The 114426-nt window shown below is 70.2% G+C and carries 99 protein-coding genes and 3 pseudogenes (2 of these 102 cut by a window edge); 30 read left to right on the top strand and 72 right to left on the bottom strand.

Annotated features, from left to right (window positions below):
* From ACZ6S6_RS20175 to ACZ6S6_RS20140, 8 genes are all read right to left on the bottom strand, one after another.
* Positions 1 to 21, bottom strand: the 5' portion of a protein-coding gene (locus tag ACZ6S6_RS20175; protein WP_469706421.1) for a hypothetical protein. It extends 156 nt beyond the left edge of the window; only the first 21 of its 177 coding nucleotides appear in the window; it begins with the start codon at positions 19 to 21; the stop codon falls past the left edge of the window.
* 77 nt (positions 22 to 98) lie between these two features.
* On the bottom strand, positions 99 to 1283 hold the full coding sequence (locus tag ACZ6S6_RS20170; RefSeq protein WP_469706420.1) for a flavin reductase: 1185 nt from the start codon (positions 1281 to 1283) through the stop codon (positions 99 to 101).
* A 115-nt stretch (positions 1284 to 1398) separates the two neighbouring features.
* Complete coding sequence (locus ACZ6S6_RS20165; protein ID WP_362963240.1) at positions 1399 to 2517, bottom strand: acyl-CoA dehydrogenase family protein; 1119 nt, start codon at positions 2515 to 2517, stop codon at positions 1399 to 1401.
* Positions 2518 to 2529: 12 nt separating this feature from the next.
* Positions 2530 to 3384, bottom strand: a complete 855-nt coding sequence (locus ACZ6S6_RS20160; protein WP_469706419.1) for an alpha/beta fold hydrolase — start codon at positions 3382 to 3384, stop codon at positions 2530 to 2532.
* A gap of 35 nt (positions 3385 to 3419) precedes the next feature.
* A complete protein-coding gene (locus tag ACZ6S6_RS20155; RefSeq protein WP_469706418.1) occupies positions 3420 to 4511 on the bottom strand; it encodes a DUF3419 family protein in 1092 nt (363 codons plus the stop codon).
* A 137-nt stretch (positions 4512 to 4648) separates the two neighbouring features.
* On the bottom strand, positions 4649 to 7264 hold the full coding sequence (locus ACZ6S6_RS20150) for an aminotransferase class III-fold pyridoxal phosphate-dependent enzyme (RefSeq protein ID WP_469706417.1): 2616 nt from the start codon (positions 7262 to 7264) through the stop codon (positions 4649 to 4651).
* Positions 7265 to 7278: 14 nt separating this feature from the next.
* Positions 7279 to 8322 (bottom strand): 3-oxoacyl-[acyl-carrier-protein] synthase III C-terminal domain-containing protein, encoded by a 1044-nt coding sequence (locus ACZ6S6_RS20145; protein ID WP_362966067.1) that lies wholly within the window; start codon positions 8320 to 8322, stop codon positions 7279 to 7281.
* Complete coding sequence (locus ACZ6S6_RS20140) at positions 8319 to 10370, bottom strand: AMP-binding protein (protein ID WP_469706416.1); 2052 nt, start codon at positions 10368 to 10370, stop codon at positions 8319 to 8321. The genes ACZ6S6_RS20145 and ACZ6S6_RS20140 overlap by 4 nt, the downstream gene beginning before the upstream one ends.
* Positions 10371 to 11200: 830 nt before the next feature.
* On the opposite strand from ACZ6S6_RS20140, the gene ACZ6S6_RS20135 reads away from it, so the two are divergent.
* The 3 genes from ACZ6S6_RS20135 to ACZ6S6_RS20125 all read left to right on the top strand — a co-directional run bounded on the left by ACZ6S6_RS20135 (position 11201) and on the right by ACZ6S6_RS20125 (position 13739).
* Complete coding sequence (locus ACZ6S6_RS20135) at positions 11201 to 12208, top strand: beta-ketoacyl-ACP synthase III (RefSeq protein ID WP_362966071.1); 1008 nt, start codon at positions 11201 to 11203, stop codon at positions 12206 to 12208.
* 65 nt (positions 12209 to 12273) lie between these two features.
* Entirely contained in the window at positions 12274 to 12516 is a 243-nt protein-coding gene (locus ACZ6S6_RS20130) for an acyl carrier protein (protein WP_362966073.1), read from the top strand.
* Complete coding sequence (locus ACZ6S6_RS20125; RefSeq protein WP_469706415.1) at positions 12513 to 13739, top strand: beta-ketoacyl-[acyl-carrier-protein] synthase family protein; 1227 nt, start codon at positions 12513 to 12515, stop codon at positions 13737 to 13739. The genes ACZ6S6_RS20130 and ACZ6S6_RS20125 overlap by 4 nt, the downstream gene beginning before the upstream one ends.
* A gap of 151 nt (positions 13740 to 13890) precedes the next feature.
* Here ACZ6S6_RS20125 and ACZ6S6_RS20120 read toward each other — a convergent pair whose 3' ends face one another.
* From ACZ6S6_RS20120 to mtnA, 4 genes are read right to left on the bottom strand one after another with little or no spacing between them, the layout of a single operon-like run.
* Positions 13891 to 14715 (bottom strand): S-methyl-5'-thioadenosine phosphorylase, encoded by an 825-nt coding sequence (locus ACZ6S6_RS20120; protein ID WP_469706414.1) that lies wholly within the window; start codon positions 14713 to 14715, stop codon positions 13891 to 13893.
* Positions 14712 to 15470, bottom strand: coding sequence for an acireductone synthase (mtnC, locus tag ACZ6S6_RS20115; protein WP_469706413.1), 759 nt, complete (start codon positions 15468 to 15470; stop codon positions 14712 to 14714). The genes ACZ6S6_RS20120 and mtnC overlap by 4 nt, the downstream gene beginning before the upstream one ends.
* Complete coding sequence (locus ACZ6S6_RS20110; RefSeq protein WP_362966081.1) at positions 15467 to 16045, bottom strand: 1,2-dihydroxy-3-keto-5-methylthiopentene dioxygenase; 579 nt, start codon at positions 16043 to 16045, stop codon at positions 15467 to 15469. Before ACZ6S6_RS20110 ends, mtnC begins: the two co-directional genes overlap by 4 nt.
* A gap of 26 nt (positions 16046 to 16071) precedes the next feature.
* Positions 16072 to 17874, bottom strand: a complete 1803-nt coding sequence (mtnA, locus tag ACZ6S6_RS20105; protein WP_469706412.1) for an S-methyl-5-thioribose-1-phosphate isomerase — start codon at positions 17872 to 17874, stop codon at positions 16072 to 16074.
* Between the two features lie 997 nt (positions 17875 to 18871).
* Between mtnA and ACZ6S6_RS20100 the strand changes: the two genes are divergently transcribed.
* Positions 18872 to 20047 carry an RsbRD N-terminal domain-containing protein gene (locus tag ACZ6S6_RS20100; RefSeq protein ID WP_469706411.1) on the top strand — a complete coding sequence of 392 codons (1176 nt, stop codon included), beginning with the start codon at positions 18872 to 18874 and terminating at the stop codon, positions 20045 to 20047.
* A gap of 122 nt (positions 20048 to 20169) precedes the next feature.
* Here the strand turns inward: ACZ6S6_RS20100 and ACZ6S6_RS20095 are convergent, their stop codons facing one another.
* Complete coding sequence (locus tag ACZ6S6_RS20095; RefSeq protein ID WP_362966087.1) at positions 20170 to 21303, bottom strand: PucR family transcriptional regulator; 1134 nt, start codon at positions 21301 to 21303, stop codon at positions 20170 to 20172.
* A 138-nt stretch (positions 21304 to 21441) separates the two neighbouring features.
* Here ACZ6S6_RS20095 and ACZ6S6_RS20090 point away from each other — a divergent pair, with 138 nt between their 5' ends.
* The 3 genes and pseudogenes from ACZ6S6_RS20090 to ACZ6S6_RS20080 all read left to right on the top strand — a co-directional run.
* Positions 21442 to 22959, top strand: a complete 1518-nt coding sequence (locus ACZ6S6_RS20090; RefSeq protein WP_362966089.1) for an amidase — start codon at positions 21442 to 21444, stop codon at positions 22957 to 22959.
* 291 nt (positions 22960 to 23250) lie between these two features.
* Entirely contained in the window at positions 23251 to 24855 is a 1605-nt protein-coding gene (locus ACZ6S6_RS20085) for a flavin monoamine oxidase family protein (RefSeq protein ID WP_469706409.1), read from the top strand.
* A gap of 273 nt (positions 24856 to 25128) precedes the next feature.
* A pseudogene (locus tag ACZ6S6_RS20080) lies at positions 25129 to 25245 on the top strand (3-hydroxyacyl-CoA dehydrogenase family protein); the annotation flags it as partial.
* A 291-nt stretch (positions 25246 to 25536) separates the two neighbouring features.
* On the opposite strand, the gene glpK (ACZ6S6_RS20075) reads toward ACZ6S6_RS20080, so the two are convergent.
* The 4 genes from glpK (ACZ6S6_RS20075) to ACZ6S6_RS20060 form a co-directional block, all read right to left on the bottom strand.
* Complete coding sequence (gene glpK / locus ACZ6S6_RS20075; protein WP_469706408.1) at positions 25537 to 27054, bottom strand: glycerol kinase GlpK; 1518 nt, start codon at positions 27052 to 27054, stop codon at positions 25537 to 25539.
* A gap of 197 nt (positions 27055 to 27251) precedes the next feature.
* Positions 27252 to 28154 carry an MIP/aquaporin family protein gene (locus ACZ6S6_RS20070; RefSeq protein ID WP_362966094.1) on the bottom strand — a complete coding sequence of 301 codons (903 nt, stop codon included), beginning with the start codon at positions 28152 to 28154 and terminating at the stop codon, positions 27252 to 27254.
* Between the two features lie 496 nt (positions 28155 to 28650).
* On the bottom strand, positions 28651 to 28917 hold the full coding sequence (locus tag ACZ6S6_RS20065) for a hypothetical protein (protein WP_469706406.1): 267 nt from the start codon (positions 28915 to 28917) through the stop codon (positions 28651 to 28653).
* A 107-nt stretch (positions 28918 to 29024) separates the two neighbouring features.
* The gene (locus ACZ6S6_RS20060; RefSeq protein ID WP_469706523.1) at positions 29025 to 29228 is read right to left on the bottom strand and encodes an ATP-binding protein; all 204 of its coding nucleotides are present in this window, start codon (positions 29226 to 29228) and stop codon (positions 29025 to 29027) included.
* A 670-nt stretch (positions 29229 to 29898) separates the two neighbouring features.
* On the opposite strand from ACZ6S6_RS20060, the gene ACZ6S6_RS20055 reads away from it, so the two are divergent.
* The 3 genes and pseudogenes from ACZ6S6_RS20055 to ACZ6S6_RS20045 form a co-directional block, all read left to right on the top strand.
* A complete protein-coding gene (locus tag ACZ6S6_RS20055) occupies positions 29899 to 31029 on the top strand; it encodes an MFS transporter (RefSeq protein ID WP_469706405.1) in 1131 nt (376 codons plus the stop codon).
* Between the two features lie 308 nt (positions 31030 to 31337).
* Positions 31338 to 31568, top strand: coding sequence for a hypothetical protein (locus tag ACZ6S6_RS20050; protein WP_469706404.1), 231 nt, complete (start codon positions 31338 to 31340; stop codon positions 31566 to 31568).
* 89 nt (positions 31569 to 31657) lie between these two features.
* Positions 31658 to 31791: pseudogene (locus ACZ6S6_RS20045) on the top strand (3-hydroxyacyl-CoA dehydrogenase family protein); the annotation flags it as partial.
* A 60-nt stretch (positions 31792 to 31851) separates the two neighbouring features.
* Here the strand turns inward: ACZ6S6_RS20045 and ACZ6S6_RS20040 are convergent.
* The 9 genes from ACZ6S6_RS20040 to infC form a co-directional block, all read right to left on the bottom strand.
* Positions 31852 to 32382: an NUDIX domain-containing protein gene (locus ACZ6S6_RS20040; RefSeq protein WP_469706402.1), complete on the bottom strand. Its 531-nt coding sequence runs from the start codon at positions 32380 to 32382 to the stop codon at positions 31852 to 31854.
* 51 nt (positions 32383 to 32433) lie between these two features.
* Positions 32434 to 33774 (bottom strand): transcriptional regulator, encoded by a 1341-nt coding sequence (locus ACZ6S6_RS20035; protein WP_469706401.1) that lies wholly within the window; start codon positions 33772 to 33774, stop codon positions 32434 to 32436.
* A gap of 455 nt (positions 33775 to 34229) precedes the next feature.
* Positions 34230 to 36779: a phenylalanine--tRNA ligase subunit beta gene (pheT, locus tag ACZ6S6_RS20030; protein ID WP_469706400.1), complete on the bottom strand. Its 2550-nt coding sequence runs from the start codon at positions 36777 to 36779 to the stop codon at positions 34230 to 34232.
* Positions 36779 to 37906, bottom strand: a complete 1128-nt coding sequence (gene pheS, locus ACZ6S6_RS20025; protein ID WP_362966108.1) for a phenylalanine--tRNA ligase subunit alpha — start codon at positions 37904 to 37906, stop codon at positions 36779 to 36781. The genes pheT and pheS overlap by 1 nt, the downstream gene beginning before the upstream one ends.
* A 182-nt stretch (positions 37907 to 38088) precedes the next feature.
* Positions 38089 to 39240: a sensor histidine kinase gene (locus tag ACZ6S6_RS20020; RefSeq protein WP_469706399.1), complete on the bottom strand. Its 1152-nt coding sequence runs from the start codon at positions 39238 to 39240 to the stop codon at positions 38089 to 38091.
* Positions 39241 to 39363: 123 nt separating this feature from the next.
* Positions 39364 to 40206, bottom strand: a complete 843-nt coding sequence (locus tag ACZ6S6_RS20015; protein ID WP_362966112.1) for a TrmH family RNA methyltransferase — start codon at positions 40204 to 40206, stop codon at positions 39364 to 39366.
* A 119-nt stretch (positions 40207 to 40325) separates the two neighbouring features.
* The gene (rplT, locus tag ACZ6S6_RS20010; protein WP_362966114.1) at positions 40326 to 40709 is read right to left on the bottom strand and encodes a 50S ribosomal protein L20; all 384 of its coding nucleotides are present in this window, start codon (positions 40707 to 40709) and stop codon (positions 40326 to 40328) included.
* A gap of 108 nt (positions 40710 to 40817) precedes the next feature.
* Positions 40818 to 41012 carry a 50S ribosomal protein L35 gene (rpmI, locus tag ACZ6S6_RS20005; protein ID WP_362966116.1) on the bottom strand — a complete coding sequence of 65 codons (195 nt, stop codon included), beginning with the start codon at positions 41010 to 41012 and terminating at the stop codon, positions 40818 to 40820.
* A 120-nt stretch (positions 41013 to 41132) separates the two neighbouring features.
* Positions 41133 to 41870 (bottom strand): translation initiation factor IF-3, encoded by a 738-nt coding sequence (gene infC, locus ACZ6S6_RS20000; RefSeq protein WP_362966118.1) that lies wholly within the window; start codon positions 41868 to 41870, stop codon positions 41133 to 41135.
* A gap of 366 nt (positions 41871 to 42236) precedes the next feature.
* Here infC and ACZ6S6_RS19995 point away from each other — a divergent pair, with 366 nt between their 5' ends.
* The gene (locus ACZ6S6_RS19995) at positions 42237 to 42596 is read left to right on the top strand and encodes a DUF1844 domain-containing protein (protein WP_362966120.1); all 360 of its coding nucleotides are present in this window, start codon (positions 42237 to 42239) and stop codon (positions 42594 to 42596) included.
* 133 nt (positions 42597 to 42729) lie between these two features.
* On the opposite strand, the gene ACZ6S6_RS19990 is transcribed toward ACZ6S6_RS19995, so the two are convergent.
* The 3 genes from ACZ6S6_RS19990 to ACZ6S6_RS19980 form a co-directional block, all read right to left on the bottom strand.
* The gene (locus ACZ6S6_RS19990) at positions 42730 to 43479 is read right to left on the bottom strand and encodes an SseB family protein (RefSeq protein WP_362956120.1); all 750 of its coding nucleotides are present in this window, start codon (positions 43477 to 43479) and stop codon (positions 42730 to 42732) included.
* A gap of 166 nt (positions 43480 to 43645) precedes the next feature.
* On the bottom strand, positions 43646 to 44869 hold the full coding sequence (gene mycP, locus ACZ6S6_RS19985; protein ID WP_469706396.1) for a type VII secretion-associated serine protease mycosin: 1224 nt from the start codon (positions 44867 to 44869) through the stop codon (positions 43646 to 43648).
* Positions 44866 to 45759, bottom strand: a complete 894-nt coding sequence (locus ACZ6S6_RS19980; protein ID WP_469706522.1) for a hypothetical protein — start codon at positions 45757 to 45759, stop codon at positions 44866 to 44868. Before ACZ6S6_RS19980 ends, mycP begins: the two co-directional genes overlap by 4 nt.
* 367 nt (positions 45760 to 46126) lie before the next feature.
* Between ACZ6S6_RS19980 and ACZ6S6_RS19975 the strand changes: the two genes are divergently transcribed.
* Positions 46127 to 47329: an amino acid deaminase/aldolase gene (locus ACZ6S6_RS19975; protein WP_469706395.1), complete on the top strand. Its 1203-nt coding sequence runs from the start codon at positions 46127 to 46129 to the stop codon at positions 47327 to 47329.
* Between the two features lie 34 nt (positions 47330 to 47363).
* Here the strand turns inward: ACZ6S6_RS19975 and ACZ6S6_RS19970 are convergent, their stop codons facing one another.
* From ACZ6S6_RS19970 to ACZ6S6_RS19955, 4 genes are read right to left on the bottom strand one after another with little or no spacing between them, the layout of a single operon-like run.
* Positions 47364 to 48299, bottom strand: coding sequence for a DUF2510 domain-containing protein (locus tag ACZ6S6_RS19970; protein ID WP_362956132.1), 936 nt, complete (start codon positions 48297 to 48299; stop codon positions 47364 to 47366).
* A gap of 33 nt (positions 48300 to 48332) precedes the next feature.
* Complete coding sequence (locus ACZ6S6_RS19965) at positions 48333 to 49121, bottom strand: 3-oxoacyl-ACP reductase (RefSeq protein ID WP_362956134.1); 789 nt, start codon at positions 49119 to 49121, stop codon at positions 48333 to 48335.
* A 6-nt stretch (positions 49122 to 49127) separates the two neighbouring features.
* A complete protein-coding gene (locus ACZ6S6_RS19960; protein ID WP_469706394.1) occupies positions 49128 to 50492 on the bottom strand; it encodes an aldehyde dehydrogenase family protein in 1365 nt (454 codons plus the stop codon).
* 8 nt (positions 50493 to 50500) lie between these two features.
* Positions 50501 to 51868: a glutamine synthetase family protein gene (locus tag ACZ6S6_RS19955; protein ID WP_469706393.1), complete on the bottom strand. Its 1368-nt coding sequence runs from the start codon at positions 51866 to 51868 to the stop codon at positions 50501 to 50503.
* 130 nt (positions 51869 to 51998) lie between these two features.
* Between ACZ6S6_RS19955 and ACZ6S6_RS19950 the strand changes: the two genes are divergently transcribed.
* Positions 51999 to 52718, top strand: coding sequence for a gamma-glutamyl-gamma-aminobutyrate hydrolase family protein (locus ACZ6S6_RS19950; protein WP_362956143.1), 720 nt, complete (start codon positions 51999 to 52001; stop codon positions 52716 to 52718).
* Here the strand turns inward: ACZ6S6_RS19950 and ACZ6S6_RS19945 are convergent.
* Positions 52686 to 53642: an aminoglycoside phosphotransferase family protein gene (locus ACZ6S6_RS19945; protein WP_469706392.1), complete on the bottom strand. Its 957-nt coding sequence runs from the start codon at positions 53640 to 53642 to the stop codon at positions 52686 to 52688. The two genes, ACZ6S6_RS19950 and ACZ6S6_RS19945, sit on opposite strands and share 33 nt — an antisense overlap.
* A gap of 171 nt (positions 53643 to 53813) precedes the next feature.
* Positions 53814 to 54746 carry a LysR family transcriptional regulator gene (locus tag ACZ6S6_RS19940; protein WP_362956149.1) on the bottom strand — a complete coding sequence of 311 codons (933 nt, stop codon included), beginning with the start codon at positions 54744 to 54746 and terminating at the stop codon, positions 53814 to 53816.
* A 70-nt stretch (positions 54747 to 54816) separates the two neighbouring features.
* On the opposite strand from ACZ6S6_RS19940, the gene ACZ6S6_RS19935 reads away from it, so the two are divergent.
* Positions 54817 to 55965, top strand: coding sequence for a TDT family transporter (locus ACZ6S6_RS19935; protein WP_469706391.1), 1149 nt, complete (start codon positions 54817 to 54819; stop codon positions 55963 to 55965).
* On the opposite strand, the gene ACZ6S6_RS19930 is transcribed toward ACZ6S6_RS19935, so the two are convergent.
* The 4 genes from ACZ6S6_RS19930 to ACZ6S6_RS19915 all read right to left on the bottom strand — a co-directional run bounded on the left by ACZ6S6_RS19930 (position 55904) and on the right by ACZ6S6_RS19915 (position 61034).
* Positions 55904 to 56611, bottom strand: a complete 708-nt coding sequence (locus ACZ6S6_RS19930) for a helical backbone metal receptor (RefSeq protein ID WP_469706390.1) — start codon at positions 56609 to 56611, stop codon at positions 55904 to 55906. The two genes, ACZ6S6_RS19935 and ACZ6S6_RS19930, sit on opposite strands and share 62 nt — an antisense overlap.
* A gap of 11 nt (positions 56612 to 56622) precedes the next feature.
* Positions 56623 to 57168, bottom strand: coding sequence for a helix-turn-helix domain-containing protein (locus tag ACZ6S6_RS19925; protein ID WP_362956159.1), 546 nt, complete (start codon positions 57166 to 57168; stop codon positions 56623 to 56625).
* 169 nt (positions 57169 to 57337) lie between these two features.
* On the bottom strand, positions 57338 to 59977 hold the full coding sequence (locus ACZ6S6_RS19920; protein WP_469706389.1) for an ABC transporter permease/substrate binding protein: 2640 nt from the start codon (positions 59975 to 59977) through the stop codon (positions 57338 to 57340).
* Entirely contained in the window at positions 59970 to 61034 is a 1065-nt protein-coding gene (locus ACZ6S6_RS19915; RefSeq protein ID WP_362956164.1) for a quaternary amine ABC transporter ATP-binding protein, read from the bottom strand. Before ACZ6S6_RS19915 ends, ACZ6S6_RS19920 begins: the two co-directional genes overlap by 8 nt.
* 319 nt (positions 61035 to 61353) lie before the next feature.
* On the opposite strand from ACZ6S6_RS19915, the gene ACZ6S6_RS19910 reads away from it, so the two are divergent.
* Both ACZ6S6_RS19910 and ACZ6S6_RS19905 read left to right on the top strand, forming a co-directional pair.
* Positions 61354 to 62262: a 5'-3' exonuclease gene (locus ACZ6S6_RS19910; protein WP_469706521.1), complete on the top strand. Its 909-nt coding sequence runs from the start codon at positions 61354 to 61356 to the stop codon at positions 62260 to 62262.
* 74 nt (positions 62263 to 62336) lie between these two features.
* On the top strand, positions 62337 to 63179 hold the full coding sequence (locus tag ACZ6S6_RS19905) for a siderophore-interacting protein (protein ID WP_469706388.1): 843 nt from the start codon (positions 62337 to 62339) through the stop codon (positions 63177 to 63179).
* Positions 63180 to 63258: 79 nt separating this feature from the next.
* Here ACZ6S6_RS19905 and ACZ6S6_RS19900 read toward each other — a convergent pair whose 3' ends face one another.
* The 3 genes from ACZ6S6_RS19900 to ACZ6S6_RS19890 form a co-directional block, all read right to left on the bottom strand.
* Positions 63259 to 64038, bottom strand: a complete 780-nt coding sequence (locus ACZ6S6_RS19900) for an ABC transporter permease (protein ID WP_362956169.1) — start codon at positions 64036 to 64038, stop codon at positions 63259 to 63261.
* Complete coding sequence (locus tag ACZ6S6_RS19895) at positions 64035 to 65048, bottom strand: ATP-binding cassette domain-containing protein (RefSeq protein ID WP_469706387.1); 1014 nt, start codon at positions 65046 to 65048, stop codon at positions 64035 to 64037. Before ACZ6S6_RS19895 ends, ACZ6S6_RS19900 begins: the two co-directional genes overlap by 4 nt.
* A 212-nt stretch (positions 65049 to 65260) precedes the next feature.
* The gene (locus tag ACZ6S6_RS19890; protein WP_362956175.1) at positions 65261 to 65923 is read right to left on the bottom strand and encodes a PadR family transcriptional regulator; all 663 of its coding nucleotides are present in this window, start codon (positions 65921 to 65923) and stop codon (positions 65261 to 65263) included.
* 189 nt (positions 65924 to 66112) lie between these two features.
* Between ACZ6S6_RS19890 and ACZ6S6_RS19885 the strand changes: the two genes are divergently transcribed.
* On the top strand, positions 66113 to 66697 hold the full coding sequence (locus ACZ6S6_RS19885; RefSeq protein ID WP_073737408.1) for a sigma-70 family RNA polymerase sigma factor: 585 nt from the start codon (positions 66113 to 66115) through the stop codon (positions 66695 to 66697).
* Positions 66694 to 67473: an anti-sigma factor gene (locus ACZ6S6_RS19880; protein WP_469706386.1), complete on the top strand. Its 780-nt coding sequence runs from the start codon at positions 66694 to 66696 to the stop codon at positions 67471 to 67473. Before ACZ6S6_RS19885 ends, ACZ6S6_RS19880 begins: the two co-directional genes overlap by 4 nt.
* 79 nt (positions 67474 to 67552) lie before the next feature.
* On the opposite strand, the gene ACZ6S6_RS19875 is transcribed toward ACZ6S6_RS19880, so the two are convergent.
* The 5 genes from ACZ6S6_RS19875 to ACZ6S6_RS19855 are packed head-to-tail and all read right to left on the bottom strand — an operon-like array spanning position 67553 to position 73011.
* The gene (locus ACZ6S6_RS19875; protein WP_469706385.1) at positions 67553 to 68359 is read right to left on the bottom strand and encodes a DUF1295 domain-containing protein; all 807 of its coding nucleotides are present in this window, start codon (positions 68357 to 68359) and stop codon (positions 67553 to 67555) included.
* Complete coding sequence (locus ACZ6S6_RS19870) at positions 68356 to 69723, bottom strand: cyclopropane-fatty-acyl-phospholipid synthase family protein (protein ID WP_362956506.1); 1368 nt, start codon at positions 69721 to 69723, stop codon at positions 68356 to 68358. The genes ACZ6S6_RS19875 and ACZ6S6_RS19870 overlap by 4 nt, the downstream gene beginning before the upstream one ends.
* Positions 69723 to 71021 (bottom strand): class I SAM-dependent methyltransferase, encoded by a 1299-nt coding sequence (locus tag ACZ6S6_RS19865; RefSeq protein WP_469706384.1) that lies wholly within the window; start codon positions 71019 to 71021, stop codon positions 69723 to 69725. The genes ACZ6S6_RS19870 and ACZ6S6_RS19865 overlap by 1 nt, the downstream gene beginning before the upstream one ends.
* A complete protein-coding gene (locus tag ACZ6S6_RS19860; RefSeq protein ID WP_469706519.1) occupies positions 71018 to 71743 on the bottom strand; it encodes a DUF1365 domain-containing protein in 726 nt (241 codons plus the stop codon). The genes ACZ6S6_RS19865 and ACZ6S6_RS19860 overlap by 4 nt, the downstream gene beginning before the upstream one ends.
* Positions 71737 to 73011: an NAD(P)/FAD-dependent oxidoreductase gene (locus ACZ6S6_RS19855; RefSeq protein ID WP_362956187.1), complete on the bottom strand. Its 1275-nt coding sequence runs from the start codon at positions 73009 to 73011 to the stop codon at positions 71737 to 71739. Before ACZ6S6_RS19855 ends, ACZ6S6_RS19860 begins: the two co-directional genes overlap by 7 nt.
* A gap of 261 nt (positions 73012 to 73272) precedes the next feature.
* Here ACZ6S6_RS19855 and ACZ6S6_RS19850 point away from each other — a divergent pair, with 261 nt between their 5' ends.
* The 4 genes from ACZ6S6_RS19850 to ACZ6S6_RS19835 all read left to right on the top strand — a co-directional run bounded on the left by ACZ6S6_RS19850 (position 73273) and on the right by ACZ6S6_RS19835 (position 77932).
* Positions 73273 to 74811 carry a molybdopterin-dependent oxidoreductase gene (locus tag ACZ6S6_RS19850; protein WP_469706517.1) on the top strand — a complete coding sequence of 513 codons (1539 nt, stop codon included), beginning with the start codon at positions 73273 to 73275 and terminating at the stop codon, positions 74809 to 74811.
* A 124-nt stretch (positions 74812 to 74935) separates the two neighbouring features.
* The gene (locus ACZ6S6_RS19845; protein WP_362956190.1) at positions 74936 to 75580 is read left to right on the top strand and encodes a fasciclin domain-containing protein; all 645 of its coding nucleotides are present in this window, start codon (positions 74936 to 74938) and stop codon (positions 75578 to 75580) included.
* Between the two features lie 237 nt (positions 75581 to 75817).
* Complete coding sequence (locus ACZ6S6_RS19840; RefSeq protein WP_362956193.1) at positions 75818 to 76261, top strand: SPW repeat protein; 444 nt, start codon at positions 75818 to 75820, stop codon at positions 76259 to 76261.
* A gap of 225 nt (positions 76262 to 76486) precedes the next feature.
* Positions 76487 to 77932 (top strand): FG-GAP-like repeat-containing protein, encoded by a 1446-nt coding sequence (locus ACZ6S6_RS19835; RefSeq protein ID WP_362956195.1) that lies wholly within the window; start codon positions 76487 to 76489, stop codon positions 77930 to 77932.
* Positions 77933 to 77972: 40 nt separating this feature from the next.
* Here ACZ6S6_RS19835 and ACZ6S6_RS19830 read toward each other — a convergent pair whose 3' ends face one another.
* The 13 genes from ACZ6S6_RS19830 to ACZ6S6_RS19770 form a co-directional block, all read right to left on the bottom strand.
* Complete coding sequence (locus tag ACZ6S6_RS19830) at positions 77973 to 80807, bottom strand: DEAD/DEAH box helicase (protein WP_362956198.1); 2835 nt, start codon at positions 80805 to 80807, stop codon at positions 77973 to 77975.
* Positions 80808 to 80851: 44 nt separating this feature from the next.
* On the bottom strand, positions 80852 to 81760 hold the full coding sequence (locus ACZ6S6_RS19825) for a diacylglycerol kinase family protein (RefSeq protein ID WP_469706383.1): 909 nt from the start codon (positions 81758 to 81760) through the stop codon (positions 80852 to 80854).
* Between the two features lie 18 nt (positions 81761 to 81778).
* On the bottom strand, positions 81779 to 81943 hold the full coding sequence (locus ACZ6S6_RS19820) for a hypothetical protein (protein ID WP_469706382.1): 165 nt from the start codon (positions 81941 to 81943) through the stop codon (positions 81779 to 81781).
* Positions 81944 to 82713: 770 nt separating this feature from the next.
* The gene (gene tatC / locus ACZ6S6_RS19815) at positions 82714 to 83667 is read right to left on the bottom strand and encodes a twin-arginine translocase subunit TatC (protein ID WP_362956207.1); all 954 of its coding nucleotides are present in this window, start codon (positions 83665 to 83667) and stop codon (positions 82714 to 82716) included.
* 72 nt (positions 83668 to 83739) lie between these two features.
* Entirely contained in the window at positions 83740 to 84033 is a 294-nt protein-coding gene (gene tatA, locus ACZ6S6_RS19810) for a Sec-independent protein translocase subunit TatA (protein WP_362956209.1), read from the bottom strand.
* Between the two features lie 240 nt (positions 84034 to 84273).
* Positions 84274 to 84471 (bottom strand): hypothetical protein, encoded by a 198-nt coding sequence (locus ACZ6S6_RS19805; RefSeq protein WP_363030420.1) that lies wholly within the window; start codon positions 84469 to 84471, stop codon positions 84274 to 84276.
* Positions 84472 to 84483: 12 nt separating this feature from the next.
* Positions 84484 to 84762, bottom strand: coding sequence for a hypothetical protein (locus tag ACZ6S6_RS19800; RefSeq protein ID WP_362956214.1), 279 nt, complete (start codon positions 84760 to 84762; stop codon positions 84484 to 84486).
* A gap of 18 nt (positions 84763 to 84780) precedes the next feature.
* Positions 84781 to 85737, bottom strand: a complete 957-nt coding sequence (locus ACZ6S6_RS19795; RefSeq protein ID WP_362956217.1) for a helix-turn-helix transcriptional regulator — start codon at positions 85735 to 85737, stop codon at positions 84781 to 84783.
* Between the two features lie 13 nt (positions 85738 to 85750).
* Positions 85751 to 86704 carry a helix-turn-helix transcriptional regulator gene (locus ACZ6S6_RS19790; protein ID WP_362956220.1) on the bottom strand — a complete coding sequence of 318 codons (954 nt, stop codon included), beginning with the start codon at positions 86702 to 86704 and terminating at the stop codon, positions 85751 to 85753.
* A gap of 116 nt (positions 86705 to 86820) precedes the next feature.
* Positions 86821 to 87195 (bottom strand): FKBP-type peptidyl-prolyl cis-trans isomerase, encoded by a 375-nt coding sequence (locus ACZ6S6_RS19785; RefSeq protein ID WP_362956223.1) that lies wholly within the window; start codon positions 87193 to 87195, stop codon positions 86821 to 86823.
* A gap of 44 nt (positions 87196 to 87239) precedes the next feature.
* Entirely contained in the window at positions 87240 to 88196 is a 957-nt protein-coding gene (locus ACZ6S6_RS19780; RefSeq protein WP_469706381.1) for an FKBP-type peptidyl-prolyl cis-trans isomerase, read from the bottom strand.
* Positions 88197 to 88345: 149 nt separating this feature from the next.
* A complete protein-coding gene (pafA, locus tag ACZ6S6_RS19775) occupies positions 88346 to 89707 on the bottom strand; it encodes a Pup--protein ligase (protein WP_362956228.1) in 1362 nt (453 codons plus the stop codon).
* Between the two features lie 9 nt (positions 89708 to 89716).
* Positions 89717 to 90979: an MFS transporter gene (locus ACZ6S6_RS19770; protein WP_469706380.1), complete on the bottom strand. Its 1263-nt coding sequence runs from the start codon at positions 90977 to 90979 to the stop codon at positions 89717 to 89719.
* 133 nt (positions 90980 to 91112) lie between these two features.
* Here ACZ6S6_RS19770 and ACZ6S6_RS19765 point away from each other — a divergent pair, with 133 nt between their 5' ends.
* Positions 91113 to 92150: a LacI family DNA-binding transcriptional regulator gene (locus ACZ6S6_RS19765; protein ID WP_362956234.1), complete on the top strand. Its 1038-nt coding sequence runs from the start codon at positions 91113 to 91115 to the stop codon at positions 92148 to 92150.
* Between the two features lie 56 nt (positions 92151 to 92206).
* On the opposite strand, the gene prcA is transcribed toward ACZ6S6_RS19765, so the two are convergent.
* From prcA to arc, 6 genes and pseudogenes are all read right to left on the bottom strand, one after another.
* Positions 92207 to 93115, bottom strand: coding sequence for a proteasome subunit alpha (gene prcA / locus ACZ6S6_RS19760; RefSeq protein ID WP_469706379.1), 909 nt, complete (start codon positions 93113 to 93115; stop codon positions 92207 to 92209).
* A 60-nt stretch (positions 93116 to 93175) separates the two neighbouring features.
* The gene (prcB, locus tag ACZ6S6_RS19755) at positions 93176 to 94021 is read right to left on the bottom strand and encodes a proteasome subunit beta (protein ID WP_362956240.1); all 846 of its coding nucleotides are present in this window, start codon (positions 94019 to 94021) and stop codon (positions 93176 to 93178) included.
* Positions 93973 to 94176: pseudogene (locus tag ACZ6S6_RS19750) on the bottom strand (endonuclease VII domain-containing protein); the annotation flags it as partial. The gene prcB and the pseudogene ACZ6S6_RS19750, both read right to left, overlap by 49 nt.
* Before the next feature lie 189 nt (positions 94177 to 94365).
* Complete coding sequence (locus tag ACZ6S6_RS19745; protein ID WP_362956243.1) at positions 94366 to 94584, bottom strand: ubiquitin-like protein Pup; 219 nt, start codon at positions 94582 to 94584, stop codon at positions 94366 to 94368.
* A gap of 120 nt (positions 94585 to 94704) precedes the next feature.
* Positions 94705 to 96216: a depupylase/deamidase Dop gene (gene dop, locus ACZ6S6_RS19740; RefSeq protein ID WP_469706378.1), complete on the bottom strand. Its 1512-nt coding sequence runs from the start codon at positions 96214 to 96216 to the stop codon at positions 94705 to 94707.
* Positions 96217 to 96453: 237 nt separating this feature from the next.
* Entirely contained in the window at positions 96454 to 98220 is a 1767-nt protein-coding gene (gene arc / locus ACZ6S6_RS19735; protein WP_362956248.1) for a proteasome ATPase, read from the bottom strand.
* Positions 98221 to 98461: 241 nt separating this feature from the next.
* Here arc and ACZ6S6_RS19730 point away from each other — a divergent pair, with 241 nt between their 5' ends.
* Complete coding sequence (locus tag ACZ6S6_RS19730) at positions 98462 to 98773, top strand: ferredoxin (RefSeq protein ID WP_363074451.1); 312 nt, start codon at positions 98462 to 98464, stop codon at positions 98771 to 98773.
* Positions 98774 to 98813: 40 nt separating this feature from the next.
* Here the strand turns inward: ACZ6S6_RS19730 and ACZ6S6_RS19725 are convergent, their stop codons facing one another.
* The 3 genes from ACZ6S6_RS19725 to ACZ6S6_RS19715 all read right to left on the bottom strand — a co-directional run bounded on the left by ACZ6S6_RS19725 (position 98814) and on the right by ACZ6S6_RS19715 (position 101868).
* The gene (locus ACZ6S6_RS19725; protein WP_362956254.1) at positions 98814 to 99404 is read right to left on the bottom strand and encodes a hypothetical protein; all 591 of its coding nucleotides are present in this window, start codon (positions 99402 to 99404) and stop codon (positions 98814 to 98816) included.
* Between the two features lie 242 nt (positions 99405 to 99646).
* Positions 99647 to 100552 (bottom strand): tRNA (adenine-N1)-methyltransferase, encoded by a 906-nt coding sequence (locus ACZ6S6_RS19720; RefSeq protein WP_362956256.1) that lies wholly within the window; start codon positions 100550 to 100552, stop codon positions 99647 to 99649.
* Positions 100553 to 100611: 59 nt separating this feature from the next.
* A complete protein-coding gene (locus tag ACZ6S6_RS19715) occupies positions 100612 to 101868 on the bottom strand; it encodes a site-2 protease family protein (protein WP_469706516.1) in 1257 nt (418 codons plus the stop codon).
* Between the two features lie 171 nt (positions 101869 to 102039).
* Here ACZ6S6_RS19715 and ACZ6S6_RS19710 point away from each other — a divergent pair, with 171 nt between their 5' ends.
* On the top strand, positions 102040 to 102885 hold the full coding sequence (locus tag ACZ6S6_RS19710; RefSeq protein WP_362956258.1) for a RecB family exonuclease: 846 nt from the start codon (positions 102040 to 102042) through the stop codon (positions 102883 to 102885).
* Positions 102886 to 102894: 9 nt separating this feature from the next.
* Complete coding sequence (locus ACZ6S6_RS19705) at positions 102895 to 103566, top strand: response regulator (RefSeq protein ID WP_123468692.1); 672 nt, start codon at positions 102895 to 102897, stop codon at positions 103564 to 103566.
* A 42-nt stretch (positions 103567 to 103608) separates the two neighbouring features.
* Here the strand turns inward: ACZ6S6_RS19705 and ACZ6S6_RS19700 are convergent, their stop codons facing one another.
* The 3 genes from ACZ6S6_RS19700 to metH all read right to left on the bottom strand — a co-directional run bounded on the left by ACZ6S6_RS19700 (position 103609) and on the right by metH (position 109918).
* Positions 103609 to 105207 (bottom strand): ABC transporter substrate-binding protein, encoded by a 1599-nt coding sequence (locus ACZ6S6_RS19700; RefSeq protein ID WP_469706377.1) that lies wholly within the window; start codon positions 105205 to 105207, stop codon positions 103609 to 103611.
* A gap of 376 nt (positions 105208 to 105583) precedes the next feature.
* Complete coding sequence (locus ACZ6S6_RS19695) at positions 105584 to 106285, bottom strand: HAD family hydrolase (RefSeq protein ID WP_469706376.1); 702 nt, start codon at positions 106283 to 106285, stop codon at positions 105584 to 105586.
* A 120-nt stretch (positions 106286 to 106405) separates the two neighbouring features.
* Positions 106406 to 109918, bottom strand: a complete 3513-nt coding sequence (gene metH, locus ACZ6S6_RS19690; RefSeq protein WP_362956268.1) for a methionine synthase — start codon at positions 109916 to 109918, stop codon at positions 106406 to 106408.
* 240 nt (positions 109919 to 110158) lie between these two features.
* Between metH and ACZ6S6_RS19685 the strand changes: the two genes are divergently transcribed.
* The 4 genes from ACZ6S6_RS19685 to ACZ6S6_RS19670 all read left to right on the top strand — a co-directional run.
* Positions 110159 to 110923, top strand: coding sequence for an IclR family transcriptional regulator (locus tag ACZ6S6_RS19685; protein WP_362956271.1), 765 nt, complete (start codon positions 110159 to 110161; stop codon positions 110921 to 110923).
* Between the two features lie 276 nt (positions 110924 to 111199).
* The gene (locus ACZ6S6_RS19680; protein WP_362956274.1) at positions 111200 to 111991 is read left to right on the top strand and encodes an MIP/aquaporin family protein; all 792 of its coding nucleotides are present in this window, start codon (positions 111200 to 111202) and stop codon (positions 111989 to 111991) included.
* Positions 111992 to 112047: 56 nt separating this feature from the next.
* Entirely contained in the window at positions 112048 to 113598 is a 1551-nt protein-coding gene (gene glpK, locus ACZ6S6_RS19675) for a glycerol kinase GlpK (protein WP_469706375.1), read from the top strand.
* A 6-nt stretch (positions 113599 to 113604) separates the two neighbouring features.
* A protein-coding gene (locus tag ACZ6S6_RS19670) for a glycerol-3-phosphate dehydrogenase/oxidase (RefSeq protein ID WP_469706374.1) crosses the window boundary here: on the top strand, positions 113605 to 114426 show its 5' portion. It continues 792 nt past the right edge of the window; the window shows 822 of its 1614 coding nt (coding positions 1-822); it begins with the start codon at positions 113605 to 113607; the stop codon falls past the right edge of the window.

Genomic DNA, 114426 nt, shown 5'->3' with positions numbered 1-114426 from the left:
GTGCTCGTTGAGCGTGGTCACGATGCGCTGGTGACGGTGGCGGTCTCCGCGGGGGCCGTCGCGTGATCGGGCGGGGTGAGGCCGTGCTTCGGCAGCATCTACGAGATCATGCTCGGCCCCGTGGTGATCGAGGGCATCGCCGGTACGGCCACGGGCCGGTGCCAGTTCCTCCGGTAATGGATCAGAGGCGTTTCGTCCAGGAGGGTGACGGACTCCAGGCGGCCTATGAGGATGCTGTGGTCACCTCCCGGGAGAACGTCCTCGCGCGTGCAGAGGAATCGTGCCGCCACACCGGACAGCCCTGGCAGCCCGCCCTCCAGCGGGGCGAGTTCCGCTTCCGCCTCCGCCCTTTCGTGCCGCGCGAACGCCTTCGCCACATGGGCCTGTTCTTGCGTGAGCACATTGACGAGGAAGCGGTCCGCCGTGGTGAAGACGTCATGGGCGCGGCCGGCCCGGTTGACGCAGATGAGAAGCAGGGGCGGCTCCTCGGAGAGGCTGCACATCGCGCTCGCGGTGAAGGCGCGCGGCCTCCCGTCCTCGCGGCACAGGGTGGTGACCACGGAAACGGGGGCGGCGACCCGCGCCATTGCCTCCCGGAACACCTCCCGGGTCACAGGCGGGGCGGATGGCGGCGCGGGGTCCTCGGCCGGCACCGTACAAATCCGTCCGGCGATACGCCGTGCGTGAGGTTCCCCGTGCCCCTGGTCCGCGGTGTCCGCCCTGAGGTGTGTCACGGGAGCGGCGGCGCGTTCGGCCCACAGTTCGTCCGTGCGGCGTTCACACGCGGCGGACTCCTCGTGGCACGCGATCACCGTGACCGGACACCGCAACCGCGAGGGCCCGGCCGGACAGCCGTAGGGACGGTAGCTGTCGTGGGGTTCGCACGGGTCTGTGACATCGACGGCCCGGTCCGCCCCGGGGCACCGGCACTCCGCCGACGGACCGGCCGATACGAACAGGTGCCGCGGACTCCGGTGACCGGCGGCCACCAGCGCACGCGCCAGGGCGTATCCGGTCGCGCCCCCGGGGCCGCAGTCGTAGATGGCGTAGCCCGCCTCGCCGAGCCGGCGCGCCGCACGGGCCGCCAGACCGCCGATGTCCTCGCCCGGGATCATGTGCGGCTCGTGACGGTGTCCGGACGGTGTCATCGTCAGGATCTCGGTCCCGGGGCCCAGGACGTCCAGCACCCGTCGGCAGATGTGCGGGACCTGCTCGTCCCGGCAAGGAATCCACAGCAGCTTCCCGGCCGGCGGCTCCACGTCTTCGGTCCGTTGCGGCTTCACGGCTGGTGCTCCTGACTCCCGGCAAGGCCGACTCGGTGGGAAGGGATTTCACGGCTCCCGCTGGGGGCCGCGGGGATACCTCACACAACGGCATCCCCGCGGCCCCCACGGCACGTCACGGCATCACGAGAGGCCCTCCCAGGATGAAGCGGTCGAGAGGCTCGGCCATGGCGCTCCTGGCCGGCGGGTGAAGCGCCAGGGCGCGGGCCGACATGAAGTACGTCGTACTGAAGCCGCTGATCATGTACGACCCGCCGCCGAGCAGTTCGGTGGCGTGCGCGGCCACGCGCGCGACGGTGCGCTGTGCGGAGTACCGCACGTACAGCGCGCGGGCGACGCCCTGCGGATCGTCGTCCCCTTGCGTCACCGCCCCGGCCACGGCTTCCATCGAGGCCATGGCGGTCTCCAGATCGCCGACGAGCTCGATCCGCTCCGCGGCGGAACCGCGACGCTCCTTGAGCACTGCCTCGACCAGCCCGCTGGCCACGCCGATGTAGCTGGCCGAGACCATCAGCTCGAAGACGTGAAAGACCGTTGCGAGCGCGGAGTTCAGGGCCTGGGGGTCGCCCAGGGACGATATGTAGTCGTCCGGCACATCGACGTCTGTCAGCACCACCTCACGGGTTTCGGAGCCCGGCAGCACCTGCGCGTCCCCGAGCGGCCGAACCTCGATCCCCTCGGCACCGGCCGGGATGATCGCGAGGGCCATCTCCTTCTCGCCCGTGTCCGGCGACGTCACCATGACGCTGGCCGTGAGGAAGTCCATCGACTCCGCGAGGCTGCAAGGCTTCTTCGCCCCGTTGAGGCGCCACCCGTCGCCGTGGCGCTCGGCCCTCATCAACGGCACGAGGATGCTGGCGGCCGGCTTGCCCTCACCGAAGCCCGACGCGAGGTACAGCTTGTTCTCCACGACCGCGGTGAGCAGTTCCTCCGTGGCGGGGCACGGCGGCATCGCCATGACCGTGCAGTGGTGCATGTTCACGGCCAGGGACAGGGACGGGGACCGCGCGCCCAGCAGCCGCTGGACGTGCAGGCCCTCCGTCAAGGAGGCCTCGAGCCCGCCGTATTCCTCGGGAACCATGAGGGCGGGTCCGCCGAACTCCCGGAATATGTCGAGTCCGGGAGACTTCCCGGACTCCAGTTCGGCTACAGGAACCTCGCGGAGCCTCTGATCGAGGCCAGGGAACAGGCGTTCAGCAGTGGCCAGTTCCTCGACCATGAAGTTGATGGACACGTATGCACCTCTCTACATGGCGTCGTGCGACGGCCCGCCGCCGTCAAGGAATTCGACGAGCCGCTCGGTGAGCCAGTCCGGCTCGTCGAGCGAGACGAAGGCACGCGATTTCTCGGCGATGGCGACCGAGCTCCGAGAAAAGCAGTCGGCCAGCTTCTCCGCGTGACCGAACGGGAAAAGGGGGTCCTTCCGCGACCAGACGATGAGGACCGGCCCCTTGAACCGGTGCAGTTCCTCCGCCACCGCTCTGGTGACCGTCGGCCGCAATCCGTCCAGCAACTTGACGAAATCCCGCTGCACACCGCTGCTGTTCGGCAGTTCACCCAGCATCTCGTCGATGCGGTCGGTCGGAACCTTGCTGCGCGCCACCAGCGCCATCACCGCCCGCTTGGCGAGGCCCAGCCTCAGCGCCCGCGCCACCACGCCGACGGCGCCGGGGATCCCGAGCAGGGCGCGCATGGGGACAAGGAGCTTCGGGGGGCAGTTGTCGAAGGCGTCCGAGGGAAGGAGCACCAGACGCTCGAAGAGTTCCGGTTCCCGCGCCACGGCGATTTGGGCGATCGCCCCGCCGGTGTCGTTGCCCACCAGCACGATGGGCCCGGGAAGCTGCCGCGCGATATCCAGGACACGAGCAGCATGCGCCTCCAGTGAGCAGTCCGCTTCCGGGTCCAGGGGGGTACGGTGCCCGCCTAAGGGCAGGTCGGGCAGCACCATGTGGCACCGGTCGCGCAGTCCCGCGATCAGCGGGTCCCACACGTGTCCGTTGACCATCAGGCCATGTACGAACAGGACGGTCCTGCCCTGCCCGACACGGCGGAGGGTGATCCGGCCGCCGGCCGTCTCCACACTGGTGGTCTCGGTTGTCATTTCGGACACCTTCCTTTCAGGCCGGCCCTTGCGGACTAGCCCTTTACTGTGAGCACCTCGATGTCGTAGACGAATGCCTTGTCGTCGTGAGTGAGTGACGTACTGAGCGCCTCGTCCCGGAACAACGTGGAGCGTGCTTCTTCAGGCACCTGGTGTTTCGCCAAAAAATTCCGGTAGCACACCCGCCCGCCGGGCCTGCCGGCGCGAGCGATGTTCCGCATGATCTGGTCGAAACCTTCCTGGGGGATACAGCTTGTCACATCGGAAAGAGAGAATTTGTCCAACGATCCGTCAGGCGCCTTCTGTATGTAGTCGATTAGGTTTCCCGTCACGATCTCGACTTTCGTCGAAGCGGAACGGATCGCCTCGTAGTTCTCCCGCAGCAGGTAGTGCGGCAGGGTACCGCGGTGCGGATAGCGTCCCAGGAACGTGAAAGCGAGCCAGTGGTTGTCCTTGGCGAGATGGTTCATGAACGTGTGGTGAACGCGCCCAAGTATGTAGCCACCCACGGAGTCCACATCGATCGTGATGCGGTAACCGGGGTCGTTCAGGACCCACTTGAGGATGCGCTCGGAGAAGCCGTGGCGGACCAGGGTCCGCCACATGACGCCGTCGATCCTCCGCTGATAGACAACCCTCTGCTCTTCCAGCGTCTGCGCCGAGAACAGATCGCGCATGGCGCGGCCGTACAGGAGCCGCATCGTGGGGGCGACCACGCGCTTGTAGAACTTCTCGTGCCGGCCCGATACGACCAGGCCCCGCCGGACCTCCTTGCGGTGCCGTGAGAAGTAGCGGAACGCCGCGGGACTGATCTTGTCCTGGAGCTGTACGAACAGCCTCCACCGGTCCGGACAGGGATCGATTCCGAGAAGGGCGAGGAGCGAGTCGTAGTCGAAATGCCTGATAGCCGCCAGTTTCACTTCGAGCAGATAGTTCTGGCCGGGGGCCATGTCCACCGAGACCACCGACCGGGGGTGGTTCGCGACCAGGCTCAGGGTGCGGCAGCCACTGCCCGTGACACTCAGCACGTCCTCACCCGCCGAGACGTCCAGAGCCCGCATCTCGGAGTCGGAGTCCTCGTCGCACGTGCTGTACAGAATCCACTTCTCTGAGCCCTTCGAGCTCATGGTCACCATCCTCATCGAGCGTGCTGAACCTGGTACGCAGGCCGCGGAACGGCCGGCGAAGGCATCCGGGCCGGAAGGGGTGCGGCCCGGAATCCCGTCGCGCGGTGCGCGGCGCCCCGGCGCGGCGCCGCGGCCACTCACGTCATGAAGAAGCCGTCATTCGCCATGTCCGCCACACTGAGGTCGAAGGCCTTGCTCGTGGCGGCCAGGTCCTCGTGTGTATGGGCGGTGCTGAGCAGGAAACTGTGCAACTCGGGCATGTACACGCCGTGCTGTCGCATGTAGTAGGCGAGCGCGATGGTGGCCTTGAAGTTGCTGCCGGCCATCCGCTCCCGGTAGATGCCCGCCGACCGGTGGCTGAAGTTGAGCGAGAAGATCGAGTTGCGGGCGTTGATACGGCAGGAGATACCGCGTTTACCGGTGCTCTCGACGAACTGGTCCCGCAGCCATCGCGTCTTGGTCTCCAGCTCCTCGTACAGATGCTGGTTCGCACGCAGATGGGTGAGCACCGCCGTACCCACCCGGCATGTCAGCGAGTTACCGCTGAGCGTGCCGCCGGCGAAGGCCTTCTGCTCGTAGTCGAGGAAGGGGTCCTCGGAGCTCTTGCACGTCTCCATCAGTCCGGCGCGTCCCACCACCGCACCACAGGGCAGGCCACCGCCGATGATCTTTCCCAGGCAGGTGAGCTCCGGCTCGATCCCGGCCATCGTCTGCGCCCCGCCGTACTCCACCCGGAATCCCGTGACGACCTCGTCGAACACCAGGGGAACGCCCGTCTCGGTGCACACCTTCCGCAGCGCGGAGAGGAATTCCAGGTCGAACGTCGTCGTCGAGGACGGCATCGGCTCCGCGATGACGCAGGCGAGCTCGTCGGCGTGCTCGCGCAGCCGCTCCAGACCGCCTATGTCCCCGTACTGGAGCACCATCGTGCTCTCCACGACGTCCGCGTCTGAGCCGAGGGTTCCGGCTATCGGCTCGGGGGCGTACTTGTGACCGGTGAAGCGGAACCAGGAGCTGACCATGCCCTGGTCCGAGAAGCCGTGGTAGTGGCCCTCGAACTTGGCCACGACCTTGCGCTTGCGGGCCGCGCGGCACAGACGTATCGCCAGGAGTACGGCCTCGGTGCCGGAGTTGCACAGCAGGGCCCTGTCCGCCGCCGGGAAGGCGTCGACGAGTATTTCGGCCAGCTCCACCTCCGGCTCGTGGCCTATCCCGTTCACCAGGCCGGCCGCCACACCCGAGGTGATCGCCTCGTTGACCACCGGATGCGAGTAGCCGAGGATGTGCGGCCCGTACCCGCCGGAGAGGTCCACGTACTCATTGCCGTCGACGTCCCGGACCCGGCCGGCCCGAGCTTCCTTGACGAAGATCGGGTAGGTGCTGGGGAAGAAGTAGCGGTGGATATGGGTCGGCGCGACGAGCGAACGGTCCGCCCGGTCCCGTAACTCCAGGGAGCCCGGGATCTGGGCCGTGAACCGCTTGTCGAACCGTTCACGCACCGCCTTGCTCATGTAGGGCGAGTACCGGTCCGTGAACTTGCGGGCGTTCTCCCAGATGTTGATCTCCGGGTCCAGCTGCGTGGCGAACCCCTCGCACGACAGGAAGACCAGCTCGACCTTGGTGAAACTGGCGGTGTACCGGGCACCGTACTTCCGCAGGATGTCACTGACGTCCCGGAAGTAGCTGATCGTCGACCACCGGTTCGAGGCGGTGTCGAAGTGGTGCTCCAGTGCCGCCGCGAGTTCGGAACGGTACTCGGCCCACCTCTCTCGCAGATGCTCGCCGCCGGTGACGAAGTGGGCGGTGAACCGCTCCACGGCGATGTCCCACTCCTTGCGGGTACACGCGTAGTAGAACGAGGACAGGCCCCACTTCTCGTCCTCGGTCAGTTCGACCGTGATCCCGTAGTCGAGCAGGATCAGCTCGCCCTCCTCGGAGAAGAGGATGTTCCCGGGGTGCGGGTCTCCGTGCGACAGGCCGTGCATGTACAGCATCGTGTAGATCGTGTCCTGCAGGCGCCGGGCCAGCTGCGCCGCCGGCAGCCGAACCTGATGGGCGGCGTTCCCACGGATGCCTTCCATGAACTCCATGGTGAGCATGCGCGGGGTCACCAGATCGGGAATCACGCGCGGCACCCGAACGTAGGGGTGGCCCTCGAAGTTCCGGTACACCGCCTTCTGCCGAACCGCTTCCAGCAGCATGTCGGCCTGGGAGCGGAACAACGTGGCGACCTCGGTGAAGCGCCGCACGCCGTCCGAGGCGGCCACGACCGGGACCACCTTCTCGGCGAGGCGGACGCTCCGGCCCATGATGCGCAGATTCTGCTCAATGTGCTCGGGCACACCTTCCTTCACCAGCTTCACGGCGACCTTCTGGCCGTCCAGCAGCCGGGCCCGGTGCACCTGGGCGACCGAACCGCTGGCCACCGGTTCGAGGTCGAACTCCCGGAAGACGCTGTTCATGGGCGCGCGCAGTTCCCGTGTGACGACGGCATGTGTGGTGGCCGCGTCCATGTGCGGAGCGTCGTCCTGGAGTGTGCGGAGCTTGTCGGCCCACTCGGAGGGGACCAGGTCCGACCGTGTGGCGAGCAGCTGGCCCAGCTTCATGTAGATCGGCCCTGCCTCCACGAGGCAGTCCAGCAGCCGCTCGGCCTCCTCGGCCCGCAGCTCGTCACGGTTGGACCGGAAGCGCGATACGGCGTACCCGAAACCGTGCCCCAGCGCGTTGCCGACGGACTTCAGCGGTGTGCCCATTTTCCATCCTCCGGTCAGTACACGAATGAGAAGGCGCTGAAGGACATGCCGGCGCTTCCGACCCAGCCGATCGCACGGTCTCCCCGGCTCAGACGCCCCTCGTCCACCGCGGTGGCGATGGCGGTCGGCACCGAGGCCGAGACGATGTTTCCGGTGTCCTGAAAGACGTGGTGGATCTGGTCGCCCAGGCCGACGGTGTCCGCCATCTCCTGCCAGAACCGTTTCGACGAGGCATGCGTGAAGACCGCCGTGATCTCGTCCGCCGGTGCGTCGAGGCGCTTGAACACTTCCATGGCCTCAATGCGGGCGGCCTCGTGCAGGTCGAATCCGAAGGACGTGAACCGGCCGACCCCGTTCCTGGCGACCTTCTCCGACGGCAGGGAGAAGTCCGCGTAGCCCGCCATGGGGATGTTGCACAGTTCCGCCAGGTCCGGGCGCGACGAGAACTCGAAGGACCACGGAGTCTCCCCTTCGGCGGTCAGGATCGTCGCGGACGCGGCCTCGCCGAGGGTGTAGGCGGGGAAGCTCCAGGTGATCTCATCAGCGTGTCGCAGGGTGAACACGTCCGGGTAGACGGCCCCGCCCGGCCGCATGTTGAACTCGGCGTTGACGAGCATCGCCGTGCGGCACGCCCCCGAGGCGAACAGGCCCTCGGCCAGCTGGACCGCCCGCGTCCAGCTCATGCACGCGTCCAGGACGTCGAAGCACTGGGCCCGCTTGATGCCCAGGGCCGCTGCCGCGTGGTAGGCGCCGCCCGGCTCCAGGAACCCCCTGCCGATGCCGGTGTAGATGACGACATCGATGCTCTCGCGCGCCATTCCCGCCTCGCCTAAGGCCTGTTCGGCCGCGCGTACCAGCAGGTCGATCGGACGCTCCTGCCCGGTGGACCACAGTCGGGCCTCGGAACCCGAGTAGGCGAGCCAGAAGCTGATCTTCCGGAGTGCGTCCTCCATGTCGCCGTCGAAGCCGGGAGTGCTGTGCTCGCGGACCAGGCCGAGGATGTCGTCATTGGTGACACGCCGGGATGGCAGGGCCGCGGAGACGGCGGCGATCCTCATCGGTTCACCCCCGCGCCCATGGTGTCCGCGGTGGGACGGGCCAGCCGTTCCGCGACCAGGCCGGCCAGCGCGTCGATCGACTCCGATTCCCACATCCACTCCGGTGGCAGCTGGAGTCCGCTCCAGTCCTCAAGGCCCTGGTGCAGTTCCAGCATGTGCCGTGAGGTGACGGCGTGGGAGGACAGGGACAGTCGCGCGTCCACGTCGTCCCCCTGTCCGTCCAGCACCCGGTCGGCGATCCAGCTCTCGATGTACGTACGACAGCCGAGGCGGATCGCGTCGGCCGCGGAAGCGGCGGGCGCCGGGACGGGCCGCGCCGACGGTGTGGCGCCGGAGCCGGCCGCGACCGCGTCGACGCGAGCGAGAACGGCGATGCGGTCCTCCAGGACGTCGGCCTTGCACCGCGCCCGCTGGATCTTCCCGCTCGTGGTGACGGGGACGGAGCCCGCGCCGGTGATGAGGACCGAGGCGCCGATCTCATGGCGGGACCAGACCTCGTCACGGATCACGACGGCGACCTCCTCGGCGCGGCCCTCCGCGCGGGGGGCACACTCCGCCACCACCACGACTCGCTCGTGTCCGTCCTTCCGTACGCTGAACGCCGCGGTGCGGCCACGCCGGACGGCGGCGTGGCTCTCCTCGACGGTCCGTTCGATGTCCTGGGGGTGGTGGTTGACGCCGTCGATGATGACCAGGTCCTTGAGCCGTCCGCAGATGTAGAGCTCCCCGTGGTGGAGGAAGCCCAGATCGCCGGTCCTGAGGTACGTGTCGGTGTCGTCGCCCTCGATGCGGACTCCGAAGGTCTGCTCGCTCTCCTGCGGACGTCCCCAGTAACCGCGGGCCACGGTCGGGCCGTTCACCCAGACCTCGCCTGCGTGACCGTCGGGGAGACGGCGACGCGTCTCCGGCTCGACGATGGCGACCCGGGTGTCCGACACGGTCGTCCCGCACGCGACGAGAGGGCGTACCGCGTCGTCGGGGGGCAGTTCGGTGATGGGGGCACCTACGGTGATCTTGTCGAAGGTCCCCCACGAGGTGTCTGTGCCAGGTGCTTTGTTGGTGACCTTCAAAGTCGCCTCCGCAAGGCCGTAGGAGGGGCACAGGACCTCGGGCTTGAGGCCGTACGCGGTGAACGTCCGGCTGAACCGCCGGTGCGTGTCGGACTGCACGGGCTCGGCGCCGTTGCCGGCCGTGATGAGCGAGCTGAGGTCCAGTCCCGCCCGCTGCTCCTCGGTGGTCCCGTCGACGCAGAGGTCGTACGCGAAGTTCGGCGCCCCCGTGTGCGTTCCGTGGTACCGCGAGATCGCCTGAAGCCATCGGACCGGGCGGCGCACGAATGTCGTCGGTGCCATCAGCACGGAGTGGCAGCCGGCGTACACAGGGAGCAGGACCGAGCCGATCTGCCCGTAGTCGTGGAAGTGCGGCAGCCACGACACCCACCGGCTGGTGCCGTCGACCTGCCAGGAAAGAGCTGCCTCGGCGCACTGGACCACGGCGTTGCGGTGGCCGATGACCACGCCCTTGGGGGTGGAGGTGGAGCCGGAGGTGTACTGCAGGTAGGCGATGCCGTCCGGGGAGATGTCCGGTTCGGGCAGCGGGGGAAGGTCGCCCGCGAACTCGTCCGTGGCCAGCCAGGGCAGGCCCGCGACCCGCGTGTCCGAGGCGAACAAGGACTTCCGCCGCGCCCCCCGCCCCGTGGTCAGCACCGCGCCGGCCGCGCAGTCCCGCGCGATCGCCTCCACCGTCGGAGCCGTTCGCCGCTGCGGGACGTAGAGGGGGACGGCGATGATTCCGGCGTACAGGCAACCGAAGAACGTGACGATGTAGTCGAGGCCCGCCGGGTAAAGCAGCAGAACGCGGTCGCCGGGCGCAACGACCTCCCGCAGCCGGCCGGCCAGCACCCGGGCCCGGCCGTGCAGTTCCGCGTACGTCAGAGTACCCACAACATCGAGGTCGCCCTCAAGGAATGTGAACGCCGGCTGGTGGGGCTTCTCGTGTGCACGCTTCAGCAGAACGCGGACGAAGTCGGTTTCCGTTACAGATTCCACTTGGTTACCTCAATCTGAGGGCGACTAGTGAAGTTACCCGTCGGCTACAACCAGTCGGCCGCCGATACATGCGGAATCTCGCTGGAGGGAATGAGCGGTGCGTGGGCGAGGTTTCTGCTGCCTCTCGGCCAAAACGAGGCCCCCTCCCTTCCGCTCGGGGGACGCGGCCCGACGGCGCCAACGCTTTGAACCGTAAGGCTGCCACGGGCCGACGTGGCAGACAATGACAACAGTCCGAAGAGATCTCCGGGACGGCTTCCGAATACGGGAAGTCGCACGGTGGATCCCCGTTGATGCACGGTTCACAGGAATGCCATGCAGGCACGGTCGCGGGCCGGCCAACTCGGCTGGTCCGCCCGACAGTCAGCCACCATTCACCCCACCCTCATTACGGCCTTCCCGCTTTCCTCTTCCCCGTGAATCCGGTATGAGAGACTCCGATTATCGCGGTTTCCGCCATCGGCCCGGGTTCTTCTCTACTGCCAGGTATCCGGGCGGCATAAATGTTTGAGTACCCAGATTTTCCTTACCTCCGAAGAGAAGCACCAGGGATTTCCGACTCCTGTTCTTGCTCACGCAAGCCGCCCGATGGAAGGATCATGGCGCTCCGGTTCACCTTTCTCCATTCCCCGGCCCGGTACGAGAGGTGTCACGACTTCCGTTGGCCACGGCTCGTTCCGGGCCTGAGCACACGGTCGACGCCCCCTCGATCAACGGACCGAGGGCCCACTCGTCCAGCGCCACGACCTCCCCGTGCCGACATCGGCGGTGCCGGCCTCCCGCCCGCCGCCAATTCCTGTTCCTCCCTCAGGACCACGGAGTCATCTGGTATGACCTACGCATCCCCTCGTGCCGCCGTTCTGGCCGGCATCGGATCCTGGATACCGCCCGACATACTGACCAACGCGCAACTGGCGTCGCGGCTCGACACCAGTGACGAGTGGATCCGCTCCCGCACGGGCATCGAGAGTCGCCGCCGCGTCACGGCGGGCATGTCGACCTCGGACCTCGCCGTCGAGGCCGGCCGTCGCGCGCTGAAGTCCTCGGGATCCGACGCGGCCGACGCCGTGGTGCTGGCGACGTCCACACCGGACGAGCTCTGCCCGGCGACAGCGCCGTCCGTGGCGTCCCGGCTGGGCCTGGGCCAGGTCGCCGCCTTCGACGTATCCGCCGTCTGCGCGGGGTTCGTCTACGGCCTGGGCACGGCCGCCGGTCTCATCGCCGCCGACATCGCCGAGCGGGTTCTGCTGATCGGCGCCGAGGCGTTCACCAGTCTCATCGACCCCGACGACCGCACCACCGCCGCGATCTTCGGAGACGGCGCGGGGGCCGTTGTGCTGAGGGCCGGCCGGCCGGACGAGCCGGGAGCCATCACCTCCCTCGTGCTCGGCAGCGACGGCAGCGGAAGCGAGCTCCTGTACGTGCCCGCCGGAGGTGCCCGTCGGCGCGTGCCCACCGAAGGGGTGCCCCGGTTCCTCCAGTTGCAGGGCCGGGAGATCTTCCGCCACGCGGTACGGAACATGGCGTCCTCCTGCCGCGAGGCGACGGCGAGGGCGGGCTGGGAGCTCTCGGACGTCGACCGGCTGGTGGCCCATCAGGCCAATGCCCGGATTACCACGGCACTGGGCGGCACACTCGGCATTCCGCCCGAAAAGACGGCCTCCAACATCGCGCACGTGGGCAACACCGCCGCCGCATCGGTGCCGGTACTGCTCGACGAGGACAACGCCGGCAACGCTCTGACCCCCGGCCAACGGGTACTGATCACGGCCTTCGGCGGCGGACTCGCCTGGGGTGCGGCCACGCTCGTCTGGCCCTCGCTGGACAGCGTCGGCTGATCCGGACCACCCGGCCGGGCCGCACGCTCACGCTCTTTCCGACACACAACGGTCAAGGAACTGACATGAATGGTTTTGAGGCGCTCAAGAAGATCATGATCGACGAGCTCAAGGTCTCCTCCGATCTGGTACGACCGGAGGCGTCCCTGGAGGAGGTCGAGTTCGACTCGCTCACCCTGGTGGAGCTGACCGTCATCCTCGAACGCGATCTGGATGTGGAGATCCACGACCACGAGCTGCGCGACCTGGCCACCCTCGCCGACATGGGCCGGCTGGTGGAGGACCGGGCAGCCCAGGGAGCGGTATGACGCTGCCGACCGACATCGCGGTCACCGGCCTCGGGCTCGTCACCCCGGCCGGGATTGGCGTCGGGCACAACTGGGCGGTAGTGCGGGCGGCACGAGGGACCGAGGCCGCCCTCGACCCCGAACTGAAGGGCATGCCGGTCGAGCTGTCCTGCCGGGTCCCCGGTTTCGATCCCGATCGTCTGCTGGGCGGCAGGAAGGCCCGCCGCCTCGACCGCTTCGTCCAGTTCGCCCTGGTCGCCGCCCGTGAGGCCCTGACGGATTCCGGTCTGGACCCCGCCGGCTGGGACGGCGCCCGGGTGGGCGTGGTGCTGGGAAGTGCCGCGGGCGGCATCCACACCTACGAGCGGCAGCACGAGGTGCTCCTCGGCCAGAAGCCCCAGCGTGTATCACCGCTACTGCTTGCCATGCATCTGCCGAACATGCTGGCCGGACAAGTGGCGATCGAGTTCGGCGCCACTGGCCCGAATCTCGTGGTGGCCACGGCCTGCGCCTCCGGCAGCACCGCCGTGGCCACCGCGTGCGACCTGCTGACGCTCGGGCGATGCGATGTCGTCCTGGCCGGAGGCAGTGAGGCGATGATCACGCCGCTGGCCATGTCGGGCTTCGCCAATATGGGAGCCCTGTCCCGGCGCAGCGAGCACCCCGAAGGGGCCTCGCGCCCCTTCGACCGCGAACGCGACGGCTTCGTCGCCGGCGAGGGCGCCGGACTCCTCGTCCTCGAACGCACCGCGGACGCGCGTGCCCGGAGTGCTCGCGTCCGCGCCCGGGTCCTCGGCCACGGAACGAGCGCGGACGCCCATCACATCACCGCGCCCCAACCCGAAGGACGCGGTCTGGAACAGGCCATGCGCCAGGCACTGGCCGGCGCCGGCGCCGCGCCGGGCGACGTCTCGTACATCAACGCGCACGGCACGTCCACGCCGCTCAACGACCTCGCGGAGTCAAGGACGCTGCGCAGAGTCATCCCTGGCGGGCCGTTCGTCAGCTCCACCAAGGGAGTCACCGGGCATCTCCTCGGTGCGGCGGGAGCGGTCGAGGCCGCCTACACGGTGCTCACCGTCGAGGAGGGCGTCCTCCCTCCGACGGCCAATCTCACGGACCAGGACCCGGAGATCGACATCAACGCCGTCACGGCCCCGACGGCTCACCCGGTCGGCCTCGCGCTGAGCAACTCGATGGGCTTCGGCGGTCAGAACACCGTTCTGGCCTTCGCCCCCGCGTGACCGTGCGGTTCCTCATGGCATCGGACACCCCGCTTCTTCGCGGGGGACATGGGCTCAGGCAGCGTACTGAACCGCTGTGCCGGACCCCACGTCCCCCGGTCACGCGTCTCCCCGGAGCCGGCCCCGGCGCGTCGTTCAGCCGGCGCGTCGTTCAGCCGGCGAGGAAGGGCGCGTCCACGCCGTCCAGCGCGCGTGCGCAGCGGCAGACGCGGTCCTCGGGAAGCCGGGTCACGGTGGCCAGGACCAGATCACGCAGGCGCCCGAGATTGCGGGAGAAGACCTCGTAGACGTCCTCCTGGGCCACGCTCTCCTCGGCGTCCAGTCCCGCGTCCAGATCTGTCACCAGCGCCACCGACGTGTAGCACAGGGCCAGTTCGCGGGCGAGGGACGCCTCCGGCATCCCCGTCATGTTCACCAGCGACCACCCCTGCGCCGCGTACCACCGGGACTCGGCGCGGCTGGAGAAGCGCGGACCCTCGATCACGACCATCGTTTCCCCGTCGACGAGCGGCTCGCCGCCGTTGTCGGCCCCCGCCTCGAGTACGGCGGCCCGGCCCGCAGCACAGTAAGGGTCCGCGAACGACACATGGGAGACGACGTCGTCGAAGAAGGTCGCCGGCCGGCCCGCCGTACGGTCCACCACCTGGTCCGGGACGACGACGGTGCCCGGCCCGAGTTCGCGGCGCAGCGATCCCACGGCGCAGGGGGCGATGATCTGCCCGACGCCGAGGGAGCGCAACGCCCAGAGGTTCGCCCGGTAGTTGATGCGGTGGGGCGGCAGGGAGTGGTCGCGGCCGTGCCGGGGCAGGAAGGCGACCCGCCGGCCGCCGACCGTGCCCAGCGTCACGGTGTCGGCCGGGTCCCCGTACGGGGTGGACACGGTGACTTCCGTGGCGTCGGACAGCAGGGCGTAGAGCCCGGTGCCACCGATCACTCCGATCTCGGCGCGGGCGAGGGCATCATGAGCGGTGTTCATGCGGGTGGCACCTTTCCGGCATTCTTCTCAGGGGTACGGTCGGAGTTCTTCGTCCGCCGCACGCTCAGGGCGGTCAGGGCCGGCACCGTGACGTGATCGGGCACACCGGAGCCGCGCGGATCGTCGTCCCTGCGGACGCCGACGCTGTGCCATCCCGCTGCGGTGGCGGCGTCCAGTTCGTTCCCGCTGTCGCTCAGAAAGACACATGTCCCGGCCGGAACCCCGATCATGTCCCGGATCCGCCGGTAGGAGCCCGGGGCGTTCTTGGGGCCCGCGGTCTCCAGGTCGAAGTAGCCGTCCAGCAGAACGGACAGGTCCCCGAACCCGGTGTGGCGGAACCAGTCGAGCTGGGCCTTCACGGATCCGGAGGAGTACGTGTAGAGGCTGATGCCGTCGGCCCGCCACCTGCGCAGCACTTCGGGCACCTCCGGGTACACATGACCGTGCAAGGAGCCCGCCGAATAGCCTTCGGCCCAGATCCAGCCCTGGATCCTCTTGAGTGGGGCGGCCTTGACGTCCGCGTCCGACCATGCGGCCAGTTGCGACGCCGCGTCCGCGATGCCGAGTCCCGGGCGTCCCGACTCCTGCCGTATGTCGGCCAGCAGGTCCTTCAGGCGGGGGTCGCCCCGGTGCTGGTGGAGCCAGCCGGACAGCCGCTGTCGCGCGTAGGGGAACAGCACGTCCCGTACATGCGCCGGCGAGCCCGTGGTGCCCTCGATGTCGAGCACCACCGCGTTCGCGCGGAGACTGATCACAGGGCGGTTCCCGTCAGCTCGTCCAGCCGGGGGAAACGGCCGGCGATCGGCGCTCCGGTGAAGCCCCCCACCCAGCCGTCCTCCTCCTGGAAGAAGCGGATGGCCGCGAAGTCGGGGCGCTCCCCCATGTCGAACCAGTGGCGCACACCGGCGGGCACCGACAGCAGGTCTCCGGCCTCGCACAGGACGGCGAGAACACGCGTGTCCAGGTGCAGGGTGAACAGGCCGCGGCCGTGCGCGAAGAAGCGGACCTCGTCCTCACTGTGCTGGTGTTCCTCCAGGAAGGTCGCACGGGCCTTCGCTGCCCGTCCGCGCCATTCCTCGGTGGGGGCCGGATGCAGCCGGGCCATGTCGACGAGCTTCATGGAATCCCGGTCGCACACCTCTTCGATCTTGTCGCGGTACAGGTCCAGCAGGGCCTGATCATCCAGCTCCGGCGTGTCGCCGGTCCGGAGCGGCCAGCGCCGCAACGTGACGCCGTGAGCGTCGAGTTCGCTGATGACGCGCTCGTCGTCACGGGTTCGCAGCAGCACCGTCTCCGGTGCGTCGTCCGGCATGATCTGCAGGAGTGTCACGTCGAATCGTCCTTTCGCATGAGGCGTTACGCGGCCGGACGGGTCGTGTCCGGCTCACCGGTGAGCAGCAGCAGTTGGCAGATGGCCTCGACGCACTCCAGACGGTTGCGTGCCTGCCCCAGGTCGCGGCCCCAGACGGTCACTCCGTGGTCCGCCAGGAAAAGCACCGGCGGCGGCCCGGGGCAGTCGGACAGATACGCGGCCACGTCGTCGGCGATACGGGCGACGTCCGGCCAGTTGGGGAAGATGGGCAGATCGGCGTGGGTGGTGTCCTTGAGACCGAGCCCCTTGAGCAGTTCGAGGTCCTTCAGGGCCAGCCAGGAGAGCCGGTCGGCCGCGCCCAGCCGCCGGGCCAGGGCCGTGGCATACGGTGAGTGCACGTGCACGACGGCGTTCGCGTCCGCCGAGCGGTAGACGGCCGCGTGAATGGCGGTCTCGGCGGACGGACGCGGTCCGTCCCCGACGGGCAGGACGGGCCGCCCGGTGCCGGCGTCCACCAGCACCATGTCGGCCGATCCGATGGAGCCCTTGGCGAAGCCGCTGCCCGTGATGAGCGCGCGGGAGGGCTGTCCGGGCAGCCGCACCGAGAGGTTGCCCGAGGTTCCCGGCATCCAGCCCCGCGCGTATAGAGGGCGGCAGTAGTCGGCGAGGGCCCTGGCCGCGCGTATCCGGTGGCCGGACACCGCGCGGTTGTCGCTCTGCCGTGCGCCCGTCTCCCCGTCCGGGGCGGCGTCCGACTTCAGCGACGGCCTCAGGACCCGTGACTCGGAGACGACCGCCGTGATCAGCTCACACGGGGTGACGTCGAAGGCCGGGTTGAACACCGGGGCGTCCTCGGGTGCGATCCTGACGCCGCCCAGGGTCGTCACCTCGTCCGCACCGCGTTCCTCGACCACGATCCCGGAACCGTCCGGAAGTTGGGGGTCCCACGATGATTCCGGCGCCACGACGATGAACGGAATGCCGTGCCGCGCGGCTGCCACGGCCAGCGCGTACGTGCCGATCTTGTTAGCCGTGTCACCGTTCGCGGCGATGCGGTCCGCGCCCACCAGGACGCAGTCCACCATGGACCTCGACATGGCCGCCGCGGCCGCGGAGTCGGGGCACAGCCGGTAGGGCACGCCCGCCTCACGCAGCTCCCAGGCGGTGAGCCGGGCGCCCTGGAGGAGGGGGCGGGTCTCGTCCACCAGCACTTCGGCCACGCGGCCGCGGGCAGCCAGTTCCAGGATCGCGCCGAGCGCGGTGCCGACCGCTGCCGTGGCCAGACGGCCGGTGTTGCAGTGGGTGAGGATGCGCAGGGGCCGGTCGGGCTGGATCGCCGTCACCAGGTCCGCGGCACCGACTGCGGCCCTGCGGTTCGTGGTGATGTCCTCGTCGATCGCCTCCTGTGCGGCGCGAAGCACCGCGTCGGGCCCCTCCGGCAGCCGTTCGACCACCCGCGCGACCGCCCACGCCAGATTCACCGCGGTCGGCCGGGCGGTCGCGATCCTTTCGGCGTCGGCGCGGACCGCTGCCATGTCGGTGGTGCCGTTGTCCGCCGTGTGTGCGCGTGCGGACAGGGCCACGCCGAGCGCTCCGGCCAAGCCGATCGCGGGGGCGCCGCGCACCGCTAGCGAGCGGATGGCTTCGACCACCTCGTCCACGGTTTCCAGACGCGCCCACCGGGTCTCGTGCGGCAGCGCTCGTTGGTCGATGACGAGAATGGCCCCGTCGGACCAGACGAGCGAGGGGGCCACGTGCGGGTGTCGGACCTCGTCGGCCGACGGGGGCACGGCGGGGCCAGTGCCAGTGCCAGTGCCCGTGTCCGTGGAAGCGGGACGGGTGGTCATGATCCTCCCTTGGGACGAGCCGGACTGCTGTGTGTCGGATCGAGGGGTACGTCCCCGCGGCAAAGGGCGTCGGCCCGTCTTCCTCTCCGTACGCGAGGAGTGCCGGACGCCGAAACACCGCATTGCAGGCGGGCGGTTCGGGGCGCGGCGCACGTCTCGGCTCGAACCGAGACGTGCGGGACGGCATGAGGAACGGGAGAATCGACGGGGAACGACTGGGACGCAATGGTGTGGGCGGCGAGGCCTCTCCGATATCGGTCAGCCTGCCATCGCCCGATGCGCCCGGACAATGACAGCAGCGGGAAATATTTCTTCGTGATCTTCCCGGTCCGGGAAATCGGCGCGCTCCCGAAGCTCCCCGTTCCCACGCGGGCCGCCGTGGTCCCTCTCCCCTGCGAGGGCATCCAGCTGAACCGTCGCCTCACCTTCCTGCTCCCGCACCACACGGTGTTACCGGCCGTTCAGTATTCGCTTTTCGGCCAAGCTCCCGCACATGTGGCACCGGCCGCTGGTCGCGCTCTCAGGCGGCTCACGGGGCGGGCGCACCCCTGCGTTTGCACAGAAGTAATGCGGCGTCCCGGGACAGAATTCGAGTCGACATACTATTGACCGGCCCGTACGTTCACCCGGGCCCATATACTTGACACCCGCAAGTGGAATACTGACAGCCAAATGACGGGCGAGGGGTAAGAGTTGGCGGGTATTGGCCGAGCCCTGCCCTCCACCACGCCTCGTCAGTGTATGAACCACGCACGAGCGAGGCATCGTTCCCGCCCCGGGAAGAGCCTCACGAGCGGTTCCCCACGTCCCACGGGCTGATGCCCTCCGGACGTACGCGTCCAGACGCGCCCGGACTCCCTGGCCGGCAAGCCGTCCCGCACGGCTCCGCGCTCACCCCGACACCGCGCCGCCCTTCACCCCGCCCGTCCGCCCGCAGCCGGCGGACACCTCCGTGACACAGGTCTGGTTACTCTGAGCACCGAAGGACGCGATCGATATGACGGCACCCGACAGCAGTATCCGCATCTTCACGGAATGGCTTCTGGACCATCAGTCCGTCCTCGTCGACAAGACACTCACAGCGATCTGGCGCGACGGAATACCCTCAAGTCCGCTCGCGACCGATCCGGCGCTGACGAGGGTGGTCCGGCTGGAGACCGAGATGCTCGTCTCACAGTTCCTGCGAGGGCTCGAGAAACGGCAGAGAGTGCCCATACAGTCGCACGGGGCCCGGCATCTCGCCCGTCTCGCGGCGTTGCACGGGACGCCGTTGGAGGATCTCATATCGAGTTACCGGATAGCGTACGGTGTGGTCCAGGAGTCCTTCTTCCAAGCGGCACGGGAATCGGGAATAGACCCCTCCTGCGCATTGAGCGTCCTGCAGTTCTGTTGTCTTCAGTTACTGCGCCAGACGGAATCCCTCATCACCCTCGTGACCACTGAGTACCTGGACGAGACGGAGATGATCGGAAGCGACGAGAACGCGCTGCGGCTGCAAGCGGTACGGTCGGTTCTCGACGAGGTGGGACCCGCACCCGAACTACCCTGCTACGACCTGAGCGCGGAACATGTCGCCGTCGTGGCCCAGGGCCCGACGGCGACGAGCCTGGCGGCGTTCGCGCACCAATGCAAGAACGACGCGATCTCCGTGTTCACCGACCGCAACATCGTATGGGCGTGGTTCAGCGGTTCCGTCGGCCCGGCGGACATCCATGAGGCCGTGGCGGAACGGACGCAGCGCGGCTGTCTGGGTGCCGGTGAGCCGGGCAAGGATGTCGCGGGGTTCCGGCGGTCCCACCGGGAGGCCCAGTCCGCCTTCCGGGTGTGCGACTGGACGGGACGCAGGAGCGCGCGTTTCGCCGACATCGAACCGGAGGCCATCGGCCTCGCTGATGTCGATGCCACACGTGCCCTGGTCCACCGCCGCCTCGGCCAGTTGGTGGGCGGGAGCGCCCGGCACAAGTTGCTCCGCAAGACGCTTGAGGTCTACCTCGCATGCGGACAGAACGCCCGGTCCGCGGCCTTCAAACTCGGGCTCACGGAGCGAACGGTCGCCAACAGGCTTCAGGCGGCGCGTGCGCTCCTGCCACCGGACACCCGGATCTCCTCCCTCGAACTCGGGCTCGCGCTTCGGCTGCTGCCCCTGACCGTCAGCCGGCCGACGGTGCGCTAGGTGTTCTGCCCTGCCCCGGTGTCCCGCTCCACCCGGAGTCGCGCACGGGCGGCACCGCAACGGCGCCCCGTCGTGTCCCGGCTTCCGCGTCCGCGGGGAGGAGCGGCAACGGTCCGCCGGTCTCAGGGCCGCTGATCGGGGCCGTCCGGATCAGCGGGTCCCAGAGTCTCCAGCAGGCGCAGCGCGAGGGCGGTCTCCAACGATCCCGCGTCCGTGCCCGGCGGAAGAAGGTCACCGGCGTGCCGGAGCCGGTAGGCGACGGCCCGGCTGCTGACGTGCAGACGCCGAGCGGTCTCCCTGGCGTTCGACCCGCAGCCGAGGTAGATGCTGAGCGTCTTGCGGGCGGTCGCCGCCTGGCGGGTCGGCTGCGACAGATCTCCGAGCTGCCGCCGGATCAGGGTCTGCGACGCCTCGATGTCGGCCAGTGCTATGGCCTCGGGCGCCGAGGCGGAGAACCGCAGCACGGGCCGCTTCTGGTACGCGGCGACCCGGAGGGCCATGCGCGCCTCCGCGTGTGAATCGCAGAAGCCCTTGGGCCCCCGAGCCGGCTCTCCCACACCGACCCAGCAGCCGCCCTCGGCGGCTGCCTCCGCCGCGGCGATGATCACGTCCGCCTGGGGGACGGCGATCCACATCCAGCTGAGCTCCTCACCCGGCCGGACCACGCAGTACGGTGCCTTGACCGAGCGCACCAGCGTCCGTACGACCCGCTCGGACTCCGGACCCGACGCGGCCAGCGCGACATGGTCGCCGCGCACGTTGTAGAAATCCAGATTCGCGGGACGCTCCCCGTTCAGCACCGCCCGGACCGCGCGGAGCTGACGCGGGCCCCGAGCACGCGTGATCGCCTCCGCCTCCTCTCGGTACTCGACGACCACCAGTTCGCAGAGGTGCTCGATCTCGGCGAACAGGCGCCTGGTGCCGAGCCGTACCGCGCCAAGGGCCACACAGGTGTCCGCGGAGTCCGGCACCGCGTCGATCAGTGCCTCCTCCAGGAAGCGATGGCCCACGCGATAGGCGTCCAGCACGTCGCGCTCCGGTGTGCCGTTGCGCGCCGCCAGCCGGGCTATGTGGCGTGTCTCCGGGGGACACAGCGGCTCCGCGTCGTCGGTCAGCGCGTTGATCAGCTGGTGGACCACCGAACGGGTCTCGGCCACCACCGTGTCCGCGAGCCCTGGCTCGTCGATCAGTTCCTGGCCAACGCCTGACCGCCTGATCCCGTCGATGACCCTCCCCGTCAACACATCTATGGACACAAGGAGTTGATCCCTGGCAACACACAGCAATTCGGCCTCACGAGTCACAGATGAAGCTTCTCAGGGTGCGCAGCTTTACGTCGAGGCTTGCCCGCCCTGCACATGGCTTCGCACGCATCGAGCCACCACAGTTAGGTCATGAGCACTACCGAAAACAAGCCGCGGGATTCATTGTCCGAGGTCACCAAGTTATGTCTGACCCCGGCGGCCGAACTCGCGAGCCGGATCCGCCGGCGTGACATCTCGCCACGCGAACTGACCGCGGCGTTCCTCTCCCGTATCGAGCAGCGCAATCCCGCACTCAATGCCTATGTTCACGTGGCGGCGGACCATGCGCTGGCGGCAGCGGCCGAATCGGAGCGGCAGCTCATGCGCGGGCGCCTCGCCGGCCCCCTGCACGGGGTGCCGATCGCCATCAAGGATCTGTTCGACTACAAGGCCGGTATGCCCAACACGTTCGGGGTCACGGCGTTCCGGGATTACGTGCCGGAACAGACCGCCCGGCATGTCGCCGCGCTCGAAGACGTCGGGGCGATCGTGCTGGGAAAGACCAACACGCCCGAGTTCGGGCACAAGGGGCTCTGCGACAACAAGCTGTTCGGGCCGACCAGTACGCCGTTCGCTCTGGGAATGAACTCCGGTGGTTCGTCGGGCGGTTCCGCCGCCGCGCTGGCCGATGGGCTGTGTGCGCTGTCACAGGGCTCGGACGGTGGCGGGTCGGTGCGGATCCCGGCCGCGCTGTGCGGCGTGGTCGGGTTCAAGCCGACCTTCGGCCGTGTCGCCAACGCGGTGCGTCCTGACGCGTTCCTGTGCCAGGTCCCGTACATGAGCAACGGCCCCTTGGCACGTTCGGTCGAGGACTGTGCGCTGCTGCTGTCGTGCATGGTCGGCGACGACCCTCGCGACCCGGCCAGCGTCCCCCACGACGGCACGGACTTCGTGGCGGCCACGCGCAGCGATCCGAGCGCTCTGCGCGCGGCCTACCTGCCCACGCTGGGCGGGTTCCCGGTCGAGGCCGGTGTGCGCGCGGTGGTCGACGATGCGGTGGCGGCCCTGGAGGAATCCGGCGTTCGTGTGGACAGGCCGCGCTTCGCGCTCCCGGTCTCGCACCATGAGGCCACCGACCTGTGGGTACGCAACGCGGGCGCCATCGCCTCGACCGTCGTCGAGGCGTTCGCCGCCGAGGGCGTCGACCTGCGCGAAAAACCGTGGGAGGACCTCCCGTGGGCCCTGCGCGCGATGATCGAGCGCACCGACGGACGCACTCTGATGGACGGACGCCGTGACCAGGTCATACGAACGGTGATCTACGACGCCTTCGCCGACCTCTTCGACCGCTACGACCTCATCATCAGTCCCACACTGGCCATCGCCGGCTGCGACAACGCGGACGACGGATGGACCGTCGGCCCGGACAGCGTCGACGGCGAGGACGTGAATCCCATTCTGGGCTGGTGCCTGACCCAGGTGTTCAACTTCACGGGGCATCCGGCCATCTCGGTCCCGGCGGGGCTCACGGACGACGGCCTGCCCGTCGGCCTGCAGATCGCGGGCCGGCGCTTCGCGGACGCCGACGTCCTCTCGGCCGCGGCGGCCGTCGAGCGAGTGCGGCCCTGGGCTCCGCACTACCGCATGCTCGCGGCGGTCAGCCGCTGAGACCGTCCTCCTGCGGCCGGATCCAGGCCGGGGAGGCGTACGGGTACGACCGGCCACGCTGTCCGCAGCGTAGACGGGGCCTCGCGGGCGGGAGACCGGACCGCGCCCACCGTCCCCCGGCGCCGGGCCGTACCAGCAGGCAATGAACACGGTAAACACGTTCACGACACAAAGCCCATGAAGCCTCTCCGGGTGCACGGCCACTGTCACGCCTCCCCCCACACGGCCAGAACATCACCGAGAAACAGCTCCGGACGAGGTATCCCGGGCCCTGGGGGAATGAGGAAGAAAATGGTGTCACAGACTTCTCGACGCGATTTCCTGAGATCGGTGGGGGTATCAGGGGGCGCCGGTGTGCTGTACTCGGCCATAGGGGCACTCGGGTTAGCACCGGCTCCTCAGGCGCACGCGAGTGAATTCCGTTCGCCGAGGCAAGGCGACTTCACCTCGGTCGGCCTGCGGAACGGCAGGAAGGTCATCATCCTCGGTGCCGGCATCGCCGGCCTCGCCGCGGCGTACGAACTGCGCAAGGCCGGATACGACTGCCGCATCCTGGAAGCGAAGAACCGTCCGGGCGGCCGCAACTGGACGGTCCGCGGCGGAACGACGGAGACCGACCTCGACGGCCGCACCCAGACGGCGAATTTCGCCCCCGGCCACTACATGAACGCCGGGCCGGCCCGAATACCTCAGTCGCACGTGACGCTGGAGTACTGCCGTGAACTGGGCGTCCCGCTGGAGGCATTCGCGAATCAGAACGCCAACGCGTACATCTACCACGAGAACAGCGCGGCGCTCGCCGGGAAACCGGTGCGCTGGCGGACCGCGAAGGCCGACGCGTACGGCTATGTGTCCGAACTTCTCGCCAAGGCCACCGACCAGGGCGCGCTGGACCAGGCGCTGACCGCGACCGACAAGGAGCGGCTGCTCGAATTCCTCAAGGACTTCGGCGACATCAAGGGCCGGGACGACAACTGGGCGTACACCGGCAGCAGCCGGCGCGGCTACTCGGTCGAGCCCGGAGCCGCTTTTGAGGCCGGTACGGTTCTCGCCCCGCCTCCCTCGCTCTCCGATGTCATCGCGAGCGGACTGGGACTCCGCTTCTCCTTCGAGTTCGACTACCAGCAGGCCATGATGATGTTCCAGCCGGTCGGCGGCATGGACGCCATTCCCAGGGCGCTGGGCGAAGCGATCGGCAGCGGCCGCATCGAGTACGGAGCCCGTGCGACCGCTGTGACCAACCGCCCGGACGGCGCCTCGGTCACCTGGGTGAACGCGCAGGGGCGGTCCGTCACGGAGTACGCCCATTTCGTGATCGCGGCCATCCCGCCGATGGTGATGGCCCGCGTCCAGCACAACCTCGGCTCGAACGTCACGGCCGCGCTCCTGTCCCCCCAGCCATGGGAGGCCGGCAAGATCGGCCTGGATTACCGGAGCCGGTGGTGGGAGACGGATGAGCGGATCTACGGCGGCGTCACACCGACCGACAACGACCTGTGCAGCATCTGGTACCCATCGTACGGCTATCACGGCAACCGCGGTGTCGTCATCGGCTACTACAACGCCCTGGAACCCGCTGCCGCCTACGGCAGGCTTTCACACGCCGACCGTGAGAGCAGGGCGGTCAGCCAGGGGGTGAAGATTCACGGCGAGAAGTACCGCACCGAGCTGGCCTCCTCGTTCAGTGTGGCGTGGCATCGCACCCCGTTCATCGAGGGCGGCTGGGCAGGATGGTCCTCACAGACGGGGACCGAGTACCAAACCCTGAACCGGCCGACCGGGAACGTCTATTTCGCCGGTGACTGGCTCAGCAACACCATCGCCTGGCAGCACGGAGCGTTCACCTCCGCCCGCAAGGTCGTCACGGAGATCCACACCAGGGTGCTGGCCCGATAGGGCGGTGCGGCGGCGCCGTTCCGGCGGATCGCGAGAGGAGACGGCGCCGTCGCGTGGGCGGATCGCGGACGCGATCATCCATGTGGGACGCGCCGGGTGCGCCTGGCGTCGGCCACCGAAGGACATCCCGCTCTGGTCGACTGAGTGCCTCGAAGTTCCCGGACAGGGGCTCAATAGGGTTGCCCTGAACAGGAAGCGAGGAAGTCGAAGCGGGTGCCCCACAGGGCCAGAACAGGCATGAAACCGCGGGTGAGAGTGGTAATCAAGCACACTGACAGCGTGTACGCCGAGTACAAGGAGCCGCTGTACGCCGCTCCCCCGCTGCTCCAGCGGATGGTGGACGCGGGCCGGCTCGGCCGCAAGACGGGCTCGGGTTTCTACTCGTACTGACCGTCCTACCGACAGGCCCGGCACTGACACCGCCGGGCCTGTCGGGGATGCGTTGCCCGAGGTCAGACCCAGGTGCGGCCGGCAGCGCCTCGTCTCCGCCGTTTCGGCGTTGTGGGACGGCGAGCCGAGCAGGGCTTGCCGACGGGCGCCGGGTACGAGCATGGACACGTGGCAGGATCGCTGCGGCCGAGGGGATATCGACGAAGTGGCCCGCCGACACTCGGGCAACGGGCCACCGCGGCAGGCGACTCGACGGTCAGCGCGACCGGAGAGCTCGTTCTGCCTGGACGTTCACGTCACCTTCACCCAGTCGAGGGTGCGCTCCACGGCCCGCTTCCACCCGTCGTAGCCCTCCTGGCGCTGTTCCTCACTCCACTGCGGGCTCCACCGCTTCGACTCCTGCCAGTGGGAACGCAGTTCGTCGGTGTCACGCCAGAAGCCGGTGGCGAGACCCGCCGCATAGGCGGCGCCCAGCGCGGTGGTCTCCGCGACCACCGGTCGGCTGACCGGCACGCCCAGCACATCCGCCTGGATCTGCATGCACAGGTCGTTGGCGGTCACCCCGCCGTCGACCTTGAGTACCTCCAGGTGCACGCCGGAGTCCTTCTCCATCGCGTCGACCACGTCGCGGCTCTGGTAGCAGATGGCCTCCAGCGTGGCCCGCGCCACGTGGGCGTTCGTGTTGTAACGGGCCAGGCCCACGATCGCGCCGCGGGCGTCGGAGCGCCAGTACGGCGCGAACAGCCCGGAGAAGGCCGGAACGAAGTACATCCCGCCGTTGTCGTCGACCGAACGCGCCAGCTGCTCGCTCTCCGCGGCATTGGTGATGATCTTCAGCTGGTCACGCAGCCACTGCACGGCCGCGCCGGTGACCGCGATGGAGCCCTCCAGCGCGTAGACCGCCGGGCTGCCGGCGAACTGGTACGCCACCGTGGTGAGCAGCCCGTGCTGTGAACGCACCAGCTCCGTACCGGTGTTGAGTACCAGGAAGTTGCCGGTGCCGTAGGTGTTCTTGGCCTCACCGGGGGCGAAGCAGACCTGCCCGACGGTCGCCGCCTGCTGGTCGCCGAGCACCCCGGTGATGGGGACGGCGGCACTCAGCGGCCGTGAGCTGCGCGTCTGGCCGTACGCCTCCGGGTCGGACGAGGGGTGAATGCTCGGCAGCATGGCGCGTGGGATGTCGAAGATGCCCAGCAGCTCGTCGTCCCAGTCCAGCGTCTCCAGGTTCATCAGCATGGTGCGGCTGGCGTTGGTGACGTCGGTGGCGTGTACGCCGCCGTTGGGCCCGCCGGTGAGGTTCCACAGCACCCAGGCGTCCGTGTTGCCGAACAGGGCATGACCCGCCTCGGCGGCCTGACGCAGTCCGTCGACGTTCTCCAGCAGCCACTTGATCTTGCCGCCGGAGAAATAGGTGGCCGGCGGCAGCCCGGCCTTGCGCCGGATGACCTCGCCGTGTCCGTCGCGTTCCAGGGCCGAGGCGATGGTGTCGGTCCGGGTGTCCTGCCAGACGATGGCGTTGTAGTACGGGCGGCCGGTGCGCGGATCCCAGACCACCGTCGTCTCACGCTGGTTCGTGATGCCGATCGCCCTGAGGTCCGTTGCGGAGAGACCGCCGTCCCTGAGGGCGTTCTGGATCACCGTGTTGGTGCGCTCCCAGATCTCCACCGGGTCATGCTCGACCCACCCCGGCCGCGGTAGGACCTGAGCGTGTTCGAGCTGGTGCCGGGCCACCTCGTTGCCTGCGTGGTCGAAGATCATGAAGCGCGTGCTGGTGGTCCCCTGGTCCACCGCGCCGACGAATTCGGGCATCGCTGCCGCCTCTTCTCCTGGTCGTGGGATTTGCGCGCCTGCCGGGTTCCCGAGGCGACGCGTTCGTGATGTTCCCGAGGCGACGCGGTCCGGGTCGGGCGATGCTGCCGCCGCACCCTACCTTCGGGCGAAGGAGGGTACGGCCGCCTGCGGAGTACGGCCATCCGGGGCAAGGAGCGCCGGTCGCGGGACCCCGCTCACACCTGCGGGTGAGGATCCTCGGGCGCCTGGCCCTCCTCGACCGGTTCGGCGCCGCGAGCCTTGAGCACCGGAGTGATCAGCAGCTCGTAGATCCCGGTACCGACGAGTCCGCCGATGAGCGGCCCGACGATGGGGATCCACCAATAGTTGCTGAACCACTGGAACTTCCCGGGAAAGGCGATGCTCCCCCACCCTTCGAAGAAGGTGAGCAGGCGGGGGCCCAGATCGCGGGCCGGGTTGATCGCGTACCCGGCGTTCGTTCCGAAGCACAAGCCGATCGCGACGACCACGAGGCCGATGAGGAACGGCCCGAGGTTGGACATCGGCGCCGTGTTGCGCTTGTCGACGAGCGCGCAGATCAGCAACAGCAGGAGCCCGGTCCCGACGATCTGGTCGAGCAGCGGCCCCCACCACGAATCCCCGAAGTACTTGGCGGGGAAGGTGGCGAAAATGGAGTAGGTGTCGAGCGACTGGCCCCGCCCGCCGCCCGCCTTCTTGATGTACGCGTCGATCGCCCAGCGGTAGGTGGCGTAGACCAGCGCGGCCGCGGTGAAGGCGCCGAGGACCTGCGCGAACCAGTAGGGGATGACCTTCCGCCAGGGGAAGGACCGCCGGGCGGCGAAGCCGAGCGTCACCGCCGGATTGAGATGGGCGCCGCTGATGCCTCCGGCGACGTACACACCGAATACGACGGCCAGACCCCAGCCCCACGAGATGATGAGCCAGTTCGGAGCCCCGAAGGGAACAACTTGTCGGCCCGAACCCGACAGCCCTACGACGGCGACAGCCACCGATCCGAGGCCGAACATGATCAGCACAAAAGTGCCGAGGAACTCGGCGAGCATTTCACCGCCCAGGCCCTCCCGGTAACCGCGTCGACGTACAACCAGTTCAGCCATCGGCTCTCCTTGGTGGATGAAAATGACCCCCCACCCCCTACTCGAAACGTAGGCAGGCGGAAGCTCGCCGGAGTAAGCCTTGCGACCCGTCACGGACTTTCCCCCCGGATGGAGTACCGCCGATCGGCGCACCGGCGGTGACGTCGTGGCACCGAAGTCGCCGCTCGGGTCGCCGTCCGCCGGTCCGTGACGGGGCGCGGGGCACGGGCGAGGTCAGCCGCTGACGGCCGCCAGGGCTTCAGTCGGGGCGGTCTGAGGGCCGGGAGCCTCGACAGGGCGCCGCAGGCCCCGGACTCGCTCGGGTGACGTTTCGTGGGTGTCCTGGGACGGAGGCGGCCAGGTGCAGATGGCGGTCCGCGGCGGCCGGTAGCGTGTGTTCCACGGAGCCGGCCCGGCCGCTTCCCCTGACGGGAATGCGGACGGGCGGGCGCCTTGTTGGCGCCCGCCCGTGGGCAAGGTCCTCGCAGGATCGCCGGCGGAAGGCACTGCCTGCCGGTCAGGGCGTTTCTGCGTCCTGGGTTTGGGATCCTTCGGCGGGATCGACCGAGCGGTAGCGACCCATGCTCCAGGACATCAGAACGGCTCCAAGGGGGGCCATGCCATAGAGCACGGGGAAATCCTTGCCGAACCTGGTGATGAGGAAGGCCAGGCCCGCGAGGGCGAGGATCAGGAGCGGGTGCCTGATGACGTGGCTGCATACGATCGCCAGTCGGCGCCGCATTCCTTGTGCTTTGGTGAGCCTTGTCCAGCCCGAGGGTGACATGACGTCAGCGTAGTTCGTGCTGCAGTTGGGCAAGGCGCCTTCGAGTTCCCGCAATGGCCGAGGCCCGGGGACCGGGACGTGTGAGCCATTGCCCCGGGCCGCCGGAGTCAGGCTGCTGCCGCCTTGCGCTTGGCGGTGGTGCTGGCGAGGCGGAACGACTGGGCGCCGGTCTCGATGATGTGGGCCTCGAAGGTAAGACGGTCGACGATGGCCCGGCAGAGCCGCTTGTCGGTGAAGGTCTGGCCCCACTCGGTGAACGGCCGGTTCGACGCAATCGCGATCGCGTGCCGTTCCTCGCGCTTCCGGTCCAGCCAGGACGAAGTCGTCCTGCGTCAGCTCCGCGCGGAGCCGCTGCTCAACTGGTGCAGTGCAGTTTTTTGGAGTGGGGACTATTCCCATCAGACGGGTGACGGCGCGTCACTGGGCTGGTGCTGCTCCTGGGACGGTGGGCGGGGATAGTCAGAGGTTCGTTCCGGTCTCCCGTCGGTGGCTGGGTTCACCGTGTGGAGGCCCAACGGCCCAACGGCCCGACGGCCCGGCGTCATCCGGCAACTGTGAAGGAGCGTCGTTGCGCAGAGCCGGGGCCTGGGGTGAGAATGGCCGAAGGTGCCGGGTGGTCTGCCCGGCGAAGTGTTGGAGGCGCTGCTCGTGAACGCCGCATCTGCGCGGCGCGCCTTGCTGTGCGCGCCAGACGTCGACCACTTCGCTTCGCCCACCGGCTGACTACTCCGTTCGCGCGGTGGGCGCATCCCCTCATGGGAGACCGCCGTCGTGTCCGAAGACTCTTCTGCTGACCACACACGCGCCCGCTCGGGTGCGAGCGACTCCTGCGCCGATCCCACCGCGGACTCGGCCGACCTCCACCAAGATCCACGCTTGTGCCGCCCCGAGGTTGGACGGCTGCCCTCCCGCGGACGGCTCACGCTGACGTTGTCCGCGCACCATCTGATGGTCTCATTGGGCTTGTACACGGTGATGCCGGTGCTGGCCCTCGTGCTCAGCCGACAGGCGCCCGGAACCGTTGGCCCAGGACTGTTCTGTTACACGGCCTCAGCTGGATTGGGGGCCTTACTCGTCAGCCGCTGGCTGTCGCGTCGGCGGTATTTGCCGACGATGATCGCGGGCTCCGTTCTTGCCGCGACAGGGTTCGGTTTCCTGCCGTACGCAGGCGGCGCCGTGGGCTCACTGGCTCTGCTACTGACGGCTGGACTCGGGATGAGCGTGCACTCGCTGTTGTCCCGCGTCCTGGTCGCCGAGATCGTCGCCGGTGCCATCGGCAGGCAGCGCGTCTACTCCACCCTGATGGTCGCCATCAACATCGCGGCATCGATCGGGCCGTTCCTGGCCATGGCCACCTACCAGGGGGGTGACACGCGGCCGCTGTTCACCGTCGTCGCGGGCTGCTACCTCCTGGCTGGCGCGTCGCTGCTCTGCGGGGTGCGCCCCGGCCTGCGTATGCCTGTCAGCGCAACGCGGTGGCCGATCAGCCGAACCACGCTCCACACGACCGTGCGCGAGGTGACTGGGAGAGCAACTGTGCTCGCCACCCTGGTCGGCACGTTCCTGTACGCCCAGCTCTCATCCGCGATCGTTCTCCTGCTTGCCGACGAGATCGCTTCCGCGTCTATGCGCGCGATGCTGCTGGCCACTCCTGCGGTCGGCATCGTGGTGCTACAGACTCCCGCCACGGCGGTGATGGCGCGGCTCATGGACCGCGGTGTGCCACCGTTTGTCTTCGTATGCGCGGCGTCCTTGGGGTTCGGCGGCGCGATGCTGGTACTCGGTTCCGGTCTGCCCCCAGCAGCCGGCATCATCACCGCGATCGTGCTGTTCACTCTCGCCGAACCGTTCTTCCACTCCCCGGTCAGCACAGCCTTCGCTGGACTGGCATCGGGGCCCCGCTTGGAGGTGTTCAATCTTCGCCAGGTCTGTTGGGCCGCCGGCGAAGCGCTGGGCGCACTGTGTGGCGGCGCTCTGTTCTTGCTGCTGCACCGCAACGGCCACGGACATATCTACTGGCTGATCCTCGGCATCAGTTCGGTGATCGCTATCGCACCGCTCGTCACCGGGGTCCGAATGCCTGGCGTGTCGGTGAGCCGGGCCATGAGGTAGCTGCTCCAGTCGCGCTGCATGTGGCGAGCCCATTTGAGGGCCGTGGCCTCGGCCCTTCGCCGGTTCAAGGCCGACTTGCTCTCGAGTCGAGGAGTCTTCCGCGCTGGAACGGGGAAGGACGGCCCTACTTCTTCCTGCCCAAGGGCCGCAAGACCCGTGATGTTCCCCTTCCGCCGAACCGTGCCCGCCGCGTTCGGCTCCGCTTCCAGCGCTTTTCACCGGTCGAGTGCACCCTGCCGTGGCGGAGCCCTGAGAAGCCGACGACCGAACTGGAGGAGCTCCAATGCAAGCCGATCACCGTGCGGCTTGTGCTGAGCACCTCCCACGGGCTTCGGATCAACCCCCGGACTTGGAACGAGCGCAGCTGGAAGCCCGCGCTCGTAGCGGCAGGGGTACTGCGCCAGGTCGGCGGGTCCATCGTGAGCGTGGCGACCTGGCTGGGGCGCTCCTCCCCGAAAGTCACGCTCGACTACTACGCTCACTTCATGCCGGGCGCAGGCAAGCGCGGGCCGGCCGCGATGGATACATGGCTCGTGTGATGCAGGATCGCAAGCCCCCGAGAAGTCCCTGGCGCTGGAAAAGCCGCCGCACAACCAACGAAAGCGCAGGTCACAGGGTTATACGCAGCGCCGACCAGTTGTACGCCGAGTACAAGCAGCCGCTGTACGCTGCTCCCCCGCTGCTCCCCCGCTGCTCCAGCGGATGGTGGACGCGGGCCGGCTCGGCCGGAAGGCGGGCTCGGGCTTCTACCCGTACGGCTGACGCCGCTCGTCCGCGGGTGCGAGGGGGCCGGCCGGCCCCCTCGCACCCGTACGGGCCGGTTCAGCCAAGCCGTAAGTGGTGCAGCATCATGAGCCCGGCCGCCATGCCCGCGGCCGGCACCTCACCGCGGGCGATCATGTCGGGCACCAGCTTGAGCGGTATCCACTCGCGGCGCGAGGACTCGAAGGCGTCGCAGGGGTCGCCGGTCCAGTCGGCCCGCTCGCCCCAGTAGAAGTGGTGCCGGGCGTCGGTGAGCCCGTTCGACGGTTCCACGGTCAGCAGCGGGCGCAGCTCCGCGGGGCGCCAGCCGGTCTCCTCCTCCATCTCCCGGGCGGCCGCCGCGGCGATGCCCTCACCGTCCTCGACCACGCCCGCGGCGAGTTCCCAGCCCCAGCTGTCGGTGATGAACCGGTGCCGCCAGAGCAGCAGGACCTCGTTCGCCTCGTTGACGACGGTGGCGGCGGCGACGGGGCGGAGCCGGATGACGTAGTGGTCGAGGTGGTCACCGTCGGGAAGGACGACATCCGCCAGGTTGACCTGGAACCAGCGATTCTCGTACACAGTTTGTTCGTTCAGGTTCGTCCACTGCACAGTTCTGCCACCTTCTGACTAGTAGGTGGCCATATCGCAGCAGACCTGCGCTCACAGCGGTACGCGCAGTGATCCGTCGATGAGCTCCGCGGCCCGTTCCGCGTCGGTGCTGCCGCTCGCGACCAGGTGCTCCCGCACCGAACGCATCCGGTCGCGCAGCCGCTGCGACTCCATGCCCCTGGCCCGTTCGGCCATCTCGGCGGCCGTGACCGCCGCCCGGTCGGCCTCGCCCTGACGCAGCTCGATCGTGGTCAGCATGGCCAGCCGGTGGACCCGGCCCCGGTCGTGCGCGGGCGTGCGCACCGCGGCCGCCGCGTGCTCCCTGGCCGATGGCAGATCGCCGAGGCCGAGCAGCGCCTCCGCCACCTGGACGTTGACCAGGCCCGGCTGGACGTACCCCGTCTCGTCCGGCTCCTGGCCCGGCCGGATGCGCTCGGCCTCCGACTCGGCGCGCCGGATGGACTTCAGGGCGCTGCTCCCGTCGCCGAGATGGGCATACGCCTTGGCCTGCATCGCGTGCAGATCCGCCGCGAGCGCGGGCGTGATGTCGCGTCCGGCGGCCCGCAGCGCCGCCTCGGCGAACGCGACGGACTGCCGGTAGTCGGCCAGGAACAGCGACTGGTTGACCAGCAGCGCGATCACATAGCCGCCGAGCCCCCGGTCCCCGCTCGCCTTGGCCAGGCGCAGCGCCTGGTGGAAGTAGCGCTGGGCGAGCCCGTGCGCGTCGGAGTCGTAGGCGCAGATGCCCGCGACGGCCACCAGCCCGCCCGTCGCACGGTGCAGTTGACGCCCCATCGCGTCGCTGTAGCCGCCGCGCAGCAGCGGAGCGGTCTCGGCGTTGAGGAAGCCGACGATGCGCGAACGCGTCGCGATACCGCCCGCCTTGCGGTACATCAGTTCGTAGTGGGCGCGGGCGGCGCGCAGTGTCGCTATGTCGGCCATGCTGACCCGGGTCGGACCGGCGCGGGACACATCCGCGTCCTCCGGCGGGTTCTCCCACTCCCACACGGGCATCACCGCGGTGGTCCCGGTGACGGCCGGGGCGGCGACGACATGCGGACGCTGCTGTTCGTCGGAGCGCCACAACGCGGTGGCCCGTTCCACGAATCCGGTGAGCGAGCAGCCCTGTGCGGGCGGCCGGCCGCCGTGTCCCGCCATGCCGATGTCGTCCAGCGAGACGGCCCTGCGCAGGCGGTTGCCGAGCACTTCGCAGATCAGGTCGGGCACCTGGCCGCGCGGCCGCTGGCCCTTCACCCAGCGGGCGACGGCGGTGTGTTCGTACCGCAGGCACAGCCCCCGGCCGCGACCGGCCTGGTTGACGTGCGCGGCGAGCCCGGCCCGGGAGACACCTGCCTCGTCGATCAGAGCCTCTAGCAGAGTGTTGGGCTCCATTGCCCCCATTGCCCCTCCGGTGGGTCGGCACGCCAGGACGTGTCGCCCCAGTGGAGCACGATTCACACGGGGTGTGAACGGAATGCCCGAACCGTCCCGCTGCGCACTCTGTCGCACCGGTCGGCGACTCGCTTGACTGGGGCCCTCGCAAGAGGCGGCAGGGTCGTCTGCTCCCCCTCGTACAGCACGACGACCCGCACCCGCGCCGTCCGCTCTGCCGACCTGCCCGACGCTCCGCGGCAGCGCGGACGGCGCCGGATCGCACGACCCACTGCCCACGGATCGGAGGGTGGCTGCGGGGTCGGCCGGGCACCGGGTTCCCCCGGACCCGGTCAGGGCCCGCGTGCGGTCCCCGCCTCCGGGCGAGCACACAGGAGGGGCGTATCCGGTGGCCGGATACGCCCCTCCTCCTTGTGCGTGGACCCGCGTGGACCCGCGTGGACCCGCGTGCGGCGTTACGCGCCGCGCAGCGCCGCACCCGTGCGCTCGGCGGCCAGTGCCACCGCGGCGTCCCGGGCGGCGGTGGCCTCGTCGACGGTCAGCGTGCGGTCCGCGGCACGGAACCGCAGCGCGTACGCCAGGGACTTGTGGCCCCCGCCGATCTGCTCACCCGTGAAGACGTCGAACAGCCGCAGCGATTCGAGGAGTTCACCCGCGCCCTCGCGGAGCGCCTGCTCCACGTCGGCGGCGGGCACGTTCTGCCCGACGACCAGCGCGACGTCCTGGGTCGCCACCGGGAAGGTGGAGATCCGGGGTGCCTGGAGGGCGCCGTCGACGGCCTGCTCCAGGACGTCGAGCTCGACCTCCATGGCGCAGGTGCGCTCGGGCAGGTGGAGCTCCTTGATGACACGCGGGTGCAGCTCACCGGCGTGCCCGAACAGGATCTCCTCGCCGTCGACCGTGACGTACAGCGCGGCGCAGCGGCCCGGGTGCCACGGGGCGTGCTGACCGGCGCGGACGGTGAGTTCGACGCCCGCCTCACGGGCGATGGTGCGGGCGGCCTCGACGGAGTCCGCCCAGTCGGCCGGGCGGCCCTTGCCCCACCAGCCGGCCTGCTCGCGGGCGCCCGCGAGGACGACGGCGGCGTGGCGCGGCTGGCGCGGCAGCGCGGCGTCGAGCGCGGCGATCTCCTCGTCGGAGGGACGCCGGTCGACGGGCAGCCGGACGGGCTTCGCCTCCTGGCCGGTCAGTGGGGTCTCCCCTGCTCGAACGGAGCTGAGAGCCTGGGGAATGAACACCAGACCGGTCTCGAAGAGCGCGAGGTCGTGGCTGCCGCGGCCGTCGTTGCGCCGCAGGGCGCCGAGGAGGCCCGGCAGCAGCGTGGTGCGCAGCGACGGCTCCTCGTCGGAGAGCGGGTTGACGAGGCGGACCGTACGGCGGCGGTCGTCGTCCGCGTCCAGGCCCAGCTGGTCCAGGACCGCCTCGCCGGTGAACGGGTAGTTCAGCGCCTCGACGTAGCCGGCGGCGGCGAGCGCCCGGCCGATCCTGCGGTGCAGCCGCTGGCGGTCGGTGAGCCCTCGGCCGGACGGCGGTGTCGGGAGCGTGGACGGGAGGTTCTCGTAGCCCTCCAGCCGGATGACCTCTTCGGCCAGGTCGTTCGGCTCGCCCAGGTCGGGCCGCCAGGACGGTGCCGTGACGAGCAGCTCGTCCTGTCCGTAGACGTCGCAGCCGACCTGCTGGAGGCGGCGTACGACGGTCTCGCGGCCGTAGGTCACACCGGCCACCTTGTCGGGGTGGTCGGCCGGCATCGAGATGGTGCGCGGTCCGGACGGGGCGGTCACCTCGGTGACGCCCGCCTCGGCGGTACCACCGGCGAGCAGCACCAGCAGGTCGACGGTGCGCTGCGCGGCAGCGGCGGCGGCCTCGGGGTCGACGCCCCGCTCGAAGCGCTTGGACGCCTCGGAGGACAGCTTGTGGCGGCGCGCGGTGCGGGCGATGGAGATCGCGTCGAAGTGCGCGGCCTCGATGACGACCTCGGTGGTGCGGGTGCCTTCGGCGGCGTCCGCGATCTCCGTGTTGGCCCCGCCCATGACGCCCGCCAGACCGATCGGCCCGCGGTTGTCGGTGATGACGAGGTCGGCCGCGTCCAGGACGCGGACGGTGCCGTCGAGGGTGGTGAGCTTCTCGCCCTGCTGGGCGCGGCGCACCCCGATCGGACCGTCGATACGGGTCCGGTCGTAGGCGTGCAGCGGCTGGCCGAGTTCGAGCATCACGTAGTTGGTGACGTCGACCGCGAGCGAGATCGGCCGCATCCCGGCCTTCTGGAGCCGGCGCTGCATCCAGATCGGGGAGCGGGCCTCGGGCTGCAGGCCGACCACGGTGCGCGCGGTGAAGCGGGAGCAGCCGGCCGGGTCCGCGACCTCGACCGGGTAGCCGTACGCGTTCGGCGCGGGCACATCGAGGAGGGCCGGGTCGCGCAGCGGCAGGCCGTAGGCGATGGCGGTCTCACGGGCGACGCCGCGCATCGAGAGGCAGTAGCCGCGGTCGGGCGTGACGGCGATGTCGAGGACCTCGTCGACGAGCTGGAGCAGCTCGATCGCGTCGGTGGCGACCTCGTGCTCCGGCGGCAGCACGATGATGCCGTGGGTGCCGTCGTCGCCCATGCCGAGCTCGTCGGTGGAGCAGATCATGCCGTGCGAGGTCTTGCCGTACGTCTTGCGCGCGGCGATCGCGAAGTCACCGGGCAGCACGGCGCCGGGCAGGACCACGACGACCTTGTCGCCGACGGCGAAGTTACGGGCTCCGCAGACGATCTCCTGCGGCTCGCCGGTGCCGTTGGCGGTGCCGACGTCCACCGTGCAGAAGCGGATGGGCTTCTTGAAGCCCTCCAGTTCCTCGATGGTCAGCACCTTGCCGACGACCAGCGGGCCCTTGAGGCCGGCGCCGATCTGCTCGACCGTCTCGACCTCCAGGCCGACGGCGACGAGCTTGGCCTGTACATCACGGCCGGTCTCGGTGGCAGGCAGGTCGACGTACTCCCGCAGCCAGGAAAGCGGGACGCGCATCAGATCTCCATCCCGAAGGGCCGGGTGAACCGGACGTCACCCTCGACCATGTCTCGCATGTCTTCTACGTTGTGGCGGAACATCAGCATCCGCTCGATGCCGAACCCGAAGGCGAATCCGCTGTACTTCCGGGGGTCGACGCCGCAGGCGATGAGCACCTTGGGGTTGACCATGCCGCAGCCGCCGAGTTCGATCCAGCCCTCGCTGCCGCAGGTGCGGCAGGGGCGGTCCGGGTTGCCGACGGACTCGCCGCGGCAGACGTAGCAGACCATGTCCATCTCGGCGGACGGCTCGGTGAACGGGAAGAAGTTCGGCCGCAGCCGGGTCTTCATGTCCGGGCCGAAGAGCGCCTGGACCATATGGTCGAGGGTGCCCTTGAGGTCGGCCATGGTGAGGCCCTCGTCGACGGCGAGCAGCTCGATCTGGTGGAAGACCGGGGTGTGCGTCGCGTCCAGCTCGTCGGTCCGGTAGACCCGGCCGGGGCAGACGACGTAGACGGGGGGCTCGCGGTCGAGCAGCGTGCGGGCCTGGACCGGCGAGGTGTGGGTACGCAGGACGACACCGGACTCGTCGTTCTTCGCGCCGTCGGCGCCCTCGACGAAGAAGGTGTCCTGCATCTGCCGGGCCGGGTGGTCGGGCACGAAGTTCAGGGCGTCGAAGTTGAACCACTCGGCCTCGGCCTCGGGACCCTCGGCGACCTCGTAGCCCATGGCCACGAAGACGTCGGCGACGCGCTCCATGATCGTCGTCAGCGGGTGGCGGGCGCCGGCCGGGGTGCGGTCGTAGGGCAGCGTGACGTCCACCGCCTCCTCGACCAGGACCCGGGCGTCCCGCTCGGCCTCCAGCTCCGCCTGGCGGGCGGCGAGCGCCCTGCCCACGGCGGCGCGGGCCTGGCCCACCCGCTTGCCCGCCTCGGCCTTGGCCTGCGGCGGCAGTGCGCCGATCTCGCGGTTGGCGAGCGACAGGGGCGAGGTTCCACCGGTGTGCGCGGTCTTCGCCTGGGCGAGCGCGTCGAGGTCGCCCGCGGCGGCGAAGGCGGCGAACGCCTCGTCCCGGATGCGCTCGATCTCTTCCGGTTTCAGTGCCTCGACCTCGACTGGGTCGTACGACTTGTTCGGTGCCGACATCTCTTCCCGTACTTCCGATTGGCTGGTACTGCGCTTACGGCCTGGTGCACGCACCGGGCCGTTACCGGGGATACCCCCGGACCCCCGAGGCCCCGCTCGACGCCTGGAGGACACAAAGGTGCCAATGGCCGAGTCTAAGGGTCACAGGATGTGTGGGCCGCCCGTGGTCCGCCCAGGCCCCTCTACTTCATGTAGGCCGGCGTGCTCACGGGCAGGATAAATCGGAACTCGGCGCCGCCGCCGGGGCCGCGGCCGACCGTGATCGTGCCGCCGTGCGCCTCGACGATGCCCTTCACGATGTAGAGGCCCAGGCCCGTGCCACCGCGTTTGCTCCCCCGCCAGAAGCGGGTGAAGACGCGGCCCATCGACTCCTCGGAAATGCCGGCGCCTTCGTCGCTCACGGTGACCGCCGTTCCCTTCTCGTCGTTCTTGGCCGGTGCGGGTGCCACCTCGATGGTGACGGTTCCCTCGCCGTGGCGCACCGCGTTTTCCAGCAGGTTGCCGAGTACCTGGTCGACCTTGTCCGGGTCGGCCCAGACGGCCGGCAGCGGCTGGCAGGTGCGGACGAGGAAGCGGTCCGGCGCCTGGCCGTTCGCGGTGAGCGCCTGGACGTGACGCTCCACCGCGGCCGAGAGGTCGACGGGCTGGCGGCGCAGCTCCAGGCGCCCCGAGTCGATCCGGGAGATGTCGAGCAGTTCCGTGATCAGCCGGGTGACCCGGTTGGCGTCGGCGTAGACGGTCTCCAGCATCAGCCGCTTCTGATCGTCCGTGAACCGCTCCCACTTGGCCAGCAGCGTGGCGGTGAAGCCCTTGACGGAGGTCAGCGGCGAGCGCAGCTCGTGGGCGACGATGGCGATCAGCTCGGCGTGGCTGCGCTCGGTACGGCGGCGGGCCTCGGTGCCGCGCAGGCTGACCACCAGCCGGCGCACGGGCCCGGTCGGGCTCTCGCGTACGTAGCGCGCGGAGACGAGGACCTCGCGGCCGCCGGGCAGCAGCAGATTCCGTTCGGGCTGGCCGACCCGGGTGGCGAGGCCGCCGTAGGGGTCGGTCAGCTCCCACCAGCGGCGGCCCTTGAGGTCCTCCAGCGGCAGCGCGTGCTCCAGCGGGCGGCCGAGGGCGGCGGCCGTGGGCATGGCGGTGATCCGTGCGGCGGCGGCGTTGAAGCAGATGACCCGGCCGGTCTCGTCCGCGACGACGAGACCGTCGGGAAGGTCGTCGGGATCCAGCGGCCCGCCACCGGGTCCCATGTCCGGGAGGGACACCCCGTCCGGGTCCGCGGCGGCGCGCACGGCGGCCGCGTGTGTCGCCTGCGGTCCGCTCATGCCGACAGCCATATTCCCGTACCCCACCTCTCGAACCGGTGCAGTGGGCCCCCGAGTTCGTCACCCTACTAGGCGTCGGTGACGGAGCGACACCCTGCGGCGGCTCTCCGCCGGGGAGCGGCCGTCCGGGGTGGGTCAGCCCGCGCTGCGGCGCGGGCGCTGGGCCCGCGCGGAGGCGTACAGGCAGACGGCGGCGGCGGTCGCGAGGTTGAGGCTCTCCGCCTTGCCGTGGATCGGTACCCGCACGACGGCGTCGGCCAGGGCCCGGGTCTCCTCCGGCAGGCCCCAGGCCTCGTTGCCGAAGACCCAGGCGGTGGGGCCGCCCATGGTGCCCGCGTCGAGTTCGTCGTCGAGGTCGTCCTCGCCCGCGCCGTCGGCGGCGAGGATCCGTACACCCGCGTCCCGCAGCCCGCGCACGGCCTGTTCGACCGGCACCCCGACGGCGACCGGCAGGTGGAAGAGCGAACCGACCGACGCGCGCACGGACTTGGGGTTGTAGAGGTCCACGGAGGCGTCGGTGAGGACGACGGCGTCGGCGCCCGCCGCGTCGGCGCAGCGCAGCACCGTACCGGCGTTGCCGGGGTCGCGGACGTTCGCCAGGACGGCGACCAGCGCGGGGCGCGCGGCGAGGATCGACTCGAAGGGCGAGTCGAGGAAGCGGCAGACGCCGATCAGCCCCTGCGGGGTCACGGTCTGCGACACATCGGCGAGCACCTCGCTGTCGGCGAGGTGGACCCTGGCGCCCGCCGCGAGGGCGGCGTCGATGATGGACTCGTACCGCTCGGCGGCCTCGACGGTGGTGAAGAGCTCGACGAGGGTCGCCTCGCCGTCGCTGCCGCGGTGCTCCGCGGCCTCGCGCACGGCCTGTGGCCCCTCGGCGATGAACCTGCGCTCCTTGCCGCGGAAGTTGCGCCTGGCCAGCCGCCGGGCGGCGGCGACCCGTGGCGATCGCGGGGAGATCAGTTCGGGGGTGCCCATGGTCGGCGGCGAGCCTCTCTGCGTACGAAGGTGCAGGTCGTGACGGGGTGCAACGCACCGGACCCGCAGACGGCGAGCGCCTGCGGGTCCGGCTCAATACCAGGAAGTGCGGCCCTGAGTCAGGCGGCCTTCGGGGCGTTGACGTCGCTCGGGAGGGCCTTCTGGGCAACCTCGACGAGGGCGGCGAACGCGTTGGCGTCGTTGACCGCGAGCTCGGCCAGGATCTTGCGGTCCACCTCGATGTTGGCGGCGTTCAGACCCTGGATGAGGCGGTTGTACGTCATGCCGTTCTGGCGGGCGGCGGCGTTGATGCGCTGGATCCACAGCCGGCGGAAGTCGCCCTTGCGCTTCTTGCGGTCGTTGTAGTTGTAGACCAGGGAGTGGGTGACCTGCTCCTTGGCCTTGCGGTACAGGCGCGAGCGCTGACCGCGGTAGCCCTTGGCGGCCTCGAGGGTCGCCCGGCGCTTCTTGTGGGCGTTTACTGCCCGCTTGACGCGTGCCACTTGTTAACTCCTTGTAGCGGGGCCGTGGTCGTACTCACACGGCCCGGAAACGAATTGGTCCCGGTCGGATCGAGGGCGCGCTCCCGGCTTTCACCGGGGGCGACGGCCTCACTTGCCGAGAAGCTTCTTGATCTTCTTGGCGTCGGCCGGAGCCACGACGACCGTGCCGGACAGCGAGCGGGTCTTCTTGGACGACTTGTGCTCGAGCAGGTGGCGCTTGCCGGCCCTCTCTCGGAGCACCTTGCCGGAGCCGGTGATCTTGAAGCGCTTGCTGGCACCGCTGTGCGTCTTGTTCTTCGGCATCGCGCCGTTCTCTCCTCGTCAGTGGCGCCCCTCCCGGTGCGGGCACCGGGCCACAGGGGCGTCAGATCTTGGTGGGATTCCGGGGGGACCCGGGGGCGCCTGGATGGCGGCCCCAGGAGGTCACGCCTCGGAGGGTGTCTCGGCCGGAGCCTCGGAGGGCGCTTCGGAGGACGCTTCGGCCGGAGCCTCGGCAGTCTCGTCCGCAGCCTCGGCGTCCGCAGCCTCGGCGTCCGGGGTGTACCCCTGACGCTCCGCCTTGCGGGCGGCCTGGGCCTCGCGGGCCTCGGCCATGGCTTCGGTCTTCTTCTTGTGCGGGCCAAGAACCATGATCATGTTCCGGCCGTCCTGCTTCGGGTTGGACTCGATGAAGCCGAGTTCCTCCACGTCCGAAGCGAGACGCTGGAGCAGTCGGAAGCCCAGCTCCGGGCGGGACTGCTCACGACCACGGAACATGATCGTGATCTTGACCTTGTCGCCCTGCTTGAGGAACCGGACGACGTGACCCTTCTTGGTGTCATAGTCGTGCGGGTCGATCTTCGGCCGGAGCTTCATCTCCTTGATGACCGTGTGCGCCTGGTTCTTGCGCGCCTCACGGGCCTTCATGGCCGACTCGTACTTGAACTTCCCGTAGTCCATGAGCTTGCACACGGGCGGACGGGCGGTAGCCGCCACCTCGACCAGGTCGAGGTCGTACTCCTGTGCAAGTTCCAGGGCCTTGGCAAGCGGGACAATCCCGACCTGCTCGCCACTGGGACCGACAAGTCGCACCTCGGGTACGCGAATCCGGTCGTTGATGCGGGGCTCGGCGCTGATGGATCCTCCTCGGTAGCACCACGCGGCCGCCTGGCGGACAGCCACGTAACGTCTGTTTCGACAGACCAACCGTGCAGAGGCAAGAAAAATGCCCCGGACGGGACACAGGCGGGGCTCCTGGAAAAACCGGAACACCGCCGCGGTCAACCGCGGGGCGCATCGGGCGGCTCCATCGTCCGTACGGAACGATGGGCGCCACCTGACCGGTGACCCGCCGTCCAGAGGACGGCCAGGTGGGAGATCGGAGCCTCCACTTGTGGGCCGGGCACATAGATGCCCAGCCGGTCGTTACACAAGGTTAGCAGCTCCCCCGGGGTGGTGCGAACCCTGCGCACGGGGCCGTGACCCCTGAGGTCGGAGGTGCCGCTCCCGGGGAAGAGGGCACCCGGCCGTGGGCCTATCGTATGGGGCATGAGCGACGCGACCCCCACCACTGATTCCCCCGGCTTCGACGAAATGGCCCGCGACATCGCGGAGGTGCCGGCGGTCGAGGTGATCGTGACGGTCGCGGTCAACCTGATGAGCGCCGCCGCCGTGAAACTCGGGCTGACCGAGGACGACGAGCACAAGGACCTCGACGAGGCCCGCAAGCTGGTCCACGCGCTGGCCGGCCTGCTGGACGCGAGCACCACCGAGATCAGCTCCTTCCACGCGGCTCCGCTGCGCGACGGCCTGAAGTCGCTGCAGCTGGCGTTCCGCGAGGCCTCCCTCGTACCGGACGAGCCCGGCCAGGGCCCCGGCGAGAAGTACACCGGCCCGGTCTTCGGCTGAGCCGCACCCCCTCTCCACACCCGTGAGCCCCCGCCCTTGTGGCGGGGGCTCACCGCGTCCGGCGAAGATTGTCCCGTTTCCCCGCACTCCCCCGACTCCGCGCGCCGTTGCGCGCGTTGGGCCGGTGAGGTGATCAGCGAGTGAACAGGGCGTCACCCGGTGCGTTCGCATCGGCGGGGAGCAGCGCCAGGTCGAGCCCGCGGACCAGCCGGGCCCGCAGCACCTCGCTGGCCGCCAGCGACCGGGCGACCCGGCCCGCCGCCTCGGCGGGATCGGCGTCCGCCGCCAGCACCAGGGCGAGGGTGCCGTCGGCACGGCCCGGACCGAGGTGGGCGCGGAGCACCGCGGGTTCGGCGGCGACGGCGTCCCGTACCGCCGAGGTGACGGCGGGGTCGTCCAGCGGGTCGGCGCTGGTACGGCCCTCGGCGAGGGCCAGCAGGGCGGAGCCGGTCACCTCGAAGGCCACCGGACCGGCGAGGTCGAGCACCACCGTGTCCGCCTTCTCGTGCGCCGCGGCCTGAAGTGCCTGGTGCAGGGGTACGGCGACGGGGCGGGCCTGCGGGTCCCAGCGGGCCAGCGAGGCGGTGGAGGTGAAGGCGGGCAGGGCGCGGCGGTCGCCGGCCTGGAGGGTGGGGACGGCCATGTCGCTCGTCTTCTCCCGGCGCAGCCCACTCCCCCGTCCCCCGCCACTCTCGTCGCCCTCCTCCACCTCGCCGAGGACGGCCACCACGGGGACCAGCAGACGGGCTCCCCCGAGCGCTTCGAGCACCGGGCCGACGGCCTCGCGGTTCTCGGCCCAGGCGGCCAGGGCCGCGGTCAGGGCGGGGTCGGCCGTGCCGTCGTCGTCTGAGTATCCGGAGTCCGGAATGTTCTTCTGCGCCACAGGGCGAGGGTAGTGCCTGGTCATTCCGGCAGAGCAAGGAGTCCGGGATCGCGCTCGTCGAGTCGGCGGCGAGGGCGGCGGTCGGGGTGCTGAGGGCCGCGGGCTGAGACGCGCCGCGCGCCCTCATCGGGCCGACGGCGGGGGGCCCGCCCGGCCGGTGCGCCCGTCAGCGGCGCGGGAACACCGGCCGGCCGTTGCGGCCGCGCCACAGCACCACGGCCAGTGCGAGCAGGAGCGCGCCGAGGCCGCCCGCCGCCGGGGCGAGCCAGCCCGCGGGGCCGCCGTCCTCGCGGGGCGGGGTGGGGCCCGGTCCGAAGTACCGCTTGCGGTAGCCGACCCCGGTGGAGTCCGCGGAGTCCGAGCGCAGCCCGTCGGGGCGGAGCCCGGCGCCCGCCTCGATGGCCGCGGCCGGGTCGACCATGCCGTAGCCCCGGGCGTCGTCCCGGCCGCCCGAGGGCGAGCTGCGCGCGGTGTCCGTGAGGAGCTTCTTGATCTGGGCGGGCGGGAGGCCGGGGTGGGCGGCACGGACCAGCGCGACCGCGCCGGAGACGAACGCGGAGGCTGCCGAGGTGCCCCACTCCACGTAGTACTGCCGGTCGGGGGCGGGGACGACGATGTCGACCCCGGGGGCGCTCACGGCGGCGTACCAGCGGCGGGTGGAGAACGAGGCGTGTGTGCCGTACCTGTCGACGGCGGCGACCGCGATGACGCCGGGGTAGGCGGCGGGGTACGAGATGTGGTCGCCCTTCTCGCCCCCGTTGCCGGACGACGCGACGACGACCGCGCCCTTCTTCAGCGCGTACTGGACGGCGGCGTCCTCACCGGGCTCCGGATGGGCGGACTCGCTGTCGTCGCCCAGGGAGAGGTTGATGACGTCGGCGCCGTGGTCGGCGGCCCAGCGGATGCCGTCGGCGAGGGCCGTGCCGCGCGACTTGCGGGCCTTGGCCCGGGACGGGTCGGACGCCTCCAGGATGACCCGGACCGGGAGGATCTTCGCCTGCGGGGCGATGCCGAGCACTCCGTCGGCGTTTGCGGGCCCGTGGCCCCGGCCGGCGATGATCCCGGCCATCGCGGTGCCGTGCCGGGCCCACGACCGGTCGCCGCGTCCGGCGCCGAAGCCGATCATGTCCTTGCCGGGCAGTACCTGGCCCGCCAGGTCGGGCAGGCTGCCGTCCACCCCGGTGTCGACGACGGCGACGGTGATCCCCTTGCCCCGGGTGGTCTGCCAGGCCTGCTCGGTGTGGAGCGCGTCCAGGCCCCACTGCTGGGCCCGGATGGTGTCCGCCCGCGCCGGTGACGCGGGCAGCAGCGCGAACGCGGTGGCGGCGCAGACCGCTCCGACGAGGCGGCGGTGACGGACGCGGCGGGGCGCTGCGGTCGGACGGGTCACTCAGGCTTCTCCGTGAGGTCGGTGACGGTCCTGCGCAGACCGCGCTCGACCCGGTCGGCCAGCCCCTTGGCCTCGTGGCCGAGGCCGGCCTGGGCCGCGGCGGTCGTGGCGTTCGCGGCCATGGCCTTGGCGGCGGGCTGCGGGGCGGTGACCGTCCGCCCGTCGGCGAAGCCGGAGACCGCGAACACCACGACAGGCACCTCGGCCAGGACGTGCACGGTCCAGCTGGCGCGCTGCTTGTCGCCGAATCCCGCGGCGGGGGTGTTCCTGACGGGATACGCGCGGGGCATCAGGTCGGAGCGTCCGTCGAGGTGCTGATCGGTGAACCGGGTGCTCAGCGCCCGCATGGCGTCGGCGTCGCCCTCGGTGAAGAGCAGTCCGACCGTGGTGACACTGCTGGACGTCGCGTCCGTGTAGGTGGCACGCAGCAGCCGGGCGCAGCCGGCCGGGCGGAGTGTCCTGACCAGCAGCGGGTCCAGGGCCGTCGTGCAGCCGCTGTCCGGGGCGACGGCGAGCCTGGTCCAGACCCGGTCGGAGCCGCCCGGTCCCGCGCCGACCCCCTTGAGGGTGCGCGGGAAGAGGGTGTCCACGGGCACGCTGTGCCAGGCGGCACGGCCCACGGTGTAGGTGCTGTGGGCCGCCGGATCGGCCGAGGAGTCGCTGATCAGCCAGCTGCCGGTGACAGCCCCGCCGATCAGCCCGAGGCCGAGCACGACGCAGACGGCGGCGGCCGCGGTCCTGAAGGGGTGCCGGGTCCGCACGGGGCGGAGCCTGGTGGTGGTCTCCGACGGTGTCTCGGCCGGGGGCCGGAGGTACGGCGGCCGGCCGGCGGGCGGCGCGGCGGGTCCACCGGTCCACGGGGGCGGTGCGCCGAGTTCCACGCCGCCCACCGGGCGCCGCCGGGTCTCCGGGGGCGGCGTACCGGGGCGCGGCGGGAAGGCCGGGGCGGGGGGCTCGGTTGCGGGGCCGGGAGGCACGGCGGGCGCGGGAGGCGCGGAGGGCGCGGGTACCTGGCAGTCCGGCGGGGCGGTCGGGCGTGGCGGGACAGGAGCGCGCTGCGCCTCGGTACTCATCCGCCCCCCTGGTCCGTTTCCGTACCGCACGCGGATCGCCGCCACAGGCAGGCTCGTTGCGCGCCGCGTGACCGTCACTCTACGGGCTGGGGCGCCCCTGAGGGGAGCGGGCCGCCGACCGCCGGACCGATCTGCGCGGATCATCCCCCTACCCAGCGGTACAGGTGTCTGGCAAGCTGCGGCCATGACTGCCCGCGCCGCTGACCGGACCCGCTACAACCGGGCCACCGCCCATCTCGATGCCCCGATCGCCGTCGTCGATCTGGAGGCGTTCGACGCCAACGCCGACGACCTGGTACGCCGTGCGGCCGGGAAGCCGATCCGGGTGGCGAGCAAGTCGGTGCGCTGCCGAGCCCTGCTGGAGCGGGTGCTCGCGCGGCCCGGTTTCGCCGGGATCATGTCGTTCACGCTCGCGGAGTCGCTGTGGCTGGCGCGGGCCGGATTCGAGGACGTGCTGCTGGCCTACCCGTCGGCCGACCGGCCGGCCTTCGCGGAACTCGCCGCGGACCCGAAGCTGGCCGCGGCCGTGACGGTGATGGTGGACGACCACGCGCAGCTGGAGCTGATCGACGCGGCACGCGGCGGCGGCACCGAGGAGATCCAGGTCTGTCTGGAGCTGGACACCTCGCTGCGGATGCTCGGCGGCCGGGTCAGGATCGGGGCGCTGCGTTCGCCGTTGCGCTCCCCCGCCCAACTGGCCGAGCTGGCACGGTCCGTGGCCCGCAGGCCCGGTTTCCGGCTGGTGGGGCTGATGGCGTACGAGGGCCATATCGCCGGGGTCGGCGACTCGGTGGAGGGGCGGCCGCTGCGGTCCCGGGCGATCCGGCTGATGCAGGCCGCGGGCCGCCGGGAACTGGCGGTGCGGCGGGCCGAGGTGGTGCGGGCGGTACGGGCCGTGGCACCTGACCTGGAGTTCGTGAACGGCGGCGGCACCGGCAGTGTGCAGCACACCGCCGCGGAGCACGCGGTGACGGAGATCGCGGCCGGTTCGGGCCTCTACGTACCGCGGTTGTTCGACAACTACACCTCGTTCACGGCCCGTCCGGCGGCCCTGTTCGCCCAGCCGGTGGTCCGCCGGCCCGGGGTGGGCGTGGTGACGGTGCTCGGTGGCGGCTACCCGGCGTCCGGTGCGGCCGGCCCGGACCGGCTGCCGGTCCCGTACCTCCCGGAGGGACTGCGCTACGACCCGCAGGAGGGACCCGGTGAGGTGCAGACCCCCTTGCTCGGCGCCCCGGCCGACGATCTGCTGATCGGCGACAAGGTGTGGTTCCGGCACGCGAAGGCCGGCGAACTGTGCGAGCGGTTCGACGCGTTGCAGCTGATCGAGGGGGACCGGGTGACGGCGACCGTGCCGACGTACCGGGGCGAGGGCCGCACCTTCCTCTGAGCCGAGGGGCCGGGGGCCGCGTCAGGGGGCGGCGTCAGGGGGCGACGGAACTGCCGACGCCGCCGCTCGTCTCACTGTCACCGATCGGCCGGATGCCCTTGGTGAGGGTGTCCATGAGGGAGAGCGGGGGCCCGTCGGGGCCCGCGTCGAAGGCGTACCGCACGACGACGGGCGACTCGCTGCCGACCGCCGAGGGGAAGACGAGGGACTGCACGTAGCCGCCGGGGCCCTTCCCGGTGACGACCTTCCAGCGCACCAGGTATCCGGTGCGTCCGGCCACGTTCACCGAGGCTGCCGCGATCTGCTTGTGGGAGATGATTCCGCCGTGGACGCGGGTACCGACGGGGTTCTCCTCGTACGCGGCCTTCGCCGCGGCGGCTATGTCGGCCTTGGCGAGCTTCTCCGCGGAGTCGGTGTCAGCGCCGTTCGGTGTCCGCGTGGTCACCGTGCCGTGGTAGCAGAAGTCGGCTGAGCTGCCGGGGCAGCTGTAGGTGCCGGTGGTGCGCATCGTGAGCACCTGTTCCACGGTGGTGTCGGGCTTCTCCCAGCCGTCGGGGATCGGCAGGGTGATGCCGTTGAGCTGGTCCACGAGCACCGTGGGGTCGCCGTCGTCCGGCGACGCGTCCGGCGAGGGGCTGTCGCCGTCGCCGGTGGCCGCGGGCGCCTGCGCGGAGCTGCCCGACCGGGCCTGCGGCCGCTTTCCGTCGTCGTCCCTGCCGAGCAGTACGGCTCCGGTCACCGCCGCACCGACGACCACCGCACCGGCCACCACCAGTGCGATGATCCGGCCGCTTCCGCCACCGCTCCCCCGGCCGGGCACGGCGGGGGAAGCGGTCCGCGCGGGGTCGAACCCCTGTGCCGCGGCAGCGTACGGGCGGGTGTGGGCGGTCCACGCCGTACCGTCCCACCACCGCTCGTTGCCGGGTGCTGCCGTGTCCGGATACCAGCCGGGCGGTGTCGGATAGCTCATCGCCCCACCCTATGTTCGAGAGCCGCGGCCCTCCTACAGCGGTGTGACGTAGGCGCCGGAGATGCCGCCGTCGACGAGGAAGTCGGTGGCGTTGACGAACGAGGAGTCGTCGCTCGCCAGGAAGGCGACGGCGGCCGCGATCTCGGTCGCCTCGGCGAACCGGCCGAGCGGAATGTGCACCAGCCGGCGGGCCGCGCGCTCCGGGTCCTTCGCGAACAGTTCCCGGAGCAGCGGGGTGTTGACCGGTCCGGGGCACAGCGCGTTGACCCGGATCCCCTCGCGGGCGAACTGGACGCCCAGTTCACGGGACATCGCGAGCACCCCGCCCTTGGAGGCGGTGTACGAGATCTGCGAGGTCGCCGCGCCCATCCTGGCCACGAACGAGGCGGTGTTGATGATCGAGCCCCGTCCCTGGCGCCGCATGTAGGGCAGGGCCGCCTTGCAGCACAGGTAGACGGAGGTGAGGTTGACGTCCTGGACGCGTTTCCAGGCCTCCAGGTCCGTGGTGAGGATGGAGTCGTCGTCGGGCGGCGAGATACCGGCGTTGTTGAAGGCGACGTCGACGGAGCCGTAGGTGTCGTGCGCCGCCGCGAACAGTGCCTCGACCTGTCCGGGCTCGGTCACGTCGACACGTACGAAGGTGCCGCCGACCGCTTCGGCGGCCGCCGCGCCCGCGGTCTCGTCGATGTCGCCGCAGACCACGTGCGCGCCCTCGGAGGCGAGCCGGTGGGCGGTGGCGAGGCCGATGCCGCTGCCTGCGCCGGTGATGACGGCGGTGCGGCCGACGAGGCGGCGGCAGATGTTCCCGTTGTCCGTGGTCATTCCGGTTCAGGCCTCCGTGCTGAGGAAGACGTTCTTGGTTTCGGTGAAGGCGGTGAGGGCGTCGGGTCCGAGTTCCCGGCCGAGGCCGGACTGCTTGTACCCGCCGAACGGGGTCCAGTAGCGGACCGCGGAGTGGGAGTTGACGGAGAGGTTCCCCGCCCGGACGGCCTGCGAGACGCGCAGCGCGCGCCCCACGTCGCGCGTCCACAGCGAGCCCGCGAGGCCGTAGCGCGTCGCGTTGGCGAGCCGGACGGCGTCCGCCTCGTCCTCGAAGGGCAGTACGACCGCGACCGGCCCGAACACCTCCTCGGTGGCGACGGGGGCGTCCGGGGGCACGTCGGTGAGGACGGTCGGCGGGAACCAGAAGCCGGGGCCCCGGGGCGCGCTGCCCCGGATCGCGGCCGCGCCCTCGGGGACGTGCCCGCGTACCCGGTCCAGCTGGGTGCGCGAGATGAGCGGGCCCATCTGGGTCTTCTCGTCGGACGGGTCGCCCACGACGACGGCGGCGACGGCCGGGGCGAGCAGTCCCAGGAAGCGGTCGTACGCGGATCGCTGGACGAGGATCCGGGTGCGGGCGCAGCAGTCCTGGCCCGCGTTGTCCAGGAAGGACATGGGGGCGGCGGCCGCGGCGGCCTCGATGTCGGCGTCGGCGAAGACGATGTTGGGGCTCTTGCCGCCGAGTTCGAGGGTGATCCGCTTCACGCGCTCGGCACACTTGGCCATGATCCGCTTGCCGACCCGGGTGGAGCCGGTGAAGACGATCTTGGCGACGTCCGGGTGCTCGACCAGGGCGTCGCCCGCCTCGTCGCCCGCGCCCGGCAGCACCTGGAAGAGGTGTTCGGGCAGTCCGGCCTCCAGGGCCAGTCCGGCGAGCCTCAGTGCGGTCAGCGGGGTGGTCTCGGCTGGTTTGAGGACGACGGCGTTGCCCGCCGCGAGGGCCGGGGCGAGCGCCCAGGCGGCGATCGGCATGGGGAAGTTCCAGGGGGCGATCACGCCGATGACGCCGAGGGGTTCGAGCAGGGTGATGTCGATGCCGCCGGGTACGGGGATCTGCCGGCCGCTCAGCCGTTCCACTCCCCCGGCGGCGTAGTCGAGGAGATCGCGGACGTTGCCCGCCTCCCAGCGGGCGTTGCCGATGGTGTGGCCCGCCTCGCGCACTTCCAGCCGGGCCAGTTCCTCGGTGCGGCCGTCCACGGCGGCGGCGAACCGGCGCAGCAGCCGGGCCCGGTCGGCGGGTGCGAGGGCCGCCCAGGTCCGCTGGGCGGCCGCCGCCCGGGTGACGGCCGCGTCCACCTCGGCCGCGGTGGTGGCGGGCACCGTGGCGACGAGCTCTTCCGTCGCCGGGTTCAGTACGTGGTGCTCACGGGTCAAGGAAGTCCTCACAGACGTTCGAAGGAGCGCTTGATCTCCCAGTCGGTCACCGCCGCGTCGAAGGCTTCGAGTTCGACGCGTGCCATGTTGGCGTAGTGCGCGACGGCCTCGGCCCCGAAGGCCGCCTCCGCGATCTCGCTGTGTTCCCAGAGCCGGGCGGCCTCGCGCAGGGAGGTGGGGACGCGGTCGTACGCGGCGGTGTAGGCGTTTCCCGCGCAGGGCTCGGGCAGTTCGAGACCGTGCTCGATGCCGTGGAGGCCGGCGGCGACGAGTGCGGCGACGGCGAGGTACGGGTTGACGTCACCGCCCGGGAGGCGGTTCTCGAAGCGCAGGGACTGGCCGTGGCCGACGACGCGGAGCGCGCAGGTGCGGTTGTCCTCGCCCCAGGCGACGGCGGTCGGGGCGAAGGAGCCGGGCTGGAAGCGCTTGTAGGAGTTGATGTTCGGCGCGTAGAGGAGCGAGAAGTCGCGCAGGGCCGCGAGCTGGCCGGCGAGGAAGTGCCGCATCACCGGGGACATGGCTCCGTCCTCGTCCGCCATGACGCTGCGTCCGGGGTCTCCGGTGGACCGGAGCGAGAGGTGGATGTGGCAGGAGTTGCCCTCGCGCTCGTTGAACTTGGCCATGAAGGTGAGCGAGACGCCTTCCTGCGCGGCGATCTCCTTGGCGCCCGTCTTGTAGACGGCGTGCTGGTCGCAGGTGACCAGGGCCTCGTCGTAGCGGAACACGATCTCGTGCTGGCCGGGGTTGCACTCGCCCTTGGCCGACTCGACGGTGAGGCCCGCGCCCGCCATCTCGTTGCGGATGCGGCGCAGCAGGGGTTCGACGCGGCCGGTGCCGAGGACGGAGTAGTCGACGTTGTACTGGTTGACCGGGGTGAGGTCGCGGTAGCCGCGGTCCCAGGCCTGTTCGTAGGTGTCCTTGAAGACGATGAATTCGAGTTCGGTGCCGGCGTGGGCGGTGTAGCCGTGTCCGGCGAGGCGTTCCAGCTGGCGGCGCAGGATCTGGCGGGGCGCGGCGACGACGGGCGAGCCGTCGCTCCACGCGAGGTCGGCGGTGACCATCGCGGTGCTCTCGTTCCAGGGCACCCTGCGCAGGGTGGCGAGGTCGGGGTGCATGGCGAAGTCGCCGTAGCCTCGGTCCCAGGAGGACATGGCGTAGCCGTCGACGGTGTTCATGTCGGTGTCGACGGCGAGGAGGTAGTTGCAGCCCTCGGTGCCGTGCGGCACGACCTCGTCGAGGAAGAAGCCGGCGGCGAAGCGTTTGCCCTGGAGCCGCCCCTGCATGTCGGGGAAGGCCAGGACCACGGTGTCGATCTCACCGGTGCCGACGAGGAGGCGCAGTTCCTCGACGGCGAGCGGGGCTGTTCGGTCGGACACGGATGGATCCTCTCCTCGCGGGCCGACGGATGATCCGGATCTACCGGCAGCTGATCCAAATCTATTGGGAGCGCAAGGGATTTGGATACGGTGCCGGTGCGTTCCGCGTGCCGTGCGAGAGGGAGATCCGATGAACCGCCCGCTGATCGGGATCAGTACGTATCTGGAGGCCTCGGCGCGCTGGGGCGTCTGGGATCTGCCCGTCGCACTGCTGCCGGCGGGCTACGGCCGGCTGGTCCGTGAGGCGGGCGGGCTGGCCGCGCTGCTTCCGCCGGACTCACCGGAACTGGCGGCGTCGGTCGTGGCGCGGCTCGACGCGGTGGTGGTCGCGGGCGGGCCGGATGTGGACCCGGCGCGGTACGGGGCCGGGCGCGATCCGCGGACCGGGCCGCCCGCGCCGGAGCGCGATGCCTGGGAGAGCGCCCTGATCGGGGCCGCGCTGGAGTCCGGCACCCCGTTGCTGGGGATCTGCCGGGGGATGCAGCTGCTGAACGTGGTCCTGGGCGGCACGCTGACACAGCATCTGGACGGGCACGCGGGCCCCGGCGGGGCGACGGGGGTGTTCGGGACGCACAGGGTGACGCCGGTGCCGGGGACGCGGTACGCCTCCGTGGTCCCCGGCGACTGCGACGTGCCCACCTACCACCACCAGGCCGCGGACCGGCTCGGCGCGGGTCTGGTGGCGTCGGCGCACGCCGCGGACGGCACGGTGGAGGCCGTCGAGCTGCCGGGGCCCGGATGGGTGCTCGGGGTGCAGTGGCATCCGGAGTCGGGCGACGACGTACGGGTGATGGCGGCGCTGGTGGCGGCCGCGCGGCTACGCGGGCCCGTGGGCGAGCCTGCCCCGTAGCCAGTCCAGTGCGGCCGCTCCCTGGGCCGCCTGGAACGCCCGCAGCGTGGGCAGGCCCGGCGGGTCGGGGCGCAGCGAGTGCGCCACGAAGTATCCGGTCAGGGCGGCGAGTACGGCGGTGACTCCGGCGGGGTCGGCGCCCCGGCCGAGCGGATGCGCCGCGAAGACGGTCTCCGGGTCGGGGCCGCCCTGGGCCGCGACGCACGGCAGCATCGCCAGCAGGTCGAACCAGGGTGCGGCGCGCATCGCGTGCGGCCAGTCGACGAAGACGACCCGGTCCTCGGTCAGCAGGATGTTGTCGGCGCGCAGATCGGCGTGGACGAGGCTGTCGCCCGTGGCGGGTTCCACCCAGCCGGACTCCAGTTCCGCGAGTGCGCCGAGTCGGCGTGCCGCCCAGGGATCGAGGCGGGCGTCGCCCCCTGCCGCGTGCAGGGTCCGCCAGCCGGTGAACATCGAGGCCTCGCGCTTGGCGACGGGCGGCGCGTCGGCCGGGGCCGGGGTGAGGAGGCGGCTGAGTGCGCCGACTGCGGCCAGGACGCGGTCCAGTTCGGCCGGGTCCCAGGGGACGCGGGGCTGACGGCCCTCGATGTCCTGGAGGACGAGGGCGACGCAGGTGCCGTCGTCGTACGAGCCGAGCAGCCGGGGTACGGGGGCGTGCGGCGGGAGGGCGGCGGTGTGGCGGGCCTCGGCGCGGTGCAGGTCCGGGCTGCCGGGGTTCACCTCGGCGCTCACCGCCTTGACGAAGGCCCGGCCGCCGTTCGCGAGCCGCACCCGTGCGGCGACGCCCGGCGAGAAGCCGCCGCTCTGGCTGCGGGCCTCGACGACGGGCGAGCCGAGGATGTCCTCGACGCCGCGTCGTACGGCGGCGGGCAGGTCGGCCCACGCGTGGCGGACGCCGCGGGCGGGCGGTGCGGTCGTGGTCATCCGTCCATCCTTCCGGCTCGGCCGGGGCGCGGGCCAGCCGTTTTACGGGGGACGGGGCCGCCCACGCCTCCGGAAGAGCCGCGCACCGCTCCGGGGGCCGCACCGCTCCGCGAGGGCCGCACGGCTCCGTGAGGCCGCACCGCCTCGTGAGTGAGGGCCGCCGCACCGCGCTCAGTCGCCGGGCCGCCCTGACCGCGTCAGGGAGAGCAGGTCCCGGGCCGGGCCCGTCGGGCGGTGCCCCGACGGCCAGACCGCGCGCAACTGGCGCCGCAGCCGGACCCCGGCGATCGGGATCTCGACCAGCCGCCGGGACGACAGCTCCTCGCCGAGGGCCAGCTCGCTCAGCACGCACGGTCCGGCGCCGCTCTCGGCCGCCCCCTTCACCGCCGTGGTCGAGGAGAGTTCCAGGAGCGGCTGGGCCAGTCCGCCGTGGACGGCGAGGGCGGCGTCCAGGACCTGCCGGGTGCCGGAGCCGTGCTCGCGCAGGATCAGCGGGGTCCCGGCGAGTTCCAGCGGGGTCAGCGGGGTGCGGCGGCGGGCCCAGGCGTGGGACGGGGCGACGACGACGACCAGGCGGTCGTGGGCGATGACGGTCCCGTCGAGCCCCTCGGGCACCGACAGGCCCTCGACGAACCCCAGGTCCGCCTCGCCGGTCAGCAGCCGCCGGGCGACGGCCGACGAGTTGCCGGCGAGCAGCGAGACGGCGGTGTCCGGCCGTTCGGCGCGCAGGGCGATCAGCCAGCCGGGGAGCAGGTACTCGGCGATGGTCATGGAGGCGGCGACCCGCAGCCTGGAGTCGCGCCGGTCACGCAGCGCCTGGGCGCCCGCGTCGAACGCCTCGGCGGCCTCGACGACCCGGCGCGCCCAGTCGGTGACGAGCGCGCCCGCGTCGGTGAGGCGGGAGCCGCGGGGCGAGCGGTCGAGCAGGGCGAGGCCGAGCTGCCGTTCCATCGACCGGACGCGGCTGCTGGCGGCGGGCTGGGAGATGCCGACGTCGCGTGCGGCCCGGCCGAGACTGCCGTGCCGGGCGACGGCGAGGAGCAGCTCCAGCGCGCCCAGATCGGGCACCCGGTGGGACAGAAGCGCAGGTACATCACTGGTCATAAGTCCACCTTATGACCTCATAGGGAGGGACTCCCTGGTGGGGGACGGCCGCGGAACCAAGAATCGTGGCATGGCCATCTTTCCGCAGACCCGCACCGCGTTCCCGCCCGCCCGCACGGCCCGGCGCCCCGCGCTGCGGTACTTCGGCCCCAACTGGTACGCGACCGTCATGGGCACCTCGATCGTCGCGAGCGCGGGGGTCGCCCTGCCCGTGCACGTCCCCGGGCTGCGGGCGGTCTGCGCGGTGGTGTGGGTGCTGGCCGCACTCATGCTCGCCGCGGTGCTCACGGCGCGCGCCGGGCACTGGGCCTCGCACCGCGACCAGGCCCGCGCCCACCTCCTGGACCCGGGTGTCGCCCCGTTCTACGGCTGTCTCTCGATGGCGCTGCTGGCCGTCGGCGGCGCCGGGATGGTGGTGGGCAAGGATGTGATCGGGCACCGGGCGGCCCTCGCGCTGGATGTGGTGCTGTTCACCGCGGGCACCCTGACCGGGCTGTTCGTCGCGGTGGCGATCCCGTACCTGATGATGGTGCGCCACCGCCCGGAGCCCGGAACCGCGTCCCCGGTATGGCTGCTTCCCGTGGTCGCGCCCATGGTCTCCGCGGCTCTCGGTCCGCTGCTGGTGCCGGAGCTGCCGGCCGGCCAGTGGCGGGAGGCGCTGCTGCTGGCCTGTTACGCGATGTTCGGGCTGAGTCTGCTGGCGACGCTGGTGATGCTGCCGCTGATCTTCTCCCGGCTGGTCCACCAGGGTCCGCTGCCGCTCATGCTGACGCCCACGCTGTTCCTGGTGCTCGGCCCGCTGGGCCAGTCGACGACCGCGGTCAACACGCTCGCCGATGTGGCGCCGGGCGCGATCGGGGCCCCGTACGCCTCCGCGTTCGGCGCCTTCGCCGTGCTGTACGGGGTGCCGGTCATGGGGTTCGCGCTGATGTGGCTGGCGCTGGCCGGCGCCATGGTGGTGCGGGCGGTGCGGGGCGGGATGACGTTCGGCATGACGTGGTGGGGCTTCACCTTCCCCGTCGGCACGTGCGTCACGGGCGCCGCGGGACTGGCCCGGCACACCGGCCTGACGGCGTTCACCTGGCTGGCCGTCGCGCTCTATGTGCTGCTGGTGACGGCCTGGGCGGTGGCCGGTGTCCGCACGGTGCGCGGGCTGCTCAGCGGAGCGCTGCTCGCAGCGCCGCAGGGGCCCGCACCAGTGACGGCCCGTACCACGTGAGGAACCGCCCGTCGACGAGTGCGGCGGGCAGCGCCGGGAAGGCCTCGGGCCCGTCGTCGGCGGTGAACCGGTAGGGCTCGTCGGGCAGCACGACCAGGTCGGCGCCGGCCGCGTTCAGTTCGTCGAGCGGGACACGGGGGTAGCGCTCGGCGTGGTCCGCGTAGACGTTGGTGACGCCGAGCCGGGCCAGCAGGTCGCCGGCGAAGGTGTCGCGGCCCAGGACCATCCAGGGCTTGCGCCAGACGGGGACGACCGCGCGGCGCGGGGCGGAGGGCGGCGGCACGGCCGCCCAGGCGGCCTCGGCCTCGTCCAGCCACCGGGGCCTCGGCAGCCCGCAGGCACCGGTCAGGAGCCGGTCCAGTTCCGCGAACGCCTCGTCGAGGGTGCGGACGGTGGTGACGAGGACCTCGGTCCCGGCCTCCCGCAGCGCGGCGAGGTCGGGTTCCCGGTTCTCCTCCTCGTTGGCGACCACGAGGTCCGGGCGCAGGGCGAGGATTCCGGGCACGTCGGGGTTCTTGGTGCCCCCGACGCGGGCGGCGCCCAGCCCGGCGGGGTGGGTGCACCAGTCGGTGGCACCGACGAGGAGACCGGGCGCGGTTTCGGCGACGGCCTCGGTGAGCGAGGGGACGAGGGAGACGACGCGCACGGGAATCCTCCTCAGCGACGCGGGTCGAACGTCGCGTCGATGTGCTCGGCGACCGCGACGAACAGCAGCCGGGTGCCGGGTACCGTGGCCCGCCAGCGGTGGCGCACCCCGCCCGAGAGGAACAGCGTGTCCCCGCGCTCCAGCCGGTAGGCCTGTCCTTCGGCCTCCACCTCGGCGGCGCCCTCCGCCACGTACATCACCTCGTCGTTGCGGTGCTGGAACTCACGCCCCAGATCGAGCTCACCGGTGAATTCGAGGGCGCTGAGCTGATGGCGTCCGCGCACCACCCTGCGTGCCCCGTCCTCCTGCCCGCCGCGCACGACGTCGACGGCGCGCGCCGAGTCGGCGGCGGCCCGCAGGCGTGCGGGGGTGGTCTCCAGGGCGTCCGCGACCCGGTCCAGGGACCTGGCGCTGGGTCTGGCCCGCTCGTTCTCGATCTGGCTGAGGAACGGTACGGACAGGCCACTGCGCATCGCGACCGCGGCCAGCGTGAGTCCCAGGGATCTGCGCTGTCTGCGGACCGCCGCGCCCACCCGGAGTGTTTCCTTGTCGTCCATGTCCGGCTCCCTCCCGACTCCCCATCCTTCCGGCTGCCAGCACCTTACGCACACGGTTGCGCGAGGACGGCCGGTAATGAGACGTCCGGACAGCCCGAAAGGGGTGGGCACCGCCGCCGGCGGTGCCCACCCCTTCCTGTGCCGCGCCCCTGGCGGGGCCGCGACGGGGTTACTGCTGGGGAGCCATCTTGTCCGCGATGCCCGGGTTCTTCGCCATCCAGGCCTTCACGGCTTCGTCCTCGTGTCCCGTACCGAGCTTCTGGATCTCGTTCTCCAGGCCGGCGAGCTGGTCCTCGCTCAGCTTGAAGTCCTTGAACCACTTGGTGAGCTGCGGGTAGTTCTTCGGGAAGTCCTTCGAGCCGATGGTGTGCAGGCGGTCGCCCTCACCGAAGGCCTTCTCGGGGTCCTGGAGCTTCGTCATCTTGTACTCGTTGTAGGCCCAGTGCGGGGTCCACAGGAGTACGGCGACGGGCTCCTTCTTGGCGTACGCGCGCTTCAGCTCGGCGAGCATGCCGGGCGTCGAGGAGTCGACGACCTTGTACTCCTTGTCGAGGCCGTACTGCGGCAGCACGTTCTTCTTGAGGTTCTCCATCGTGGCCGTGCCCGGCTCGATGCCGATGATCCGGCCCTTGAACTGGGAACCCTTGCCCTTGAGGTCGGCCAGGGACTTCACGTCCTTGACGTAGCCCGGCACCGCGACCTCGATCGAGGTGGGGCCGTACCACGAGCCGATGTCCGTCAGCTTCGAGCCGTACTTGTCCCAGTAGTTCTTCTGGGTGTATGGCAGCCAGCCGTCGAACTGCACGTCGATCTGACCGCGGGACATCGCGGTGTACATCGGGCCGACCTCGAACTGCTTGAGGTTGATCTTGTAACCGCGGTCCTCCAGGACGGCCTTCCACAGGTATGTGGCGGCGATGTCCTCCTCCCACGGGAACCAGGCCATCTCGACGGCGCGCTCGCGCTCGTCCTTGCCGTTGGCGCCCTTGGAGGTGGCGGCCTTCGCGACCGGGGCCGCCTTGTCGGCGAATCCCGCGTTGGCCTTGAGCCAGGTACGGACGGCCACCTGTTCCTTGCCGGATCCGCTCTTCTGGATCTGCGCCTCAAGACTGGTGAGCTGGTCCTCGGTCATCTTGAAGTTCTTCAGCCACTTGCCGACCTCGGGGTTCTCCTCGGAGAAGCCCTTGCGGGTCAGCGTGTGGATGCCGTCGCCCTTGCCCCAGAGGTTCTTGGGGTCCTTGAGCTTGGTCAGCTCGTACTGGTTGTACGCCCAGTGCGGCGACCAGAGCGGAACCACGATGGGCTCCTTCTTGGCGTACGAGCGCTTCAGCTCGGCCAGCATCGACGGCGTGGAGCCGTCGACGACCTTGTACTCCTTGTCCAGGCCGTAGCCCGGCAGGATCTTGTCCTTGAGCAGGCCCGTCTCACCGGCGCTCGGCTCGATGCCGACGACCCGGCCCTTGAAGTCGGACCCCTTGCCCTTGAGGTCGTCGAGCGACTCGACGCCCTTCACGTACGAGGGGACGGCCAGCTCCAGGGAGGTGGGTCCGAACCAGGAGCCCATGTCCTCCAGGCGGTCCTTGTACTTCTTCCAGTACGCGGCGTGGGTGACCGGCAGCCAGGAGTCCGTCTCGAAGTCGATCTGGCCGTTGGCCATACCGGTGTACAGCGCGCCGGCCTCGTACTGCTTGACGTCGACCTTGAAGCCGCGCTGTTCCAGCAGTTCCTTCCACAGGAACGTGGAGGCGATGCCCTCGTCCCACGGGATGTAGCCCATGCTGATCGTCTTGCCGGCCCCGATGTTCTTCGGGTCCTTGCTCGCGGTGTCGTCCGAGTCCGAGGAGGAGCCGAACACACCCATGCCGCCGGCCACGAGGGCGAGGGCGACGATGCCGGCCACGGCGACGACGGGCTGCGGGCGGTAGTTCCACACCTTCAGTCCGCCGGCCGCGGCCTGCGCCTTGGCGAGCGCGCGGCGGGCCAGCGGGGAGACCTCGCGGCCCAGGGCGCTGGTCATCCGGTCCAGGTACATCGCCAGGATGACGATGGAGATACCGGCCTCGAAGCCGAGGCCGACGTCGACGTTGCCGATGGCGCGGTAGACGGAGCCGCCGAGGCCGCCGCCGCCGACCATGCCGGCGATGACCACCATGGACAGGCCCAGCATGATGACCTGGTTGATGCCCGCCATGATCGTGGGCAGCGCGAGCGGCAGCTGCACCCGCAGCAGGGTGTTGCGCGAGGTGGTGCCGAAGGCCTCTGCCGCCTCGACGAGTTCAGCGTCGACCTGGCGGATGCCGAGCTCGGTCATCCGGACGCCGGGGGGCAGCGCGAAGATGATGGTGGCGATGATGCCGGGGACGACGCCGACGCCGAAAAAGATGACGCCGGGGATCAGGTAGACCATGGCGGGCATGGTCTGCATGAAGTCGAGGACCGGCCGGGTCACCGCGCTGACGGCCTTGGACCGGGACGCCCAGATACCGAGCGGCACGGCCAGCACCAGCGTCACGATGGTGGCGACGAGTACCAGGGTGAGCGTGTCCATCGCTTCGTCCCACAACTCGACCGAGTCGATGAGGGCGAAGCCGACGAACGCGAGTACACCGGCGAGCAGACCGCGCAGCCACCAGGCGATGACGGCGACGATGCCCGCGAAGAGCAGGGGTGCGGGGGCGGAGAGTACGGCGGCTATGCCGTCGAACATCCCGCTGACTATGGAGCTGATGGCGTCGAAGAGCCAGGCCAGATGGGTCTGGAGCCAGTCGACGGCGGAGTCGACCCAGTCGCCGAGGTGGAGCCTAAACACTGGCCACCTTCTTCAGCGCGGCCGCGGCGTCCTGGGGAGCCTCGGCGGGGGTCATCGGCTCACCGAGCACGGCGAGCAGCCGGGACCGGGGAACGACGCCGACGAGCTTGCCCTTGTCGTCGGTCACGGCGACCGCGACACCGCTCTGTGAGCAGGGCGTGAAGAGTTCGATGATCGGGGTGCCCTCGGTAACGGTGGCGGGGGCCTCGCGCAGGACGTCCTGCGGGGTACGGAGTTCTTTGCCGTCGTCCGTCCTGGTGCCCATGACGGTGTGCGGCTCGGCCATGATCGCGCCCGCGGTCAGCACCCGGGAGCGGTCCACGTCCTGGGTGAAGGAGGCGACGTAGTCGTTGGCCGGGGTGACGAGGATGTCCTCGGCGGTGCCGAGCTGGACTATCTCCCCGTCGCGCATCACGGCGATGCGGTCACCGAGGCGCATGGCCTCGTTGAGGTCGTGGGTGATGAAGACGATGGTCTTCTTCAGCCGCTTCTGCAGTTCCAGGAGCTGGTCCTGCATGTCGCGGCGGATCAGCGGGTCCAGGGCACTGAAGGACTCGTCCATCAGGAGCAGGTCGGCGTCGGTGGCCAGTGCGCGGGCCAGACCGACACGCTGCTGCATACCGCCGGACAGCTCGTCGGGCCAGGAGTTCTCCCAGCCCGCCAGGCCGGTCATCTCCAGGGCCTCGGCAGCGCGGCGGTTGCGCTCGTCGCGCGGCACGCCCTGCACCTCCAGGCCGTAGCCGGCGTTCTCCAGCACGCTCCGGTGGGGGAAGAGCGCGAAGTGCTGGAACACCATGCTGATCTTGGTGGACCGGACATGGCGGAGCTCGGCGGGAGTCAGTGCGGTCAGGTCCTGGTCGTCGAACAGCACCTTCCCCGCAGTGGGCTCAAGGAGCCCGTTGAGCATCCGCAGCAACGTCGACTTGCCGGACCCGGACAGACCCATCACAACAAAGATCTGTCCCGGTTCAACGGTGAACGATGCGTCGATCACCGCTGCGGTCGTTCCCTCGGCACGCAGCTCATCGCGGCTGGAGCCGCTCTCGAGTTTCTGCATGGCTTGATCGGGTCGTCTGCCGAAGACCTTGTACAAGTGTTCGGCTTGCAGCCTTGACACATACACCTCACGCGTTGAACCGAAAACGGTCTGCCACCCCCTCCGGCAGACCGTGGAGCGCGCGGATTCGGTCCGCATGGCACGTGCACTAGTTGAAAATGCGACGTGGTCCGCTCCGATGCCGCGCCTGCCCCCGCTTACGCGGGGCAAACACAAGAGTGACCCAGCTCACACAAAAGCGGCCCTGGATCGGGAACCGCGTCCTCGGCGGCCACTGTCTGCGGGGTGCGGCATCATCAGGGGTGTGACGCGACGCCTGATGCTCCTCGACACCGCTTCCCTCTACTACCGCGCCTACTTCGGAGTCCCCGACTCGGTGCGCGCGCCGGACGGGACCCCGGTCAACGCCGTGCGCGGACTGCTCGATTTCATCGGCCGGCTGGTGCAGGACCACCGGCCGGACGATCTGGTCGCCTGCATGGACGCGGACTGGCGGCCGCACTGGCGGGTCGAGCTGATCCCCTCGTACAAGGCGCACCGGGTGGCGGTGGAGACCGCCGATGGGCTGCCCGACGAGGAAGCGACGCCCGACACGCTGGCCCCGCAGGTGCCGATCATCGAGGACGTGCTCGACGCCCTGGGGATCGCCCGGGTCGGCGTCGCGGAGTACGAGGCGGATGACGTGATCGGCACACTGGCGGGCCTGGCGACCGGTCCGGTGGACATCGTCACGGGCGACCGGGACCTCTACCAGCTGGTGGACGACGCCCGCGAGGTGCGGGTGCTCTACCCGCTGAAGGGCGTCGGCTCGCTCCAGGTGACGGACGAGGCCTGGCTGCGCGAGAAGTACGGGGTGGACGGCTCCGGCTATGTCGATCTGGCGCTGCTGCGCGGCGACCCGAGCGACGGGCTGCCCGGCGTGCCCGGCATCGGCGAGAAGACGGCGGCGAAGCTGCTGGACGCCTTCGGCGATCTGGCCGCAATCATGGCGGCGGTGGACGACCCGGCCGCGAAGCTGACGCCCTCGCAGCGCAAACGGCTCGACGAGGCCCGCGACTACGTCGCCGTCGCGCCGACGGTGGTCCGGGTCGCCGGTGACGTACCGCTGCCCGCGTTCGACCCCGCGCTCCCCGCCGAGCCGCGCGACCCGGCGGCGCTCGAAGCGCTTGCGGACCAGTGGGGGCTGGGCGGCGCCCTGCAGCGCCTCCTCTCCACACTTCGGAACTGAGGTGTTAGGTTAGGTAACCCTAAGGCCGATTCCTCGGTCAGTGGTCCGGGTATCCGAAACAGGGAGAGAACCTCGTGGCAGAACGACCGGCGCGACAGGCCCCCAAGGCGCAGGGTGCGCAGGTCCTGCGCACCGAGCAGCTCACTCCGCACATGATCCGGGTGGTGCTCGGCGGTGACGGTCTCGCGGATTTCGCGCTCTCCGGTTTCAGCGATCACTACGTCAAGCTCTGCTTCGCCCCCGAGGGCGCCGAGTACGCGCACCCCTTCGACATGGCCCGCATCCGCGAGGAGTTCCCGCGCGAGTTGTGGCCCACCACCCGTACGTACACGGTGCGCTTCTGGGACCCGGCCACCCGGGAGATGGCCATCGACTTCGTGGTGCACGGCGACGAGGGCCTCGCGGGCCCGTGGGCGGCCCGTGCCGCGGCCGGCGACCCGGTGACCTTCCTGGGCCCCGGCGGCGGCTACGGCCCGGACGCCTCGGCCGACTGGCATCTCCTGGTGGGCGACGAGAGCGCGCTGCCGGCCATCGCCGCGGCGATGGAGCAGATGCCCGCGAACGCGGTGGTGCACGCCTTCATCGAGGTCACGGACGCCACGGAGGAGCAGAAGATCGCGACGCCGGACGGCGTCGAGGTGAACTGGCTGCACCGGGGCGACCGCCCGGTCGGTGAGGCGCTCACCGCCGCCGTGAAGGGACTGGAGTTCCCGGCGGGGCAGGTGCAGGCGTTCGTCCACGGCGAGGCCGGCTTCGTCAAGGACATCCGGCGCCATCTGCGGCTGGACCGCGGCATCCCGCTGCCCCAGCTGTCGATCTCGGGTTACTGGCGCCTGGGCCAGAACGACGACGCCTGGCGCTCGGTCAAGCGCGAGTGGAACGAACAGGTGGAGCGCGAGCAGGAGAGCGCCGCGTAGGACACGTACGCGGAGTCCGGCTCGGCGGTGCCCCGGTCCTTGGACCGGGGCACCGCCATGTGCGCCGCGCGCCGGCCGGTCAGACCGACTTCTGGTACGAGCGGAAGGTCCGGGTCGACAGCCACACGGCGACCGCGGCGAGCACCAGCAGCGCTCCCCCGCGGCTGAGCACCAGCCACCGGTCCGGCTCTGCGGTCAGCGCCGAACGGCCGGCCACCATCGCCCAGTTGACCGGGTTGAAGTCGGCGATGTGGCGCATCCACGACGGCATCTGGCTCGGGGCCATGAAGGACGAGGACAGGAAGGTCAGCGGCAGCAGCAGGAAGGTGTTGATGCCGATGATCGACTCCCGCCGGCGCACCAGCATGCCCAGGGCGTTGGAGAACGCGCCGAAGACCGTGCCGAGCAGGATCGAGGCGACGACGAGGATCAGCAGTCCGCCCGCCCCGCCGGGGTAGGTGGCGCCCGCGGCCCAGCCGAGCAGGACGATGACCAGGGACTGCGCGGCCGTGCTGATGCCGTTCTGCACGACGTTGGCGTTCATCAGGGCGTTGCGGCTGACCGGTGTCGTCAGGAAGCGGTTGAGCGTGCCGCGCTCGATCTCCTCCAGGGTGCCCATTCCGGCCCACATGCTCGATCCCAGCGCGCTCATCACGACGATGCCGGGGATCAGGTAGTCCAGATAGGACGTGGTGCCGAAGCCGCCCAGCTCGACGATCTTCTTGAAGAGGTTGCCGAACAGGAACAGCCAGATCACCGGCTGGATCAGCGAGATCACCAGGAAGACCGGCTGCCGGAGGATCGCCATCAGCTGGCGCTGGGTCATGTACCACGTCTGGGCCAGAGCCTGACCGCTCATCGGGTGCCTCCCGCGGCGGCCGGTACGTGGACGCCCCGCGAACCCGTGGACTCCGCGTCAAAGAAGCGGCGGCCGGCGTAGCGCAGATAGACGTCGTCGAGGGAGGGACGGGCGACGGTGGCGGCGGCGACGGCCGAACCGGCCCGCTCCAGGGCGCCCAGCAGCACCGGCACGGCCGCGGCTCCGTCCTCGGCGCGGACGCTGACCCGGCGGCCCTCGACCAGCACCTCGTACACGCCGGGCAGTCCGGCGAGCAGGGAGTTGACGGCGCTGCGGTCCGCCTCGGCGCGCAGCTCCAGATGGACCGCGTCGCCGCGCAGTTCGCCCTTCAGCTCGTCGGGGGTGCCCTCGACGACGATGCGGCCGCGGTCGACGATCGCGATGCGTTCGGCGAGCCGGTCGGCCTCCTCCAGGTAGTGCGTGGTGAGCACGATGGTCAGGCCCTCCTCACCGGCCAGCCGGGAGATCTCCTCCCACATCGCGGTGCGGGCCTCGGGGTCGAGACCGGTCGTCGGCTCGTCGAGGAAGAGCACCTCGGGGCGGTGGACCAGACCGAGCGCCACGTCGAGGCGGCGCCGCATACCGCCGGAGTACCCATTGACCTGGCGCTTCGCGGCGTCCGCGAGGCCGAAGCGGTCCAGCAGCTCGTCGGCGCGGTGCTGGATGGCGGCGCCCCGCATCCCGTACAGCCGGCCCTGGAGCAGCAGGTTCTCGCGGCCGGTGGCGACCGGGTCGGCGCCGGACTTCTGGGCGACCACGCCGATGGCCCCTCGGACCCGGTCCGGGTGGCGCAGGACGTCGTGCCCGGCGACCGACGCGGTGCCGGAGTCGGGGCGGGCGAGCGTGGTGAGGATCTTGACGGTGGTGGACTTTCCCGCGCCGTTGGGCCCGAGGAGCCCGAAGACGGTGCCGGGCGAGACGGTGAGGTCCATGCCGTTCAGCGCGGTGACGTCACCCGGGTAGGTCTTGATCAGCTGTCGCGCCTCTACTGCGGGCGCACGGGTGCTCATGACAGAGCTCTCCTGTGGTCGGCGGGGCACCCGGGTCTCCGGGTGCCCGGTACGCCGGTCCGTTCCGCGTGAGGAGTGCCGGGCTATCCTGGGTGTGCCGCACCTCGATCGCCTGGCCCGCCTTCACGGCATGTCCGGTCCGGGGTTCGAGACCCCGGCGGGCGCTGCTCCAACAGCACCGGCCGGGGTCTTTTCCGTTCTCCCTCTCCCCGTCACTTCCCGCGTTCGGGGTCGAGGACGATCTCCTGCTCGTCGAGGTCCTGCCAGTCCTGCGGGACCTCGCCGGTCTCGTGGAAGGACTTCCACTCCTCGATGCCGCTGATGGTGGCGTCACGGAGCTCCTCGCGGAATCCCCTGATCCATGCCAGCTGTGCCTCGATCATGTGGACCTGGTACTCGCTCTCCACGACGAAGACCCGGGGAAGCGCGCCGCCCAGCTGGCCGAGCACCCCCCGGAGCGCCGCCGCCTGCACGGCCAGCGCCTGCTCCCGGTCCGCCAGGAGCTCGGCCACCTCGTCCGGCGGCAGGACGGGAAGGAGCGACAGGGCCGTGTCGAAGGCGGGGAACTCGGCGGCCGGAACCGCGATCATGTCGGAGAGCCAGTCCAGCATCTCGGCCCGCCCGGTCTCCGTGATGCCGTAGAGCGTGCGCTCGGGGCGGTTGCCCTGTCGCTGTACGCCCGTGACCTCCACGTAGCCGTGCTTCTCCAGGTTCTGGACCACGGTGTAGAGCGAACCGAAGTTGATCTTGACGCTGTGCTGCTTGCCCCGGCGGCGCAGGGTCTGGGCGATCTCGTACGGGTGCATGGACCGCTCGGCGAGCAGCACCATCACCGTGAGCGCCAGAGGATTGCTGAGCTTGCGCCGCTTGGCCACCTTCCCCGCCGCCCTTCCTCGTCGTCGAATACTCGTGACCGAACATATCGCGAGTTTCCGGAACACGTCAACCGCGATGTATCGCGAAATCCGGGAGGCGTGGAAGGATTTCCCCCACCGACCAATCCGCACCGCCACCGGCTCCGAACCACCCCTGGAGACCGATGACCGTCCCGGGAGGAAGCCCGCGTGAAAGAAGCCGTGCACATCAGCGGACTGGCCTCGGCCGGACCCGACCTCCAGGAGCTCCTGGGAATGGTCGCCCGGGGTGATCAGGACGCTTTCGCGCAGGTGTACGAAGCGGTCTGCGGCCCGGTGCTCGGCCTCGTGAGAAGCGTCCTGCGCGACCCCGCCCAGTCGGAGGAGGTCGCACAGGAGGTGCTGGTGGAGGTCTGGCGCACCGCACCGCGCTTCCAGGCGGCCCGCGGCAGCGCCATGAACTGGGTGCTGACCCTGGCCCACCACCGGGCCGTGGACCGGGTGCGTTCGGTGGAGGCGACGACGGCCCGTGAGCACAAGGCCGCGCTGCTCGACCGCACCCCCGCCTTCGACGACGTCACCGAACAGGTGGAGAGCCGGCTGGAACGGGAGCAGGTCCGCCGCTGCATGCGGACCCTCTCGGAACTGCAAAGGGAGTCCGTCACGCTGGCGTACTACCGCGGACTGACCTACCGCGAGGTGGGAGAACTGCTGGCGGTGCCGCTCGGAACGATCAAGACTCGACTGCGCGACGGACTGATCCGGCTGCGCGACTGCCTCGGGGTGAGCGCATGAGCGACGCCGGACTTCACACACTGACCGGCGCCTACGCCCTGCACGCGCTGCCGGAGACCGAACGCCGGGAGTTCGAACGCCACCTGGGCGACTGCGAGGCCTGCTCCGTGGAGGTGCGGGAGCTGTCGGAGACGGCGACCCGGCTCGGCCTCGCCGTGTCGGCCACGCCCTCGCGGGAGCTGCGCGAGCGGGTGCTGCGGGAGATCGCGACCGTACGCCAGGAGTCGCCGTCCACCGGCCGGCGGGCCCGCTCCGGCGGAGGCGCCGGCCGGGACGGCACAGGCCGGGCCGGGCGGTGGTCGAAGTTCGCGCTGGCCGCGTGCCTGGCCGCGGCGGCCGGCTTCGGCGGCATCGCCGTCCGGCAGAACCAGGAGGCGCGGGACGCCCGGTCCGACGCCCGCGCCGCCGAGCAGCGCAGCGCGCAGGTGGCCGAGGTCATCTCGGCGCCCGACGCCCGGTCCGGTTCGGCCACCCTGAGCGACGGCGCGAAGGGCACCGTGGTGGTCTCCAGGAGCCAGGACCGGGCCGTGTTCCTCGCCTCGGGGCTGGCGCAGGCGCCCGGCGGCAAGGTCTACCAGCTGTGGTTCGACGACGGCGGCACGATGCGGTCCGCGGGCCTGATGCGGGCGACCGGCCCCTCGTCGACGACCTACGCGACCCTGCTCGACGGGCCGGTGGACGGCGCCACGGGCATGGGCGTCACGGTCGAGCCGGCGGGCGGGTCCGAGCAGCCGACCTCCGCTCCCCTGGCGCTGATGAAGCTGCCCTCGGCATGAGGCGGTGGCCGCGAGGCGCCGGGGCGTCCCGGTAGCGGGAGCCACCAGGACGCCCCGGCAACGCGGCGAGCGTGCGTGCTCAGCCCCGGCGGGGCGGCCGGGGGAAGAATCCGCTGGTCCTGGCGGTGTACGCGGCGAAGCCGGGGCGTTCGGCCATATGCCGTTCCAGCAGGGCCTTTCCGCTGCCGCCGATGAGCAGGAAGCTCATCAGCGCGGGCGCCACGACCGTGGCCGCGGCAGCCGCCGGCGCGGCACAGACGATCAGGAACAGGCCCCACCACACGCAGAAGTCGCCGAAATAGTTCGGATGCCGGGTCCAGGACCACAGGCCCCGGTCCATGATCCGCCCGCGGTTGGCCGGATCCGCCTTGAACCGGGCCAACTGGTGGTCCCCCACCGCCTCGAAGCCGAGTCCGGCCGCCCAGAGCGCGGCACCGGCCCAGGCCCAGGCCCCGGGCGGCCCCGTGACGTACCCGGCCGCCTGCACCGGCAGCGAGATCAGCCAGACCAGGGCCCCCTGGAGCAGGTACACCTTCCGCAGGGCGTACAGCGCGGGGCTGCCCGGCGCCCTGGCCACCATCGCCTCGTAGCGCGGGTCCTCGCCGTGGCCCCTGCCCCGGCGGGCGATGTGCCAGGCCAGGCGCAGCCCCCACACCGCGGTGAGCACGGTGACCAGAAGCCGTCGGGTGCCGTCTCCCCCGCCGCCGGCGGACATGGCCCAGGAGACGAGCGCCACGGCCGTGAACGCCAGGCCCCACGCGACGTCCACGACCCGGTGCACGCCCTTGCGCAGAGCGACGGCGAACGTGCCGAGCATGACAGCGAGGGCGGCGCCCGCACTGGGCGCGAGGCCCTGTGCGAACGCCGCCCAGCCGGAGCCGTTCATCCGGTGGCCCCGGCCGTCGCGCCGTCGCGGGCAGCGGGTTGCGCCGACTGGTCCTCGTACCAGCCGCGCCGGGTGGCGGGCATCCCGGCCGCACCGGTCGCCTCCGGCCGTACGGAGAGGATCTGGTCCACGCCCATCCGCCGTTCCTCGAAGGCGAGGGCGCCGCCGGCCAGGTAGAGCCGCCACACCCGTACGGTCTCCTCCCCGACCAGGTCCGCGAACTCCCGCTGGTTCAGCTCCAGGGTGCGCCGCCACGCGTCGACGGTCCGTACGTAGTGCTCGCGCAGCCCCTCGACGTCGCGCACTTCGAGGCCGGCGCCCTCCAGCAGGGCGACCGTCTCGCCGAGCGGGCGCATGTGCATGTCGGGCGCGATGTACGACTCGATGAACGCGCCGCCGCCCGGGGCTTCGCGGCCCCGGGACATCTGCTGGACCAGCACCCGCCCGCGCGGCCGGACCATGGCGTGCAGCGTCGCGGTGAAGGCGGGGTACTCCGCGTCCCCGACATGCTCGCCCATCTCGACGGTGGACACCGCGTCGTAACCGCCCTCGTGCCCCGGTGCCCGGCCGATGTCCCGGTAGTCGCAGCAGCGGACCTCGACCAGGTCGTCCAGGTTCCGTTCGGCGACCCGCGCGCGGACGTGGGCGGCCTGTTCCCGGGCGAGGGTGACGGCGGTGACGCGGACCCCGTGCCGCTGTGCGGCGTACAGGGTCAGCGATCCCCAGCCGCAGCCGATGTCGAGCAGGCGCGCCCCGGGGCGCAGGTCCAGCTTGCGGCAGATCAGTTCGAGCTTGTCGCGCTGGGCGTCGGCGGGGCCGTAACCGGGGGCGTCGCTGGTCCAGTAGCCGCAGGAGTAGGCCATCGTCTCGTCGAGGAGCAGGGCGTAGAAGGCATTGGAGAGGTCGTAGTGGTGGCTGATGGCGGCCCGGTCGCGGGACTTGCTGTGCAGGACGCCGTGGAGTCCCGCACGGGCGGCGGGGACCGGCGGCCGGGGGCCCACCGCGCCCAGGCGCAGTGCGGTGCGCGCGGCCCTCAGCCGGTCGCCGATGCCGGGCCGCGGCGGGCGCGGCCCGCGCTCGCGTACGGCGTGCCGCATCGCCCGCAGCCCTTGGGCCAGGTCTCCCTCGACATCGACGTCACCGGTGATGTATGCCTCGGCGAGGCCGAGTTCGCCCGGCGCCCAGAGCAGCCGGCGCAGCGCCCGCCGGGACCTGACGTGGACCAGGGGGCCGTCGGCGGCGCCGGTCTCGCTGCCGTCCCACATCCGGACCCGGACCGGGAGCGCGCCGCCGAGCAGTTGCTCGACGAGGGGTTCCAGTCGCTGGGCCGCGCCGGTCGTGGCCTGCTTGCCGGTAGGTGTCATCACGCGGATTCCTGACGGGTCAGCAGCAGTTGCCGCACATGGAGGTAGCCGGAGCGGAATCCCGCCTCGGAGTAAGCCAGATAGAAGGTCCACATGCGGCGGAAGGTGGCGTCGAAGCCGAGTGCGTCGACTTCCGCGGTCCGCTCCTCGAACCGTTCCCGCCACAGCCGCAGTGTCTCGGCGTAGTGCGTGCCGAAGTCGTCGCAGCGGTCGATGCGCAGGCCGGTGTGCCCGGCCGTGACCTCCGCCATGGCCTCGACGGAGGGCAGGAGTCCGCCGGGGAAGATGTACTTGTGGATCCAGGTGTAGGTGGTGCGGGAGGCGCGCATCCGGTCGTCGGGCATCGTGATGGCCTGGAGGGCGATGCGGCCGCCGGGGGCGAGCCGCTCCTCCAGGGTGCGGAAGTAGACCGGCCAGTACTCGGCGCCGACCGCCTCGATCATCTCGACGCTGACCACCGCGTCGTACTGCCCGTCGACGCTGCGGTAGTCGCAGAGCCGGACGTCGACCCGGTCCTCGTACCCGGCCTCGCCGATCCTGCGACGGGCCAGGTCCCGCTGTTCGGCGGAGAGCGTGACGGAGACGACGCGGGCCCCGCGGGCGGCGGCCCGGATCGCCAGCTCTCCCCAGCCGGTGCCGATTTCGAGGAGTTCGGTGCCGGGACCGACACCGGCCAGGTCGAGCAGCCGGTCGATCTTGCGGTGCTGGGCGGCGGGCAGCGCCTCGGCTTCCGCGGGGAAGCTGCGGAAGACGGCGGACGAGTAGCTGAGGGTCTCGTCGAGGAAGAGCGCGAAGAGTTCGTTGGACAGGTCGTAGTGGTGGCTGATGTTGTCCCGGGCGCCTTCGGGTGTGCCCAGTTGCTCCGCGGGCCGGCGTCCCGCCCAGAGTCCGCGCAGCCACTGGAGGGGCTGCGGGATCAGGCCGGCGACGTGGTCCGCGAGGACCGTCAGCACGCCCACCGGGTCGGGTGAGTCCCACTCGCCCGCCATGTACGACTCGCCGAAGCCGATCAGGCCGTTCAGCCCGATCCTGCGGAAGAGGAGGGCGGGGTCGCGGATGTCCATCAGGGGGCCGCCGAGTCCGATGTCCTGCTGTCCGGCGAGGCGGGCGCGGAGCGGGAGCCCGGCCAGTGCGTGGCGGACGAGCCGTTCGGCGACGGCGGTCCGCAGCCGGGACGCGCGGGGCGGCCGCGCGACGTCCGGCCAGCGCTCGGGGTCGGTGGCCGGGGCGTGCGCCGGGGGCGGGGTGACGGGGTACGGGGCGGCGGGGGACGGGGAGTGGGACGTGGACACGCTCACCGCATTCCTTCCTGAGTGGTGTGGCGGGGACGGGACCGCACGGGCAGTCCGCGCAGCAGGAGGCGGATTCCGTGCAGCCGGATGGCGACCGAGACGACCGCTGTGGACCAGGGGTGGCGCAGCGCGAGCCGGAGCAGTACGCGCGGGGTCGCCGGGCGTCGCACGCCGCGCACGGTGGCGGTGAAGGGCCGCATGCCGGCCCGTTCCAGGTGCACCGCCAGTTCGAGCCGGGGGCCGGGCTCGGGCAGTCGCATCCGGTAGGCGCCGTCGACGCCGAAGAACGGCGACACATAGAACTCCTTGCCGGTGGAGGCCCGGCCGGCGGCGTCCGGGCGCAGCAGGTAGCAGTGGCGTTCGCCGTAGGTGTTGTGCACCTCGGCGACCGTGCAGAGGGGGGTGCCGTCGGCGCGGCGGCACCAGTAGACGGTCAGCGGGTTGAAGACGTGGCCGAACACCCGGGCCTGGGTGAGCATCCGCACGGTTCCGTCGGCGAGGTCGACTCCGTTCGCGGCCAGGAACCGGCTCAGACCGGCCCGGATGGTCGGGGCCGTGCCGCCGAAGTGGTCGCGCGCGTCGAAGCCGGCCAGGAGGCGCAGGGCGGCGGGGAGCGGCGGCGGCCCGTCCGGGTCGATCAGCCACAGGTAGGTGCGGTGCCGGAAGGCGTACGTGACGGGCGCGGACCGTACATGGGCGATGGTGCAGGGGTAGAGGGCGTTCACCAGTGCACCCCCAGGGCTCTGGCCGCGTCCGCCCCCGAGCGGCAGCCGTCCTCGTGGAAGCCCCAGCCGTGGTACGCCCCCGCGTAGGCGGTGAGCGGGCCGGACAGCGCGGGCAGCCGGGCCTGTGCGGCCACCGACTCCGGGGTGTGGACGGGGTGTTCGTACAGCATGCGGGCGCGGACCAGGCCGGGGGCGACGCGGTCGGCGCCGTTCAGCGTGACGACGAAGGTCTCGGGGGCGTCGAGCCGCTGGAGCCGGTTCATGTCGTAGCTCACGGTGACGTGCTCGGGGCTCGCGGTGCAGGACGGCATCAGGTAGTTCCAGGAGGCGCGGGCGCCGCGGGCCCGCGGCAGCAGCCGGGTGTCGGTGTGCAGGAGCGTGGGGTTGCGGGAGTAGCGGAACGCGCCGAGGGTGTCGCGTTCCTCGTCCGTGGGGTCGGCGAGCAGCCGGAGCGCCTGTTCGGGGTGGGTGGCGATGACGACGGAGTCGAACTGCTCGGTGGTGTCGTCCGCGGTGGTGATCTCCACGCCGTCGGGGTGGCGGCGCACGGCACGGACCGGGGTCGCGGTGCGGACGGCGCCGAGCTGTTTGACGACCCGTTCGACGTAGGCGCCCGATCCGCCGGTGACGGTCCGCCACACCGGGGAGTCGCCGACCGAGAGCAGCCCGTGGTGGTCGAGGAAGCGGAAGAGGTAGCGGGCGGGGCAGCGCATCGCGGTCACCGGGTCGCAGGACCAGACGGCGGAGACGAGGGGGGTCAGGAAGTGGGCGGTGAAGTACGGGGAGAAGCGGCCGCGGGCGGCGAACTCGCCGAGCGTCATGGTGTCCGCGTCGGGTCCGCCGTCCGCCAGGAGGCGCCGGGCGGACCAGTGGAAGCGGGGCACCGCCGCCAGCATCCGCAGATAGGCCGGATCGCGGGCGGCCCGCGGCCGGGCGAGGAGGCCTGCCGGACCGCGGGCGCCCGCGTACTGCAGTGCGCAGCCCTCGCACCGCACGGACATGCTCATCTCCGACTCCTGTGTGGCGACGCCGAGTTCCGCGAAGAGCCGCAGCAGGTGCGGGTAGGTGCGCCGGTTGTGCACGATGAACCCGGAGTCCACGTGGTGGACGCGGCCGTCCGACGCGGGGAGCTCGTGGGTGTGCGCGTGGCCGCCCACCCGGTCGTCCGCCTCGAACAGCGTCACGTCGTGGGCCGTCCGCAGGACGTGGGCGGCGGTCAGCCCCGCCACCCCGCTCCCCACCACGGCTGTCCGTCGCCGCATCCCTGTCATACCGCTCCCTCCGGCACCCGCCCCGTTCACCCCTCCTTCGGATTCCGGAGGAGCGGCGGACGCCTGTCGGAGGTGATTCGTCACAGGTCGCGCCGTGGATTGGCCGTGATCCGCTCTCATCCATTCGGGTGATGGAGCAATCCGTCGGGCGTCCGGCGACGAATCCCCGGTGTGAGCGAAGATCAGAACGATGCGCAGGACGGGGCCCACGGGTCCCGGCGGTCCCGCTGGGCGCGTGCTCTGTTCGCCGCGCTCAGCGGTCTGATCGCCGGGTTCAGCGCCCTGGCCGTGGCCGAGCTGGTGGCGGCGGTCATCCGTCCCGAGGCGGGTCCGATCACGGCGGTGGGCGGTGCGGTCATCGACCGCACTCCCCCGGCGCTGAAGGACTTCGCCATCCGGCATTTCGGCACCAACGACAAGCTGGTCCTGGAGCTGGGCATCCTGGTTCTCCTGGCGGCCTTCGCCGTGGTGGTCGGAGTACTGGCACTGCGGCACCGGGTGACCGGCTCGGCCGCCGTACTGGTCTTCGGTGTGGTCGGGGCGGTCGCCGCGGTGGGCCGGCCGGAGGGCCGGCCCGCCGACGCGCTGCCCTCGGTGGTGGGTGCCGTACTGGCCGCAGGGGTCCTGTATCTCCTGGTCGGACGGCTCACACCGGCTCCCGGTCCCTCCCCAGCGGCTGGCGAAAGGGGCGGGGAGCCCGTATCCGGCACCTTCGACCGGCGGGGCTTCGTCATCGCGGCGAGCGCCGCGGCGGCGGCCTCGGCCGGCGCCGGCCTGCTGGGGCGGCGGCTCACCTCCGCCGTTCAGGCCGGGGCCACCGCCTCACGGCACGACCTGGTGCTGCCGGTGCCCGCCTCGGCGGCGCCGGCCATGCCGGCGGGCGCCGATCTGAGGATCCGGGGACTGGGCTCGTTCGTCACGCCGAACAAGAGCTTCTACCGGGTGGACACGGCCCTGGTCGTGCCGCGCATCGACGCGAACGACTGGAAGCTGAGGATCCACGGGAAGGGCGTGAAACGCCCGGTGACGCTCAGCTTCAAGGACCTGCTGCGCCGCGAGATCATCGAGCGCGACATCACCCTGACCTGCGTGTCCAACGAGGTGGGGGGACCGTATGTCGGCAACGCCCGGTGGATCGGTGTGCGGCTGGCCGATCTGCTGCGCGAGGCCGGGGTGAGGCCGCCGTCCCGCGGCGGTCCCGCCAACCAGATCATCACGCGCTCGGTGGACGGCATGACCATCGGCACCCCGGTCGAGACGGTCATGGACGGGCGCGACGCGATGCTCGCCCTCGGCATGAACGGTGAGCCGCTGCCCTTCGAGCACGGCTTCCCGGTCCGGATGGTCGTTCCCGGCCTGTACGGATATGTATCGGCCTGCAAGTGGATGAAGGACATCGAGCTCACCACGTTCGACGACTACGACGCCTACTGGGTCAAGCGGTCCTGGTCCCAGCAGGCCCCCATCAAGACCGAGTCCCGGATCGACACCCCCCGCCCGTTCGCCTCCCCGAAGGCCGGCACGATCCCGGTCGCCGGGGTCGCCTGGGCCCAGCACCGCGGGATCTCGCGGGTCGAGGTCCGGGTGGACGGCGGCGCGTGGCACCCTGCGCGGCTGGCGGCCGAGGACAGCCGGGACACCTGGCGCCAGTGGGTGTGGGAGTGGCCGGCCACCTCCGGCAACCACACCCTTGAGGTCCGGGCGACGGACCGCACCGGCGCCACCCAGACCGGCAAACGGGTCGGCACGGTGCCCAACGGGGCGACCGGCTGGCACTCGGTGGTCGTCGACGTGTCCTGAACGGACACCGCCGCTTCGGCTTCCCCACCCGCACCGCGCACGGAGCACGGCCGCCGGCTCCCACACCTTCCCCCCTTCGCTGAACGTAATCATTCCGTCACCCGGTTCGATCCAGGAGAACGTCATGAACACCCTCTACGTCCGCCGCGCCGCCCTCGCCGTGTCGGCGGCAGCGGTACTCCCGCTCGCCCTCACGGCCTGCTCCAGCGATTCCAAGGACAGCGCGTCCGGCTCCGCCGGCAGCTCGGCCAAGGCATCGGCCACCGCTTCCGCCGACGACTCGATGAGCATGGACAAGCCCTTCGGGCCGGGCTGCGCGTCCGTGCCGAAGAGCGGTTCGGGCTCCTTCGACGGCATGGCGAAGGACCCGGTCGCCACGGCAGCCTCGAACAACCCGGCGCTCTCCACCCTCGTCACCGCGGTGACGAAGGCCGGTCTGGTCGACACCCTGAACAACGCGCGGAACATCACGGTGTTCGCCCCGACCAACGACGCCTTCGCGAAGATCCCGAAGGCCGACCTGGACAAGCTGCTGGCGGACAAGGCCGAGCTGACCAAGGTGCTCACCTACCACGTGGTGGGCGAGAAGCTGATGCCGAAGCAGTTGGAGAAGGGCTCCTTCGAGACCCTGGAGAAGGGCGAGCTGACGACGTCGGGTTCGGACATGACGTACACCGTGAACGACTCCTCGAAGGTCGTCTGCGGCAACGTCCCGACCGCCAACGCGACGGTCTACATCGTCGACTCGGTCCTGATGCCCCCGAAGTAGCGTGCCACCGCGGGACGGGGCGCGCTCCCCCGACAACCCGACGGGGCCGGGTGCAGCGCACACCGGATCCGGTGGCCCTGGCCTGGCGGCTGGACGGCCGGCGGACCGATGCGATTCCTGCCGAAATTCAGCCGCCCCAAAACTACACATAAGGCACAAGTAAGAGCAGAATGGCATAGCAGGCCGCTCATCGCACAAGGCGTGTCCTGGCCTGCGGGAGCGAAGGAGACGAACCTCATGTCAAACGTCTCGCATGCCGGCCGTGACTTGGCCGGACACCCCGATGCCTCCGAAATGCGTGATCGTTACGCCCGCGTGATGGGTGGCCGCGATGTGGCGCTCGTGGACGGACCGGTGTTCCTGGTCGGCCTGTACTGCGCCATCTCGCCCTGGGTGCTGCACTTCACGACGAGCCAGACCACCCTGGTGAACCACAACCTGATCATGGGTATCGCGATCGCCGTGCTGGGTCTCGGGTTCACCGTGATGCCGCAACGGATGTATGGCCTGAGCTGGGCCATCTGCGCCATGGGCGCCTGGATGATCGTCTCGCCCTGGATAGTGGGCAGCAGCCCGGACATGGGCGTCGTGCTCAACAACGTCATCATCGGCGGCCTGACCGTCCTCCTGGGGCTGATCTGCACAGGAGCGTCGTTGAGGAGCAGCCGACGCCGGTCGTAGACCGGCGCCCGACGTGCTGTGACGGCCTGCACCGTGGATCGTTCACGGTGCGGGCGTCCGCGTGCCCGGAAGATGACGCGCGAGACACCCAAACTCTCCGGGAGGCCGGCGGGACGACCGCAACTATTCATCCCCCTCACGGGTCTTGTGGGTTGAAGGCAGCGGCCGGCGCCCTCCGGGGCGGCCGGCGGCGCCACTCGGGAACACAAGGGCGGGAGTGGGCATATGGCGCGGCATCTGATGGCGTGTACGGCTCTGGCGACAGCTGTGGCGGCGGGGGCCCTGGTGGCACCCGCCGCCTTCGCCGCACCGGGTCACGGGGCGGCGGGTGCGTCGCAGAATCCGCGCGGGGCGGCCGCCTCCGCGCCGGGCGACGTGGACGGGGACGGGTTCGGCGACCTCGCCGTCGGCGCCCCGGAAGGCACCGTCGCCGGGTACGCGAAGGCGGGCTACGTGTCCCTCGTGTACGGCACCGGCCAGGGCATCCGGGTCACCCGGCACAAGGGCATCACCCAGGACACGGCCGGAATTCCGGGTGTACCGGAGGCCGGTGACCGGTTCGGGTCCTCGGTGGCCATGGGCGACGTGGACGGCGACGGGTACACCGACCTGGTGATCGGTTCGGGCGGCGAGGCCATCGGGACCGTGGCGGGCGCGGGCGCCGTGACGATCGTCTTCGGGGCCAAGGGCGGACTGAGCGGTGACGCCATCGCGTTCCACAATCCGAAGCCGGCCGCGCGCGAGGGGTTCGGCGACAATCTGACGGTCGGCGACTTCGACCACGACGGACGGGACGACATCGCGGTCTCCACCGGGACGAAGGTGAACGTCGTACGCGGTGCGAGCGATCTGCGGGACATCGACGAACCGGCGATGACCGCGTTCGCCCCGCCCGGCGGCGGCGCCGGGATGGGACCGATCGCCTCGGGCGACATCAACGGCGACGGCTACACGGACCTGGTCACGCAGGCCTACTTCGACGACGGGGCCGACGAGGGGACCCTGGCCGTGCTGCCGGGTTCGGCGCAGGGCCTGAAGACGGCGCCGATCGGCCGGACAGGGCTGCCCTTCACCGGCTACAGCGTCGTGACCGGCGACATCACGGGCGACGGCCGCGACGACGTGGTCGTGGACACCACCGGTTCCGACGGCCCCGACGAGTTCCTGCTGCGCATGTTCCCGGGCACCGCCGCCGGGCTGGGCGCGGGTGTGCCCTACGGCGGCGCCGTGGAACCGGGCACCGCGGGCGTCCTCGCCGACACTGACGGCGACGGGCACGCCGACCTGGTGACCGCCGTGGTCGGCGAGCCGGACTCCGACGGCATCCAGAACGCGGGGGCGCTGACCGTCGTACCGGGGACGGCGACCGGGCTGGACGCGGCCCGCGCCCGGAAGCTGACTCTGGACTCACCCGGGGTGATGGGAGTGATGGAGGGCAACGACCAGTTCGGGCAGTCGGTGACGGCCGGGGACTTCGACGCGGACGGCCGTGCGGACCTGGCGGTCGGCGCGCCCGGCAAGTATCTGGCGACGGGAGCGGTGAGCGTCATCCCGGGCTCGGCGACCGGACCGACCGGGGTGGGCTCGATCCTCTTCACCCCGGAGTCGCTGGATCACCCGGCCGTGAAGGCGCGCTTCGGCTCAGCCGTCGGAGCGGCGACCACCCGCTGACGACGGCCCACGCGAGGGGGCGGGCCGCGGCCGGCCCGCCTCACCCCACAGAGCTGTAGGCCACCACTCCCCGCAACACCTCATCAACCGCCTTTCGCGCATTCCGCCCCACCGAACTGCCCTCGCGCGGAGCCGCGGCCGCCACCTGCCCCAGCACATCGATCACCTGCTTGCACCACCGTACGAAGTCCCCCGCCGGCATCTCCGCCTCGCGCAGCACCTCGTCCAGCGTCCGGCCGGACGCCCACATGTACACCGCCCAGGCGAAGCCGAGGTCGGGTTCGCGCTGTCCGACCCCCTCCGCCTGGTTGATCTTGAAGTCCTCCTCCAGGGCATCGAGCCGCCCCCAGATCCGGACCATCTCGCCCATCGCGGTCTTCGCCGGCCCGGACGGCAGCTTGGGCGCCACCGCGTCATCGGCCTGCCGTGCCTCGAACACCAACGCCGAAACGCACGCGGCGAGTTCGGCAGGGTTCAGCCCCTCCCACACACCCGCCCGCAGGCACTCGCTCGCCAGCAGGTCCAGCTCGCCGTACAGCCGGGCCAGCCGCCGCCCGTGCTCGGTGACCTCGCTGCCCCGCAGATAGTCGAGCTCGGTGAGCAGGGCCACGATCCGGTCGAAGGTCCGGGCGATCGTGTTGGTGCGCCCCTCGATGCGGCGCTCCAGCTGCTGGGTGTCCCGCTGCAGCCTATGGTACCGCTCGGCCCACCGCGCGTGGTCCTCTCGCTCGTCGCACCCGTGGCAGGGGTGGGCGCGCAACTCGGCCCGGTAGCGCGCGATCTCGCGGTCGTCGGCGGCGGGGGACCGCTCCTTGCGGTGCCGGTCCGGCACGATGTGGCCGGCCTTGGTGCGCAGCGCGGACGCCAGATCGCGGCGCGACTGCGGCGAGCGCGGGTTGAACGACTTCGGGACGCGCATCCGCTCCAGCGCCTCCACCGGCACCGGGAAGTCGATCGAGGCCAGCCGCTTGACCTGCCGTTCGGCCGTCAGCACCAACGGCCGCGGCCCGTCGTGGTATTCGAGCCCGCGGTGTCCGTGCCCGTTGGTCCGCCCGGCGGGCAGCCCGGGGTCCAGGACGAGCGCCAGTCCGGCGAACTTCCCGGTCGGCACATGGATGACGTCGCCGGGCTTGAGCTTCTCCAGGGACGCCGCCGCCGCGGCCCGCCGCTGCGACGCACCGTGTTTGGCGAGCTCCGTCTCCCGGTCCTTGAGTTCGCGGCGCAGCCGCGCGTACTCCTCGAAGTCACCGAGGTGGCAGGTCATTCCCTCCTTGTAGCCCTCCAGGCCCTCCTCGTTCTTCTGGACCTGGCGGGAGATCCCGACCACCGACCGGTCCGCCTGGAACTGGGCGAACGAGGTCTCCAGCAGCTCCCGCGAGCGGTGCTTGCCGAACTGCTGCACCAGGTTCACGGCCATGTTGTAGGAGGGGCGGAAGCTGGAGCGCAGCGGATACGTACGCGTACCCGCGAGTCCGGCCAGCGCTCCCGGGTCCATGCCGCGCTGCCAGAGCACCACCGCGTGGCCCTCGACGTCGATCCCGCGCCGCCCGGCCCGGCCCGTCAACTGGGTGTACTCGCCGGGGGTGATGTCCGCGTGCTGCTCGCCGTTCCACTTGACGAGCTTCTCCAGGACCACGGAGCGGGCGGGCATGTTGATGCCGAGCGCCAGCGTCTCCGTGGCGAAGACCGCCTTCACGAGCCCGCGTACGAAGAGCTCCTCGACGACCTCCTTGAAGGTCGGCAGCATCCCGGCGTGGTGCGCGGCGATGCCCCGCTCCAGGCCTTCGAGCCATTCGTAGTAGCCGAGGACGTGGAGGTCCTCGGTGGGGATGGACGCCGTTCGCTCCTCGACGATCTCCCGCACCAGCCGGCGCTTGTCCTCGTCGTTGAGCCGGAGTCCGGCGTGCAGGCACTGCTGCACGGAGGCCTCGCAGCCGGCCCGGCTGAAGATGAACGTGATGGCGGGCAGCAGCCCCTCGGCGTCCAGCCGGTCGATGACCTCGGGCCTCGACGGCGTCCAGATCCGGCTGCGCTGGCGCCGCTCCCGCTCGCGGTCCGCCTCGCGCACCATCTTTCCGCGCCTGCGCTCGCGCGGGTTGTATCCGCGCTGGTTCTCCATGCGGGCGAGCCGGACGAGGTCGGGGTTGACCTCACGGCGTCCGACACCGCGGCCGCCGTGGTCGCTCTCCTCCTCGAAGAGGTCGTACATCCGGCGGCCGGCCAGCACATGCTGCCAGAGCGGCACCGGCCGGTGCTCGGAGACGATCACGGCGGTGTCGCCGCGGACGGTGTCCAGCCAGTCGCCGAACTCCTCGGCGTTGGACACAGTCGCCGACAGTGACACCAGTGTCACGGACTCGGGCAGGTGGATGATCACTTCCTCCCACACCGCGCCCCGGAAGCGGTCGGAGAGGTAGTGCACCTCGTCCATCACCACATAGCCGAGGCCGACCAGCGCCTGGGAGCCCGCGTACAGCATGTTCCGCAGGACCTCGGTGGTCATGACGACCACCGGGGCATCGGCGTTGACGCTGTTGTCGCCGGTGAGCAGGCCCACCTTGTCCGCGCCGTAGCGCTTGGCCAGGTCGGCGAACTTCTGGTTGGAAAGGGCCTTGATCGGCGTGGTGTAGAAGCACTTGCGGCCCTGCTCCAGGGCGAGGTGCACGGCGAATTCGCCGACGATCGTCTTGCCCGAGCCGGTCGGGGCCGCGACGAGCACGCCCTTGCCGGCCTCCAGCGCCCCGCAGGCCTCGATCTGATAGGGGTCCAGATCGAATTCGTACATCTCGCGGAACGGTCCGAGCGCGGTCGCCTGCTCGGCGGCTCGGATCCGGGAAGCCTGGTATCGCTCAGCTGGTGAGAGGTCCTCTGTCATCTTGTCCACGAGCCTACCCGCCGCCTCTGACAGTGACGCGATCTTTAATTCGCCGCGGCTGAACCGGCCCCGAGCACCCTGGCGGCGCCCCGTACGCAGGTGGCGGTCAGCGGCAGAGCGCCGAGCGGTTCACCGTCCGCGTACGCGGTGACACCGACGGCTTCGAGCGTGATCGAGGAGACCCGGTGCACGGTGACGACCGGGTGCCCGAGATGGGTGCCCTTGTAGACCTTGGGGAAGACCTTGAGCAGGGTGGTGCGGCTGCAGTCGCCGACGACGGTCACGTCGAACAGCCCGTCGTCCATGACGGCGTCCGCACAGATCCGCATGCCGCCGCCGTACGTCGATCCGTTGCCCACGGCTATGAGCGTCGCCGTCGTCTCCCGGACCGGGCCGCCGTCGAGGCTCATGCGGTACGCGATGGGCTTGAACGCGGCGAGTTCGGCGAGGATCGCCAGGTCGTACTTGAAGCGGCCGCCGGCCCAGCGCATCCGGTTGCCGCGGTCGTTGACCCGGGAGTCGAAGCCGGAGGCGAGCACGGACCCGAACCACCGGTCGCCGACCAGGCCGAGGTCGATCTCCTGGACGACGCTCCCCTTGAGCGCCTCGGCGGCCAGCCGGCCGGCCGCGGCCGGATCCCGTATCGGCAGCCCGAGTGCGCGGGCGAAGTCGTTCCCGGTGCCGACTGCGACGACGCCGAGCGGTGTCCGTGTCCCGGCGACGGCCTGGAGGGCGAGGGACATCATCCCGTCCCCGCCGACGGCGATCAGCGCGCCGGTCCCCCCGGCGACCGCCTCGCGCGCCCGGCGCAGCGCGTCGTCGGCATCCGCACCGAGGACCGTACGGACGGAGAATCCGGCGTCCCGCAACGCGGAAGCGGCCGGCTGCGCGGCGTGCGCGCCCCGGCCGCGTCCTGCGGTGGGATTGACGAAGAGGGTGATCTCGCTGGTCACCCGGGGGACCCTACAAGGTCAGGTGTTGTCGTCGTAACCGTCGCGCAGCGAGGACCGTCCGCAGTCCCGTCCCCCGTCGGCCCGGCCGGGCACGGTGGGCGACGCCGATGCGTGCTCCATGTCGCCGATGTCCTCGGGGGTGAGGTCGAGCCGCGAGGTGTCGTCGTCGAGGCCGGCTGACATCGGACCATCATCAGCCGACAGCGGCCCGCCCTCGGGACGGGCCGCCGCTCTCGTGCGAGACGCGGATCAGGCGACGGCCTCAGCCGTTATTGCTGAGCCACGGGCTCGTCGAACACTCGTCGTCACCGATGCTCGCGACACAGGCTGTGACCTTGATGCGGCTCCCCTTACCTCCAAGGGCATTCGTGCTGCTGGCCTCATAGAAGTCCTTGTCACACTTTGCCCAGTCACCCGACCCGCGGTCGCTCGTGCGCTTACCACTTCGGTACGAATGCCACGTACCACTGGAGTTACGAATTTCGTTCTGCCACTTGGCGTAGACAGAGTAACCGTCAAGGGAATTGACCCTGATGTAGATCACATCACCGTAAGGCTGAAAGCACCCAGTGGCACCCGTAATTTCAGTGATACAGGTTCCACGGCTCGGGGCCCCACTGGGCACACCCTTGTTCGTCTCCTCAGCCGCAACCGCGGGATTACTCATCGCTACGAAGAGCGCACCACCTGCGGCGAGCGTCACGAACGCCGACCTCAACCCACTACGACGCGTTCTGAAGTTCCCCCCCTGGAATTGAACACGACGGGCCCTCCACATATCTCGCGTCGTGAAGGTCCCGCGAAAACCAGGCAAAAAGTATTCACTCCGCCCTTCACTCACAAGGTGATTTTCGGCAACCCCCGGCAGGATCGCCACCCCTCCCTCATGGCATGCCGAGAGGAGGCCACCTTGTGTCCGGTGACCTCCTCTCGGCATGCCGTGAAGCAGCGCCCTACGTCACGTCGTCATACCCATTCGCGGGCGAGCGTTCACCGGTTGCCTGCTCGGGGAAGTCCCGACTCCCGCCGACCGGCTCGACCGCACCCACGTCCTCCGGCGTGACGTCCAAGTCGGAGGCTTCATCGTCAGCAGGCCCCTCGGCGCGACGACGAGCGCGACGACGATCGTTCGCCAACGCAATGCCCGCAGCCCCGAAGTACAGCACCCAGATGGGACCCGCAAGCGCCAGCATAGAAATCGGGTCGGTGCTCGGAGTGGCAATTGCCGCGAAGAGCGTAATACCCATGATCATGCCGCGCCACCAGCCGATCAACTTCTTCCCCGAAAGGACACCACCGAAGTTCAGCATCACCAGAAGAAGCGGAAGCTCGAAGGCAAGGCCGAATACCAGGATCATCCGCATGATCAGCTGAAGGAGCCCGTCAAGGGGAAGCTGGTTGTCGCTTCCGATGAGCGAGAATTCCAGCATCACGGAAGCCATCTTCGGCAATGACCAGTAGGCAAAATACGCACCCATGACAAACAAGGGGAAGCCCGCACCCACGAAGCTGAGTGCATATTTCTTCTCGTGGCGGTGGAGTCCCGGGGCGAGAAATCCCCAAAGCTGGTAGAGCCAAACCGGAGACGCCAGCACTGCACCCGACGAGAACGAGACCGTGAGGGCCAGCGTGAAGGGGCTCAGCAGGCCGTTCTGTACGATACGCGCACAGTGCGCTTCACTGGACGCCTTGGCCAGGTCGGAGAAACTGTGGTCGCATCCCACCTCGCTGAGAATGGGGTTCGTGAAGAACTCCATAATGTCCTTGTAGAAGAAGACGGCGATGGTGCTGGCAACAACCATCGCCAACAGGCTCTTGACGAGCCGGTTGCGCAGTTCACGCAGGTGATCCGCGAGCGCCATCCGCCCTTCGGGATCCTTCTCCTGTTTGCGGGCAGACTTGAGCAACCCACGTCCTCATCTCGTGCTCAGGCCGACGCCCAGGGCCGGCCTTCGATCAGCTCTTGAGCAGTGCCCGGCTCAGCTCTGCGACTGGTTGGACTTCTCCGCCGACACGGGACGCGAGCTGGTCACGTCGCCGGGCGACGCCTGGATGGTACGCGGCACCGACCCCTCCTGCTCGTCCTTCGGCGGGTCCGACGGAGCCGCCGCGGTGTTGCCGCCCTCGCCCTTCATCGCCTTCGCCTCGCTCTTGAGGATGCGGGCGGACTTGCCCAGCGAACGCGCCATGTCGGGGAGCTTCTTCGCGCCGAACAGCAGAACGATCACTACGAGGATCAGGATGATCTCGGGGGCACCGAGCTTTCCGAACATATCCGTTTACCTTCTTCGCTGAGGCAGCAGGGGCGGGCTACAGGTCCGCCCGGACCTGTGTCGGGGGGTCGCGCCGACAGGGATGGTATCCCGCGGGGGTAAACATCGGGCAATGCCTGCCCGTACTCCCACTTGCGGCCCGAGCCTCACTCCGGGCCATGCGCACGAGCCTACCCGCCGCACCTGTCAGGCCGAAAGGCCATGGCGGTAAAGCGCTTTCATGCGTACCCGCCGGAGAAGTCAGAACGCGTCCCCGCCGGCCTCGGCGACTCCCACCGCCGCACGCTCGAGATCCTCCGCCGCACGGTTGATACTCCGCGTCGTGTCGGCGACCTGGCGCCCCAGGCGCTGGGCCTCGGCGAACACTCTGATGGCCAGTACGCCGAGCACGGCGATCCCGAGGAATCCCAGGGCGATGGCGAGCATGGGCCAGAACATGCGCAGAACCTCTCAGGAGTCGGTGTGCAGGCGCAGCGTCCGGACGCCGCCGTCGGTGAGGAGCTCGACTATCCGCTCCCCCGCGGGTCTGCGGACGGCGGCGTCGCAGTCGGGGCAGGTGAAGGAGTAGAACGTCGTCCGGCTGGTGGCGCCGATCGCGAGCCGGATGGCGCCCGCCGCCAGCTCGAACCGTGCGCGGCAGTCCGGGCAGGCGGCCCTGAACCGTACGGACTCGGGAACGACGACGGTCGGGACGGAAGAGACGTCCGACACCACAGACAGGTTGCTCATATCTCCTCCGGTGTCCCCTCAGGCCTGGCCGTCGTAGGCGGTGAGTGCCGCTCGGGCCGCCTTCCGCGCGCTCTGCGCCAGCTCCGGCGGCGAGACGATGCGCCCCTCCCGGCCGAGCCGGAGCCCGAGGCGGCGCAGCGAGGCGGGGTCGGGGGTCCGCAGGGTGATCCGCAGACCGCCGTCGGGCAGCTCGTCGGCGCTGTCGTGCGGGTAGTACTCGGCGACCCAGCGCCCGCCGGGACCGACCTCGACCACGACCTCCGGGTCCTCGGCGGCGGGCTGGACCAGCCCCTCCGACAGATCCCGCAGCTCCAGCTCGGGCGGCGCGGCCGGCTCGTCGAGCAGCCGGATCTCGGCGACCCGGTCGAGGCGGAACGTACGCCGGTCCTCGGAGGACCGGCACCAGGCCTCCATATAGGTGTGCCCGACGGCGAAGAGCCGGATCGGGTCCACCTCGCGCTCGGTGAGCTCGTCGCGGGCGGGCGAGTAGTAGCGCAGCCAGAGCCGGCGCCGCTCGGAGATCGCCCGGTCCACATCGGCGAAGACGCCGCCCTCGGACTCGAAGGTGACCGAGAGCCGGGAGCTCGCCGCCCCCACCTCACCGGCCGCGGCCTCCAGCTTGGCGGTGGCGCGCAGCAGCGCCTGCCGGTCGCTCTCCCGCAGTCCGGGCAGCGTCGCTACGGCGCGGGCGGCGACCAGCAGGGCCGTCGCCTCGTCGGCGGCGAGCCGGAGCGGCTCCGCGACATCGTCCGGGTTGTGCCACCAGATCCGGTCGCCGTCGGTGTCGATGTCCAGCAGATCGCCGCCGCGGAAGCTGGTCCCGCACATGGGCAGGACGTCGAGGTCCGAGATGAGCTCGTCCTCGGTGATCCCGAAGGCCCGCGCGACGTCCTGGACGTGGGCGCCGGGGCGCTCGCGCAGGTAGGTCACCAGGGAGAGCATCCGGCGGGTCTGGTCGATGGCGTTCGTGGCCATGAATACGGTCCCCTCAGTCCTTGGCCACGGCGCGCAGCCGGTCCACCACATCGGCCCGCAGATCCGCAGGTTCCTGTACGACCACGTCCGGGCCGAACTCGACGAGCCAGGCGTCCAGACCGTGTCCGTACGGAATCTCCAACTCCTCCCACCCGTTCCCGAGTTCCCGGACCGTTGTCGCGCGGGCCCGCAGCGGGTATCCGGAGCCGGCCCGCAGCCTGATCAGTGCGGTACGGGTCGCCGTCTCCCCCGCCCAGCTCTCGACGGTCTCTCGGACGGTGACGACGTCGGGCACCTCGGCGGTGAACGCACCGGCCCTGGAGCGCACCTTGCCGGCGATCCGGGAGAGCCGGAACACCCGCTCGGCGCCCCGGTCCCGGTCCCAGCCGGCCAGGTACCAGTGCCCGCGCCAGCACTCCAGCGTCCACGGCTCGACCTGGCGCTGCTCGGGGCGGGCGGCGTTGGCCTTGCGGTAGTCGAAGGTCACCGCCCGGCGGTCCCGGCAGGCCAGCATCAGCGGTTCGAACGCGGCCTCGTGGACGGGGATACGGGGTTCGAGGGCGCTGTGCACCTCGTACGCGTCCTCGGCCTCCGGCATGCCCGCCGCCCGCAGCTTCTGCAGGGCGCCGCTGGCCGCGCCGGCCAGCCGGGCCTGCTGCCAGACCTTGGCGGCAAGGCCGAGCGCGGCGGCCTCCTCGGCGTCCAGCGTGATCGGGGGCAGCCGGTTGCTGTCGCGGCGGGCGAGATAGCCGGTGTCGCCGTCCAGGTTCTCCACGGTCTCGATGACCAGACCGAGCTCGCGCAGATCGTCCTTGTCGCGCTCGAACATCCGGTTGAAGGCGTCGTCGGAGCCCGCCTCCAGGTAGGCCTCGATGGAACCGCGCAGTTCGCGCTTGCTGAGCGGGCGCCGGGTCCCCAGCAGACACAGCGCCAGGTTCATCAGCCGCTCGGCCTTGGCAATCGCCATCGACGCCCTTTCTGTTTTGCTCTACGACCGTCGACCGTACCGCTCCGGGGGGCCCGGACGAAAGCGAGGGCCCGTGCCTTGCGGCACGGGCCCTGGCATCGCACACAAGTACGGGATCAGACAGCGACCAGGTCGCAGACGAAGATCAGCGTCTCGCCCGGCGCGATGGCGCCGCCGCCGGCGCCGCGGTCACCGTACGCGAGGTGCGCGGGGATGGTCAGCTGGCGACGGCCGCCGACCTTCATGCCCTGCACGCCCTGGTCCCAGCCCTTGATGACCTGACCGCCGCCGAGCTGGAACTTGAGCGGAGCGCCGCGGTTCCAGGAGGCGTCGAACTCCTCACCGGTGGAGAAGGCCACGCCCACGTAGTGGACGGAGACGGTCTGGCCGGCCTGGGCGACCGCGCCGTCGCCTTCCCAGATCTCCTTGATCTCCAGGTCGGCCGGCGGCTCGCCACCCGGGAAGTCGATCTCGGGCTTCTCGATGCTCACTGACTTTGCTCCTCTAAATGATGAACTGGGCAACCGGGACAGTCTTACATCTTTGTCAGGATGTCCACGGCGAAGACGAGCGTCGAGTTCGCCGGGATGGACTGCTGCGCCTTGCTGCCGAAGGCCTGGTCCGGCGGGACGACGAGCAGCACACGGCTGCCGATCTTCTTCCCGATCAGGCCGTTCTTGAGTCCCTTGAGGGTGACCTGGGCCAGCGGGAAGGTCTGCGTCTTGCCCGTCGCGTAGGTGCTGTCGAACGTCTTGCCGTCCTTCCACACCAGTCCCACGTAGTTCACGACGACGCTGTCGGTCTCCTTGACGACCTCGCCCTTGGACTCCAGGACGTAGTTGGAGACCAGCTTCTTGGGCGGGGTGGACTTGCTGGGGATCTTGACCGTCGGCGCCTTGCCGTCCGTGTTCGTGCCCACCTTCGGCAGGTCGATGTTGTCCTGGGCGACCTCGCTGCCCTTGGCGGACGCCGGGATCTGCTTCGCCTTCAGGATGTCGACGACGAAGACGAGGGTGGCGTTCGGCTTGATGTCGCCCTGGCCCTGATCGCCGTAACCGAGGTCCGGCGGGATGACCAGTTCGACCCTGCTGCCGACCTTCTGGCCGACGAGGCCCTTGTCCCAGCCCTGGATGACCATGCCGGCGCCGAGCGTCAGGTCGAACGGCTGCTTGCGGTCGAAGCTGTTGTCGAACGGCTTGGTGGAGTCCCACGCCTGCCCGAGGTAGTTGACCTGGATCGCGTCGCCGTTCTTGAGCTTCGCGCCGTCACCCTGACTGACAACGTTGGTCTTCAGCTCCTTGGGCGGCGTTCCCGTGCCCTTGGCCACGGTGGGCTTCTCGCCGAACTTCGCGCCCGCGGTGATGGCGGGGAATCCGTCCTTGGAGGGGGCGGACGCGGAGGCGGAAGCGGAGGCGGAGCCCTTGTCGTCGCTGCCGCAGGCCGCTGACAGCAGCAGCAGGGGGACGACTACAAGGCCGGCAAGTCGGCGCACTGGTTCCTCAGATCTCAGACGACACATTTGTTACGCGGTCCCGGACACTCTAGGGCGTGCGCAGGGCCCCGTACGAGGAACGTACGGGGCCCGAGTCGCGTCAGGGTCTGTCGACAGGCCCTGGGAGCCGAGGCACTTCCTGCGCCGGCTCACATACCCGCGATCAGCTTCTCCACTCGGTCGTCCACGGAACGGAACGGGTCCTTGCACAACACCGTCCGCTGCGCCTGGTCGTTGAGCTTGAGGTGGACCCAGTCGACGGTGAAGTCCCGCCGCTGCTCCTGGGCCCGCCGGATGAAGTCGCCGCGCAGCCTCGCCCGGGTGGTCTGCGGGGGCACCGACTTGCCCTCGAAGATCTTCAGGTCGTTGCAGATGCGGGCCGCCTGCCCCTTGCGCTCCAGCAGGTAGTACAGGCCGCGGCGGCGATGGATGTCGTGGTAGGCGAGGTCTATCTGGGCGACCCGCGGATTCGACATGGTCATGTTGTGCTTGGCCCGGTAGCGCTCGATGAGCTTGTACTTCATGACCCAGTCGATCTCGGTACCGATCCGGTCGAGGTCCTCGGCCTCGATCGCGTCGAGCGTACGGCCCCACAGTTCGAGGACCTTCTCGACGTTGCCCGTACGGATGCCGCGGCGGTCGACGAAGTCCACGGCCTTCTCGTAGTACTCGCGCTGTACCTCGATGGCGGATGCCTCGCGGCCACTGGCGAGGCGCACCTTGCGCTGCCCCGTGGTGTCGTGGCTGACCTCGCGGATCGCCCGGATGGGGTTCTCCAGGGTCAGATCCCGTATCACCGTGCCCGCCTCGATCATGCGGAGCACCAGGTCGGTCGCGCCGACCTTGAGCAGCATGGTCGTCTCGGACATGTTGGAGTCGCCGACGATGACGTGGAGGCGGCGGTACCGCTCCGCGTCCGCGTGCGGTTCGTCCCGGGTGTTGATGATCGGACGGGAGCGTGTCGTCGCGGAACTGACACCCTCCCAGATGTGCTCGGCACGCTGGCTGACGCAGTAGACGGCGCCCCGCGGGGTCTGCAGCACCTTGCCGGCACCGCAGATCAGCTGCCTCGTGACGAGGAAGGGAATGAGGATGTCCGCGAGCCGGGAGAATTCTCCGTGCCGGGCCACGAGGTAGTTCTCATGGCATCCGTAGGAGTTTCCGGCCGAGTCGGTGTTGTTCTTGAAAAGATAGACGTCGCCCGCGATTCCCTCCTCGTGCAGACGGCGTTCGGCGTCGACAAGCAGGCCTTCGAGAATGCGCTCGCCTGCCTTGTCGTGAGTGACCAGCTCGGTCAGATTGTCGCATTCGGGGGTTGCATATTCCGGATGCGATCCCACGTCGAGGTAGAGGCGGGCGCCGTTCCGCAGAAAGACATTGCTGCTGCGGCCCCATGACACAACACGGCGGAAGAGGTAGCGCGCCACTTCATCAGGAGACAGTCGGCGCTGTCCCCTGAACGTGCACGTGACGCCGTACTCGTTCTCCAGCCCGAAAATGCGGCGGTCCATGACTGAACATTACGCCTGATGGCCCGAGCTGAAACCGGGTTCGACGGCACCGTTTCGATCATTTTCCGATCCTCGCACCGCAACGGCACTATGCCCGGGAGCTGCGAGGACCTTTCCGGTGGCCAGCAGAACCAGCAGCGCGGCCACTCCACCGGCCCCCGCGACGGCGAAGCTCCACGCCGTCCCGCCCAGTTCCACGGCCGGGCCCGCCACGGCCGTCCCGGCCGCCGCGCCCACCCCGAACGTCGTCACGAGCCAGGAGAACGCCTCCGTCACCGTGCCCCGCGGGGCGTGCCGGTCGACGACGATGAACGAGCAGGCGATCGCGGGGGCCAGGAACACCCCGGCGACGCCGGCCAGCACGGTCATCGCCACCACGCCGGGGGTCAGCGTCAGCGGCAGATAGCCGAGCGCGAGCAGCGCCACGATCACCCGCAGCCGGCGCTCGGGCGGCCCCGACCACTGCCGCGCCCCGTACAACGCGCCGCCGATCAGCGCACCGAGCCCCAGCGCTGCCATCAGCCAGCCGTAGACGGACTCCCGGCCCTGGTCGTCGGCGTACGCCACGCCCGCCACCGTGATGGAGCCCAGCGCCAGTCCGACGAAGAAGAAGCAGCCGAGCAGCGCCAGCAGCCCCGGCGAGCGGAGGGCGCCCAGCCAGTGCGCCTCGCGCGGCGCGGAACGCCAGGTCCTGGACGGCTCGGACAGCACGACGGAGAGCGCCCCCAGGACCCCGATCGCGTTGATGACGAGCAGCGCGGCGGCGGGCGACCAAAGGGAGACCAGCAGGGTCACCAGCAGCGGCCCCACCGTGAACATGACCTCCTGCGCGACCGCGTCCATGGCGTACGCCCGGTGCACCCGGTCCTCGCCGCCGCCCAGGACGCTCGGCCACAGGGCCCGCAAGCCGCCCTCCAGGGGCGGTGTGGCCACCCCGGCGAGGGCCACGGCCCCGTAGGCGAGCGGCAGCGACCCGAAGCCCGCCACCGCGAGCAGGGCCATGCCGAGTGCGGACAGGACGGCGGCGGGCAGCTGGACGCGCGGCTGGCCGTACAGGTCCACGGCGCGGCCCAGCAGCGGCTGCCCGACCGCCGTGCCCAGGCCGTAGACCGCGGCGAGGGCGCCCGCGAGTGCGTAGCTGCCGCCCTCCGCACGGGTGAACAGCACGATCGCGATGGGGGCGGTGCCGTTGGGCAGCCGCCCCACGAGGGTGCCCGCCAGCAGCCGGGCGGCGTGCCGCGTCCGGAGGATGTCCAGATATCCCGCGGCCATGTCCCGCCCCTCTCCTGGGACGCCTTTCCGGCCACCCGAGGTTTTACGTATAACTTCCGGGTTCATACGTACCATGTGGCCAGTCCGCGGGTCCACCCCCGCGACTCCTGCCCCGACCGGCCCGGAGGCCCGAGTGACCAGCCCAGCACAGCCGGCCCCGTCCCGGCCCACCAGCCGTGACGTGGCACGGGCCGCAGGTGTCTCCCAGGCCACCGTCTCCCTGGTCCTCGGCGACAAGTGGCGCGGCAGGGTCTCCGAGGCCACCGCGGACCGCGTGCGGGAGGCCGCCCGCGGCCTCGGCTACCGGCCGAATCTCGCCGCCCGCAATCTGCGCCTGGGCCGCACCAGGACCGCCCTGCTCGTCGTCCCGGCCCTCACCAACGAGTTCTTCGCCCGGGTGTACACCGGGGCCGCCGCGGTCGCCGCCGAACACGGCTTCGGCGTCGTCCTCTACCCCTCGCCCGAGGGCACCGGCCCGGCCCGGGACCCCTTCGCCTCGGCCCGCGCCGCACTCGACGGGGTGATCGCCTCCTCCATGGCCGCCGACGCGCTGGACGCCCTGCGCGGGGCGGGTCTGCCCCTGGTCATGCTCGACAGCGATCCCTCGGCCCCGGGTCCGGCGGCCCGGGTCAACCTCGATGTCGCCGACGGGATGCGCCAGGTGACGGAGCACCTGCTCGCTCTCGGCCACCGCCGCTTCGTCCACCTCGCGTCGGCCGTCGACACCTGGACGTTCACGGTCCGCGCCGGGGCCGTCCACGACGCCCTGCGCGGCGTGCCCGGCACCGGCGTACGCACCGTCGCTGCGGCGCTGGACGTACGGGCCGGCCGGGAGGCCGCGGAACGCGCGCTGGCCCTCTCCGGGCCCCGCCCCACCGCCATCGTCTGCGACGACGACATCCTGGCCGCGGGCGCCTGCAAGGCCGCCCGCCGGCTCGGGCTGCGGGTACCGGACGACCTCTCGGTGACCGGCTTCGACGATCTGGCCCTGGCCACGGCCGTGGAGCCGGAACTCACCACCGTGCGGCTGCCGGCCGAGCGGGTCGGCGAACGCGGCATGAGCGCCCTGCTGGCCGTTCTGGAGGGCCGCACGGCCGAAACCGGCAGCCTGCCGGTGCATCTGGTGGTCCGCGGCTCGTCCGCTCCCCCGCCCATGGACCGGCACTCATGACAGAGCCCCGGCCCGCCGGGGAGGCGGACCGGGGCGCAGACACCCAGCAGAAAGGGCTACTCCACGTCCCCACCGGAATCGGTGGAGCCGGTTGCGTCCTTGGAGCCGGTCGCGTCCTTGGAGCCGGTGGCAGCCTGGCTGTCGGTGGCTGCCTTCTTCCCGCTCGGCTTGCCACTCGGCTTACCGGTGTCCGCCGGCGTCGCGGCGGCGGTGTCGTCGCCGTCCTCCGTGTCCGAGGGGGCGTCCGTCGGCGTCGAGCCGGCACCGTCCGCCTCCAGCAGCCGGGCCAGCTGCCGGCCGACGATCCGCTTGAACTTGCGCTGCTGCGGCCTCGTACGGTCCAGGACCGCGACCTCGAGCCGCTCCGCGGGGATCTCCCGCTCGCTGCCGTTGGGATCGCGTGACAGCGCCTGCACCGCCAGCTTCAGCGCCTCGGCGAGCGACATCCCGTCACGGTGCCGCTGGTCCAGGAAGGTGCTGATCTGCTCCGCGTTGCCACCGACGGCGACCGAGCCGTGCTCGTCCACGATCGAGCCGTCGTGCGGCAACCGGTAGATCTGGTCACCGTCCGCCGCCGCGCCCACCTCGGCGACGACCAGCTCCACCTCGTACGGCTTCTCGGCCGCACTGGAGAAGATGGTGCCGAGTGTCTGCGCGTAGACATTCGCCAGTCCGCGGGCCGTCACGTCGTCACGGTCATAGGTGTATCCGCGCAGATCGGCATAACGCACACCGCCGATGCGGAGATTCTCGTACTCGTTGTACTTACCGGCGGCGGCGAAACCGATCCGGTCATAGATCTCGCTGAACTTGTGCAGCGCACGGGACGGGTTCTCGCCGACGAACACAATGCCGTCGGTGTACTGCAGCACAACCAGGCTGCGACCACGGGCGATGCCCTTCCGGGCGTATTCCGCCCGGTCGGCCATGGCCTGCTGAGGTGAGACATAGAACGGCGTCGACACCGGCTATCCGTCCCTTTCTGTCAGTGACAAGAGCATCGAAGGAGCCTGGGAACGAGGGGTTCAGAGCAGCTCGGCGCGCGGGCCGTCGGGCTGTTCCATCCTTCGTTCCAGAACCGAGCGGGCGATGTCGGCGGATTCCGTCTCGGTCAGCTTCCGGAAACCCTCGTCGGTGATGACGGTGATGATCGGATAGATACGCCGGGCCACGTCCGGTCCGCCGGTCGCCGAGTCGTCGTCCGCCGCGTCGTACAGCGCCTGCACGACCAGGGTGAGCGTCTGTTCCTCCGTCAGGTCCTCGCGCCAGAGCTTCTTCATGGAGCCGCGGGCGAAGATCGACCCGGAGCCCGTGGACGCGTAGCCCTGCTCCTCGGAACGGCCCCCGGTGACGTCGTAGGAGAAGATCCGGCCGCGCTCGCGGTCGACGTCGTAGCCGGCGAAGACCGGCACCACGGCGAGGCCCTGCATGGCCATCGCCAGATTGCTCCGGATCATCGTGGAGAGCCTGTTGGCCTTGCCCTCCAGGGAGAGCTGGGCGCCCTCGACCTTCTCGAAGTGCTCCAGCTCCAGCTGGAACAGCTTGACCATCTCCACGGCCAGACCGGCCGTACCGGCGATACCCACCGCCGAGTACTCGTCGGCCGGGAAGACCTTCTGGATGTCGCGCTGCGCGATCATGCTGCCCATGGTCGCCCGCCGGTCACCGGCGAGTACCACGCCACCGGGGAACGACGCCGCGACGATCGTCGTCCCGTGCGGAGCCTCGATGGTGCCCTTCATGGGCGGCAGCTGCCGGTTGCCCGGCAGCATCCCGGGCGACTGGTCGGTCAGGAAGTCCATGAAGGAGGACGATCCCGGCGTCAGGAAGGCAGCTGGTAGACGCCCGGTGCTACGAGTGTTGGCTTCCACGCGTTTCCCTCCAGGTAAGCGATGGCCCTGCACAAGGCGTCAGGATCATCTCCCAACTTGCCGATGGCCGAATTGCAGTTGAAGCACAGTACGCCTCGGACCCTACCCGTCCGGTGGCGGTGATCCACATGTACGGCGGAAGCGGCTGAACAGATCGTGCGGCCGCCCAGGGGCGTGCGTTCCTCCCCTTCGCCAGGTGCCGCCGCCGGCCGTACCGGCCCGGTACTCCCGGCGGTACGCCTGCCACCCATCACGGGATGCCCTGTTGTCGGCGGAGGCACCCCGTGATGGGGAACGTGGCTGCGTGATCAGTTCTTCGAGCGGCTCACGTCGGACATGCCGTACTACTCGCCGCCCTTTTGGACAAACGATCGAACGAAGTCCTCGGCGTTGGCCTCCAGGACGTCGTCGATCTCGTCGAGAACGTCGTCGACGTCGTCGCTCAGCTTCTCCTGTCGCTCCTGGAGGTCCTCGGAAGCCTGCGCGTCCTGCGCCTGCTCCTCGGCCCCCTCGGTGGAACGCGTCGCCTTCTGCTGTCCGCCGCCGGTGTCCTTGGTCGCCATATAGCTCACCCCGCTCGGTTCGAAGCACTTGATCAGACCCTACCTACGGGGTCCGACATTGGCCCGGTACTTGTCTCAACGTCCGGAGGTCATCGGAATGATTCCCAGCCCGCGGCCCTTTCAGCCGCCCGACAGCACCCGGACCAGCTCTTCCGCGGTACGACAGCGGTCCAGGAGGTCCTTGACGTGCTCACGGGTGCCCCGGAGCGGCTCCATGGTGGGTACCCGCTGCAACGAGTCGTGACCCGGAAGGTCGAAGATGACCGAATCCCAGGAGGCCGCCGCGACGTCGTCCGCGTACTGCTCCAGGCAGCGGCCGCGGAAATACGCCCTGGTGTCCTCCGGAGGCGCTGTACGGGCCTGCTCGACCTCGTTCTCGTCCAGCAGGCGCTTGATCCTGCCGCGGGCCGCCAGGCGGTTGTACAGGCCCTTGTCGGCGCGTACGTCGGCGTACTGGAGGTCCACCAGATGCAGGCGGGGCGCGTCCCAGTCGAGGTTGTCGCGGCGGCGGTAGCCCTCCATGAGCTCCCGCTTGGCGATCCAGTCCAGCTCGCCCGACAGGCTCATCGGATCGGTCTCCAGCCGGTTGAGCGTGTCCTCCCAGCGGATCAGGATGTCCTTGGTCTGCTCGTCGGCGTCCGCCCCGTACCGCTCCTCGACGTACTTGCGGCCGAGCTCGAAGTACTCCATCTGGAGCTGCACAGCGGTGAGTGTCCGCCCGCTGCGCAGCGTGACCAGCTGCTGGAGATCCGGGTCGTGGGAGACCTGGTGCAGCGTGCGCACCGGCTGGTCGACGGCCAGGTCGACATTGATGAAGCCGTCCTCGATCATGGAGAGGACCAGCGAGGTGGTGCCCAGCTTGAGATAGGTGGAGATCTCCGAGAGATTCGCGTCGCCGATGATCACATGCAGCCGGCGGTATTTCTCGGCGTCCGAATGGGGCTCGTCGCGGGTGTTGATGATCGGGCGCTTGAGCGTGGTCTCCAGGCCGACCTCGACCTCGAAGTAGTCGGCGCGCTGGCTGATCTGGAAGCCGTGCTCGTGGCCGTCCTGGCCGATTCCGACCCGTCCCGCTCCGGTGAAGACCTGGCGCGAGACGAAGAACGGGGTCAGATGGCGCACGATGTCCGAGAACGGGGTCTCCCGCTTCATCAGATAGTTCTCGTGCGTCCCGTACGAGGCGCCCTTGTTGTCGGTGTTGTTCTTGTAGAGGTGGATCGGCTGGGCGCCCGGCAGCTGGGCCGCGCGTTCGGCGGCCTCGGCCATGATGCGCTCGCCGGCCTTGTCCCAGAGGACGGCGTCCCTGGGGTTGGTGATCTCCGGGGAGCTGTACTCGGGGTGTGCGTGGTCGACGTAGAGCCGTGCCCCGTTGGTGAGGATGACATTGGCCAGGCCGATGTCCTCGTCCGTGAGCTGGCTGGAGTCGGCGGTCTCGCGGGCGAGGTCGAAACCTCGCGCGTCACGCAGCGGGTTCTCCTCCTCGAAGTCCCAGCGGGCGCGGCGCGCCCGGTGCATCGCCGCCGCGTAGGCGTTGACGATCTGGGACGAGGTGAGCATGGCATTGGCGTTGGGGTGGCCGGGCACGGAGATCCCGTACTCGGTCTCGATGCCCATTACTCGCCGTACGGTCATGCGGCCCTCCTTGCCCGGCGGCGCTCCCTTCCGGGAGCGGCGCTCAAGTACCGCTGCTTGTCCGGTGCGTGCGCGGTTTGCCCGTACCCGCACTGCGCGACCGGGCGGTACGCAAGAGCCTAGAGCGCCTCTGTGCTGGTGGGGAGATCAATCACGTCATTGCTGTGGTGTCGTCGGAGCTGTCCGGAAAGCAACCGGCTGCGGATGCCCGGCCGGGCATCCGCAGCCGTCCGCGTTCTACAGGTACTGGCCGGTGTTCGCCACCGTGTCGATGGACCGCCCGGTGTCCGCGCCCTGCTTTCCGGTGACGAGTGTGCGGATGAAGACGATCCGCTCACCCTTCTTGCCGGAGATCCTGGCCCAGTCGTCCGGGTTGGTGGTGTTCGGCAGGTCCTCGTTCTCCTTGAACTCGTCCACACAGGCCTGGAGGAGATGGGAGACGCGAAGGCCCTTCTGGCCCTGGTCGAGGAAGGCCTTGATGGCCATCTTCTTGGCCCGGTCGACGATGTTCTGGATCATCGCGCCGGAGTTGAAGTCCTTGAAGTACAGGACTTCCTTGTCGCCGTTGGCGTACGTGACCTCGAGGAAGCGGTTCTCCTCGGACTCGGTGTACATCCGCTCGACGACCGACTGGATCATGGCGTGCGCGGCGGCTTCCCTGGAGCCGGTGTGCTCGGCGAGGTCGTCCGCGTGCAGGGGCAGCGAAGGCGTGAGGTACTTCGCGAAGATGTCCTTCGCGGCCTCCGCGTCCGGACGCTCGATCTTGATCTTCACATCGAGACGGCCGGGTCGCAGGATCGCGGGGTCGATCATGTCCTCGCGGTTGGAGGCGCCGATGACGATGACGTTCTCCAGGCCCTCGACGCCGTCGATCTCGGCGAGCAGCTGGGGGACGATGGTGTTCTCCACGTCCGAGCTGACGCCGGATCCCCGGGTACGGAAGAGGGACTCCATCTCGTCGAAGAAGACGATGACGGGGGTGCCCTCACTCGCCTTCTCGCGGGCACGCTGGAAGACCAGGCGGATGTGGCGCTCGGTCTCACCGACGTACTTGTTGAGGAGTTCGGGGCCCTTGATGTTGAGGAAGTAGCTCTTGCCGGTGGGCTGGCCGGTGACCTCGGCGACCTTCTTCGCGAGGGAGTTGGCGACGGCCTTGGCGATGAGTGTCTTGCCGCAGCCGGGCGGGCCGTAGAGCAGGATGCCCTTCGGTGGCCGCAGCTCGTGTTCCTTGAAGAGGTCTGGGTGCAGATAGGGGAGCTCGACCGCGTCCCGGATCAGCTCGATCTGGTCGCCCAGTCCGCCGATCTTGTCGTAGTCGATGTCCGGGACTTCTTCGAGGACGAGCTCTTCGACCTCGCTCTTGGGAACGACTTCGTAGACGTAGCCGGACCTGGGTTCGAGCAGCAGGGCGTCGCCGGGCCGGATGGTGATGTCCAGCAAGGGCTCGGCGAGCCGCACCACCCGTTCCTCGTCGGTGTGCCCGACCACCAGGGCTCGTTCGCCGTCCTCAAGGATCTCCTTGAGGGTGACGATGTCCCCGGCCCGCTCGAATTCCATGGCGTCGACCACGTTGAGCGCTTCGTTGAGCATGACTTCCTGGCCGCGCCGGAGGTCGTCGAGCTCGACGCTGGGACTGACGTTCACCCGGAGCTTGCGGCCCCCGGTGAAGATGTCGCAGGTACCGTCCTCGTTGGCTTGCAGGAACACACCGAAACCGGCCGGTGGCTGTGCCAGCCGGTCGACCTCTTCCTTGAGGGCCACGATCTGGTCGCGGGCCTCGCGGAGTGTGTTGGCGAGCCGCTCGTTCTGAGCGGACACGCCCGCGAGATTGGTCTGGAACTCGACGATCCGCTCTTCGAGAATCCTCGTATGGCGCGGAGAGTCGGCGAGCTTACGTCGCAGGACGGCGATTTCCTGCTCGAGATAGGCGACCTGGCCGGCTGGGTCATCTGACCCCCGCGCGGGCCGGATGCCGCGGTTGATGTCGTCGTCGTGGGCTGCCACGGTCCTCACCTCCTCCAAGGGGAGCTGGACGCTTCCTGACCCTACCTGGGTGGGTGATGATTGAAACCCCTAGATCACAAAGACTGTGGGGTGTGTCCGATCTTCACCCTTGCGCTCTCCCTCGTGTCAGGGGAATACCCACCCTTCAACATCGGAAAGCGGCCGGTTGTATCGTCGAAGTGTTCAACACCCGTCAGGGCTGGCTTTTTTTGGTTCGGATACGCAGGAAACGGCAGGCGAAATGACCGCGCAGCAGGACGCTCCCACCGGCAGCGAGACGCAGGACCTGGAGGTCTGGATCGACCAGGACCTCTGTACGGGGGACGGCATCTGTGTGCAGTACGCGCCCGAGGTCTTCGAGCTGGACATCGACGGGCTCGCCTATGTGAAGAGCGCCGGGGACGAGCTGCTGCAGGACAAGGGGGCGACCACTCCGGTGCCGCTGCCGATCCTCCAGGACGTGGTCGACTCGGCGAAGGAGTGTCCGGGCGACTGCATTCATGTACGACGCGTTTCGGACAGGGTCGAGGTCTTCGGACCCGAGGCCGCCTGACCGCGGTCCCGGGGGCCGGCGGCCGCGCGGGGTGATCCGCTCAGACGCTGCCGCCGGTGGAGTCGTCGGACTGGCTGCTCCGTACGAAGGCCCCGTTCTGCCACTGCCAGGTGACCTTCTCCTGCTGGTCGGGGCAGCAGGACGGGATCTCGGCCGAGGAATAGCCGAGGAGCGTGGCGGCGACGACGCCGTCACGCACCGTGAAGTCGCCGACGCTCATCTTCTGGGCGGGGTCCACCAGGGTCGCGACGATCCTGGGTGCGGCCCCGCTTCCCTGTGTGAGGACGTAGACGCCGCTGGGCGGGGTGCCGAGTCCGGCCGTGCAGTGGACGACCGCGACGGTTTCCGGACGGCCGTCTCCGTCGAGGTCGCCGGGGACCTGTTTGGCGACCGTGTTGCCCGTGCCGTCGCATTCCAGCGGGAACACCGCGCGGTCCGGATCGGGCGGGGCGACGGTCGCCGTGCCGTGCTGCACCGCGGTGCGGTGGGGCGTGGTGGAGGCCGAGGCGGCGCTGCCGGGCTGGAGCAGGCCGGCCGCCGCGACAACGGCGGCCATGGCCGCCGCGGTGGCGATCCAGTGCATCGTCGTGGTGTCGGTGTGCGCGAGGTCCGGGAGCGCGGAGGTCTGCACGCGGGATGTCTCCTGTGGTTCCTTTGGTGCGGAATGCCTGAGGGGCAGTGCCGTCGGCAGGGCGTCGGCGGCTGGGTGGGGGGTGGCCAGCATCGTGCCACACCTCACACACCAGCGGAACGGTGGGGTCGTTACGGATTGTGTGCCCGGTGCGCCGGTACCGGGCACAACGAAAAGGCGCCGCCGCCGAGTTCCCGGGTCGGTCCGGGAACTCGGCGGCGGCGCCGGTGCGTTGCGGCGGGTCAGTCGCGGGCGGGGCCGCTCTGGCTGCCGGGACCGTCGTAGTCGTCGCCGTAGGCCCCCTTGGAGGGGCGGCGGCGGCGCGGCGGGGCCTGGACCCCGTCGGCCAGCCGGCGGGCGGTGACGAGGAAGCCGGTGTGGCCGATCATCCGGTGGTCCGGGCGGACGGCGAGGCCCTCGACGTGCCAGTTGCGGATCATCGACTCCCAGGGCTGCGGTTCCGCGAAGCAGCCGATCTCCCGGATGGACTCGACCGTCCGGGAGAGCTGGGTGGTGGTCGCGACGTACGCGCAGAGGATGCCGCCCGGGACGAGCGCCTTGGAGACGGCGTCCAGGCACTCCCAGGGCGCGAGCATGTCCAGGACGACGCGGTCGACGTCGGTGTCCGTCAGGTTGTCCTGGAGGTCACCGATGGTGAGCTCCCAGGCGGGGTGCGGACTGCCGAAGTAGCGCTCGACGTTCTGCTGGGCGATCTCGGCGAAGTCCTCGCGGCGCTCGTAGGAGTGCAGCATGCCCTGCTCGCCGATGGCGCGGAGCAGGAAGGTGGAGAGGGCGCCGGATCCCACGCCGGCCTCCACGACACGGGCGCCGGGGAAGATGTCGCCGAAGGCCAGGATCTGCCCCGCGTCCTTGGGGTAGACCACGGCGGCGCCGCGGGGCATGGACAGGACGTAGTCGGGGAGCAGGGGACGCAGCGCGAGATAGACGACGTTCCCCGTGGTACGGACAACACTGCCCTCGGGAGCACCGATCAGCTCGTCGTGCGAGAAAGAACCCTTGTGGGTGTGGAAGTTCTTTCCGGCTTCGAGCGTGAAGGTGTAGTGGCGTCCCTTGGGATCGGTGAGCTGGACCTGGTCCCCGACTTTGAAGGGCCCACGTCGGCGGGCGGCACCGGTCGGTTCAGACATGTGACCAGCGTACCGGTGTTTCCGTGCGCTCCGACCGCCTGCCGGGACAGGGACGGGGCTCAGACGGCGGGCCGGGCCATGGCGGCGACGAACGCCCGTTCCACGTCGGCCGTGGACAGCACCCCGTAGATCTCGCCGGTGTCCTCGACGACGAGGTACTCGGTGGCGGGGCTGGCCTTGAGCCGGTCCAGGAGGGCTTCGCCGGCCAGCTCGGCGGGGACCTTCATGTCGTCGGTGAGGTCCTGGGCGAGGCCGCTGACGGCGACCCAGGGGCGGCGGTGCTCGGGGACGGAGACGATGGCGGCCTCGCGGACGACGGCCTTGGGGTCGCCGTTTCCGTCGACGACGACGAGGGCGCGGGCGCCGGCCTCGTTGGCCCGGCGCAGCGCCTCGGAGAGCGGGGTGGCCGCCTCGACCGGTACGGCGCGCCGGGTGAGGGCGCGGGCGCGCAGGTCGGGGAGGTGCTCGCGCAGCCGGGCCATGCGCAGGCTGTTGCCGGCTCCGGTCCAGATGATGGCGGCGAGGACCGCGGCGAGCAGGGCGTCGATGACGGTGTCCATGCCGCTGAGGTCGTCGGTGTTGTTGCCGAACGACCCGGTCCGGGTGAGGAGGGGAAGGCCGATGAGGGTGATGACGGCGAGGGCGCGGCCGACCCAGGCGGCTGCGACGGTGCCGCTCATCGGGCGGCCGGTGATCTTCCAGACGACGGCGCGGAGCATCCGGCCGCCGTCGAGCGGGAGGCCGGGCAGCAGGTTGAAGACGGCGACGATGAGGTTGGAGATCATCAGCCCGCCGAGGAGGACGCCGGGGACGGTGCCGCGCTCGACGAAGTTCAGCGGGATGTAGAAGACGCCGGCCAGGACGAGGGAGAGCAGCGGGCCGACGAAGGCGAGGACGAATTCGCGGCCGGGGGTCTCGGATTCCTTCTCGATCTCGGAGACGCCGCCGAAGAACTGGAGCTGGATGCGGCGCACCGGGAGCTTGTAGTGCAGCGCGACCACGGTGTGTGCGAGTTCGTGGACGAGTACGGAGGCGTAGAAGGCGATGGCGAAGAAGAGCGCGACGAGGTAACGTGCCGCGCCCAGGCCGGGCAGGACCCGGTCGAGCTGGCCGCCGAAGACCCAGGTGATCAGGGCCGCGACGAGGAACCAGCTCGGTGCGACGTAGACCGGCACCCCGAAGGGGCGGCCCATGAGGATGCCGCCTCCGGGCTCTTCGCGGCGCCCCGGTTTGCCCTTGTCGGGGCCGGTGCCGGGGTCTGTTCCCCCTGCGCCTGCGCCGGGCTGCGGCCGCCCGCTGTTGCCGCTCTCGTCCACGAGGTCCCTTCGGTCGGTGCCGTCCGGCACGATCATGCAGTGTTCTGGGGTCTGTGGTCGATGGTATGCCGGTTGTTGTCAGTGGCGGGTCGTAGGGTCTTCGTCATGACCTCAGTGCCGCGGCCGCCTCAGCCGCCCTCGTCCCTTTCCCCGTCGCGGGCGAGTGACTTCATGCAGTGTCCCCTGCTGTACCGCTTCCGGGTCATCGACAAGCTGCCGCAGAAGCCCAGTGAGGCGGCTACCCGGGGGACGCTGGTCCATGCGGTGCTGGAGCGGCTCTTCGACAATCCGGCGACGGAGCGGACCCCCGGCCGGGCCACGGCGCTGATCCCGGCGCAGTGGGACCGGCTGCTGGAGTCGAAGCCGGAGCTGTCGGAGCTGTTCGCCGAGGATCCGCGGGGTGAGCGGCTCTCGCGCTGGCTGTCGGAGGCGGAGCGGCTCGTGGAGCGCTGGTTCTCGCTGGAGGATCCGACGCGGCTGGAGCCCGCCGAGCGCGAGCTGTTCGTCGAGACGGAGCTGGAGTCGGGGCTGCGGCTGCGCGGAGTGATCGACCGGATCGACGTGACGCCGACGGGCGATGTCCGGATCGTCGACTACAAGACGGGGAAGGCGCCGCGTCCGGAGTACGCGGAGGGCGCCCTGTTCCAGATGAAGTTCTACGCGCTGGTCATCTGGCGGCTCAAGGGTGTGGTGCCGCGCAGGCTCCAGCTGGTCTATCTCGGCAGCGGGGACGTGATGACGTACGACCCGGTGGTGGCTGACCTGGAGCGGGTGGAGCGCAAGCTGCTGGCCCTGTGGGAGGCGATCTCGCTGGCCACGGAGACCGGTGAGTGGCGGCCGCGGCCGACGAAGCTGTGCGGCTGGTGCGACCATCAGTCGCTCTGTCCCGAATTCGGTGGCACTCCCCCGGTCTATCCGCTGTCGGTACGCCCGGCGGAGCCGGGGCAGGACGTCCAGGGCAGAATGGACCCGGTCCGTGCTGAGGCCGGCCGGCCTGTGGCCCTTGAAGGACCTTGAGGAGATCCTGTGGCAATCCGCGTCCTGCTGGTCGATGACCAACCGCTGCTGCGCACCGGCTTCCGGATGATTCTGGAGGCGGAGGGTGATCTCGCGGTGGTGGGCGAGGCCGGTGACGGTCTCCAGGCTCTCGATCAGGTGCGGGCGCTGCAGCCCGATGTGGTGCTGATGGACATCCGGATGCCGCGGATGGACGGGGTCGAGGCGACGCGTCAGATCACCGGTCCGGGCCGGGACGGTCCGGCGAAGGTGCTGGTGCTCACCACGTTCGATCTCGACGAGTACGTGGTGGAGGCGCTGCGTGCCGGTGCGAGCGGCTTCCTGCTGAAGGACGCCCCGGCCAATGAGCTGGTGCAGGCGATCCGGGTGGTCGCGGGTGGCGAGGCGATGCTCGCTCCGAGTATCACGCGTCGGCTGCTGGACAAGTACGCGGACCATCTGCCGTCCGGCGAGGAGCCGGTGCCGGACGCGCTGAACACGCTGACGGACCGCGAGGTGGAGGTTCTGAAGCTGGTGGCGCGTGGGCTGTCGAACGCGGAGATCGCCGCGGATCTGTTCGTCAGTGAGACGACGGTCAAGACGCATGTGGGGCATGTACTGACGAAGCTGGGGCTGCGCGACCGGGTGCAGGCGGCCGTCTACGCCTATGAGAGCGGACTGGTGCGCCCCGGCGCCCAGTGACCGCGCCGGGGGCTCAGGCCGGGGCTCAGGTTGTGCCGCGGCCTACTGGACGGCCCCCAGCTCCCAGAGCTGGAGGTCGGCGGAGGAGTTGACCGCCCACTCCACGCCGGTGAGGCCGTCGCGGGAGGCGACGTACTGCTTGCCCTGCCAGACCGGGAGGACCGGGACGTCCTCGGCGACGATGTCCTGGAGCTGCTCGAAGGTCCTGGCGGCGACGCTGCGGTCGGCCTCGCGGCGAGACTGCGGGATGAGCGTCTTCTGGGCGGCGGCCGACTCGTAGGGCGAGTTGAGGAAGTCGTTCCTGCCGAGGAAGGGCGCCGTGTAGTTGTCCGGGTCCGGGAAGTCGGGGAACCAGCCCATTCCGTAGACGGCGTACTCGCCGCGCAGTTCGGCCGCACGGTACTTCGCCCAGGGGGTGCCCCGGACGGTCACGTCGAACAGACCGGTGCCGTTGAGCTGCTCGCGCAGTGTCCTGAACTCGGTCGCGGTGGCGTCGCCGTAGTGGTCGCTCGTGTAGTGCAGCGTGAACTTCACCGGGGTGCGGATCCCGGCGTCCTTGAGGATCTTGGTCGCCTTGGCCGTGCTGGGCTCGCCGTACTTGTTGAAGAACGAGTTGGTGTGCCCGGCGATGCCGGACGGGATCAGCGAGTACAGGGGTTCGGCCGTGGTGCCGTACACCTCGCTCGCGATCTGGCCGCGGTCGATGACCTGGGCGATGGCCTGGCGGACCGCCTTGTTCCGCACGGCGGGGTCGTTGGTGTCGAATCCGAGGTAGCTGATGGCGAGGCCGGGCATCTCGGTCAGCTTGATGCCGTCCTTGGGGTGCTCCAGCATCTTCTGCGACTGCTTCGGCGACATGGTGCGGGTCATCATGTCGATCTTCTTCTCGTCGAGTGCCCTGCCCATGGCGGTGGCGTCGGGGAAGAGATCCAGTTCGACCTTGTCGTTGAGCACCTTGAGATCCCCCTTGTAATGGGGATTCTTCGTGAAGACGACTTTCACGACCTGATCGTTCTTCACTTCCGGCTTCATCGTGTACGGACCGGAGCCGTCCACCTGGAATCCGTCGCGCGGGGAGGCCGCCGGGTACTTGTCCGACTGGACTATTCCGGCGGGCGGGGTGGCGAGCTTGTAGGGGAAGGTCGCGTCCGAGGTCCGGAGGTGGAATACGACCTCGCGGTCGCCCTTGGTCTCGATGGTGTCGATGTTGTCGAGCAGGGCGACGGGCCCATTGGTGGACTTGATCCGGATGACACGGTCGATGGAGTACTTGACGTCCTCGGCGGTGACCGCGCTCCCGTCGGCGAATTCCAGGCCGCCGCGCAGCTTGCAGCGGTAGCTCTCGTTCTCCGTGTCCGTGAAGGCGCAGCTCTCGGCGGCCTCGGGCACCGGCTCGCCGCCGCCGCGCGGGACGTGCATCAGTGTCTGCACGGTCTGCCGCAGGACGTTCCAGACACCCGCCTCGTAGCCGATGGCGGGGTCGAGCGGTGCGGGGGCGTCCTTCGAGCCGGCGAACTGGTCCGTGGTGCCGACAACGATGGCGGCGCCGCCATCGCTTCCACCGTCCGACGCGCCGCAGGCGGCGAGTACGGGCGCGAGCAGGCCGACGACGGCCGGCAGCACCAGAGTCTTACGGTTCATCCTGGACGTTCTCCCTCACCCGGTCGTGGAGAAAACGACATTAGTGCGCCCGGCCGGCAATGCGGGACGGGTGCCGCTCGGTACGTAATGGGATGGTGACGGGAATGCGTGACGAGCCGATTCCCGGATACCGGAATGATTCGTACAGGGATTCATGAACCGGGACACATGGGCACCCCAAAAGGGGCGGCCGACCGAATCCCTCGTACGCATTGGCGGCCAAAAGGGTGATGAAGGTCACGCAGTAGAATTCTCGGTGAACACTTTCGGGTGTTGACATGAACCCGGCTTGCGCACACACGAGCACGACAGAAAAAGCACGCTCCGACGCCGAGAGTTTTTCCGTTCATTCACAGAAGCACTCTCGGTATGCGGTTCAACGCATTCCCGTGACCAGTCCCCTGAGAAATGCGAGATCGACTTCTTCGAGAGAACTCACGACGACCCGGCCGGCGGCGGGTGCGATCGGTGACACCGACGGCACGGCGACCACAAGGCACCCGGCCGCCTCCGCCGCGGCCACCCCGGTCGCGGTGTCCTCGATGACCGCGCAGAGCCTCGGGTCGGCGCCGAAGCCGCTCGCGGCGGCGAGATACGGCTCCGGGTGCGGTTTCGTCCGGGTGACCTCGTCGCCCGCGACGGTCAGCGCGAAGTGGTGGTGGCCCACGGAGTCCAGCACCCGGTCGATGATCCGCCGGTGCGAGGCCGAGACCAGGGCGGTGGGGATCTCGTGCCTGCCCAGCTCGGCGAGCAGCCGGGCCGCGCCCGGCATCAGCGGCACGCCGAGGCCGATGCGCTTCTCGAAGCGGTCGTTGAGCAGCACGGTCAGCTCGGGGAGCGTGATGTCGGCGCCGGTGGAGTCGATCAGGTATCCGGCGCTGCGGGTCATCGGTCCACCGACGACCACCTCCCGCCACGCCTCGTCCAGCCGGTGCCCGAGGTCCGCGAAGACTTCCGTCTCGACGTCCCACCAGAAGCCCTCGGTGTCGACCAGGGTGCCGTCCATGTCGAGAAACACGGCCTGCAGGGCAGCACCCTCGGCCGTACGGGTCAAGGACGCGGGGATCGTACTCGTCATCCGGCACACCTTTCATGAGGGGCGAGAAGGCCGGCCACCGTTCCCCGGAGGGAAGGCGACCGGCCTGCACTGGACCGACCAGTGTACGACTCGTCCCGCTACCACGCGTTGAACGGCGTCCTACCGCGCGTTGAAGTACTTGGCCTCGGGGTGGTGGATGACGATGGCGTCCGTGGACTGCTCGGGGTGGAGCTGGAACTCCTCGGACAGGTGCACGCCGATCCGCTCGGGCTGGAGCAGGTCGGCGATCTTCGCCCGGTCCTCCAGGTCCGGGCAGGCGCCGTAGCCGAGGGAGAAGCGCGCGCCCCGGTACTTCAGCGCGAACATGTCCTCGACCTCGGCCGGGTCCTCACCGGCGAAGCCCAGCTCCGAGCGGACCCGGGCGTGCCAGTACTCGGCGAGCGCCTCGGCCAGCTGGACGGAGAGCCCGTGCAGCTCCAGGTAGTCCCGGTAGGCGTTGGCCTCGAAGAGCTTGGCGGTCTCGCCGCCGATCCTGGAGCCGACGGTGACGATCTGGAGGCCGATCACGTCCGTCTCGCCGGAGTCCTCCGGACGGAAGAAGTCCGCGAGGCACAGGCGGCGCCCGCGGCGCTGGCGCGGGAAGGTGAAGCGGGTGCGCTCCGAGCCGTCCTCGTGCAGCAGGATCAGGTCGTCGCCCTTGGAGACGCAGGGGAAGTAGCCGTAGACGACGGCGGCTTCCAGCAGGTTCTCGGTGTGCAGCTTGTCGAGCCAGCCGCGCAGGTGCGGGCGGCCCTCGGTCTCGGCCAGTTCCTCGTACGTCGGCCCGTCACCGGCGCGGGCCTGCTTGAGGCCCCACTGGCCCTTGAAGAGGGCGCCCTCGTCGAGCCAGGAGGCGTACTCCTTGAGCTGGATGCCCTTGACGACCCGGGTGCCCCAGAACGGCGGGGTGGGGACCGGGTTGTCGACGGCCACGTCGGAGCGGACGCCCTCCTCCGGCTCCTCGGGCTCGGGTGCGACGGTCTCGCGCTTGGGCACGCGGCGCTGCTTGAGCTCGGGCAGGGTGGCGCCCGGCACGCCGCGCTTGACCGCGATGAGCGCGTCCATCAGGCGCAGCCCCTCGAAGGCGTCGCGGGCGTAGCGGACCTCGCCCTCGTAGATCTCGTGCAGGTCCTGCTCCACGTAGGCGCGGGTGAGGGCGGCGCCGCCGAGGATCACCGGGTAGACGGCGGCCAGCTTGCGCTGGTTCAGCTCCTGGAGGTTCTCCTTCATGATCACGGTGGACTTGACCAGGAGGCCGGACATCCCGATGACGTCGGCCCGGTGCTCCTCGGCGGCGTCCAGGATCGCGGAGACGGGCTGCTTGATGCCGATGTTGACGACGTTGAACCCGTTGTTCGACAGGATGATGTCGACGAGGTTCTTGCCGATGTCGTGGACATCGCCGCGGACGGTGGCCAGGACGATGGTGCCCTTGCCCTCGGCTTCCGACTTCTCCATGTGCGGCTCCAGGTGGGCCACCGCGGTCTTCATGACCTCGGCGGACTGGAGCACGAACGGCAGCTGCATCTGGCCCGAGCCGAACAGTTCGCCGACGACCTTCATGCCCTCCAGCAGGGTGTCGTTGACGATGTCGAGGGCCGGGCGGCTCTGGAGCGCCTCGTCGAGGTCGGCCTCCAGGCCGTTCTTCTCGCCGTCGATGATGCGGCGCTGGAGGCGCTCGTCGAGCGGCAGCGCGAGGAGTTCCTCGGCCCTGCCGGCCTTCATCGACTTCATGTTGACGCCGTCGAAGAGCGCCATGAGCTTCTGCAGCGGGTCGTAGCCCTCGGAGCGGCGGTCGTAGATCAGGTCGTGCGCGACCTTCGCCTGCTCCTCCTCCAGCCGGGCGATCGGCAGGATCTTCGACGCGTGCACGATGGCGGAGTCGAGGCCCGCCTTCACGCACTCGTCGAGGAAGACGGAGTTGAGCACGACGCGGGCGGCCGGGTTGAGGCCGAAGGAGATGTTCGACAGTCCGAGCGTGGTCTGGACGTCGGGGTGGCGCTTCTTCAGCTCGCGGATCGCCCCGATCGTCGCGATGCCGTCGCCCCGCGATTCCTCCTGGCCGGTGCAGATGGTGAAGGTGAGGCAGTCGATGAGGATGTCCGACTCCTGGATGCCCCAGTTGCCGGTCAGGTCCTCGATGAGGCGCTCCGCGATGGCGACCTTGTGCTCGACGGTGCGGGCCTGGCCCTCCTCGTCGATGGTCAGCGCGATCAGCGCGGCACCGTGCTCGGCGGCCAGCCGGGTGACCTGCACGAACCGCGACTCGGGCCCGTCGCCGTCCTCGTAGTTCACCGAGTTGAGGACCGCGCGGCCGCCGAGCTTCTCCAGCCCGGCCCGCAGCACGGGCAGCTCGGTGGAGTCGAGCACGAGCGGGAGGGTGGAGGCGGTGGCGAAGCGGCCGGCCAGCTCCTCCATGTCGGCGACGCCGTCGCGGCCCACGTAGTCGACGCAGAGGTCGAGCATGTGCGCGCCCTCGCGGATCTGGTCGCGCGCCATCTCCACGCAGTCGTCCCAGCGGGCTTCCAGCATGGCCTCGCGGAACTTCCTGGAGCCGTTGGCGTTCGTACGCTCACCGATCGCGAGGTACGAGGTGTCCTGGCGGAACGGCACCGTCTGGTAGAGCGACGCGGCGCCCGGCTCGGGGCGCGGGTCTCGGGTGGTGAGGGCGGAGCCCCGGACCCGGTCGACGACCTGGCGCAGGTGCTCCGGGGTCGTACCGCAGCAGCCGCCGACCAGCGAGAGCCCGTACTCCTGGACGAACGTCTCCTGGGCGTCGGCGAGTCCCTCGGGGCCGAGCGGGAAGTGCGCGCCGTCCTTGGTCAGGACCGGCAGTCCGGCGTTGGGCATGCAGAGCAGCGGGATGCGGGAGTGGCGTGTGAGGTAGCGCAGGTGCTCGCTCATCTCGGCCGGTCCGGTCGAGCAGTTCAGGCCGATCATGTCGACGCCGAGCGGCTCCAGGGCCGTCAGGGCGGCGCCGATCTCCGAGCCGAGGAGCATCGTCCCGGTCGTCTCGAAGGCCAGCGAGACCAGCAGCGGCAGGTCACTGCCCAGGGCCTCCAGCGCGCGCCGCGCGCCCAGGATGCCGGCCTTGGTCTGCAGGAGGTCCTGGGTCGTCTCGACGATGAGCGCGTCCGCGCCACCGGCGATCAGCCCCTCGGCGTTCTCCTGGAATCCGTCGCGGAGCTTCATGTACGGGGCGTGGCCGAGTGTCGGCAGCTTCGTCCCGGGCCCCATGGAGCCGAGCACCCAGCGCTGCTGTCCGGTGGAGGCGGTGAACTCGTCGGCGACCTCGCGGGCGATGCGCGCGCCGGACTCGGACAGCTCGTGGACCCGCTCGGCGATGTCGTACTCGCCGAGCGCCGCGGTGTTGGCGCCGAAGGTGTTCGTCTCCACGCAGTCCACACCGACCGCGAAGTACTCCTCGTGCACGGAACGCACGATGTCGGGGCGGGTGAGGTTCAGGATCTCGTTGCAGCCTTCGAGGTTCTCGAAGTCCTCAAGCGTGGGGTCCTGTGCCTGGAGCATGGTGCCCATGGCACCGTCGGCCACCACCACACGGGTGGCGAGCGCCTCGCGGAGGGCTGCGGATCGGGTCCGGCTGTCAGCGGAAGGGGTCGGCGACGAGGCCATGGATGTACTCCCTGGGATGCGACGGCTGTCGGCTTTGCGGCTTCGGCGGAAGGCGCACCCGGCCAGGGTAGCCGGGCGGCGTCCCGGGCCGTCACTCTGTCCCACGAATCGGACCGCATGCTGTTCAGGGGGCTGTCCGGGCCGGGTGGGGTGCCGCAGAATTCTGCTGCGATGGAGCACTGGTCGGCATGGACCGATACTGTTCAGCATTGTCGAACCACAGTGGAGGAGTACGGCGCGATGGCCAAGAACATCCAGTCGCTGGAACGGGCGGCCGCGATGCTGCGGCTGCTGGCGGGCGGCGAGCGGCGACTGGGACTCTCCGACATCTCCTCCTCGCTGGGGCTGGCCAAGGGCACCGCGCACGGCATCCTGCGCACGCTCCAGCACGAGGGCTTCGTCGAGCAGGACGCCGCCTCCGGCCGCTATCAGCTCGGCGCGGAGCTGCTGCGCCTGGGCAACAGCTATCTGGACGTCCACGAGCTGCGGGCCCGCGCGCTGGTCTGGACGGACGACCTGGCCCGTTCCAGCGGTGAGAGCGCCCATCTGGGCGTCCTGCACCAGCGGGGCGTCCTCATCGTCCATCACGTCTTCCGGCCCGACGACAGCCGGCAGGTACTGGAGGTGGGGGCCATGCAGCCGCTGCACTCCACGGCCCTGGGCAAGGTGCTGGCGGCCTACGACCCGGTGGCGCACACGGAGGCCATGGAGTCCGAGCGGCAGTCCTTCACGCCCCGCACCGTCACCGATCCGGAGGAGTTCGAGTCGATGCTCGACCTGATCCGCGCACGCGGCTGGGCGGCCGACATGGAGGAGACCTGGGAGGGCGTCGCCGCGGTGGCCGCCCCGATCCACGACCGGCGCCGGATGCCGGTCGGCGCCGTGGCCGTGACCGGCGCGGTGGAACGGCTCTGCGCGGACGGCGAGCTGCGGCCCGATCTCGTCGCGGCGGTACGGGACTGCGCCCGCGCGGTCTCCCGCGATCTGGGCGCCAGGCGCTTCTGAGAGCCGGCCGGGTGACCGCCGGGCCGACGGCTCCGACGCCCCGGCCGGAATCATCGGCGGCGAGCGGCTCAATCGAGTTGTAGGCCACAGACCCCTTGACGCCCCGTTCACCTGGGAGAAACACTGCCGTTCACCGGTCGGCATTGTCGAACATCTGACGGAAACAAGCGTTAGGGTGTGACAGTGCGAAGGGCCGGTAACGCCCTCACATGAGGGCGCGGACCACCGGAGGGACCCGGGGTTCGGCTTCCTGGACGAAGGACAAAGGAGTCGCGGGTGTCCAGCTCCGACATCTTCATCGGCGAGACCATAGGTACCGCCGTGCTCATCCTGCTCGGCGCCGGTGTCTGTGCCGCCGTCACGCTCAAGCACTCGAAGGCACAGAACGCCGGCTGGCTCGCGGTCACCTTCGGGTGGGGTTTCGCGGTCCTGACCGGCGCTTATCTGGCGGGCGGCGTGTCCGGCGCGCATCTCAACCCGGCCGTCACCATCGGTCTGGCGATCGAGGGCGGCACCAAGTGGAGCGACGTACCGCTCTACCTCGCCTCCGAACTCCTCGGCGCGATGATCGGCGCGGTGCTGGTCTGGCTGACGTACTACGGACAGTTCCGGGCACATCTGACGGATCCGGAGATCCTGAAGGCCCATACGGGTGAAGAGGGCATGGTCGACCCGGCGGCGGCCCCCAAAGCGGGACCGGTGCTCGGCATCTTCTCGACGGGCCCCGAGATCCGCAACGTCGTACAGAACGTCGTCACCGAGATCATCGCCACGGTCGTACTCGTCCTGGCGATCCTCACCCAGGGCCTCAACGACAACGGCAACGGCCTCGGCGCGCTCGGCGCGCTGATCACCGCCCTGGTCGTCGTCGCCATCGGCCTCTCGCTCGGCGGCCCGACGGGATACGCGATCAACCCGGTTCGCGACCTCGGTCCGCGTATCGTGCACGCGCTGCTTCCGCTGCCGAACAAGGGCGGCTCCGACTGGGGCTACGCCTGGATCCCGGTCGCCGGCCCCCTCATCGGCGGCGCGCTCGCGGGCGGGCTCTACAACCTCGCGTTCGCCTGAGCCGCAGAGCCCCGCGCCGTAACCCCAAGACCCCACAGACCTTCCGGGAGCACACCGTGACCGACGCACCTACCACCGGCACCCACGGAACCGGGCCGTTCATCGCGGCCATCGACCAGGGCACCACCTCCAGCCGCTGCATCGTCTTCGACAAGGACGGCCGGATCGTCTCCGTCGACCAGAAGGAGCACGAGCAGATCTTCCCGAAGCCGGGCTGGGTCGAGCACAACGCGACCGAGATCTGGGAGAACGTCCAGGAGGTCGTGGCGAGCGCCATCGTCAAGGCGGGCATCACCGCCGCCGACGTGAAGGCGATCGGCATCACCAACCAGCGCGAGACCACACTGATGTGGGACAAGAGCACCGGTGAGCCCGTCCACAACGCCCTCGTCTGGCAGGACACCCGCACCGACGCGCTCTGCAAGGAGCTCGGCCGCAACGTGGGCCAGGACCGCTTCCGCCGCGAGACCGGGCTGCCGCTCGCCTCGTACTTCGCCGGGCCCAAGGTCCGCTGGCTGCTCGACAACGTCGAGGGACTGCGCGAGCGCGCCGAGCGCGGCGACATCCTCTTCGGCACCATGGACTCCTGGATCATCTGGAACCTGACCGGCGGCACCGAGGGCGGCGTGCACGTCACCGACGTCACCAACGCCTCGCGCACGCTCCTGATGAACCTGCACAACATGGCGTGGGACGACAAGATCCTCGCGTCCATCGGCATTCCGGCCGCGGTGCTGCCCGAGATCCGGTCCTCGGCCGAGGTCTACGGGCATGCCAAGGGCGGCGTGCTCGACGGGGTCCCGGTCGCCTCCGCGCTCGGTGACCAGCAGGCCGCGCTGTTCGGCCAGACCTGTTTCGCCGAGGGCGAGGCCAAGTCCACGTACGGCACCGGCACCTTCATGCTGCTGAACACCGGCGAGACGCCCGTCAACTCCTACAACGGGCTGCTGACCACGGTCGGCTACCAGATCGGCGAGCAGAAGCCGGTCTACGCCCTGGAGGGGTCGATCGCCGTCACCGGTTCGCTGGTGCAGTGGATGCGCGACCAGATGGGCCTGATCCAGTCCGCCGCCGAGATCGAGACCCTGGCCTCGTCGGTCGAGGACAACGGCGGCGCGTACTTCGTGCCCGCCTTCTCCGGCCTGTTCGCCCCCTACTGGCGCCCCGACGCCCGCGGAGTCATCGCCGGTCTCACCCGCTACGTCACCAAGGCGCACATCGCCCGTGCCGTGCTGGAGGCCACCGCCTGGCAGACCCGCGAGATCAGCGACGCCATGACCAAGGACTCCGGCGTCGAGCTGACCGCGCTCAAGGTCGACGGCGGCATGACCTCCAACAACCTGCTGATGCAGACGCTCGCCGACTTCCTGGACGCACCCGTGGTGCGGCCCATGGTCGCCGAGACGACCTGCCTCGGCGCCGCCTACGCCGCCGGCCTGGCCGTCGGCTTCTGGCCGGACACCGACGCGCTGCGCGCCAACTGGCGCCGGGCCGCCGAGTGGACCCCCCACATGGACGCGGACACCCGCGACCGCGAGTACAAGAGCTGGCTCAAGGCTGTGGAACGCTCCATGGGCTGGCTCGACAACAGCACTGCCGAGGAGTAGAGAAACATGACCACCCTGCAGAGCGTCCCCGCCCTCGGGACGCACCCGGCCTCCGGCTCCCTTCCGAGCCGCGCCGAGACCCGGGAGCAGCTTTCCAAGGCGACGTACGACCTCCTGGTGATCGGCGGCGGCATCCTGGGCATCTCCACCGCCTGGCATGCCGCGCAGTCCGGGCTGCGGGTGGCCCTGGTGGACGCCGGCGACTTCGCCGGCGCCACCTCCTCCGCCTCCTCCAAGCTGCTCCACGGCGGTCTGCGCTACCTGCAGACCGGCGCGGTGAAGCTGGTGGCGGAGAACCACTTCGAGCGGCGTGCGGTGTCCCGTCAGGTCGCACCGCACCTCGCCAACCCGCTCACCTTCTACCTGCCGGTCTACAAGGGCGGGCCGCACGGCGCGGCCAAGCTCGGCGCGGGCGTGTTCGCGTACTCGGCGCTCTCCGGTTTCGGTGACGGCGTCGGCCACGTGATCAGCCCGGCGAGGGCGCAGCGCGATGTGCCGGAGCTGCGTACCGACAACCTGAAGGCCGTCGCGGTCTACGGCGACGACCAGATGAACGACGCGCGGATGGCGCTGATGACGGTCCGCGCGGCCGTCGAGGCGGGCGCCGCCGTGCTCAACCACGCCGCCGTGACCGGGCTCCGCTTCACCAGGGGCCGGGTGACCGGTGCCGAGCTGCGGGATTCCGTGGACGGCACGGAGTTCGGGATCAACGCCCGGCTGGTGCTCAACGCCACCGGGCCGTGGGTCGACCACCTGCGGAAGATGGAGAACCCGGACGCGGCGCCCTCCATACGTCTCTCCAAGGGCGCGCACCTCGTGCTCAAGCGC

This window comes from Streptomyces sp. NPDC048671, from assembly GCF_055587045.1.
This window is presented reverse-complemented; position numbering and strand designations above follow the sequence as displayed.

Bases quoted from the DNA above. Each gene is read 5' to 3' on its own strand.
- ACZ6S6_RS20160 (WP_469706419.1), bottom strand. From the start codon at position 3,384: ATGACAACCGAGACCACCAGTGTGGAGACGGCCGGCGGCCGGATCACC.
- ACZ6S6_RS20155 (WP_469706418.1), bottom strand. From the start codon at position 4,511: ATGAGCTCGAAGGGCTCAGAGAAGTGGATTCTGTACAGCACGTGCGAC.
- ACZ6S6_RS20150 (WP_469706417.1), bottom strand. From the start codon at position 7,264: ATGGGCACACCGCTGAAGTCCGTCGGCAACGCGCTGGGGCACGGTTTC.
- ACZ6S6_RS20145 (WP_362966067.1), bottom strand. From the start codon at position 8,322: ATGAGGATCGCCGCCGTCTCCGCGGCCCTGCCATCCCGGCGTGTCACC.
- ACZ6S6_RS20135 (WP_362966071.1), top strand. From the start codon at position 11,201: ATGACCTACGCATCCCCTCGTGCCGCCGTTCTGGCCGGCATCGGATCC.
- ACZ6S6_RS20130 (WP_362966073.1), top strand. From the start codon at position 12,274: ATGAATGGTTTTGAGGCGCTCAAGAAGATCATGATCGACGAGCTCAAG.
- ACZ6S6_RS20125 (WP_469706415.1), top strand. From the start codon at position 12,513: ATGACGCTGCCGACCGACATCGCGGTCACCGGCCTCGGGCTCGTCACC.
- ACZ6S6_RS20120 (WP_469706414.1), bottom strand. From the start codon at position 14,715: ATGAACACCGCTCATGATGCCCTCGCCCGCGCCGAGATCGGAGTGATC.
- mtnA (WP_469706412.1), bottom strand. From the start codon at position 17,874: ATGACCACCCGTCCCGCTTCCACGGACACGGGCACTGGCACTGGCACT.
- ACZ6S6_RS20100 (WP_469706411.1), top strand. From the start codon at position 18,872: ATGACGGCACCCGACAGCAGTATCCGCATCTTCACGGAATGGCTTCTG.
- ACZ6S6_RS20090 (WP_362966089.1), top strand. From the start codon at position 21,442: ATGAGCACTACCGAAAACAAGCCGCGGGATTCATTGTCCGAGGTCACC.
- ACZ6S6_RS20085 (WP_469706409.1), top strand. From the start codon at position 23,251: ATGGTGTCACAGACTTCTCGACGCGATTTCCTGAGATCGGTGGGGGTA.
- glpK (WP_469706408.1), bottom strand. From the start codon at position 27,054: ATGCCCGAATTCGTCGGCGCGGTGGACCAGGGGACCACCAGCACGCGC.
- ACZ6S6_RS20070 (WP_362966094.1), bottom strand. From the start codon at position 28,154: ATGGCTGAACTGGTTGTACGTCGACGCGGTTACCGGGAGGGCCTGGGC.
- ACZ6S6_RS20065 (WP_469706406.1), bottom strand. From the start codon at position 28,917: ATGTCACCCTCGGGCTGGACAAGGCTCACCAAAGCACAAGGAATGCGG.
- ACZ6S6_RS20035 (WP_469706401.1), bottom strand. From the start codon at position 33,774: ATGGAGCCCAACACTCTGCTAGAGGCTCTGATCGACGAGGCAGGTGTC.
- pheT (WP_469706400.1), bottom strand. From the start codon at position 36,779: ATGCGCGTCCCGCTTTCCTGGCTGCGGGAGTACGTCGACCTGCCTGCC.
- pheS (WP_362966108.1), bottom strand. From the start codon at position 37,906: ATGTCGGCACCGAACAAGTCGTACGACCCAGTCGAGGTCGAGGCACTG.
- ACZ6S6_RS20020 (WP_469706399.1), bottom strand. From the start codon at position 39,240: ATGGCTGTCGGCATGAGCGGACCGCAGGCGACACACGCGGCCGCCGTG.
- ACZ6S6_RS20015 (WP_362966112.1), bottom strand. From the start codon at position 40,206: ATGGGCACCCCCGAACTGATCTCCCCGCGATCGCCACGGGTCGCCGCC.
- rpmI (WP_362966116.1), bottom strand. From the start codon at position 41,012: ATGCCGAAGAACAAGACGCACAGCGGTGCCAGCAAGCGCTTCAAGATC.
- ACZ6S6_RS19995 (WP_362966120.1), top strand. From the start codon at position 42,237: ATGAGCGACGCGACCCCCACCACTGATTCCCCCGGCTTCGACGAAATG.
- ACZ6S6_RS19975 (WP_469706395.1), top strand. From the start codon at position 46,127: ATGACTGCCCGCGCCGCTGACCGGACCCGCTACAACCGGGCCACCGCC.
- ACZ6S6_RS19970 (WP_362956132.1), bottom strand. From the start codon at position 48,299: ATGAGCTATCCGACACCGCCCGGCTGGTATCCGGACACGGCAGCACCC.
- ACZ6S6_RS19965 (WP_362956134.1), bottom strand. From the start codon at position 49,121: ATGACCACGGACAACGGGAACATCTGCCGCCGCCTCGTCGGCCGCACC.
- ACZ6S6_RS19950 (WP_362956143.1), top strand. From the start codon at position 51,999: ATGAACCGCCCGCTGATCGGGATCAGTACGTATCTGGAGGCCTCGGCG.
- ACZ6S6_RS19945 (WP_469706392.1), bottom strand. From the start codon at position 53,642: ATGACCACGACCGCACCGCCCGCCCGCGGCGTCCGCCACGCGTGGGCC.
- ACZ6S6_RS19940 (WP_362956149.1), bottom strand. From the start codon at position 54,746: ATGACCAGTGATGTACCTGCGCTTCTGTCCCACCGGGTGCCCGATCTG.
- ACZ6S6_RS19935 (WP_469706391.1), top strand. From the start codon at position 54,817: ATGGCCATCTTTCCGCAGACCCGCACCGCGTTCCCGCCCGCCCGCACG.
- ACZ6S6_RS19925 (WP_362956159.1), bottom strand. From the start codon at position 57,168: ATGGACGACAAGGAAACACTCCGGGTGGGCGCGGCGGTCCGCAGACAG.
- ACZ6S6_RS19915 (WP_362956164.1), bottom strand. From the start codon at position 61,034: ATGCAGAAACTCGAGAGCGGCTCCAGCCGCGATGAGCTGCGTGCCGAG.
- ACZ6S6_RS19910 (WP_469706521.1), top strand. From the start codon at position 61,354: ATGCTCCTCGACACCGCTTCCCTCTACTACCGCGCCTACTTCGGAGTC.
- ACZ6S6_RS19900 (WP_362956169.1), bottom strand. From the start codon at position 64,038: ATGAGCGGTCAGGCTCTGGCCCAGACGTGGTACATGACCCAGCGCCAG.
- ACZ6S6_RS19895 (WP_469706387.1), bottom strand. From the start codon at position 65,048: ATGAGCACCCGTGCGCCCGCAGTAGAGGCGCGACAGCTGATCAAGACC.
- ACZ6S6_RS19880 (WP_469706386.1), top strand. From the start codon at position 66,694: ATGAGCGACGCCGGACTTCACACACTGACCGGCGCCTACGCCCTGCAC.
- ACZ6S6_RS19875 (WP_469706385.1), bottom strand. From the start codon at position 68,359: ATGAACGGCTCCGGCTGGGCGGCGTTCGCACAGGGCCTCGCGCCCAGT.
- ACZ6S6_RS19870 (WP_362956506.1), bottom strand. From the start codon at position 69,723: ATGACACCTACCGGCAAGCAGGCCACGACCGGCGCGGCCCAGCGACTG.
- ACZ6S6_RS19855 (WP_362956187.1), bottom strand. From the start codon at position 73,011: ATGACAGGGATGCGGCGACGGACAGCCGTGGTGGGGAGCGGGGTGGCG.
- ACZ6S6_RS19845 (WP_362956190.1), top strand. From the start codon at position 74,936: ATGAACACCCTCTACGTCCGCCGCGCCGCCCTCGCCGTGTCGGCGGCA.
- ACZ6S6_RS19840 (WP_362956193.1), top strand. From the start codon at position 75,818: ATGTCAAACGTCTCGCATGCCGGCCGTGACTTGGCCGGACACCCCGAT.
- ACZ6S6_RS19835 (WP_362956195.1), top strand. From the start codon at position 76,487: ATGGCGCGGCATCTGATGGCGTGTACGGCTCTGGCGACAGCTGTGGCG.
- ACZ6S6_RS19830 (WP_362956198.1), bottom strand. From the start codon at position 80,807: ATGACAGAGGACCTCTCACCAGCTGAGCGATACCAGGCTTCCCGGATC.
- ACZ6S6_RS19820 (WP_469706382.1), bottom strand. From the start codon at position 81,943: ATGTCAGCCGGCCTCGACGACGACACCTCGCGGCTCGACCTCACCCCC.
- tatA (WP_362956209.1), bottom strand. From the start codon at position 84,033: ATGTTCGGAAAGCTCGGTGCCCCCGAGATCATCCTGATCCTCGTAGTG.
- ACZ6S6_RS19805 (WP_363030420.1), bottom strand. From the start codon at position 84,471: ATGTTCTGGCCCATGCTCGCCATCGCCCTGGGATTCCTCGGGATCGCC.
- ACZ6S6_RS19800 (WP_362956214.1), bottom strand. From the start codon at position 84,762: ATGAGCAACCTGTCTGTGGTGTCGGACGTCTCTTCCGTCCCGACCGTC.
- ACZ6S6_RS19795 (WP_362956217.1), bottom strand. From the start codon at position 85,737: ATGGCCACGAACGCCATCGACCAGACCCGCCGGATGCTCTCCCTGGTG.
- ACZ6S6_RS19790 (WP_362956220.1), bottom strand. From the start codon at position 86,704: ATGGCGATTGCCAAGGCCGAGCGGCTGATGAACCTGGCGCTGTGTCTG.
- pafA (WP_362956228.1), bottom strand. From the start codon at position 89,707: ATGGACCGCCGCATTTTCGGGCTGGAGAACGAGTACGGCGTCACGTGC.
- ACZ6S6_RS19770 (WP_469706380.1), bottom strand. From the start codon at position 90,979: ATGGCCGCGGGATATCTGGACATCCTCCGGACGCGGCACGCCGCCCGG.
- ACZ6S6_RS19745 (WP_362956243.1), bottom strand. From the start codon at position 94,584: ATGGCGACCAAGGACACCGGCGGCGGACAGCAGAAGGCGACGCGTTCC.
- dop (WP_469706378.1), bottom strand. From the start codon at position 96,216: ATGACCGTACGGCGAGTAATGGGCATCGAGACCGAGTACGGGATCTCC.
- ACZ6S6_RS19730 (WP_363074451.1), top strand. From the start codon at position 98,462: ATGACCGCGCAGCAGGACGCTCCCACCGGCAGCGAGACGCAGGACCTG.
- ACZ6S6_RS19720 (WP_362956256.1), bottom strand. From the start codon at position 100,552: ATGTCTGAACCGACCGGTGCCGCCCGCCGACGTGGGCCCTTCAAAGTC.
- ACZ6S6_RS19710 (WP_362956258.1), top strand. From the start codon at position 102,040: ATGCAGTGTCCCCTGCTGTACCGCTTCCGGGTCATCGACAAGCTGCCG.
- ACZ6S6_RS19700 (WP_469706377.1), bottom strand. From the start codon at position 105,207: ATGAACCGTAAGACTCTGGTGCTGCCGGCCGTCGTCGGCCTGCTCGCG.
- ACZ6S6_RS19695 (WP_469706376.1), bottom strand. From the start codon at position 106,285: ATGACGAGTACGATCCCCGCGTCCTTGACCCGTACGGCCGAGGGTGCT.
- metH (WP_362956268.1), bottom strand. From the start codon at position 109,918: ATGGCCTCGTCGCCGACCCCTTCCGCTGACAGCCGGACCCGATCCGCA.
- ACZ6S6_RS19685 (WP_362956271.1), top strand. From the start codon at position 110,159: ATGGCCAAGAACATCCAGTCGCTGGAACGGGCGGCCGCGATGCTGCGG.